This window comes from Methanobrevibacter sp. TMH8 (assembly GCF_020148105.1).
Lineage (GTDB): Archaea > Methanobacteriota > Methanobacteria > Methanobacteriales > Methanobacteriaceae > Methanobinarius.
In genome coordinates this window covers 57,672-142,628 of record NZ_JAHLZE010000012.1, presented here as the reverse complement: position 1 = coordinate 142,628, position 84,957 = coordinate 57,672, and the positions used below count along the sequence as shown (strand labels likewise).

General features: G+C 24.9%; 66 protein-coding genes and 1 tRNA gene (1 of these 67 cut by a window edge). 30 read left to right on the top strand and 37 right to left on the bottom strand.

Going from position 1 to position 84,957, the window contains the following annotated elements; translation table 11 throughout:
• The first annotated feature begins 289 nt into the window (after positions 1-289).
• Positions 290-361 (top strand) — tRNA-Val (locus KQY27_RS02985).
• 252 nt (positions 362-613) lie between these two features.
• Here KQY27_RS02985 and KQY27_RS02980 read toward each other — a convergent pair.
• On the bottom strand, positions 614-1,534 hold the full coding sequence (locus KQY27_RS02980; RefSeq protein ID WP_224425093.1) for a restriction endonuclease: 921 nt from the start codon (positions 1,532-1,534) through the stop codon (positions 614-616).
• Between the two features lie 368 nt (positions 1,535-1,902).
• Positions 1,903-2,049 carry a hypothetical protein gene (locus tag KQY27_RS02975; RefSeq protein WP_224425092.1) on the bottom strand — a complete coding sequence of 49 codons (147 nt, stop codon included), beginning with the start codon at positions 2,047-2,049 and terminating at the stop codon, positions 1,903-1,905.
• Between the two features lie 654 nt (positions 2,050-2,703).
• On the opposite strand from KQY27_RS02975, the gene KQY27_RS02970 reads away from it, so the two are divergent.
• Complete coding sequence (locus KQY27_RS02970; protein ID WP_224425091.1) at positions 2,704-2,910, top strand: LSM domain-containing protein; 207 nt, start codon at positions 2,704-2,706, stop codon at positions 2,908-2,910.
• A gap of 64 nt (positions 2,911-2,974) precedes the next feature.
• On the opposite strand, the gene KQY27_RS02965 is transcribed toward KQY27_RS02970, so the two are convergent.
• Together KQY27_RS02965 and ilvC are read right to left on the bottom strand one after the other, a co-directional pair.
• Entirely contained in the window at positions 2,975-3,976 is a 1,002-nt protein-coding gene (locus KQY27_RS02965; RefSeq protein ID WP_224425090.1) for a methanogenesis marker 12 protein, read from the bottom strand.
• A gap of 979 nt (positions 3,977-4,955) precedes the next feature.
• A complete protein-coding gene (gene ilvC, locus KQY27_RS02960) occupies positions 4,956-6,002 on the bottom strand; it encodes a ketol-acid reductoisomerase (protein ID WP_224425089.1) in 1,047 nt (348 codons plus the stop codon).
• A 454-nt stretch (positions 6,003-6,456) separates the two neighbouring features.
• On the opposite strand from ilvC, the gene KQY27_RS02955 reads away from it, so the two are divergent.
• Positions 6,457-6,930: a MarR family winged helix-turn-helix transcriptional regulator gene (locus tag KQY27_RS02955; RefSeq protein ID WP_224425088.1), complete on the top strand. Its 474-nt coding sequence runs from the start codon at positions 6,457-6,459 to the stop codon at positions 6,928-6,930.
• Between the two features lie 45 nt (positions 6,931-6,975).
• Positions 6,976-8,409, top strand: a complete 1,434-nt coding sequence (locus KQY27_RS02950) for an MATE family efflux transporter (RefSeq protein ID WP_224425087.1) — start codon at positions 6,976-6,978, stop codon at positions 8,407-8,409.
• Positions 8,410-8,960: 551 nt separating this feature from the next.
• Here KQY27_RS02950 and KQY27_RS02945 read toward each other — a convergent pair.
• Both KQY27_RS02945 and surE read right to left on the bottom strand, forming a co-directional pair.
• Positions 8,961-9,533: a DUF1697 domain-containing protein gene (locus KQY27_RS02945; RefSeq protein WP_224425086.1), complete on the bottom strand. Its 573-nt coding sequence runs from the start codon at positions 9,531-9,533 to the stop codon at positions 8,961-8,963.
• A 256-nt stretch (positions 9,534-9,789) separates the two neighbouring features.
• A complete protein-coding gene (gene surE / locus KQY27_RS02940; protein ID WP_224425085.1) occupies positions 9,790-10,566 on the bottom strand; it encodes a 5'/3'-nucleotidase SurE in 777 nt (258 codons plus the stop codon).
• A gap of 174 nt (positions 10,567-10,740) precedes the next feature.
• Here surE and KQY27_RS02935 point away from each other — a divergent pair, with 174 nt between their 5' ends.
• Complete coding sequence (locus KQY27_RS02935; RefSeq protein ID WP_224425084.1) at positions 10,741-11,358, top strand: TetR/AcrR family transcriptional regulator; 618 nt, start codon at positions 10,741-10,743, stop codon at positions 11,356-11,358.
• 184 nt (positions 11,359-11,542) lie between these two features.
• On the opposite strand, the gene ilvN is transcribed toward KQY27_RS02935, so the two are convergent.
• Together ilvN and KQY27_RS02925 are read right to left on the bottom strand one after the other, a co-directional pair.
• Positions 11,543-12,073 carry an acetolactate synthase small subunit gene (ilvN, locus tag KQY27_RS02930; protein WP_224425083.1) on the bottom strand — a complete coding sequence of 177 codons (531 nt, stop codon included), beginning with the start codon at positions 12,071-12,073 and terminating at the stop codon, positions 11,543-11,545.
• Positions 12,074-13,858: an acetolactate synthase large subunit gene (locus KQY27_RS02925; protein ID WP_224425082.1), complete on the bottom strand. Its 1,785-nt coding sequence runs from the start codon at positions 13,856-13,858 to the stop codon at positions 12,074-12,076.
• A gap of 682 nt (positions 13,859-14,540) precedes the next feature.
• On the opposite strand from KQY27_RS02925, the gene purD reads away from it, so the two are divergent.
• Positions 14,541-15,854, top strand: a complete 1,314-nt coding sequence (purD, locus tag KQY27_RS02920; protein ID WP_224425081.1) for a phosphoribosylamine--glycine ligase — start codon at positions 14,541-14,543, stop codon at positions 15,852-15,854.
• Between the two features lie 118 nt (positions 15,855-15,972).
• Positions 15,973-16,875, top strand: a complete 903-nt coding sequence (argF, locus tag KQY27_RS02915) for an ornithine carbamoyltransferase (RefSeq protein WP_224425080.1) — start codon at positions 15,973-15,975, stop codon at positions 16,873-16,875.
• 249 nt (positions 16,876-17,124) lie between these two features.
• On the opposite strand, the gene argS is transcribed toward argF, so the two are convergent.
• The 6 genes from argS to KQY27_RS02885 form a co-directional block, all read right to left on the bottom strand.
• Complete coding sequence (argS, locus tag KQY27_RS02910) at positions 17,125-18,909, bottom strand: arginine--tRNA ligase (protein ID WP_224425079.1); 1,785 nt, start codon at positions 18,907-18,909, stop codon at positions 17,125-17,127.
• A 181-nt stretch (positions 18,910-19,090) separates the two neighbouring features.
• Positions 19,091-19,546, bottom strand: a complete 456-nt coding sequence (locus KQY27_RS02905; RefSeq protein ID WP_342765736.1) for a signal peptidase I — start codon at positions 19,544-19,546, stop codon at positions 19,091-19,093.
• 133 nt (positions 19,547-19,679) lie between these two features.
• Positions 19,680-21,335, bottom strand: a complete 1,656-nt coding sequence (ilvD, locus tag KQY27_RS02900; RefSeq protein WP_224425078.1) for a dihydroxy-acid dehydratase — start codon at positions 21,333-21,335, stop codon at positions 19,680-19,682.
• Positions 21,336-21,782: 447 nt separating this feature from the next.
• Positions 21,783-22,109, bottom strand: coding sequence for a cupin domain-containing protein (locus KQY27_RS02895; protein WP_224425077.1), 327 nt, complete (start codon positions 22,107-22,109; stop codon positions 21,783-21,785).
• A gap of 205 nt (positions 22,110-22,314) precedes the next feature.
• Entirely contained in the window at positions 22,315-23,622 is a 1,308-nt protein-coding gene (gene hcp / locus KQY27_RS02890; RefSeq protein ID WP_224425076.1) for a hydroxylamine reductase, read from the bottom strand.
• 425 nt (positions 23,623-24,047) lie between these two features.
• Positions 24,048-24,530, bottom strand: coding sequence for a DUF2299 family protein (locus KQY27_RS02885; protein WP_224425075.1), 483 nt, complete (start codon positions 24,528-24,530; stop codon positions 24,048-24,050).
• Positions 24,531-25,087: 557 nt separating this feature from the next.
• Between KQY27_RS02885 and KQY27_RS02880 the strand changes: the two genes are divergently transcribed.
• Positions 25,088-26,185, top strand: coding sequence for a cobalamin biosynthesis protein (locus tag KQY27_RS02880; protein ID WP_224425074.1), 1,098 nt, complete (start codon positions 25,088-25,090; stop codon positions 26,183-26,185).
• Positions 26,186-26,215: 30 nt separating this feature from the next.
• Here the strand turns inward: KQY27_RS02880 and pyrB are convergent, their stop codons facing one another.
• Positions 26,216-27,145 carry an aspartate carbamoyltransferase gene (gene pyrB / locus KQY27_RS02875; RefSeq protein ID WP_224425073.1) on the bottom strand — a complete coding sequence of 310 codons (930 nt, stop codon included), beginning with the start codon at positions 27,143-27,145 and terminating at the stop codon, positions 26,216-26,218.
• Positions 27,146-27,312: 167 nt separating this feature from the next.
• A complete protein-coding gene (locus tag KQY27_RS02870) occupies positions 27,313-28,047 on the bottom strand; it encodes a tRNA (adenine-N1)-methyltransferase (protein WP_224425072.1) in 735 nt (244 codons plus the stop codon).
• 224 nt (positions 28,048-28,271) lie between these two features.
• Between KQY27_RS02870 and KQY27_RS02865 the strand changes: the two genes are divergently transcribed.
• On the top strand, positions 28,272-30,851 hold the full coding sequence (locus tag KQY27_RS02865) for a DEAD/DEAH box helicase (RefSeq protein ID WP_224425071.1): 2,580 nt from the start codon (positions 28,272-28,274) through the stop codon (positions 30,849-30,851).
• A gap of 130 nt (positions 30,852-30,981) precedes the next feature.
• On the opposite strand, the gene KQY27_RS02860 is transcribed toward KQY27_RS02865, so the two are convergent.
• From KQY27_RS02860 to KQY27_RS02845, 4 genes are all read right to left on the bottom strand, one after another.
• Positions 30,982-31,629 (bottom strand): AAA family ATPase, encoded by a 648-nt coding sequence (locus KQY27_RS02860; RefSeq protein WP_224425070.1) that lies wholly within the window; start codon positions 31,627-31,629, stop codon positions 30,982-30,984.
• 44 nt (positions 31,630-31,673) lie between these two features.
• Positions 31,674-32,459, bottom strand: a complete 786-nt coding sequence (locus tag KQY27_RS02855; protein WP_224425069.1) for an AAA family ATPase — start codon at positions 32,457-32,459, stop codon at positions 31,674-31,676.
• An 801-nt stretch (positions 32,460-33,260) separates the two neighbouring features.
• On the bottom strand, positions 33,261-34,487 hold the full coding sequence (locus KQY27_RS02850) for a bifunctional 5,6,7,8-tetrahydromethanopterin hydro-lyase/3-hexulose-6-phosphate synthase (RefSeq protein WP_224425068.1): 1,227 nt from the start codon (positions 34,485-34,487) through the stop codon (positions 33,261-33,263).
• A gap of 776 nt (positions 34,488-35,263) precedes the next feature.
• Positions 35,264-37,102, bottom strand: coding sequence for a threonine--tRNA ligase (locus KQY27_RS02845; RefSeq protein ID WP_224425067.1), 1,839 nt, complete (start codon positions 37,100-37,102; stop codon positions 35,264-35,266).
• An 832-nt stretch (positions 37,103-37,934) separates the two neighbouring features.
• On the opposite strand from KQY27_RS02845, the gene KQY27_RS02840 reads away from it, so the two are divergent.
• The 4 genes from KQY27_RS02840 (at position 37,935) to KQY27_RS02825 (ending at position 44,454) form a co-directional block, all read left to right on the top strand.
• On the top strand, positions 37,935-38,702 hold the full coding sequence (locus tag KQY27_RS02840) for a helix-turn-helix domain-containing protein (protein WP_224425066.1): 768 nt from the start codon (positions 37,935-37,937) through the stop codon (positions 38,700-38,702).
• 2,934 nt (positions 38,703-41,636) lie between these two features.
• Positions 41,637-42,788 (top strand): orc1/cdc6 family replication initiation protein, encoded by a 1,152-nt coding sequence (locus KQY27_RS02835; protein ID WP_224425065.1) that lies wholly within the window; start codon positions 41,637-41,639, stop codon positions 42,786-42,788.
• A gap of 119 nt (positions 42,789-42,907) precedes the next feature.
• Positions 42,908-44,086, top strand: coding sequence for a cobalamin biosynthesis protein (locus KQY27_RS02830; protein ID WP_224425064.1), 1,179 nt, complete (start codon positions 42,908-42,910; stop codon positions 44,084-44,086).
• Between the two features lie 131 nt (positions 44,087-44,217).
• Positions 44,218-44,454: a hypothetical protein gene (locus tag KQY27_RS02825; protein ID WP_224425063.1), complete on the top strand. Its 237-nt coding sequence runs from the start codon at positions 44,218-44,220 to the stop codon at positions 44,452-44,454.
• 19 nt (positions 44,455-44,473) lie between these two features.
• Here KQY27_RS02825 and KQY27_RS02820 read toward each other — a convergent pair whose 3' ends face one another.
• The 6 genes from KQY27_RS02820 to KQY27_RS02795 all read right to left on the bottom strand — a co-directional run bounded on the left by KQY27_RS02820 (position 44,474) and on the right by KQY27_RS02795 (position 51,257).
• A complete protein-coding gene (locus KQY27_RS02820) occupies positions 44,474-45,451 on the bottom strand; it encodes a hypothetical protein (RefSeq protein ID WP_224425062.1) in 978 nt (325 codons plus the stop codon).
• Positions 45,452-45,508: 57 nt separating this feature from the next.
• Positions 45,509-46,528 carry a hypothetical protein gene (locus KQY27_RS02815; RefSeq protein ID WP_224425061.1) on the bottom strand — a complete coding sequence of 340 codons (1,020 nt, stop codon included), beginning with the start codon at positions 46,526-46,528 and terminating at the stop codon, positions 45,509-45,511.
• Between the two features lie 276 nt (positions 46,529-46,804).
• On the bottom strand, positions 46,805-48,157 hold the full coding sequence (locus KQY27_RS02810; protein ID WP_224425060.1) for a magnesium transporter: 1,353 nt from the start codon (positions 48,155-48,157) through the stop codon (positions 46,805-46,807).
• Positions 48,158-48,356: 199 nt separating this feature from the next.
• Positions 48,357-48,980, bottom strand: a complete 624-nt coding sequence (locus KQY27_RS02805; protein ID WP_224425059.1) for a potassium channel family protein — start codon at positions 48,978-48,980, stop codon at positions 48,357-48,359.
• Between the two features lie 462 nt (positions 48,981-49,442).
• Positions 49,443-50,561 (bottom strand): precorrin-3B C(17)-methyltransferase, encoded by a 1,119-nt coding sequence (gene cobJ / locus KQY27_RS02800; protein WP_224425058.1) that lies wholly within the window; start codon positions 50,559-50,561, stop codon positions 49,443-49,445.
• 114 nt (positions 50,562-50,675) lie between these two features.
• Positions 50,676-51,257 (bottom strand): hypothetical protein, encoded by a 582-nt coding sequence (locus KQY27_RS02795; RefSeq protein ID WP_224425057.1) that lies wholly within the window; start codon positions 51,255-51,257, stop codon positions 50,676-50,678.
• A gap of 675 nt (positions 51,258-51,932) precedes the next feature.
• Between KQY27_RS02795 and KQY27_RS02790 the strand changes: the two genes are divergently transcribed.
• The 3 genes from KQY27_RS02790 to KQY27_RS02780 all read left to right on the top strand — a co-directional run bounded on the left by KQY27_RS02790 (position 51,933) and on the right by KQY27_RS02780 (position 54,880).
• Positions 51,933-53,753 (top strand): DNA-directed DNA polymerase II small subunit, encoded by a 1,821-nt coding sequence (locus KQY27_RS02790; protein WP_224425056.1) that lies wholly within the window; start codon positions 51,933-51,935, stop codon positions 53,751-53,753.
• A gap of 57 nt (positions 53,754-53,810) precedes the next feature.
• Positions 53,811-54,401, top strand: coding sequence for a class II aldolase/adducin family protein (locus tag KQY27_RS02785; RefSeq protein ID WP_224425055.1), 591 nt, complete (start codon positions 53,811-53,813; stop codon positions 54,399-54,401).
• Between the two features lie 227 nt (positions 54,402-54,628).
• Positions 54,629-54,880 carry a hypothetical protein gene (locus KQY27_RS02780; RefSeq protein ID WP_224425054.1) on the top strand — a complete coding sequence of 84 codons (252 nt, stop codon included), beginning with the start codon at positions 54,629-54,631 and terminating at the stop codon, positions 54,878-54,880.
• A gap of 186 nt (positions 54,881-55,066) precedes the next feature.
• On the opposite strand, the gene KQY27_RS02775 is transcribed toward KQY27_RS02780, so the two are convergent.
• A complete protein-coding gene (locus KQY27_RS02775) occupies positions 55,067-55,324 on the bottom strand; it encodes a UPF0147 family protein (protein WP_224425053.1) in 258 nt (85 codons plus the stop codon).
• Between the two features lie 613 nt (positions 55,325-55,937).
• Between KQY27_RS02775 and KQY27_RS02770 the strand changes: the two genes are divergently transcribed.
• The 3 genes from KQY27_RS02770 to cfbA (KQY27_RS02760) all read left to right on the top strand — a co-directional run bounded on the left by KQY27_RS02770 (position 55,938) and on the right by cfbA (KQY27_RS02760) (position 58,171).
• Positions 55,938-56,336, top strand: a complete 399-nt coding sequence (locus KQY27_RS02770) for a Zn-ribbon domain-containing OB-fold protein (protein ID WP_224425052.1) — start codon at positions 55,938-55,940, stop codon at positions 56,334-56,336.
• Positions 56,308-57,297, top strand: coding sequence for a sirohydrochlorin nickelochelatase (cfbA, locus tag KQY27_RS02765; protein WP_224425051.1), 990 nt, complete (start codon positions 56,308-56,310; stop codon positions 57,295-57,297). The genes KQY27_RS02770 and cfbA (KQY27_RS02765) overlap by 29 nt, the downstream gene beginning before the upstream one ends.
• Before the next feature lie 340 nt (positions 57,298-57,637).
• Positions 57,638-58,171: a sirohydrochlorin nickelochelatase gene (gene cfbA / locus KQY27_RS02760; RefSeq protein ID WP_224425050.1), complete on the top strand. Its 534-nt coding sequence runs from the start codon at positions 57,638-57,640 to the stop codon at positions 58,169-58,171.
• 43 nt (positions 58,172-58,214) lie between these two features.
• On the opposite strand, the gene KQY27_RS02755 is transcribed toward cfbA (KQY27_RS02760), so the two are convergent.
• Complete coding sequence (locus tag KQY27_RS02755; protein WP_224425049.1) at positions 58,215-59,372, bottom strand: hypothetical protein; 1,158 nt, start codon at positions 59,370-59,372, stop codon at positions 58,215-58,217.
• A gap of 143 nt (positions 59,373-59,515) precedes the next feature.
• Here KQY27_RS02755 and thiL point away from each other — a divergent pair, with 143 nt between their 5' ends.
• The 4 genes from thiL to rfbB all read left to right on the top strand — a co-directional run bounded on the left by thiL (position 59,516) and on the right by rfbB (position 63,615).
• On the top strand, positions 59,516-60,628 hold the full coding sequence (gene thiL, locus KQY27_RS02750; protein WP_224425048.1) for a thiamine-phosphate kinase: 1,113 nt from the start codon (positions 59,516-59,518) through the stop codon (positions 60,626-60,628).
• 177 nt (positions 60,629-60,805) lie between these two features.
• Positions 60,806-61,864, top strand: a complete 1,059-nt coding sequence (amrS, locus tag KQY27_RS02745; RefSeq protein WP_224425047.1) for an AmmeMemoRadiSam system radical SAM enzyme — start codon at positions 60,806-60,808, stop codon at positions 61,862-61,864.
• Positions 61,865-62,013: 149 nt separating this feature from the next.
• Positions 62,014-62,568 carry a dTDP-4-dehydrorhamnose 3,5-epimerase gene (gene rfbC, locus KQY27_RS02740; RefSeq protein ID WP_224425046.1) on the top strand — a complete coding sequence of 185 codons (555 nt, stop codon included), beginning with the start codon at positions 62,014-62,016 and terminating at the stop codon, positions 62,566-62,568.
• 24 nt (positions 62,569-62,592) lie between these two features.
• The gene (rfbB, locus tag KQY27_RS02735; protein ID WP_224425045.1) at positions 62,593-63,615 is read left to right on the top strand and encodes a dTDP-glucose 4,6-dehydratase; all 1,023 of its coding nucleotides are present in this window, start codon (positions 62,593-62,595) and stop codon (positions 63,613-63,615) included.
• Positions 63,616-63,732: 117 nt separating this feature from the next.
• Here rfbB and KQY27_RS02730 read toward each other — a convergent pair whose 3' ends face one another.
• Positions 63,733-65,028, bottom strand: a complete 1,296-nt coding sequence (locus tag KQY27_RS02730; RefSeq protein ID WP_224425044.1) for a UbiD family decarboxylase — start codon at positions 65,026-65,028, stop codon at positions 63,733-63,735.
• Between the two features lie 144 nt (positions 65,029-65,172).
• Positions 65,173-66,228, bottom strand: coding sequence for a 5-(carboxyamino)imidazole ribonucleotide mutase (gene purE / locus KQY27_RS02725; protein ID WP_224425043.1), 1,056 nt, complete (start codon positions 66,226-66,228; stop codon positions 65,173-65,175).
• A gap of 558 nt (positions 66,229-66,786) precedes the next feature.
• Here purE and KQY27_RS02720 point away from each other — a divergent pair.
• Complete coding sequence (locus KQY27_RS02720) at positions 66,787-68,466, top strand: glycosyltransferase (protein WP_224425042.1); 1,680 nt, start codon at positions 66,787-66,789, stop codon at positions 68,464-68,466.
• Between the two features lie 331 nt (positions 68,467-68,797).
• Here KQY27_RS02720 and mmp11 read toward each other — a convergent pair whose 3' ends face one another.
• The 7 genes from mmp11 to hacA form a co-directional block, all read right to left on the bottom strand.
• Positions 68,798-69,736 (bottom strand): methanogenesis marker protein 11, encoded by a 939-nt coding sequence (gene mmp11, locus KQY27_RS02715; protein ID WP_224425041.1) that lies wholly within the window; start codon positions 69,734-69,736, stop codon positions 68,798-68,800.
• A 320-nt stretch (positions 69,737-70,056) separates the two neighbouring features.
• A complete protein-coding gene (gene ribH, locus KQY27_RS02710) occupies positions 70,057-70,473 on the bottom strand; it encodes a 6,7-dimethyl-8-ribityllumazine synthase (RefSeq protein ID WP_224425040.1) in 417 nt (138 codons plus the stop codon).
• A 728-nt stretch (positions 70,474-71,201) separates the two neighbouring features.
• Positions 71,202-72,416 carry a cysteine desulfurase gene (locus tag KQY27_RS02705; RefSeq protein WP_224425039.1) on the bottom strand — a complete coding sequence of 405 codons (1,215 nt, stop codon included), beginning with the start codon at positions 72,414-72,416 and terminating at the stop codon, positions 71,202-71,204.
• A gap of 97 nt (positions 72,417-72,513) precedes the next feature.
• On the bottom strand, positions 72,514-73,521 hold the full coding sequence (locus KQY27_RS02700; protein ID WP_224425038.1) for an isocitrate/isopropylmalate family dehydrogenase: 1,008 nt from the start codon (positions 73,519-73,521) through the stop codon (positions 72,514-72,516).
• A gap of 148 nt (positions 73,522-73,669) precedes the next feature.
• On the bottom strand, positions 73,670-74,725 hold the full coding sequence (locus tag KQY27_RS02695) for a class I SAM-dependent methyltransferase (RefSeq protein WP_224425037.1): 1,056 nt from the start codon (positions 74,723-74,725) through the stop codon (positions 73,670-73,672).
• Between the two features lie 682 nt (positions 74,726-75,407).
• A complete protein-coding gene (locus KQY27_RS02690) occupies positions 75,408-75,878 on the bottom strand; it encodes a 3-isopropylmalate dehydratase small subunit (RefSeq protein ID WP_224425036.1) in 471 nt (156 codons plus the stop codon).
• A 35-nt stretch (positions 75,879-75,913) separates the two neighbouring features.
• A complete protein-coding gene (hacA, locus tag KQY27_RS02685; RefSeq protein ID WP_224425035.1) occupies positions 75,914-77,161 on the bottom strand; it encodes a homoaconitase large subunit in 1,248 nt (415 codons plus the stop codon).
• Positions 77,162-77,799: 638 nt separating this feature from the next.
• On the opposite strand from hacA, the gene KQY27_RS02680 reads away from it, so the two are divergent.
• From KQY27_RS02680 to KQY27_RS02655, 6 genes are all read left to right on the top strand, one after another.
• Complete coding sequence (locus KQY27_RS02680; RefSeq protein WP_224425034.1) at positions 77,800-78,510, top strand: hypothetical protein; 711 nt, start codon at positions 77,800-77,802, stop codon at positions 78,508-78,510.
• A gap of 41 nt (positions 78,511-78,551) precedes the next feature.
• A complete protein-coding gene (locus KQY27_RS02675; RefSeq protein WP_224425033.1) occupies positions 78,552-78,998 on the top strand; it encodes a hypothetical protein in 447 nt (148 codons plus the stop codon).
• 224 nt (positions 78,999-79,222) lie between these two features.
• The gene (locus tag KQY27_RS02670; protein ID WP_224425032.1) at positions 79,223-80,161 is read left to right on the top strand and encodes a hypothetical protein; all 939 of its coding nucleotides are present in this window, start codon (positions 79,223-79,225) and stop codon (positions 80,159-80,161) included.
• Positions 80,162-80,193: 32 nt separating this feature from the next.
• Positions 80,194-83,001, top strand: coding sequence for a glycosyltransferase (locus tag KQY27_RS02665; protein ID WP_224425031.1), 2,808 nt, complete (start codon positions 80,194-80,196; stop codon positions 82,999-83,001).
• A gap of 86 nt (positions 83,002-83,087) precedes the next feature.
• Entirely contained in the window at positions 83,088-84,389 is a 1,302-nt protein-coding gene (locus KQY27_RS02660) for a glycoside hydrolase family 99-like domain-containing protein (protein WP_224425030.1), read from the top strand.
• 89 nt (positions 84,390-84,478) lie between these two features.
• Positions 84,479-84,957, top strand: the start of a protein-coding gene (locus KQY27_RS02655; RefSeq protein ID WP_224425029.1) for a glycosyltransferase. It continues 655 nt past the right edge of the window; 479 of the gene's 1,134 nt are visible here — the first part of the coding sequence; the start codon lies at positions 84,479-84,481; its stop codon lies beyond the right edge, outside the window.

Sequence of the window (84,957 nt, the reverse complement as noted above, 5' to 3'; positions counted from 1 at the left end):
TTACTTCGTTTAACTTTAATTAAACGAAGAAAGAAAAAAACAAAATTTACAAATCGAATTTGTAATATGCTTTTTACTTAATATAGTCTAAGATGTAATAGTATATAAATATAATGGTTTTGTAATAAATATTTTCCAGTTAAGATATAGACATGAAAACCAAAAACAAGAACAAGTCTATAAAAAAATTAATTTTAAAAATATATGAAAAATATATGAAAAGTATAAAAAATTAAATGATTAGTGGAAAAGTTTATATACTTTGTTTTTTAAATAGTTGATATGCTATGGTTCCGTGGTCTAGGGGTATGATATCTCGCTTACAACGAGAGGATCGTGAGTTCGAATCTCGCCGGAACCACTTTTTTTATTTATTTTAAATTATAGATTTCATTTATTTGTTTTATATATAATTACTTCAATAAAATTAGAAAACTCTTTTTTAAATCTTTTTTATATATAATTTATAGCTATTTTTTTCTTAAATATTTAAAATTAATAGCTATTAAAAAATAAAAATAAAATATAATAAAATATATAATACTAAAAATTAGCAATTTAAATATAGAAAATATAATAGAAGAAAAACTAAAAAAATATATGATTTATAATATTATAATAAAATTATCATTATTATAAGGATTACCAGTGAAACAAAAAATACTGTAGTTCCTTTTACAAGAACAGCTGTACCGTCCCTATCTAAAGATAATACAAGACCATATGACAATACTAATGAAGCAAGTATTTTAACTAATCCAGTAATTCCTCTAGAAGCTCCTGAAACTACACCTATTAAAGTAGAAATTAGATAAGATATAGCTACAACCAAAATAATTAAAACAATCGTATTATTTAATATAGGTTTGAGCCTTTCACTAAGAGGAGGGCCTTGTTTTTTGGGTTTTTGATTAGCTAAGTTGGATTTATTACTCTGTGCTCTAGGAGAAGATCCAAGATTAGATTTTGAACCATATTTTCCAAGCCCTGAGCTACTTTTTCCAGAAATATAAGTGGCATCATCAGAATAAATATCATTAGATCCATAAGATGAATAATTTTGATCATCACCATCAGAATTATCAGAATATGCACCATAATCAGATTCTGGGCTAAAGCCTGAATTAAAATCATTATTTTTATATTCTTCAACGTAAGAGTTATTAGTAGAATCTTTAGTTTTAGAAAATTTTTTAGCTAAAATCATTAGATTATCTCTATCTACAAGCTTGATATTCTTTCTAGAAGCATAATTTCTAGCTTGAGATGAAAAATTAGAACTGGATACAACAGCAACTTTAGAAGCTTTTAGATTTCTTCCAACCATTTCCATTTCTTTTAAAATATCGATTCCAACTTCCCATTGCTTGTCATAATTTTTACAGGCTACAACAACTCCAAAGTCCCCCATTATTGTTGGTAAGACTCCGTATATGTCGATGATCTTTTGAGATGTTTTAAACTCTTTATAGACTTTAAAACCAGACTCTTCCATGACTTTAGCAATGAAATTAACAAGCTGTTGCTTTTCCACAATTTCACCCAATAAATTTCTAATCTATTAACTTATTATAGTTAATATAACTTATAATGTATAACTATTGTATCTTCTTATTAATATACTTTAATTTATTGATATAATTTAAAAACTTAGAATTATTGAAAAAAATAATAGTAATTAATCTATTAAAAATAGTTCACCATGAGTAAAAATTATATAAAAAAAAATAAGATAAAAAATCTAGTTATATTTTAATAACTGAATAATTAACTTAAATATTAAGTTAATAAATAGTTAAATGAGCAGCCAAATAGATAATTAATAGCTGATAATTAATTGATAGTTAGCTGAATAATTGAAATTAATAATAAAATATAACCAATTACAATGAAATGGAAATATTATTTTAAATTAAGATCTTTTAATAATCTATCTCTTTCAGAGCGAAGACTATCTAAAAGTTCTTCATCAGTACAACCTTCTTTTTCTAAATATGCAATTGTTGTCGTAATAGCTGACAAATTAGATTCTAATTGATTAATAGGCATTTAAACATTCCTTTTGAAATTTGAGTTTAATATTTAATTTATCTTGAATATATTTTCATATCTCATGAAACTTGAATAATTTCATATTCAATTAAAATTTAGTCAAATTTTAATTTCTTAGATTTAATTTCTTTAATTATGAATATTTTATTAATTCTTATATTTAATATTTTCACTTTATAGAACAAAAATTAGAAAATTTATCATATATTTAAATTTTAATAGAAAAATCAATTTCAGGATAAAATTAAGAATAATTTAATTAAAATAAATATAAAATAAATAAAATAAAATAAAATGGATAAATTGAATGAATTAAACAAATTAAATAAATAAAATAAATTGAATAAATTAAACAAATTAAAATTAAATATAAAAATATTAATTATTAAATATTAATTATCAATTAATATGGTTATTATTATGATATTATAGAAAATTACTTATAAATAATACAATATAATTATATATTAATGAACAATCAAAAATTTATTAATTATTAATAAATATATAATTGATAAATTATTGATAAACTTCAATTATTAAAATATAAATAATATAACAAACAATCAAAAATATAATAAATTAATTATTTAACAATTATACTTCATGCATGAAAAATAGTTCTAGCTTTAATCAATATAGGTGAATATTATGGAAAATAATAATAATAATTTTCAAGTTAATAAACAATTCGCAGACTTTAAAGGAAAAGATGTCTTAATAGGTCTTAAAAATTGGGAAGAATTCGAAGGAAAAATAATAGCTATTGACAACTTTTTAAATACTGTTTTAGAAATAGATGATGGTTTAAAAGTTGTTAAAGGAGGAAAAATAGCTTTTATATCCATTAAAGAATAATTATTTATTTTTATTTTCATTAAAAACTTTTTTTATATAAAAATAGGCCATTATAAAGTCATTATTAATCAACTTTAATGCCTAAAATATCTTCTTTTCTATTATAAACATCTTTAGCTATTTCAGCACTACCAAATGCTCCAGATGTGCTTGGAAGAATAACTATTTTAAATTTATTTTTCAAATATTTATTAAGAGATTTTTCAAAATCAACTGGAAACTTCATTGAACCAATAGATCCAGTTAAAACAACACCTTCAAGAGTATTGTTAGCTATACCAGCTAATCCTATTATCTCCATAGCTACTGTAAAAACCATAGTATCAATAGCTAATTTTGCATTTTTATCATATTCTTTGTAATTATTAAGAAGTGTATCCTTCATGAAAGCTACTTTATCATTAATATTAGCTATTTTTACAGCTCCAGCTGTTGAAAATGCCTCGTTAGCTGTAATTTCACCTTCATCAATTTTTCTAATCATTTCTAAATCAATTGGTCCATGTACAACACCCATAGCACCAATACAAGCATCAATAGCTCCTCTTATTGTTCCATCTTCAATTAGTATGTTTACACTGTTGGAACTGATATCAGCTACAATCATATTTTCCCATTTAGTAGCAAGAAATGCATTATAGCAAATACTTACTTTTTCTGAACTTGCTTGATGAGAGTATGCAGCTCTAAATAATGGGTCAAGAGAAGGAGAATCTTTATGAAGGCCGGGAATAACAATTGTTGGAATGCCTGATTTTTCAATTTCTGTATAAACTGAAGTTCCACCACCAGTGATTTTTCCAGCACCCTCAATAGATAAAATTCCTCGATTTTTAACCTTTTCTATTGGTAAAATTGAGGTGATTCCGTCGCCCATTCCATATGTAATAGCCATTAGCTTGATTTCATCAAGATTAACTATTTTTGATAATTCATCAATAGCTGAAACTTTTCCAGCTTTAGTATCTTCACGGTCTATTTTAAAACTCTCAATTGATTCGCCATTATCTGACATGATTCCAAATGTAATTCCTGTAGTTCCATGATCCATTCCTACAAATACCACTGCTTTCACCTTATACAATTAACATAAGTTTAAATATAATATAAGCCACAATAATTCAACAGATAATATATGATATGATAATTAATATAATATTTTACTATATTATATAATATTATAATAATGATATATAATAATATAGAAAAAATAGAGTAAAATAGAATATTATAGAATATAAAAAAGTTATAACAATAAAATAAAAAAAGTAGTTATTGGTACAGCAACCAACTTATATTCTTCAAAAATTATTTAAATAAGTAATTTAAGAATTAATAGGATAGCTATTTCAATTTCAAGAAAATAGTTATTTAAAATATGAATACTAAACAACATTACTCTCAATTTCATAGTATCACCTCCCCAGATTCTAAAAAGAGAAGGCTCATTGGTTACTGTAAGGAGTCTTCCCAATTAAAAAATGATCAACGACTATTTTTATAAGTTGGTGATACTGTTAATATTACTATATTTTTTATAACATATAAATATTACTATAATCATATTTTTTATTATAGTATTAAAAATAGAAAAATATATATAAAATGAATACTAATAACATAGTATACTGTAAGGAGTCAGAGGTTTTATTGAATTAAAAAAATTCATTCATTTCATATGAATTAAAAGAATTTTTATTCAATTAACCTCCATCCGTTTTTTATTTTTTTTGACTGCAATTAGTTCAGCTACACATATTATTTTAAATTTATTGAATACAATAACTTCTGCTTTCTATAATTTACTTTTAAAATTTCAATAATATCTTTATAGAAATACTTTTTTACTGTTTGTTTTTTTGAATTTGTTATATTTTTTCTTTAAATAAATTTTATAATTGAAATTATATGTAGAATATTTAAAAAAATTTTAAAGACAAAAAATAAATTAAAAATAATTAAAAATAGAAATAAAAAGAAATGAAATAAAAAGAAATTAAAAATAATTAAAAATAGAAATAAATAAAAATAAAGCTAATAAAAGCTTATTTCTTTTTAGATTTATTAAAATTTACAACTACAACTTTATCTTCTTTTTCTTTAGACTTTTTTTCTAATCCACAAGCTTTTCTGAGCTTTGAACCAACTTGTTCGATTTTCTTTTCGTCTTCGAGGTCTCTCATTCTATTGAGCATTGGCATTTTAGCTGTAGATTCAAGTGCCCATTCTTTAGTGAATTTACCTTTTTGAATTTCAGATAAAATCTTTTTCATTTCTTGTTTTGAATCTTCATTGATAATTCTATGTCTTCTACTTAATCCACCGAATTCAGCTGTGTTACTTACATCGTGCCACATTCCACCGAATCCTTTTTCATAAATAAGGTCGACTATGAGTTTTAATTCATGACAAGTTTCAAAGTAAGCAATTTCTGGTTGATAACCTGCTTCAACAAGGGTTGTAAAACCTGCATCGATAAGTTCAGTGACTCCTCCACAGAGAATAGCTTGTTCACCAAAGAGATCGGTTTCAGTTTCTTCTCTGAAAGTAGTTTCAAGAATTCCTGCTCTAGATAATCCACAAGCTTTACACATAGCTTGAGCTATATCTTTTGCATCACCAGTTGCATCTTGTTCAACAGCAAAAAGTCCAGGAATTCCAAATCCTTCAAGATAAGTTCTTCTAACCATAGAACCTGGTCCTTTAGGAGCTATCATTGTAACATTTACATTTTCTGGAGCTTTTATGTATTTAAAGTGAATATTATATCCATGAGAAAAAGATAAAGTATTACCTGCTTCTACATAAGGAGCTATTGATTTTTCATATACATCTCCTTGGATTTCATCAGGCAAAAGAATATGGATTATGTCAGCTTCTTTCGCTGCATCTTCAATAGTTCTAACATCCATTCCATCATCTTTAGCTTTTTGCCAAGATGCTCCTCCTTCACGTAGCCCAACAATAACTTTTATACCACTATCAGACATATTTTGAGATTGACCCATTCCTTGGCTACCATAACCTATAACAGCTACAGTTTTATTAGCTAAAGCTTTAATGTCAACATCTTTGTCATAATACATTTTCATTTGAAATTCTCCTTAATCATTTAAGTAGTAAATAAAATTATAAATTTTTATTTTTGTATTAAATAATAGCTATGTAAATTACTATTACTTGATTTTATAAAAAATTTATCAAATTGTAATTATAAATTTTTTATCATATATAATTAACCATAGCCAGTATTAATCATATTAAATTTAGTATCTATTATAAAATAATTAAAAAAAAATAATATAAAAAATATAATGATACTATAAAAAATTAAAAAATTGAAAATATTAAAAACATTTAGCAATAATTAAAAAAATTAAAAATTATAAAAATTATGAAAATATTAAAAAATTAAAAATTATTTTAAGTGTCATGACAATTGTTGCAATGACAACTTTATATATTATGAATTTAATAAATTATAACATAAAGCTAAAGATTTAAAATTTCAAAATATATTTTCATTTAACGATGAAAGATGATAATATGGACAAGATAGAAAAATTGTGCAATAGTGATAGTAAAGATATTCCATTAACTGCATTAATATCAATTATATATAGATCCCATAGAGTCTATTTAAATAATGAAATAGATAATTTAGAGCTAAGTGCTGGACAGATTCCAGTTTTGATTGAACTTTTAAAAATAGAAAATAGTTCTCAAGAGGAATTATCTGATCGTCTTTGTATTGATAAAGGATCAATAGCAAGATCTCTTAAAAAAATGGAAGATGTGAAAATTATAAAAAGAGAATTTTCAGAAGAAAATAGAAGAAAATACAATATTTCCTTAACCAATAAAGGGAAAAAAGTAGGTCTGAAAATAAAAGAAATAGATAGCAAGTGGGAAAAGCTAATTTGTGAAGAATTATCTTCAATTAATAAAGGAGAATTTAAGGAAAATCTAAAAAATCTTTCTATAAAAGCTTTAAATTTATCAAAAAATATAAATGAATAAATAATATTCAATATTACATACTCAATATAAGATTACAGGGAAATTATGAGAGATGATGAAGTAAATAATAAAAATAATAATATAAATAGTGAAAATAAAGAAAATAAAAAAGAAAATAAAAATTACAACATCGATATAGTAACAGGGGATCCTAAAAAAGCTATTAAAAAGTTATCATGGCCTATTATGGTATCTATGTTTGTAACATTTGCTTACAACTTAGCTGACACAGTTTGGGTAGCTGGGCTTGGGACAGAATCATTAGCAGCTCTTGGATTCTTTATGCCAATATTTTTAATAATAATTGGTCTTGGAAATGGTATTGGTGTTGGTACTAACTCATTAATTGCTAGATCTATAGGAGCTAATGATAAAAAAACAGCTGATAATGCAGCTGTTCATGGTATCTTAATAACAGTGGTTATTTCCATAATTGCACCAATAATAATGATATTCTTTTTGAATGATTTATTACTTTTAATGGGTGCAGGATCAGTAGCTCCACTTACATCAGAATATGCTACAATAATATTGATTGGTCTTATTACTCTACTTCTTCCATCTGTAGGAGCTAGTATCCTTAGGTCTGAAGGAGATGTAAATAGAGCTATGAATGTAATGATAATTACAGCTATTTTAAATATAATTCTTGATCCAATTTTTATTTACATTTTAAACCTTGGTTTAAGAGGAGCAGCTTATGCAACAATCATTTCATCATTAATATCAGTTATAATAATATTTTATTGGCTTCTTGTTAAAAAAGATACATATTTAGATGTTTCAATTAAAGAATTCAGCTGGAGTCCAAAAATTGTTAAAGATATAATATCCATAGCTATACCATCTACATCTGAAACTATTACATTTTCAATTGTTTCTCTTGTAATAAACTTCATATTGTCAGTAACATCTGGACCAATAGGAGTAGCTGTTTATACAGCAGGATGGAGAATTGTTAACTTAGCTATGATTCCACATATAGGATTAGGTACTGCAACACTAACTGTGGTGGGAGCAGCTTATGGTGCTAGAAAATTCAAAAAATTAATAGTTGCATATGATTATTCAATTAAACTAGGGTTAGCTATTTCAATAGTTGTTGGAGCTGTGATATTCATATTTGCACCACAAATATCAATGATTTTTAGTTATTCGGACTTAAATTTAATTCCAGCTATTTCAGACTTTTTAAGAATAGTATCTATATTTTGTATAGCTTTACCATTAGGAATACTTTCTTCTTCAACGTTCCAAGGTCTTGGTAAAGGATTCATATCATTATTCTTGACTGTTCAAAGAGCTTTAGTGTTTGAAATCATATTCATGTATATATTCGCATTTGTAATGAATATGGGCACAGCTGGAGTATGGTGGGGCTTATCTCTTGGAGGTTTAGTTGGTTACTTAATATGTTACCTTGTAACTAAATTATATCTTAGAGAAATAGATAAAGTTTATATTAGTCCAAGAAATTAAAAATGAAAATAAAAATAAAATTGAAAATTAAAATTTAAATATATAAAAAATGTATTAAATAGTGATTTATAAACTGTAAATCATTAAAATTTTTATATATTTAATATTTATTTTATTATAATTTATTACAAATTACTTATTAATAATTCAATCTATTAATTTTGATTTTAAAATTATTTTTATAATATTTTATTAAAATTTATTAAAATTTATTATAAATTATTATAATATTTTATTTATAAATTAAAAATTAAAAATTAAATCTTTAATAATTATTTTTTTAAATTTATACATAATTTTAAAGCTTCTTTTTTAAATTATATATTCAAATAAAATTATATAAATAAAATATATTAAAAAATTAGATAAAAATTTTATCAATAGAAAAATCTCATTCTACAATATAAAAATATATTTTATAATATATAAAAAATAATTATTAAAGATTTAATTTTTAATTGAAAATTTTTTCTACAATAGAAAATTCTATTCTACAATATATAAAAATGGAAAAAATATCTAAAATTTAAAACTAGTGTTGGATATTATCACTAATTTAACATATCTCTAATTTTGCAAATAGTCTTCCAATTTCTAGTAGTAGCTATATTATCTAATTTTGATTCAAAAAAATTATTATTAAATTTAGTTTTATGATATTTAGACTTGCACAATAAATAGACTATATCTCTATCTTTAGATATTGTAAACTCATCAACATTATCATCATTGCCAAGGTTGATAAATTCTTTAACTAATTTTTTAGAAAGTTTTTCATCAATTTTATTCTTAAAAATTGTAACATATAATTTTTCTATAGGATTATCATCAAAATAAGGATTATTTCCAATTAAAAAATCGATACCTTCTTTATTTTTTACAATAACTTCAACATAAAATCCAAAAAATTTTTCAATATTTTTAGAGATAGAATTAGCTATTTCCATAACAGCTAGGTCATTATAATTACTATCATTGTTATTTTCAAAAACAACATTACCACTACGAAGATAAGTTTTAGGACTACTAAATCCCATATCTAAAAAAATATTTTTTAATACATCCATTGGAATCAATTTATTTTTACCTACATTGATTCCTCTAAGAAAAGCTACATATTTCATTGTTAAACCTGTGAATAATAATTTATAATGTAAATAACTCTATAAATTAAATATAAAATTTAAATATATAGATAAAAGTATAAATTAAAAGCTAAAAAACTAAAATAAAGATTAAAACAAAATCTAAAATAAAATCTAAAATAAAATCTAAAATAAAATATAAAATAAAATATAAAATAAATTCTAAAATAAAATCTAAATAACATTAAAATAAATGTAAAAAGATAAAAATCTAGAAAATAATTTTATAAAGATTTTAGTCTAACCACTTATTTAAAGAATCCAAATTAGAAGTAAAATCCATTGAAAGTGGAGTTAAAGTTGGTACTTTAAGAGTTTTAAGAGCATGACCATCAGAACCTTCATTATCTCCTTTAAACGGAGTTCCATCAATCCAATAATAAGGTTTTCCACGAGGATCAAATCTCATTTCAATATGAGGATTATACATTCTCTCTCCAAGAGTAGTAATAGCTATTTCATCACTATTTGGGTGTGAAGGAATATTGAGATTTAGTAAGTCTATTCCATCTGGCAATCCTTTATCAACTACTTTTTTAGATACTTTTTTTAGAATTTCTTTTGCAAAGCTATAATCTATATCAACATGCCCATCTTCAAACTTAATATCTCCTCTTGAAACTTGAAGTGAAACAGCTATTGTTGGAATTCCATATGAAGCCGCTTCCATAGCTGCACCGATAGTTCCAGAAGTAGTAAGCTCACCTTTTCCAATATTTTCCCCAGTGTTTATACCAGCAATTGCTAGTGTAGGTTGTTCTTCCATAAGTTCAAAAATTCCAAGGGTTACAGCATCAGTAGGTGTTCCAGAAACTGAAAAACCCCTACTTCCATCTTTTAATTGAACTCCAGCAATTCTAAGAGGTTCAAAAAGAGTGAGGGCTCGGCCAATTCCACTTTGTTGACTGGATGGAGCAACTACAGTCACATGCCCCAAATCTTCAACTGCTTCCTTAGCAGCAAGAATTCCAGAGGAGTTAATTCCATCATCATTACTAATTAAAATCTTCATATTATATGTTTTGTAATTTGTTTATAAAATAAATTTGTATTTGAATAAATTATATATTAATTATGTTTAAAAAATAAAAAAATAAAAAGAAATAATAAAAATACTAAATCTTTAACCCTAAAGATTACAAATTTAGTAAAATATATATAACATAACAATAGTAATATTAACTATATGCTAAAAAATAAACACAAAATTATTGATGCAGTATTTGCATTGTCACTCCAAAATGGGTTTGATAATGTATCAATGAAACAAATTCAAAAAGCATCAGGACTTTCTGCAGGAACAATATATTATCATTTCAAAAATAAAGACGAAATATTAGAATATATGATTGAAAAATATCTTATTGATTCTCTAAATAATTTAAAAGAAAATGTGAGTAATTTTAATGGCTCTTTCATTGAAAAAATAGAATTTATTTTCAATTATAAAAATAATAGCTTTGTTACAAAAAATGAAGAGCCTCCAAAAAACTCAACTAAGATTCATTTTGATCATAAAGACTATTTCTTACTACTTAGAAGTATGTATCATCAACATCCTGAAATTAGACATGTATTTTATAAATTATCTGATGATTTATATGAATTTTATTATGAACTATTTCAAGAAGCTGTTAAAAATAAAGAAATAAGAGATGATATTGATATTAGAAATCTGGTTATATTTATTCAAACAAGTTTAAAAGGATATATAGATTTATGGATATATCAACGTAACTTTTCATTTGAAGAGCTTGTGAACTCCAATATACAATTAATTTGGGAAGCAGTTAAAAAACAATAATCTCATTATATTAATCTAATTCATCTAATAAAATTATTATTATAAATTATTATAATATCAAAATTATATATCAAATAATTATCAATTTCTAATTTTATCTGGAATTTTATCTCTAATTTTTATTTTTCAATTAATATTATAAATTAATCCCAATATATTCTTCCCAATTATTAGTTATACTTGATTAAAATGGGTTTTCTCTTGCAATAGCTGTTGGTCCAGTTCTAACTATCTTTTTGATTCCAAAGTTTTGTAATAGAGATATAAGTGCATTAATTTTATTAGGATCCCCAGTTATTTCAATAGTAAGAGTAGAAGGTCCGATATCAATAATTTTTCCTCTAAAAATATTGGCATGTTGTATTATTTCAGATCTTTTTTGTTCATTATCAGCTTTTACTTTAATAAGTGCCAATTCTCTTTTTACAGAGTGATTAGGATCTAAATCAACAACTTTTACAACATCGATTAACTTGTTTAGTTGTTTTGTTATTTGTTCCAGAACCTTTTCATCACCTTTAGAAATTATGACCATTGCAGCTAATCCTTTAGTTTCAGATTCTCCAACGGTGATACTTTCAATATTGAATCCTCTTCTTGTAAAAAGACTTGATACTTTTTGAAGTACCCCAGGTTTATTTTCCACTAATGTACTGATTACATGGCTTTTAAGTTCATTATCTTTATCTTGTTTCTTATTTTTGTAGGAAGTCATCTAATCACCACCTTTTTTATCAGCAATAGTGTCAAATGTATCATTTTTCCCATTGATAATATTAGTTACATCATTTTCTATCTTATATTCTCCAAGAATGTCAGTAATTCCACAACCTGGAGGAACCATAGGAAGTTCTTCGTCCTTATCAATGACAATATCTAAAAGTATAGCTTCACCATCTTTCTTTGCAGCTTTAATAGCTTTTTCAGTTTCTCCAAGATCAGTAATTCTTTCAGCATTAATTCCAAATGATTCAGCTAGCTTAATAAAATCAGGAGTTTGACCTAGGTCAGTATGAGAAAGTCTTTTTTCATAAAAAAGATTTTGCCATTGATAAACCATTCCAAGCTTTCTATTATTGAAAAGACAAATAGTTATTGGTATATCATAGTCTTTAATAGTAGCTAAATCTTGACAAACCATTAAAAATCCACCATCACCAGTAACAGCAACAACATCATTGTCTGGCATTGCTACTTTAGCCCCAATAGCTGATGGGAAACCAAAGCCCATTGTACCAAGGCCACCAGAACTTATAAATTTCCTTGGTTTAACTGTATCAAAGAAATGCGCCATCCACATTTGATGTTGACCAACATCAGTAGTTATAATAGAATCTTCACCTAATGCATTAGATATCTCTTTAATAACTTGTTGTGGTTTAAGAGGGATTTCATCATAAGTTAATCTTGGAATGCAACTCTTTTTAAACATTAAAGAATCTTCATACCATTGAATAGACATTTTATTAATAGCTTCCATGTCTAAGCCTTTAATATATTTAATTAATGAATTTAAAACTTGTTTTGCATCTCCAACTATTGGAACATCAACATCAACATTTTTTCCAATTTCAGCAGGATCTATATCAATATGGATAATATCTGCATTTTTTGCAAAATCTTCAATTTTTCCAGTAGTTCTATCTGAAAATCTGCAGCCAATAGCTATTAAACAATCACTTTCATCTACAGATAGATTAGCTACTTTTCTTCCATGCATTCCTAGCATTCCAATATATGCATCTTCATCTTCAGGAAAAGACCCTTTTCCAAGAAGTGTTGTGGCAACAGGAGCTTGAATAAGATTTGAAAACTCTTTTAATTCTTTTGAAGCTCCAGAGAGAATAACTCCTCCTCCAGCTAATATTACTGGTTTTGAAGCCTTTGATATTAATTTTGAAGCTTTTTTAATCTGTCTAGGATTCCCTTTTACAGTTGGATTATAACCAGGAATTGAAATAGTTAAATTTTCATAGGTATCTAAATTACCAATTTTATCATTAAGCTCACTTTCTTGAACATTTTTTGGAACATCAATAACTACAGGACCGGGTCGACCAGTTTTAGCTATTTCGAAACTTGAATTAATCATTGCAGGAATATCATTAGGATCTTTTGGTTGATAAGCATGTTTTGTAATAGGCATAGCTATTCCGAGCATATCAACTTCTTGAAAAGCATCATTACCAATAAGATGTGTTGGAACTTGTCCAGTGATAGCTATAATTGGAGAAGAATCCATATATGCTGTAGCTATTCCAGTGACCAAATTAGTTGCACCTGGTCCAGAAGTAGCTATACAAACTCCGACTTTTCCACTAGCTCTAGCAAATCCATCTGCAGCATGAGATGCAGTTTGTTCATGTCTCACCAAAATATGATTCAAATCAGAATTATAAATCATATCATATAGAGGAAGTACTTGACCTCCTGGATACCCGAAGACTGTGTCTGCACCTTGTTCAATAAGAGCTTTTATTATAGCTTCTCCACCTTTCATTTCAACACCTAATTTTTAAAAAAATTACTTTTTATACTTTTATAAATTATTATCTTTTATAAATTATTTTTTACTTTTTATGCTTTTTATATTTTTATATTTTTGTAATTATTACTTTTAATTTATGGTTGTAATTAATTACTTGAAATTATCTTACATGAATTATTTATTTGAAATTATTTACTGTAATTATTACATTTTAAATTAATCAAATATTAATAATTATATTTTAAATTAATAAGTTAAATACTAAATGAATTAATAATCTAATATTTAAATAAATTTAATAGATCATAAGAACTTAAATAAACTAAATAAACTAAATAAACTAATAAATCTAATAAATCTAATAAATTTAATAAATTTAATATTAAATAAATCTAATAAAATAATTAAATAATTGAATAATTGAATAATTGAATAATTAAAATTAATTAAATAATTATATATCTTAGGCATTATTTTAAATAATATTAATTTATTACAAATTACCTATCGAAAATAGAATTAATTATTATTTCTAGTATTTTTAGATATAAAATTATATAATAACTTAATAATTAATAATATATTATTATATAACTAAAGATTATATATAAGTTTAGTAATTAAAATTTAATAATTTAAAAAATTATAATGATATAATAAAAACATAATATATTATATATTTGGAGAGTTTGAGATGAAAGTCTTAGTTGTTGGAACTGGTGCAAGAGAAAATGCTATTTGTGAAGCATTAAAAGATGATTGTGAATTATATTCATATATGTCTAATAAAAATCCTGGAATAGCTAAAATAACAAGTTTTAAACAGGGAAATGAGGGAGAAATAGAAAAAGTAGCAGATTATGCAGTTGAGAAAGGAATTGATATAGCTGTAATCGGGCCAGAAGCACCTCTTGGAAAAGGAATTGTAGATGAATTAGAAAAAAATGGAATTAAGTGTGTTGGGCCAAATATAGAAGCAGCTAAAATTGAAACAGACAAATCATTTATGAGAAATCTTTTTGAAAAGTATGAAATTCCAGGATCATTAATTTATAAGGTATTCGACAACTATGCAGATATCGAAGCTTTCCTTGATGATTTTGATAGAGATTCTGTAATTAAACCAGTGGGATTAACTGGTGGAAAGGGAGTAAAAATTGTCGGTGAACATCTCAAAGACAATCAGGAAGCAAAAGAATATGCAAAAAAGGTTATGGATACTAAAATGGGAGGATTCCCCCAAGTAATTATTGAAGAAAGACTTATTGGAGAAGAATTCACAATACAAGCATTTTCTGATGGAGAACACCTTGCACCAATGCCAGCAGCTCAAGATCATCCATATGCTTTTGAAGGAGGAATAGGGCCAATTACAGGAGGAATGGGATCTTACTCTGATAAAAACGGTCTTCTTCCATTTTTATCTGAAGAAAATTATCAAAAAGCAGTCAAAATTATGGAAGAAACTATATCTGCAATAGCTAAAGAAGCAAAACCATACAAAGGAATTCTTTATGGTCAATTTATGCTAACTTCAGATGGCCCTCGTCTCATTGAATATAATGCAAGATTTGGAGATCCTGAAGCTATGAATGTTCTTCCACTTATGAAAACTCCAATGATAGAAGTTTGTCAATCTATTGTAGATGGAACACTTGACTCTGTAGAATTTGAACCAAAAGCATCAGTTTGTAAGTACATTGTCCCTGATGGTTATCCAGAAACAAAGTATGCAAACGAACCAATAGATGTAGATGAAGAAAAAATCAACTCTATTGGAGCAAAAGTTTTCTATGCAGCTGTTAATCAAAAAGAAGATGGTAAAATATATACTTCTTCTTCTCGTGCTCTTGGTATAGTTGGTATAGGTGATTCAATTAAAGAAAGTGAATCTATAGCTGAAGAAGCTTGTAAATATGTAAATGGAAACTTATATCACAGAAGAGATATTGGAACAGATGAATTAATTCAAAAAAGAATTGAGCATATGAAAGAAATTAATGGTTAAAGTTAATATACTAAGAGGAACAAAGATTATTTTTCTAAAAATAATATTTAAAAATAAATTTTAAAGTGTTTTCATGAACATTTTAATAAAAAATTAAATTAAAAACAAGGTAGGTAAAATGAATAGCCTATTATCAATTTGCGATATAAAAGACGAAGTTTCAGGAATATTAGAATTAGCTAAAGATTTTAAAGATGGAAAAATTGAAGGAAAACCTCTTAAAGATAAAAATTTAGCTATGATATTCCAAAAGTCTTCTACAAGAACAAGAGTATCTTTTGAAGTTGGAATGAATCAATTAGGTGGAAATTCCCTTTTTTTATCTAATGATGATATTCAAATGGGAAGAGGAGAACCTATTTCAGATACAGCTAAGGTACTAAGTAGATATGTTGATGGCATTATGATAAGAGCTATTGAACATGAGGATGTTGTAGAACTTGCAAAAGAAGCTGATGTCCCAATAATTAGTGGCCTTACAAATCTCGAACACCCTTGTCAAGCATTAGCAGATATGTTAACTGTAAAAGAACAATTCGGAAACTTTGAGGGTAAATTTGCTTATGTTGGAGATGGAAACAATGTTTGTAACTCATTACTTCTTATATGTGCTTCTCTTGGAATGGATATAGCTGTTGGTTGCCCTAAAGGTTATGAACCAAACCCTGATATTGTTAAAAAAGCTAATAAAATAGCTGAAAGAAATAATTCATATATTATTATTACAGAAGATGTAGAAGTTGCAGTAAAAAATGCTGTGACTGTATATACTGATGTTTGGGTTAGTATGGGTGATGAAAAACAAGAAGGAAAAAGAAGAAAAGTTTTCCGAAAATATCAAGTTAATGAAGAACTTATGAAATTAGCAAATAAAGATGCAATATTCATGCATTGTTTACCAGCTATACGAGGGGAAGAAGTAACAGCTGAAGTTATCGACAGCCCACAATCCGTAGTTATTGACCAAGCTGAAAATAGATTACATGCTCAAAAAGCTGTTCTTTATCATTTTTTAAAATAAATAGTCAATACTAGCTAATTTCGATTATTTTTTTATATATCATTATTATTGATTTTATATTAATCTATTAAATCTATATAATCTATTTAAATCTAATTTATATAATCTGATTACACTATAATCAAATTAATCTAAATAATCTAAATAATCTAAATAATCTAAATAATCTATTTAAATTTAATTTATATAATCTGTTTAATTTATATAAACTAGATAATTTATTATATAATTTATATAACTCTTATTTTATTACATTTTAACAGGAGCAGTTACACCTAATAACTCTAAACTATTTTTAATAGTTATTCTAGTTTTATCAACTAATAAAAGTCTAGCTGATTCAATTTCACAGCCAATTACTTGTTCTGATTTGTAAAATTTGTTGAAAGCACTTGCTAGGTCTTGAACATATTGAGCTATAGGGTGAACTCTCATAATATTAGCTGATTCTTCCACAACTATTGGAAATTTAGCTATTGTTCTAATAAGATCCATTTCAACTTCATTTGGAGTCCAGGCACTTTCTATTTCATTTGTGTCAATAGCTAAACTTTCTTTATTTAAATCAAAATGGCCACATTTTTCAAGTAACTTACATGCACGAGCATGAGCATATTGTATAGAGGCACAACCTCGCTCAAAGCTAAGAGCTTCATCCCACTTAAATGTAATATGCTTTTCTGGGGAAATTTTTGAGATATAATATCTAATAGCTCCAATACCAATTTCTTCAGAAATTTTAGCTATTTCTTTATCATTTAAATCAATTCTTCTAGATATAACTTCTTTTTTTGCTCTATTGATTGCTTCTTCTACTAATTCATCGACAGAAATAAAAATTCCTCTTCTTGTTGACATTGAACCTTCTGGAAGTGTAATAAATTCGTAAAATATAACTTCTGGTGATTTTTCATTGAGAAGTTTAAGAGCTATACCTATTTGTTCAATAGCTAACTTATGATCAGAACCTAAAATATCAAGAACAAGATCTCCTTGCTCTGATTTCCAGCTATGATAAGCTAAATCTCTAGTTGAATAAAGTGAAGTTCCATCAGAACGTCTAAGAACTAATTCTTTTTCGATTCCAAAGTCTTCAAGATCTAAACATAAAACTTCATCTTCTTTAGTATGGCCACTAGCTATTAATCCATTTACAACTTTATCAACATTCCCATCTCTAACAAATCGTCCTTCCCAAACAAAATCATCATGTTTTATATTTAGTTTACCTAAAGTTTGTTTTACTCCTATTAAACAGTCATTTACAGCTTTTTGAAATATTTTATTAAGATTTTGATCTGAATTACTTTCATAAGCTTTAATTAAGTTGTTAACTTGAATTTTTTCATCTTCATTATCATTAATGTATTCATTAACTTTGAAATAAAGTTGACCTATTTGATGATCGATTTTATCATCAAAACCTATAGAATCATTATTAATAGATTGATTGTTAGTATAATTATCAATATAGTCTTTAGCTAATTTTTCATCAATAGAAAGTCCCAATTTTTCCATTCCAAAAACAATCATAGCTATTTGACGGCCCATATCATTAACATAATATTGAGTATCAACTTCATTCCCAGCTATTTTTAAAAGTCTTTTGAGAGAATCTCCTATAATAGCATTTCTTATATGGCCTATATGAAGAGGACCATTAGGATTTGCTGAAGTATGCTCTAAAACAACTTTTTTATTGGTTTTAGGTAGTTGTCCATAATTATTATCAACTGTTTCAAGTAGTTTTTTTGAAAAAATTTCATAATTAATAAAAAAGTTTATATACGGTCCTTTTCCTTCTACTTTCTCAAATATTTCAGGAATCTCAATTTTTTCCATGATTTTATTTGTGATATCCATTGGAGACATTTTTAACTCTTTAGCTAGTTGAAAAGATACCGTAGTAGCTAAATCTCCCATCTTTGGGTTTGGTGGAAATTCAAGTTTTATATCTTCTGGAGTTTCATATTCTAAGATTTTAAGAACATTTTTTATGGAATTTAAAGCATCGTTTTTGATTTCAAAGTACATATCTTCACCATACAATAATATTAAGAAAATAAATTAAAGCACCAATTTTAAGACAATGAATTAAATAAAATTAAGAACATTAAATAGATAATTTCATTAAAAATAGTACAATTAAATTAATAAAAAATATAAAAAATAATTAGTTTAAATAATTCAATAAATAAACTAATATTTAGACTAATTAAAGTCCTTTAAGCCATATCGTTATATAACCTATTTTAGGAATTATAAATGGCTGACCACCAATACTAATCACCCGTGACGTTATTTGCGACGGCGTTACTAGATAAGGATCGGGCGAAGGATTATTATCACCCTTTATAACATAATATTTACTTCCATTTACTTCTGTTATATTAATAATTCTATGTATAACAGGATTTGGGAACCATGCAGCATTGTAAACAACAATATCACCTACTTTTGCATTATTTGGATCAAATTCATGAATTCCAAGGAAGTCGGTTTTTTCAACTACGACTATGTCACCTCTATAGAATACAGGTTCCATACTTTCTGAAACAACAACATTCATGTGTTGAGCAAGAATAAGGCCTACAATGATTATTAATGCATAAATAGCTATCTCTTTCTTTGCTGACATTAAAAGCACCATCTTATAATAATTTAAAATAATAATTATTATAATTAAATTTTTATATTAATTATTTATATAAATTTTATTTTATAAAAATGTTTGTTGTTATATAAGATTAATAGTTAACAAATTATTCTAATAATTTAAGGAGAAAAGATACAATTAAAAATATCTATCTTAAAATAGCTCCTTTATCAGCTGAACTAACTGATTTTTGATAAATATTTAACCAACCTTTTAATTTTCTATCAGGAAGTTTTGCATTAGCTATTCTTTCCTTGATTTCATTATCAGAAAGTTCAACATTGATTTTTCTATTTTTAATATCAATTTCAATGATATCTCCATCGAGAAGAGCAGCTATAGGGCCACCACTTTTTGCTTCTGGAGATACATGACCAACACAAGGTCCACGTGTGCCTCCTGAAAAACGACCGTCTGTAATAAGAGCTACATTTTTAATTCCAAGACCCATTATAGCTGATGTTGGATTAAGCATTTCTCTCATACCTGGCCCTCCTTTTGGACCTTCACAACGAATAATTACAATATCTCCCTCAATGATTTTTCCATTGAAAATACCATCAACAGCTTCTTCTTCACTATTAAAGACTTTTGCAGGACCTTTATGATACATCATATCATCTTCAACAGCAGCTTGTTTTATAACAGATCCATCAGGAGCTAAATTACCTTTTAATATAGCTATTCCACCTTCACTATGAACAGGATCTTTGATTGGTCTTATAACATCAGTATTTTTTATTTCTACATCTTTTATATTTTCTTTAATTGTTTTTCCAGTACAGGTAATAACATTTGTATCTAATTTTATTTCAATATTTTTTAAAACAGCAGGAATTCCACCAGCTTCATGTAAGTCTTTCATAGTGTCCTTACCAGCTGGACTCATTGATGCAATATGAGGAACAAATTTACTTACTTTATCAAATAATTCAAGGTCAACATTAACACCTTTATCTTCAAGTTCATTAGCTATAGCTGGGATATGTAGAGCTGTGTTACTTGATCCCCCTAATGCCATATCAATAGCTAAAGCATTTTCAAAAGATTTTTGAGACATTATTTTAGAAGGAGTAAGATCTTCAAATATCATACCAACTATACGTTTTCCACTTTCTTCTGCAATTTTTAACTTATTTTTGTCTTGTGCAAGAGTAGTAGCACACATTGGTAAACTCATTCCAAGAGTTTCTGTTACACAAGCCATAGTATTAGCTGTAAAAAGACCTGAACAAGATCCAGCACCAGGACAGGCACTACATTCTAGTTCATAAAGGTCATCTTCTGTTAATTTACCAGAAGAAACTTCACCAACAGCTTCATAAACAGTTATAAGATCTACTTTTTTCCCTTTAAATTCACCAGGGACCATTGGCCCACCAGTAACAACAATGGAAGGAATATTAAGTCTAGCTGCAGCTATTAACATTCCTGGAACTACCTTATCACAACTTGGAAGAAGGACAAGACCATCAAGACTATGGCCCATAGCCATGCTTTCAACTGTATTAGCTACAATTTCACGAGAAGGAAGAGAGTATTTCATTCCTTCATGATTCATAGCTATACCATCACAGATAGCCATTGTATTAAATTCAAATGGAATACCTCCAGCAGCTATTATTCCTTTTTTAATTTCATCAGCTAATTCTTTAAGATGAATATGGCCTGGAACAATATCAGTAAAACTATTAGCTATTCCAATGAATGGTTTTTCAAAATCATCATCTTGAAGTCCGCAAGCTCGAAGTAGAGATCTATGTGGAGTTCTTTCTATTCCTTTTTTTATTTTATCACTTTTCATTTAATCACAGAGAAATTGAATAATATAAGTCTTAAATGATTATAATATTATTATTAATTATATAAACATTTTTGTTTTTTTAAATAAATTCAACAGTACCATGATAATATTTAAAATTCGAGAATATTTCAATCTAAATATAATTATTCATAGGATTTCATAGAATTAAAAATATTTCAAAGTTAAAATAATATTTTTATTTCAAATAAATAAAATTAATATAATATTTTATTAAATAAACATTTGAAAGGTTTTGAAAAGAGTTTAAAAAAGTTTTAAAAGAGTTTTAAAAATTTAAAAAGAATTTAAAAAGAATTTAAAAAATATTTTTTATAATATTTTTTATAATAAATTTTTATTGAAAACATTTAATAATAGAGAATTTTTTGTGAAAGATTTGGGCAAATTAATGTGTTTTTAATATGTTTGTAAAAAATTAAAAATAAGTTATTCTACTGATCTAATCATTGTTAAAATCATCTTAAAAGGTTCTTTTGCAAATAATGCATGAGGTTCATTAGCTGGCATTATAATTAATTCTCCTTTTTTAACAATGTTTTTATTTCCAGAGATTGTTATTTCTCCAGAACCATCTACAATCTGAACCATAGCGTCATATGGAGCACTGTGTTCACTTAAACCTTGACCTTTATCAAAAGCAAATATAGTAACAGTACCTACATTTTTTTTAATAATTTCACGACTTACAACAGATTCTGTTTGATATTCAGCTAAACTTCCTATTTTAATTGGTTTTCCCTTTAAATCATTCATATTCATTCCTCCAGAATAATTATATAGATTATAAATTAATTATAATGATTATGATATTAAATAATTTTTAAAAAATAAATTAAAAAAATAATAGTGTAATTATATTAAAAAACACTATTATAAATTATTACACAGATTTTATTTGATTTATTTGATTTTATTTAAGAATATTTAAGAATATTAATATTTAAAATATTTAAAATATTTAACCTAATATTCTCTTAATGTCTTCTTCTGGATCTCCAATTGGAGTTAAATTATAATTATTAACTAATACTTTAGCTATATCATCATTTACCCAAGCAGGTAAAATAGGTCCAATGAGCATATCTTGTTTGTTTAAGAAAAATAAGCTCCATAAAATAGCTGCAGCTTTTTGTTCCATCCAACTCAAAACAATAGTAAGTGGTAATTCATTTAATCCAACTCCAAATAGATCACAAAGTGCAAGAGCTACATCAACAGCTACAATTGCATCATTACATTGACCAATATCGATTAATCTTGGAACTCCTTCAATGTCTCCTAGGTCTAAGTCATTAAATCTATATTTACCACATGCAAGAGTTAAAACTACTGTATCATTTGGTAATTTTTCTACAAATTCTCTATAATATCTCGCTTGTGGAAGTGGACTGTCACAACCTCCTACTAAAAAGAATCTTTTGATTTTTCCAGCTTCAACCAATTCTTTAATTTTTGGAGCTAAAGATAATATAGTAGATGCTCCAAAACCAGTAGTAACAGTTGGTCTATTCTCTTCTTCTTCAAGATCTCCAAGTTCAAGAGCTTTATTTATAACTGGTGTAAAGTCATAATCAGTAATTTGTTTGATTCCAGGTAACTTAGCTACTCCACTAGTAAAAATTCTATCGGAATATTCATCTTTTGGTAATAGAACACAGTTAGAAGTAACTAAACTTGCTGCATTATATTTAGAAAAAGTTTTTTTCTGATCAAACCATGGCCCACCAAGTTGACCAACAAGGTGTTTATACTTTTTTAATTCAGGATAACCATGGGCAGGTAACATTTCACTATGAGTGTAAATATTGATTCCTTTTCCTTCAGTTTGTTTAAGAAGTTCTTCAAGTGCTTTAAAATCATGCCCAGACACAATAATACCTGGTCCAGCTTGAGCCCCTACTTCTACAACGGCAGGTTCAGGCTCGCCATAGTTTTCTATGTGAGCTTTTTTAAGCATTTGCATGACTTTTACATTAGCTTCACCAGCTTCAAGTCCAAGTTTAACTAAATCTTCTGCATCGAAGTTTACTTGAGTAAGAGTGGAATACATTCCTTTGGTTAAGAATTTATCTACATCTGAATCAGTATATCCAAGCTCATTTGCATGACTATTATATGCACTAATACCTTTCATTGCAAAAATAAGATTATCTTGTAATCTAGCTACAGTAGGTTCTTTTCCACAAACTCCTCTAACAGTACATCCAGTTCCCCAAGCTGTTTGAGAACATTGATAACAAAACATGTCTAATGGTTCGTGTGCCATATTATTTCCTCCTTTATAATTAAAATCCTATGATTAAAATTTAAATCTAAATTTCGAAAAATTTGATTTTATTTTTTTATATTTTAAATTTTAATAAGGACAAATTTAGCATTTAACAGTGTTTAAGGCTCTTTTAAAAAAATAATCAAGAAACTCTTAATGTATTGGTGATAATTTTTATTTAATAGTTTTGTCCTTGTTATAATCTTGTTAAAGATACTATATAAAATTTTTGTAACTTTTTTAGGGTAAAAAGTTACAACTTATAATAAAAATATGAATGATTAAAAAATAAAATAAAAATAAAATAAAAATAATATAAAAAAGAATATAAAAAATATGAAAATATTAAAAGATGAAAAATATGAAAAAATATAAAATAAAAAGTATGTAGATAAATTTAATTATCAAAAAATAATGTATATTTAAACAAACATGTTATTATTATCCCCTTGAGGTCCAGATTCTCCTTCCCCAAATGCTTTTCCAGTTATCCAAATACACTGAAGCTTTCCTTTGAAAACCTTTTTTATTGTCATTATTAAATTGTGTTTTGTTATACCATCTTCATACATTTCTTCAGATATAACAAATCTATTAAGGACATTATTTGGGTGTTCCAATTCAAAGTCGAGTAAAAATTGGTTTAATGCAAATCTAATATCCCATATAAACTTTTCTTTTTTCTTTTCAGAAGATTCTTTAATTACAGCTACTTGTTCAGGGGCTATTTCTGAAGCACATCCTATCAAAATCATATCATCTTTATGTTTCGGTTGAATAAGATCAAGAATATGTTCGTCGGGGTAGTTTACAAGAAAATGGAAGTTAGCTGTTTCATCTGGTATTTGTTCTTTTAAAAGCCCTTCTTCAACAAGCCAGTCTCTAATTTGTTTTTCATCGATCATATAATCACTTTATAAGAATTATTATATTTAAAATTAATAATTAATTAATATTTGATTTATATTTAATTTATATTTAATTATTAATCCCTAATCATAATTAAAATAACTATTTTCTTTTTTATTTTAATATATTAAAATTAAATTAAAAAATAAAATTTTAATTAGTAGATTTTAATTTATTAATGATTTGTTATTGGTTATTAATATGCTTTAGTATTTTAATTTTAATATTTTTTAATAATGAACTACTAATAATAAATTATTAAATATCTAAATGAAATATAATGTTGATATTTGAATTATAATAATGATTTAGTTATAATAATTGAGTTATAATAATGATTGAATTATTATAATGATATAAAATATAAATAAATATTTATATATAATCATATCTGTATTTAAATATCATTGAACATGATAAATATATAAGTTATAATCATGAAAAGATATATTCATGAAAATTTAATAATTAAATAATTTAATATTTAATAAAATTATTTGAAATTTAATAATTAATTTTAATAATTAATAGTTTTTAATATTCGAGATGTCTTATGATAATTGATGGAATTGAATTAATAGTATTGATTCTTCTTATTTTAGCTTTATCAATATTCATAGATCTAATTTTTGGTGAATTACCAGCAAAAATACATCCGGTTGTTTTCATTGGAAAACTCATTGATTTATTTTCTAAAAAGCTTTTAAAGATTGAAAGTAGAATATCTGGATTTATTTTAACCATTTTAGTTTCAATTATATCTATAGTTGTTTTCTCAATAATTTTATTTTTATCTAGCTACAATATAGTTATTTTCGTCATTGTTTCTGCAATAATTCTTTCTTCGACATTCTCAATAAAAATGCTTCTTTTTTCAGCTAGAAAAATCAAAGAAGATTTAGAAGAAGGAATTGATATAGCTAGAAAATCCATGTCTTATCTTGTTAGTAGAGATACAGCTGAACTCAGTGAAAATCTTATAATATCTGCAACAATTGAAACTTTGTCTGAAAATATTACAGATTCAGCTATAGCTCCTATATTCTACTATATTTTAGTTAATATAATATTAATCTTAAGTTTTTTAATTATAAGCTTTATAAATCCACATATTCCAAATATCCCAAATATTCATCTTCAAACAATATATTCTCTTCCTTTATCTATATTTACTGTAATAGTAGCTATTTTAGTAGCTATAATTTATAGAATCATTAATACACTTGATGCAATGGTTGGATACAAAAATGAAAAGTATATGATAATTGGATTTGTCCCAGCTAAATTAGATGATATTTTAAATTATATTCCAGCTCGTTTTGGAGGAATAATGATTGTTTTAGCCTCAATGATATATAAAAAATTAGGAAGTAAGGAGATAGATTGGAAAAATTCCTATAAAATCATGAAGAGAGATGCTAAAAAACCTCCATCTCCTAACTCAGGCTTTACTATGGCCGCGGTAGCTGGTAGCTTAAATATTTCTCTTGTAAAAAAAGGTGTATATGTTATTGGAAATAATATAAATCCATTAAAAAGAGATTATATAGAAAAAACAGCTAAATTATCGAGATTTGGAATATATTTAGCTATTTTATTTTTAATATTATTTTTAATATTAATTTTATTTTTAATATTTTTAATTTTTTAAATTATTATCTTAATAGACTTATTTTATCTATTATATTTTATTTTTAATTATATTCTTTAATATAGCCATTCTGACAGGAACACCATAAAAAGCCTGCTCAAAATACTTATTATACTTTGTATTATCAACATCTGTAGCTATTTCATCTACTCTTGGAAGAGGGTGCATTACAATAAGATCTTTCCCATTTATAAGATCTTTATCAATAAGATATGCTCCTTTAATTTTTGAGTATTCTTCTTCATCTGGAAATCTCTCTTTTTGGATTCTAGTTACATATAAAACATCAACTTCATCAATAATATCTTTTAAGTTATTAGTTTCATGAAATTTAATATTATTTTTTTCAAGATCATGAAGAGTTTCTTTTGGCATTTTTAACTCATCTGGAGATACAAAACTCATTTGAGCATCAAACATTCCAAGAGCATAAGCAAGAGAATGTACTGTACGACCATATTTTAAATCTCCAACTAATGCAACATTCAATCCTTTGACTTTATCAAAATTTCGTTTTATAGTGTATAAATCAAGTAGTGTTTGAGTTGGATGTTGACCAGCTCCATCACCAGCGTTTATTACAGGAACATCAACAATGTCTGTTATGAATTTAGCTGCTCCCTCTAAATTATGTCTTATAACAAGAGCATCAGAGTAAGCTTCAAACATTTTTGAAGTATCGGCTAAACTTTCACCTTTAGATACAGAACTACCTGCACTACCTGCAAAACCAACACAATCTCCACCAAGACGTTTCATAGATGTTTCAAAAGAAAGTCTAGTCCTTGTTGATGGTTCAAAAAACATCATTCCTAATATTTTTCCACCTAATTCTTCTGAACTTTCTTCAGATCTAGCTACTTTTTCAAGATTTTCTGCTTCATCTAAAATAAATTCAATATCTTTCTTTTGAAAATCTTTTATTGAAATAACATCATTTAGATTGAAAATTTTAACCACACTCTGATAAAAACTATTTATTGTATTGTAAATTTATTATGAATTTTATTATAAATTCTATATAAATTATTCATTTAATATTTATTTATTAGTTTAATTATTTTATTATTTCTAATAAATTATTTGATTATAATTGTTATCATCATATTATTTATTATTAAACTTTATTATAGCTTTCTTCCAAACATTAAATATCCACTATGCCCAACCATTCTTGTTTTAGGCCGTGTCCCTTGGGTTCTAACTTCTATTTCCCTTTCTAAAGTTTCTATAATGGATAAATCATTGAATCCTAGTTTTTTAGCTACTCTGTATGATGTCTCTATTTGATCTATGTATGGAGCATACACAGCTAAATAACCACCAAGATTTAAGCATTCATAAACATTTTCGAATATTTCATATGGTTTTGTAAGGTCAAGAAAGACTAAATCAATTTTTTCTTCATCAATTCCGGTTTTTATATCTTTATTTTTAATTTCAATAATATTATCTAATCCAAAAGAAACAATATTCTTTTTAGCTACTTCTGCAAAGTCTTCTCTAATTTCATAGCTATATACATTGCCTTCTCTACCAACTATGTTTCCAAAATTTAATGCAATAGCTCCAGCACCAGTTCCTGCATCAACTACTCTACTTCCACTTCCAAGACCAGTTTTTGCAACTACAGTACCAATATCTTTTTGGATTAGTATAGAACATCTTCTATCCATTAAATCAATAAAATCATTAACATTAGGTTTGATAACTTTAAACTCTTTATCTAGATGAGTTATAAGAGATTGACCAACTTCTGCTTTAGCTATATCTTCTTGAGATATGATTCCTAAATCACTTTGGAATTCACTTTTTTGATCAATGAGATATTTTTTTCCTCTTTCATCCATTATAATTATCAATTCATCACCGTTTAAAACTATTACTTCTAATTTATCTATATATTTTTAATTAAAATTATTTATAGTAATATTTCTATTATTTATATATTTATCTTGTATTATTAATACTTTTACAAATATTAGTTTAATTCTAACAGATTAATTTTTTTATTATAATTTTTTTAAAAATACTTTTCAAAACCTCTCTCAAAAGCTATTTAAGCTTGATTTACAAAATAAATTACATGGATAATTTCATAAAACATCCTCTTGTGAAACCTAACACTGCAGAGGCACGTATTTATCAGCAAGTATTAGCTGCTGGTGTTCTTAAAAATGGAAACACAATGATAGTAGCTCCGACTGCCCTTGGAAAAACTCTCATAGCTGTTCTTGTAGCTGCAGATAGGTTAAAAAAGATTCAAGGTTCAAAAGTCTTGATTTTAGCTCCAAGTAAACCATTAGCTATACAACATGAAGAAAACTTTAGACATTTTCTTAATGTTAAATGTACTTCAATCACTGGAGCTATAAAAGCTGATGATCGAAAAAAACGTTGGGATGAATCTCAAGTAATATGTGCAACTCCACAAACAGTAGAATCAGACTTACTTAATGGACGATATGATCTTTCTAATGTTTCTCTTCTTGTTTTTGATGAATGTCACCATGCTGTTGGATCTTATGCTTATGTATATCTTGCTCAAAGATATGTTAAAACAGCTAAAAGTCATCTCATTCTTGGTCTTACAGCTTCTCCAGGATCTGATCAGGGAAAAATTAGAGAAGTTTGTGAAAATCTTTTTATTCAAGATGTTGTTGTTAAAACAGAAGAAGATCCTGATGTAAAACCATATTTTAATCCAATTGAAATTGATTGGGTTAAAGTTAAAATGAGTAAAGAGCTTGAAAAGATTAAAGATCATATTAATAAAGCTCTTAAACATAGATTAAAAATGCTAAAGAATTTAAATGTTATTCCAACTATTTCTGTTAATAAAATTGATATTCTTAAAGCAAGAGGAAATGTTCAAAATAGGATAGCTAGAGCTACCACCCCTCCAAAAGAATGTTATCAAGCTATTTCTATTTTAAGCGCTGTTATAAATCTTCAACATGCTCTTGAATTACTTGAAACTCAAGGTGTAGCTACTTTTAATAAATATATAGCTAGACTTAGAAAGAAAAATACTAAGGCAGCTAAAAGTCTTTTCCTAGATGCAGATTTCTCACAAGCCATTATGTTATCACAACAAGCTGAAAAAAATGGATGGGAGCATCCAAAACTTAGAAAATTGATAGAAATATTAAAAGAAGAACTAAAAATCGATGATATTAGTCAAACAAAACTAACTAACACTAATAAAAACAAATCCCAAGAAATTAGTAACAATAATAATACAAATATCGAAAATGAAGATAATGGTAAAAATCTTAATAAAAAGCGAAAAATAATTGTATTTACTCAATTTAGAGATACACTTGAAATGATTTATCAGAAATGTGAAGCTGAAGGCATTAAATCTGTTAAATTTTTCGGTCAAGGATCTAGAGATGGTGAAAAAGGCCTTACGCAAACTGAACAAAAGAAAATTATTAAGTCTTTTAAAGTTGGAAATTATGATGTTTTGCTTTCAACTAGTGTAGCTGAAGAAGGAATTGATATTCCTGCTGTTGATTTAGTTATACTTTATGAACCTGTTCCTTCTGAAGTTCGTATGATACAAAGAAGAGGACGAACTGGAAGAAAAAATTCTGGTAAAATGAAAGTTTTAATTGCTAAAGGAACAAGGGATGAAGGTTATTATTGGGCAAGTTTAAACAAAGAAAAAAGAATGAAAGAACAACTTGTTAATAAAGATGCTCTAAAAAACTTGAATCAAAAATCTTTAGATAAGATAAAAAATGAAGAAGTTAATTCAAAAATTATTGGAAAAAAAGTTGAAATTGGTGTTGAATTAGATAATGAAGTTAGTTCAGATGATTTAAATAAGAAAAATATCGAAGATAATATCAATATTAACACTAATACTGATAAATCCAATGATTCTAATGAATCTAATGAATCTAATAAATTTAATAATTCTAACAATTCTAATAAAAGTATAAACGATGCTATTGATGAGTTAAAGCTTTCTAAAAATAAAAATAAAAATGTTTTAGTATATGCTGATTCAAGAGAAGGAAATTCTAATGTACTTAGAGCTTTAGATACAATTAATGTAGATGTGAGAATTAAAGCTATGAGTGCTGGTGACTATCAAGTTAGTGATGAAGTAGCTATTGAAAGAAAAACAGCTAAAGATTTTACCGATTCCATTGTAGATAAAAGACTATATAAACAAGCAAGGACAATGCAGGAAGAATTCAAAAATCCTATCATGATTTTAGAAGGTGATGATTTTTATTCTGGGTTTTTATCTCCTGATGCGATTCGAGGATCTTTAGCTTCTATAGCTATTGATTTTGGAATTTCAATTATTCCTACTCGAAATCCTGAAGATACAGCAGCAATGATTAAAAGAATAGCTATTCGGGAACAAAGTGATAAATCAACTCCTATTCAAATAAGAACAGAAAGAAAGCCTGCAAATATATGGGAACAGCAGCTATTTATTGTTGAGTCCTTACCAAATATTGGACCAGTGACTGCTAAAAAATTACTTGAAAAGTTTGGGACTGTTCAATCTGTTATTAATGCAAATGATAATGAATTACAAGAAATCGATGGAATTGGTAAAAAAACAGCTGAAAATATCAGAAAAGTTTTAAACAGTGAATATCTAAATTTTAAAAAGGATAATAATGATAAGAAATTGATATAATCTTACCATTCTATATCAGTATAATAATAAATAATATAATAAAAAAAGAAAAATTAGGGTAATAATAGCAATATATTATTTTATTTATTATATTCTTAAAATTATAACCAAATATTTTTTGATTTTAAAGTCATAAGTCTTCAAATAGTTTCCAAATTTCAGGATATTTTTTAGAAACAGCTTGATCGATTAATTCCGATGCTTCCTTACTAATACTAAATTCAGGCCTTGTTTTTCTTAAATATCTGAATACTGCACTAGATTTTGCAGACCATAAAGTGATTCTTGGATTCTTTTCAATTATTTTTTTAACTTCTTCAATACTGTCTAATTCATAATCATTTAAAACAATTTCTTCTGTTTTTTCAGATTCTTCAATTTCTTCAGGCTCTTCAATTTCTTTTAAATCTTCCTTTTCTTCTGATTTTTCTCTTTCAAGGGTATCCTCAATACTCTTTTCAGTAATCAACTCTTCTGTGATTACATCAACGTCTCCTTCTTTTCTACCAACTTCTTCTTCTATTTCTTTTATTTCTTCAATTACATCATTATCAGTAATATCAGACTCATCTTCATTTTTTTCTGGTTCTGTTTTTTCTTCTTCTGTTTTTTCTGTTTCAATGTTTTCATTTTCCTCTTCTTCTGAATTAGAAAGAATATCTTCTAAAGTTAATGAAGATTTATTTGATTTTTCTTCTTCTGATTCATCAATTTTTGGTATTAATGAGTCTAACCCACGGCCCAATCCTCTTTTATTATCTTTATTATTTTTTGCCATTTTTACCCTTACCATTCTTTAATTCATTGTTTAATTAATAAGTTTTAACTCTGATTTTTTTCTTCATCTAATTCTAATATTTCTTTAGCTAATTTTAAATAAGATCTAGCCCCTCTACTTTCCTCATCATATGCTATACATGGCATTCCATAACTTGGTGCTTCAGCTAAACGTATATTTCTTGAAATAACTGTTTTAAACATATGTTCTTTATCTCCAAAGTATTTTTTAAGTTCAACATAAACTTCTTTTCCAAGTCTAGTTCTAGAATCATATAATGTTAAAACAATCCCTTTTATTGGAGATGGACTTTTAAGACGCTCTTCAACTAAATTAATTGTATTAGTTAAATCAGCTAATCCTTCTAATGCAAAGTATTCTGCCTGTATAGGTATTATAAGACTATCACTTGCTACTAATCCATTAACTGTTATTATTCCAAGTGATGGTGGAAGATCAATGATTATATATTCAAAAATATCCTTAATTGGAGCTAATAACTCTTTTAAAACCAGATGATAATTATCTAATTTACTTAATTCAACTTCTACTCCACTTAATGAAATATTACTTGGAAGAATAAATAAATTATCAACCATTGTTGGAATTATAGCTTTTTTCACACTTACTTGACCACTTATTGCTGAATAAACAGTATTTTCTAATTCTTGTTTATTAATTCCAAAACTTGTAGTTGTATTTCCTTGTGGGTCCATATCAACAATTAAAACTGATTTTCCCAATGTTGCAATTGATGCAGATAAATTAACAGCTGTTGTTGTTTTTCCACAACCGCCTTTTTGGTTTATTATAGCTATTGTTTCTCCCATGATTTCTATTTCCTTTATTTTTAATCAGTATAAGGTTTTATCAATTTATTTTAATTTTTATTAATTTAATTTAATTTTATTATAATTATTTATTATTTTTTATATTATTTGAAAATAAGATATAAGTTTTAATTTTTAATTTATATATTATCATTTATACTATATAAGTTTTAAATTAAAAGTGAGTAGTTTTTATTTATAACTTATTAGTTATAACTTATAATTTTATACTAACTTATAATTTATTTCTTATAATTTTTAACTTTTTAGTTATTTATTATAAATTATAAGTTATAATAATTTAATTATAAGTTTTAACTTATAACTTATTTTTTATTAATTATAAGTTTTAATTACTAAATTTTAACTTATAACTTATTTCTTATAAATTTTAAGTTGTAAATTATATTTTATAATTTATTAGTTATAAATTTTAATTAGTAACTTAAAAGTTATTTATTATAAAGAATAACTTATAACTTATATCAAATAATTTAAAACTTATAAATTATAAAATATAATTTATAATATTTAATAAATAACTTTTAATGAATAACTTAAATATAATAATTTTTAAGTTAAATAATATAAGTTATAAATTATAACTTATAACTTATATTTTTATTAAAAATTTTTTCTATAAAAAATATAATTAAAAATCTTGTAGAGAAAATAATAGATAAGTAATAAATATTAAATTGTGGTAAAGAATGATATCAAAAAAGAAAAATAAAAGAAAAAATTAGCTATAAAAATCAATAGCTATAATTTAGTTATATTTAAATAAAAACAAATTTAGGTTTAAACTTGTTCATCTTCATCAAGAGCTAATCTCATGTTATCAGGATCTTGTGGTAAGTGAGCTAAGAAGTCTTCTGCAGATCTTCTAACATCTCTTGAACCAATAATATATCTTCCTACAACAATTATATCTGCTCCAGATTCAATAGCTTCGTCCACTTTTTCTGGAGTGATTCCACCAGCTACTGCAACAAGGCCACCTGAACCAATCATTTTCTTGATTTCTTTGATATTGCCCCATTCAGTCATATTACTAGTATCTTCACCTTTTTCAGCCATTGAAGTTTCAAGATCCACATTTCTGTGTAAAAGAACTATATTAGGTTTAAGATTATCTTGTATTTGATTAAGTTTTTCAGTAAAGTTATCCACATTCATCATATCAAGGATTGAATAAATTCCTTGTTTTTGAGCTTCATGGATAGCTTTTTCTATTGATTCAATTGTTCCAAGTCCAGAAATAGCTACTGCATCAGCTGTCTCATCAGCTGCCATCTTAATTTCAACACGACCAACATCAAGAGTTTTAAGATCAGCTATAATAAATGCATCTGGTCTAATTGCTCTAATTTTACTAACTACACCTACACCAAACTTCTTAATAAGTGGTGTTCCTGCTTCAAGTAATACTCTTTCCCTGTCTGGCACAGCATTGATAATTTTTTCCATTGTATCAAGATTATCAAGATCAAGTGCAACTTGGACATATGGAGGAGACCATAGTCTTGTAACTTTGAATCCCATAATTGGATGGGTTCCTCTATCTTTTTCATTTAATACTTTATCAATTCCTGGATAATCAGTCATTGCTCTTCTAATAGCTAATTTTGTAGCTCCATAGTTATATTGATAAATTTTTCTATAATCTTTAGCATCAGGATGAATAAATACACTTACCATTATTACTATTTCTTCAGCCTTTTCTTTTGGAATTAAACCTTCTTCTACAGCATCAGCTACAGCTCGACCAACTGCAGTTTGAGCAGGTCCAAATATCTTGCTTGCATCATCTAAATCTCCAACAGTTACTTTTGGAATAATTAAAGTAGCAGGTTTAGTCATTAGATTAGGTCTAATTACAGATAATAACGGAGTATGTCCAATTGAGAGCTGTGTCATACCATTTGCAAAAGCAGTCCCAGCTGCTCCATTTTTGTCACCGATTATTAAATCAACGTGAGCTAATTCGTTTCCATCCCCAACAAGGGCTTCTCCTATTTTATACATTTTATATTTCTCCAAATAATTGAATGAATTTTTTAATAAATTGGATATTATACATTGATATCTTTGTTTTTAGCTAATATAATATTTCCTATTATTACAATAAAATGAATAAATAAAATTTTAAGTTAATTCATATTTTATGGATTAAAGTTCTTTAATTAATAAACAATGCCTTGATATTATATATTTTCATATAATATTAAATATTTACTTTAAATTTATTTTAATATATAATTTTAGTGTTTATTTGAAGATTATTTTTAATATATAATTTTATATTAAATTTTTAAAGTCAAGAATTAGCTAATAGAATGAATGAGACATGTGAAATATGGGATTAGGTGAATAACAACTTTTAGCTAATTACTTGACTAAATTTATTTATTTACAAAACCAGGACTTATTATATAATAAGCCCTTGGGCATATTTTCCGCCAATTATAGTTTATTTATTATTATATTTATATTTATCTATTAATTGAGTGTTTTTGAGCTTAAAAATTGTTTTAAAACATTTTTATTGCTTTTAGAGTCTAAAATTAATCTTATTTACTAATATTTAATTAATATAATAAAATTATCTTCATTTAGAAATTTTATTATATCTTAAATATATTGTATTATATATGATAATGTTTTATAAAATTGCTAAATAATTATAAAAATAGAATTATTTTTTGAAATCAGAAGAAAATAAAAATAAATAATGAAATTAAATAAAAAATGAATTAAAAAATGAATTAAAAAATTGAAAATTAAAAGGAAAATAAAAAATATTATTGGAAATTTATTCTTTCAGATAAATTTCTTGGTAGAGGTAATTTTCTGAATGGTTTTTCCATTGATTTAGATAAAACTTGATAAACAACTTCATCAATTTCCATGTCTTTTTTCTCTTTTGTTTCCCTTATTGTAACATTTAATATGTTGGTTTCGATTTCTTTATCTCCAACAACTATTGTAAATGGAACCCAATCAGTAGCTGCATTTCTTATTTTCTTACCAACTCTTTCATCTCTATCATCAACATCGACTCTAATGTTGTTAAGAGCTAATTCATCAGCTATTTGATTCGCAAATTCTAAGTGATTTTCACCAACAGGAATTACTCTAACTTGAGTAGGAGATAGCCATACAGGTAACATTGGTTGCTTTTCATTGATTTCAATAGCTGTTTTTTCAAGTAAACTGCAAATGACTCTTTCAATACTTCCAGTAGGACTACAATGAAGTATAATAGGATGTTCTTCTTTTTCATCTTGGTTTAAATAGTTAATATCAAATCTTTTACCACTTTCAACATCTATTTGCACAGTGGGATTTTCTATTGGTCTTCCTAAAAAGTCCATAGCTGCAAAATCCATTTTACAAACCCAATAATGTTTTCTTTCTGGTAAAATTTCTAATATAACTGGTTTATCTAATTTTTTAGCTGTATCAAACATCCATTGTTTATTTTCATCATAGAAGTCTTGAGTAGCTCTAAATATTACTTCATAATTTACATCAAAGTCTTTACCAGTTTGATTACACATATCAACTTGATTTCCAAATTCAATTAGGGATTGATCCATATCAGCACATATTGAGTGCATATCAGGCATTGTAAATCCTCTAAGTCTTTTAAGACCAACAACTTCTCCTCTTTTTTCAAATCTGAAACTGTAAGTTGATAACTCATAAACTCTAGCTGGAAGATTTTTCCAAGTTAAAAATGAATCAGCTAAAACCCTAAATGCACCAAAACAACATGCAAATCTTAACATTAATTCTTTTTTAGTGTGAATTTTATATTGTCTTTCTCCAAATTTTTCTGCATGTTCTCTTATAGCATCGTTAGCTAAATCATACATTACTGGAGTTTCAATAGGCATGGCTCCTCTTTCAACCACTAAATCATAAACATAATCTGATAAAAGATCCCTTACAAGTCTTCCCTTTGGATACCATTTCAAGTGTCCAACATCAGCTGCACTTTCATAATCTGCTAATTCTTTTTCTTTCATTAACTTAACATGAGGTGGTTCTAAATCTTTACTTTTACCAGTTCCAAGCTCATATTTAGCTACTTTTTCTAAATCAGATTTTTTCTCATATTTATAGCTTTCTGCTTCAATTAACTCTTCATTTTGGAGTATATAGAATTTAGATGGATGATTTTCTTCTTCTCCTATTCCATCAGCTGAAATATCAATAGCGTCGATGGATCTAGATAATTCTGATAATGGATGGCCTTTACATGAAATTTCAAATGACTTATACCAGCCAAATGGAACTCTTGAAACTTCTGCACCAATTGCAGATAATTCATTTTCAGCCATTTTTAAAATTTCAATAGCTGCCTTTGGAGAACTAAGTGATGATGATAAATGAGCATATGGATAAAGTACTATTCTTTCAGCATTTATCTGACCATTAGTTGTTTTTATTTCATTGATTAAATTAGCTACAACACCAGCTGGATTTTTTTCATCTGATTTTTCTACAGCTGTAAAGACAACAAGTGCTTCATTAAATTCTCCACTTTCTTTTTCTTTTTCAATTTCTTCAGCTATTGGTGTCTTATTTTTAGTTTTATATTTTAAATAATCGGAATGTATTAACAATACTCGCATTACATCACCTAATTTTTTTTAAAGAATTTTGTTATTTGTAATTATTTAGATAAATATTTGTAAGAATTAATTTTTCAAAGTTTAAATATTATTTTATGATTCAGATATTATTTATAGATAATTATATAGATGGTTATATAGATGGTTATATAGATAACTATATAGAATCATTAAATGTTACAGATAATTATTATGTAAATATTATATTTCAATTAATATATTTTTTATATATTTTTATTGTACTTGAATTTAATTTAATTGCTTTAATTTAATTAGTTATTTTTTATAGTTGGAATTTGTAATGTTTATTGTTAAACATAGATTTCAACTGTAAATATCCTCTAGAAATTTGCTTTCTAAAGTTTGATTTTATATTTAAAACTTTTTATTTAAAACATTGAATTTATTTTGTTTTTAATAATATTTAATATTTTTTCTAATTTTTTATTAACATCTCTGTTAAAAAAGTTTATTTTCATTTTTCATATTAATATATCTTTAAATTGGTCGTTTTCATTTTTATATGATTTTTAAGCTCATTATTCTTATATTTTGAAAAAAATTATTTTTTAGAGGATTTTTACTAGTTTTTCTATGAACTTTTGATAGTTTTTTTAACAGCTTTTTACAATCTATTTACTAGATTTTTTACTACTTTTTTAATAATTTTTATGTTTTTATATTTTCATCTTTAAGGAATATCTATTTTATAATTAGTTATAAATATTAAAAAATCTTATAATATACTTAGATTATGATTTAATGATAAAAAATAATATTTTTAAAAATAGTATTTTTAAAAATTTTAAATATATGTAATTTAAAGGAAATTATGCAGAATAAAACAATTGATTCACTTAAGAAGTTAGGATTATCTACTTATGAAGCTATGGTGTATTTATCTTTGACCTATATGATTTCAGGAACAGCTACTGAAATTAGCTCTAATTCACAAGTTCCAAGAACTAAAATTTATGATGTTTTAAAATCTCTTGGAGCCAAAGGTTTCATTGAAATTGAAAGAGGTAGACCTTTAAAATATAATGTTGTATCTCCTACTGATGTTTTTCGCCTTTACAAGCAAAAAATAATCGATGAACTTGAAGAAACTGAAATGGAGCTTAATTATTCTTATGAAAGTCAATTATCTAAGATTCCTGCACCAATATGGTTAATTCATGGTTCTGATAGAATCATTAAAAAAGAACTTGAGATAATTTCTAGAACTAAAAAAACCCTTAGTTTTCGGATGGGCTTTCTTTTTAATCAAGAAGCTGAAATTTTAAAAGAAAAATTTGAAAAATTAATTAAAAAGGGTATTGAAATTAATATATTAGCTACTGAATATTGTTATGTAGATAACAAAAAGATAGATGTTTTTGACTCTTTTTCTGATACTGGAGTTACCATTTTTAAGGCTGATATTCCTTTTGTAAAATTAATTGTAAGGGATTCTGTTGAAATGATGCATATTTTTTCAAAATTTTCAGGAGAAAATAAAAATGTGTTATCTTCTTCAGCTATTGGAGTTTGGAATCAATATGAGGAAATAGCTAAAAATTACGACGAACGTTTCTTTACTGCTTTAAAAAAAAGGTGAAATTTAAAAAAGACTAAATTTAATTAATATAATTTAATTAATATTCTTTCACATACCATTATTTTTTATTTATTTTATTTATTATTTTATTTATTTATTATTTATATTATTTATCAATAATTTTAATTTTATTAATTTTATATTTATATTTCTTATTTTATTTTTATTATTATCATTTTTCATTTATGTTTTTTTAATATCAATATAAATAAAAAATGTTTCCAGAGTTTTTAGTAAAATTGAAGAAAAATCTTTTTTCATGTGACATTGATTTCAACTGTAATATTTAATGAATTCTATTTTTAAATCACTTTAAATCACTTTAAAAGATTTTTTTTCAATGTTTTTCCCATTTATAATAAAAATAAAATTAATAATGTTTATAATGATTTTAATAAAATATTTAAATTATTAATTTAATGAAAAACTGATTTAAATATTATATTATCTCATATAAAGCCTTGTTAACATTAATATTGATTTTTTAATCATTATGTATATTTGTATATTAATTGTTTAATAATTTTGAAAAATCATAATACACTTGAAGGTAACCTCTATTCAGTATCATAATTATTTTTAATATTCTATATACATTATATATATTATTAATATATATTTACACTTGAAATATATGTCTATACAAATTTATATAATAACAATATATTTACATTTTATAGAGTGAGAGGTATATTGCAAGTGAAGAATAAAATAGTATATTGTATGAATGAAGACGTATATTTCCACTGAAAATACTTGAAATACACCTCTCACTGACATATCTACAAGATTAAAATAAATATTTTTAAAAAAATTTTATTTATTTGGATGTTTATATATTTTAATGCTTTTATTATTCTTTGATAAACTTTTAAAACGTTTTTATCTAGTTTTTATTTTTTCATTTTCATTTAATTTTACACTTGTAATTTACCTCTTCATATTTTTCTTTTTAAAAATTTCGTTACACTTGCAATATACCTCTCACTTGTCTTTAGATGTATTTTCACATTTTATTTTATTATTATGATTTTTGATAAAATTAATTTTTTATATTTTTAATTTTTTCACATTTTTTAATTTTTTTGGGAAATATATTTTAAGATAATAAGGTTTTTTATATCAATTATTAGATTGTTCTAATTGTTATGTTTGTGTTTAGGAAATTTTTATAATAATTTGTAGGGATTTTTCAAAAATTGTTTTTTTCTCAAAATTATTTTAAATTTTTTGAATAATTTTATTTTTAATTTTTTTTTCAAAACTCAGTTCAAAATTTAGTTCTCATTATTTTTTTTATTAAAATTTATAATGGTTTATTTTTTTTATATTTAATTGATTAATTTTTATTATCAATTTTTTCATTCTTATTTTTATTAATATTCATTGAATTTTATAATTTTTTACATGTTTTTTATTAAAACTTTTCAATAGCTTTTATTTTTTATAATAAAATTTATTTATTTTTTTTAAATTTTAAATATTTTTTTTAAATATTTTTTTTATTATTCTTTTCCAATAGTTTTTTTTAGGATATTATTATTTCCTGTCTAATGATTTTGAAAATTTTTTATTTATTCTCATTAAAATGAAAATATAAAGATATTTACACTTGAAATATACCTTTAATTTTTTAGAAAAATTATAGTTTTTTCATTGAAAATATTACCATTTTCATGATATTTTATATAAAAAATATGATATCTATTTAATTTTAAAAATTAGCTTTTTTAATAATTTTTCAATAATTTTATTCTATTATATTATTTAAAAACACATTAAAGATTTTATTAGCTTTATCACACAAATAAAAAGAATAAATATAAAATATAACAATTTATATTAAAAGAATAATTTTAAAATTAATTTAAATATAATAATACCTACATATTATGTTTTTTCTCGATTATTATACATTATATTATAAAATAAAGATTTTAAATAGGCTTTCAATTTCTTAATAATATTTCAATCGTTGTTAATAAATAACTTTATATGTTTTAATGTCTAATATTACACTTGAAGTATAAGATACACTTGAAGTCCATATCAATTATATTTTTAATATTTTTATCTTAAACAAAATTTTTTCAATTTATATAAAATATTAATTGATATGGTTTGAGTTTATCATAGGGAATCAACAATACATAGATTAGGTTGAAAAGAGGTTAGTGTCAACTAAATTTTTCTGTATTAATTTGATATAATTATAAAATTTATTCATGTTAATGGATAAATTTTTATTAAATTTATTATTAATTAAACTTATATAAGTTATATAAATTTATATAAAGTTATATCAAGCTATATTAAATTATATAAATAATATTATAAAATTATATAAAATAGTATAAAATTTTATAAAGTTTTATTAAGTTATATAAAATCTTTATCATGTTATATTAAGTTTATATTGAATTGTTAATAATTTACATTTAAATTTAATAAAACTATTTTATGGCTTTAAAATTAATATTATTAATTAGTAGATTAATTCACACTTCGAACTCTTTTTATTTATATCTACTTGTTATTTTGATTTATATTATTTATACTAAAAATTATCTTACTTTACATTAAATTATTACAAAATCTAATAAATATTAAATAATTTACTCAATATAATAATTTACTCAATATTTGATATAAATAAATTTAAATAATAACTATTTGTTTGATATTATCTAATTATAAACACTATAAATGGATTTAAATAAGGAGGTTATAGCAATAATCATAATTTAAGCATATTAATTTAAAATAATATAATTTAAAATAATTTAAAATAATTAATAACAATTTAACTATTTAACAATTTAAATAATTTAATAGTTTAATATAATCGTAATTTATAAAATCTTTATAAAAATTATTATAGAAAATTATTATAATTATTTTTATAATGATTTGATTAAACACAATGGTGATTCAATGGCTAATATTTTCGATAATTTAGTAGATAAAGGGTCTGTTTTCAAGGATAAACAATATTTAGATCATAGATTTTTACCTGATAATTTACCACATAGAAAAGAACAAATCACAGGAATAGCTAAATACTGGATTGAAGCTTTAAACAATGTGACTCCTTCTGATGTAACAATATATGGGAAAACAGGGACTGGAAAAACTGCAGCAGCTAAATTTGCGATGAAACAACTGGAAGAAGCTGCAAGTAATAAAAATATAAGAATAAGAACTGAATATATTCGTTGCACTGATTATACTACTGAATATCAAGTTATTGCTAAGCTTTGTCAACAAATGGGGAGAGATGTTCCATATAGAGGATGGACAAAAGCAGAAGTTGTAAATACTTTTAGAGACATTCTAAAATCAAGTATTTATGGAAATAAAATGATTCTTATTGTTGTTTTAGATGAAATTGATATTTTACTTAAAAATGATGGTGATGGGATTCTTTATACTTTAACAAGAACTAATAATGTTGCTATTCTTTCTATTAGTAATTATGTTGATTTTAAAAAATTCATAAAAAGTAGAGTTATGAGTAGCTTTAGAGATAGAGAAATTGTTTTTCCACCTTATGGAGCTCAACAATTAGTTGATATTTTAGATGATAGATCAAAACTATCTTTCAATGAAGAAACATTAGATAATGACGTTATACCTCTTTGTGCAGCTATGGCAGCTAAAGAAGAAGGAGATGCTCGTTATGCTTTAGATCTTTTACGTACAGCTGGAGAAATAGCTGATGAAAAAGAAACTGACATTGTTTATGGTTCATATGTTAGAGAAGCTAAGGAAAAAATTGAACATAATAAGGTCACAGATCTTATTTCAACACTCCCTACTCAACAACAAAGGGTTTTAGAAGCTATTTTAAATCTAACTCAAGCAAAAGAAGAAATCACTTCTGGAAAGTTATATGATACATACAAAGAAGTTTCAAAAGGAGATACAGTTTCTTACAGAAGAATTTTTGATTTCATAAATGAACTTGAAATGTTAGGAATCATATCTACTAATACAATTTCAAGAGGCCGTGGAAAGGGAAGAACTAATATTATTGCACTTCAATGTGATAATGATATATTAGAAAATGCTTTGTATTCTGTTTAGTAATTTTCTTTAATTGATATTTTTATTTTTTATAAAATTTTCTCAATTTCATGATTTTTTTCGTTAAAATAAATTTATTGAAGTAAATAATATTTATAAAAATTATAGGAAGTATTTTAATGAAAATAGCTATTTTATCTGTATCAAAAAAGGGAAAAAAACTTTCATCAAAATTAAAATCATTATTAGATGAGGATCCCACTGTTATTAAAGTTAGCTGTTTTCATAAAAATGTTAAAGATAATATAGATTTTATTTTTAATGAAAATATACAAAGGTCTGAATATAATAGTTATAATGGGATTGAAAGTGATAAATATGATGCTATTATTGGGATAATGGCTACTGGAATACTTATAAGAAATATTGCTGATAAACTCAAAGATAAAACAATTGATCCAGCTATTTTATCTCTTGATGATAATGGAAAATATGTAATTAGCTTAGTTTCAGGACATCTTGGAGGAGCAAATGGATTAACTAAAAAAATAGCTAATTTACTTAATAGTGAACCAGTGATTACAACAGCTACAGATACTAATGATAAAATAGGAATCGATACACTTGCAATGAAACTACATTGGAAAATCTTAAATAAAAAAGAAATATTAGCGTTTAATAAAGCTATTTTAGAAGGAAAAGTTATAAAAATTTTTATCAATTTATTTAATAAAGATAATATAGAATATAAACATTATATTGATAATTATTTAAAAATTAAAGAAAAAAATACACTTGAAATTACTGACCTAAAAGAATCAAATTTATCTATAGAAGATATAAAATCTAAAATTTTTTATCTAGATTCGGATAAAGATAATAAATATCCTAATCAAGATATTTATAACAAATATAAAAACTGCAATATTGTAGCTAGTTTTGATAATCATCGAATGTTTTTTAAACCAAAGATGGTCGTAGTTGGAATTGGTGCAAGAGCTAATATATCTAAAGAAAAAGTTATGAATGCTATTAACATAGCTATGAAAAATTTAGATCTTCCACTTGATCGAATAGATTTTATAGCTACAGTTGAAATTAAAAAAGATGAAAAAGGTATTTTAGAATCAGTAAAAGACATTGGTAAGGATTTAAAGATAGTTACTATAGATGAGATAAAGAAATTTAAAGACTCAAATATTTCAAAGTCAGAATTTGTTCAAGAAAAATTCGATATACCTGGAGTAGCTGAACCAACAGCTCTTATTGTAGCTAAAAATGGAACTGCCGATTCTAAACTTATTCATAAGAAAATAGCTATTGATGGAGTTACAGTTGCAATAGCTATTTCTGACTAATTAGCTATTTTTATTAAATAATAATTTTTATAATAATTTTTATATCTTTTCTTTGGATAACATTTTATTTGAAAGTAATAGATATATATTTTTAATACCTATATTGATGATTTAATTTAGGATGGTTAACTATGGAGTTTAGTAAAAATTTTGCAGCTGTTATTTCTATACTTTTCTTTTTTGCGATTGCAGGGATGTTTTTTTTCATTACTTCAAATTTTTTCCCAGAGTTTAGTTTTTATAACAATCCAGTAATAAGACTCATAGCTATATTGGTTTTAATGGTGGTAGCACGGTTATTTTATAATTATTTGAAAAAATATGCATATGATGAAAATGAAGAACAAAATAACAAAAAAGAAAATTAGTTTTTTATTTTTTTATTTTTTAATTATAGCTAGATTTCATAACGAAATAACAGTCTTGCTCTTTAAAATAATCGATATTTAATTCATCAACATTCCTATCTTTTGGAATACCAACTAAAAAAACATTAAAATTAGTTAATTTATTTTTATTAGCTCTAAAATGTATATAACATATCATAGAACTTTTATTTTCAAGAATATTATTAAAATTATCATTTAAAATAATTCTATCATTATTTATAGAATTTTCAATCATAGAAATATCTTTAATACTATCCAAAATCCAATTATTCCCATTATTTATACTATCATTACTAAAAAACAGATAATAGTCGTTATTTTCAAGATCTTTTTTTGTAATTTTGAATTCTTCACATATCCAAACGTAATTTTCACTATCTGAATGATTCAGGTTTGTGAGTGTTTCATGATTACAAATATTTTCATTATATGAATTGAGATTAGAATTAAATATAGAAACAATAGCTAATTCACGATAGAAATCACATTTAACTGTTCTATTTACAACTACAATATTAGATATATTGTTTAAGCTAGATATATCCTCACCAATTATCATTGGATTAATATTAGAATCGATTGGATATATGGTAATTGAACTTTTTATCCTATTATTAAAAATTTTATTTTGAATTAAATTATTATATTCACCATTATCAAGTATTTTTATCTTTTTAAATGATATTGTGTTAATAATTGTTTTATTAGCACTATTTTCAATAGCTAACCCTGGATTTACTCCATTAAAGTTTATTAGCTCTTCCCAATGACTTGGTGTTCCTGGATTATTTATTAAACTATCCACTACTTCATTTGTTATTCGTTCTAGTTCAGCTACTTCTAATGGATTTATTATTTTTTCATTTGAACTATCAATAGTATTAGCTACTATTCCTAAAACTAGAATTAATAGAAATACTACTAGTAAAAGGTCTGTTGAAAATGTTATTCCATAAGAATCTTTTGATAAATTCATATTATCATATTTTTGACATATATTTTAAAATATACATCCTAATTTAATATTATTAAATCAAACCATTCCATATTTAGCTCCATGAGATTCATCAAGTATTAATATTTCATAGACTCCATTTTCTTGATAAATCTGAATAGGATCTCCAGGATAATGATCATAGTAAATAACATGATCTGAACCACTAATGGATCTATATGTGAGATTTGTGACTTTATGCGGAGAAATAAATGTTTCAAGGCCATAATGAGGACAAGTGCTCCTACCTTCTAGTCTACATAGATAACAGCTACCATCTGCACTTTCATGAAAATATCCATTATCAATACAATTTTTCATACATTGGCCTGCACCATGATGTTCATAGGGGTCATAAGGACATTTTTTTATAATTAGCGAGGCCGTAGCATTTTCATAAGCATCTGGATTTAAAAGGTTGTTATTAGCTAGGTAATAGCTAAGTGCATCATTATAGGTAATTTTAGTACCATTTTCAATTAATGTAGGATGATCTTTGCACATTAGAAATGGAAGTGGATCTTTAAGTCCTTCAATAGAAACTACACTTTCAACAATCTTATTATATTCCATTTTTCCTTTTTTTCCTGTAACAAGAGTTTTAACATTGATGTTATAAGGGTTTTCTCCATTATATATACTTAAAACTTCACTTTCAATTATAATTCCATTATTTTTAAGATATTTATTGTTTATATTGTTTAATTTTGCTTGTAATTTATCTTTAATAATATTTCTTGAATTATGAGGAGGGTCATGATTTTTTATTACTTCATTTGATAAATTCTCAGTAATTTCTCTAGTGTTTATTGGTATATTCCTATTATAATCTTCAATTATATAATTAAAGTTATTTGAACTTGTAGAATCGATATTTATATTATTAGATGAAATCGTGAAATTTAAAAGCAGTATAGCTATTAAAACGAATGAGAAAACAAATAGGGTAGATAAACTAGTAAAAATATTTCCATCTTTAGAATTAAAGATAGTTTCAATATATTTACTATTATCAAGATTGGGGGTATTACAACAACTGCTAAATTTCACTGATTTCATAAAAATAGTGTGTAAAAGATTATATATATACTTTATTCAACTAAAATTGTTATATTGTTCCTAATCAGCAATATTGTCCTTTTTCAGTAATATTGCCGTGATTTAGTAATATTGTTTTTGGTTTGAAATATTAATTTTGGAAAAATAAGCTTATTATAAATAATTATTATATTAAAATATTAAATTAATTATTATATATAAAATATTAAATAATATTGATTGAAGCTAATTGAAGAACTATAAATATAGATGTATAATAAGTATAGGTATGTATTATTAAACAACTAAGAAATTTAGAACTAAAATAGCCACAGAAACCAATATTAATGAAGATAAAGCGTCTGTAGTACTTGTAGATATTGGGATTACAATATTATCTGGGTCTAGTCCTTTATTATATGATATAATTGAGATAAAGAAGACTACTAATAACATTATACCTATTAAAATCATTCCAGATATTGTGCTAATTCCCATTACAGTAGCAAAATTTAAACCTTGGATATTAAGCATTTTTGAAGATAATTCAGCTAAAAATCCAATTATTGGGAAGATTATTATAGCTAAAAAGGCAATTATTGAAAAATTTCTAATTGTAGCTTTTTCTGGATGTAAAACAGGATTTATTAAACCAGAATGAAGTGCAGATGAAAGTCTTGCACCTAAAATACTTACAAGGTTTCCACTTTCACCAGAAAATAGTGGCACTAAAGTTAGAAGACTTGGATTCTTTAGAAGTGATTCTATTGAATTATTTAAAAATCCACCAGCTGTGGCTCCTAAGAAAGAGCAAAGAATAAGAACTGGTGTATTTTGTTTAATAATCTTTTTCATCTCTCCTTTAGATTTTATTCCGTAATAAAATCCTAATAAAGCTATTGCTATCAATATCACAAATAAAATATATTTGAGTATTGGATATGATAAGAGTGAAACTATTATTGCAGATGTTATAATTGCTGGTAATGTAAATAAATCTCCAAATGCAGCTATTATTGGAGTTGATATATTATCAGGATCCCATCCATGTTCAAAACTTTTGAGTGAAACTAACATAGTTAAAGGTAGCATTATTAAACTTGAAATTATTCCACCAATTATTGAAATTAAAGTAAAATCAACTAAGCTTATACTTTCAAATCCAAAAATAATACATATTCCTTTAGATATAAAAGCTAAAAATATTGACAATAATAGTGTTAGAATCAAAGAAGATAGAATATTTTCTGATAATATTTTAGAGCGTTTAAATTCTGGAGATAATAAACCAATGTGAAGGTTTGTTGAAAGACGTGAACCAAGAGCCCCGAAAATATTTCCTCTCATTCCTATAGCTCCAGGAATAATAACCATTAATCCTGGAAAAGCTGTTAAATAGAAACTCATTTTTCCAAGGAAAATACCTGCACATAAATCTCCTATAGCACATATTAAAAGAGCTAATAAAGATTCTCTAATTATTGAATTAGTTTCTTTAAAAAAAGACTTGAATCTATGTCCAATCACATAAGGAATTGAAAATAAGTAATTTATCTTTTTATAGACAAATATCACTGAGTTGATTATAAAAGACACTAATATGGATGCTATGCGCCGAATCATCTTCATTAGAAAGTTTGTTTTCTTCACATTTATCACCCACGAACATTTTATCAACTCATTTTATATATTTTAGTATATTTTTTTAATTTTATTTATTCTAGTTTATTATTTATTGATATAATTTATTTTTTTTAGCTTATTCTTTATTTTTTTTATTCAATTTTTATTTATTCTTATTTATTCTTATTTTAATAAACTAGATTTTATTATTTATTAAAAATATTATTTAACTATCATCAATTTGAGATAAACTTTCTTCATCTACTATATCAACTATATCATCAACGTCTATTTCATTATTAGCTAATTTTTTAAGGAGTTCTGAACCAACTTCAGTTCCTTTAGCTATTAAAGTGTCATCAGCTCTAATTACAGTATTTTTATCAGGACCGTAAATCCAATTTTCATCTCTTCTTATAGCTATTACAATCATTCCTGTTCTATTAGCTAATACTAATTCACCAAGAGATTTATCACATAATTCAGAATCATTCTGGACACTAACACTTACAATCAATTCTTCTGCTTCTTCCATAACCATTTTGAATACTGGATGTGGTTTAATACCTTTAATAACAATATCTGCTAAATCTTTAGCTGCATTAGCTATACTTTCAGCTGCTTCAGCTATTTCAAGAAGAGCTGTCAATTTTTCTGCATCTTCAACAGATCTTGCAGCTACAAGAGATTGCTTTTTAATTTCATAATTTGAGCTATTTACCTTGTTTTCAAGCTTCAAAACCTCTTTTGCTGCATCTTTACTATTGAAAAGAACAGCTGAGTAGGCTAAATCTACCATTAATTCTGATAGATTTTTCATCTCTATTAAAATATCTTTTATGCTTGGCATTTGTTTACCCTTCTTGATTATATTATTATTTTAGAATTATATTCTTAAGATTTATTTCATTATTAAATTATTTGTTTATTTTAAAATTTTTTAATTATTTTAATCATGTTATTATTTATTTTTATCTTAATTAAGAATTTTCAATTTTATCTTAATTAAAAATATTTAATAATTTTGAAATTACATTTATATTATATTTATATTAATTTTTATTTATTTTATTAAATTTTATTAAAATTCTATAGAATCTATAACAAAACTATATTTTGTATAAAAATACCTATTAAAATATCAATGAATTCTTGTAGATAATAATTAATTATTAGATAATAATTTACATATCAATTTATTAGATATAAATTTATTATATATTAATTTATTAGATAATATTCTATTATATATCAATTTACAAGATATTAATTTATTAAATATTATTTTTATTATATATTAATTTGCTAAATTTTAATTATCTTTTTTTCTAGTTTCTAAGATACAATGTTTTCTTAGTTTAAGTAATTCTTTTTTCTTAGATTTTAGATCATCAACTTCTTTTAAAATGTTTTTTAGACCTTTTTTTACACATTCTACAGTATCTTTTTGGTGAATCCATTCACAGTCTTCACAGCTCCAAACACCTTTTCCTTTTATCCATTTTCCACCTGTAGACCCATCTCCGCATGGATAGAAAGGACAATAACACAAATCACAGTATTGTGGGCCGTTTTTACATTCGTGGCATGGATAATAATCACAGTCTGTATTTGGGCCAGATACTGATTCTCCAGCTAAATATTTCTCGTAAAATTCTCTAGAAAGAGGATGAATATCTGATTTAACAACATAACCTCTTGGTGTAATCATATAACCATCTTGAAGATAAGTTAAGGAGTTTCCAACAATTAATATTGTTGACATATTAATATCATCTTCATTTAGATTTTCAAGAGTTACTATCTTTGTTTTTACAGATTCATTAGAATCATTATTATATCCACTTTCACTACTATCAACAATTCCAATTAAAGTTTCTAGTGGTTTTGTTTCCATTAATATTTCTTTAAATCTTCTAAAAGGCTTTTTTCTAGATTTACTAATTGGGTTGTAAATAGCCATAATAAAATCAGCTTTAGAAGCAAATTCTATTTTTTTTTCAATTTCTGAAAGTGGAGTTAATATATCACTTAAACTAATAACTGCAAAGTCATGAAGTGGTGCCCCAAGAAGTGAAGAAGCAAAATTTACAGCTGAAACACCTGGAAAAACTTTAATATCATTTTTGGGATCAAATCCCTCATATTTTCCAATGAGTTGAAAAATCAAGTTAGCCATTCCATAAACACCAGGGTCTCCAGAGCTTACTAAAGCTACAGTTTTACCTTCTAAACTTTTTTTTATTGCAAGTTCCCCTCTTGCAATTTCATCTCCCATTCCTTTCTTGATGATTTCCTTATCTTCAATTAGATCATAAATAGAGTCAATATATTTTTTATATCCAATAATAACATCAGACTCTTCTAAGGCATCAAGAGCTGAAACAGTTATTTCTCTTCTTCTTGGCCCAATTCCAATTATATTAATCATCAAGTCACCTTTAATTTGCTGCAATATGTATTAGTTAGTCAGTTGAAGTTTATTTAATAGTCTAATTTATTTAATAGTTTAACTTATTTAATAGTTTAATTATTGATATTGTGATTATCCAATCGTGATAGTTCCATTACTATTACTGTTGCTTGACCCTGCATTAACAGTAGATCCATTAATAGTGGAGTTGTTGGTTCCACCAAAGAGTTTAAGTATTGATAATATTCTAATAGTGCTTAAATCAATTATAATCCCACTACTAGTTACATTAGCTTTTGCCGTAGCTGTTATAAGATAATCAGGAGTTCCTGACAAAACTATTTGTCCTGATGTTGTATTAGGTGAAGAAAATCCTAAAGCTGTTATATTGACATCGATTTCACCATTTTCTGTATCTGAGTATGTAGTTACATTCATAGTGTTGATATCTATTCCATCTACTTTTGCAAGAGCCGATAAGTTAGTTGCAACATCATCTTCATTTGTTATATTTATCTTTTGAGGATCCTTAATCAATACACTGTTAATATTTTCAGAACTGAAAAAATCAGCTATTGTACTAATTTGTAAATCGATAAGCCCTTTTACATCTGGTGCTTCTGAAGTTATGATTGTATAGGAACTTAGAAGCCCTGCTTCAAAGAATCCTATAAAAAGCAATATGATAAGTATAATTTTAAGTGCCCTTGGCATGTAATCACCTAATAATTCAATTAATAAATAGGATTTTTAAATAATCATGTTAATCAATTTTTTAATTATAGTTGTATGATAATTCAAATCAACAAATAATGCTAATTCTTAATAAATTTAATTATTAAATTTAATAATCTTAATTAATAATAATTTAATAGTTTATAATACTTTATAATAGTATTTAATATCTTTAATATCTTTTATATCTTTAATATTAATTTATTTTATAAATAAAAAATATAAAATATTTATTTTCATTTATTTTTCTATAGTTTAATCTTAATTAAATATAATATATTAAATATGTTTATTCATTATAATAAAACTAACTGTTATTATAATCATTGTTGATTTGTTAATTATTAATAATAAATTATTGATATTGTAGTTATTATTTTTAATATTAGTTAAAAATATAAAGATAGAGAATTAATTATAATAAATATAATAAACAAAAATTGAATAAAAAATAATACAATGATAGTGATAAATAAATAGAATAAATACATTAACACGATAAATACATTAAACAGAATAAATAAATATATTAAATAAGATGATATGTTAAATTTATTAATTTATTAATTACTTTAATACATTATATATTTTAATACATTATATATTAATCACATCAAATAAGATTTAAAATAAAATTATTTAAGATAGATATAAATGACAACAGAAGTTCTTTTTAAATTTGCCAAAAAAGATATTAATTTATCTCCAAAAGCTTATGATTTAATCAATGGATTAGAAGATCCTTTAGACTTTTCATCATCACTCATTGTTAGATTAAAGAGTCAAGAATTTTCTAAAAATGATTTAATTTCTTTAGATGCTGTAATAGTTGAAGAATTTATAAAAACCTTAGGCTTAGATCTTCCATCACATGATGGTGGTGAAAATTCAATTTCTAAATCTCAAAAAACTCTTATTCATAATGAAAAACAGGATAATAATGTTGATGAAAATACTATTGGAGAAAACGAAATTGATAATGATAGTTATAAAGTGAACAATATTAAAAAACCTATTTGTTCTTCAGGTCCTAATTCTTCTATTGTTGATACTATTTCTACTATTTCTACTGATTTTACTGATTCTAATCATAATTCTATTGATGAACTGGGTGAAATGGGTGAAATAGATAAAATTGATAAAGTTACTGATGGGACTGTTAAAAATATTGATGATTATAATCCTCAAGATATTCCAACTGAAATCGAAGTTAAGAAATTTGAAGCTTCTAAATGTAAAAGAAATTCTAAAGAATCTACAATAGACTATGATTTTGAGATACTTCAAGATACTAGTAAAAAATCTTATACTAGTGGGGAAATTGGGAATTTAATTACATATTTCAAAAATAGATATGATAAATTGTCAAATATTCTCTCTCGAAGACCAGAACTTAAAGCATATCAAAAAATAAATGATCTTGAAGAAAAAGCAACAGATTTAAACCTAATTTTAATGGTTAGAGAGATTAGAACCACAAAAAATGGACATAGAATTATTGTATTTGAAGATGATACAGATGAAATAAGTGTTCTCTTCCATAAAGATAATCATGAATTATTTAGACAGTCAGAAAAACTTGTTAAAGATGAAATTATTGGTTTAATTGCTGAAAGGAAAGGAGATTTAGCTATTGCTACTCAAATCATTCAACCAGGTGTTCCAAGAATAGCTCAAAAATCAATGGATTTTTCAGCTGTATTTACTTCTGATGTTCATATTGGTAGCTTAACATTTCTTGAAGATGCTTTTGTAAGATTTACAGACTGGTTAAATGGAGATTATGGAACTGAAGAACAGAGAGAAATCGGAAATGATATTAAGTATATGATTGTTGGTGGAGATATAGTTGATGGAATAGGTGTTTATCCAAACCAAGATAAGGAATTAGCTATTAAAGATATTACAGAACAATATGACGAAGCAGCACGTCTTCTTGGAAATATTAGAAGTGATATTAAGATTATTATTTCACCTGGAAACCACGATGCATCAAGAGTAGCTGAACCACAACCAGCGATACCTGAAAAATATGCAAAATCTCTTTATGAACTTAATAATGTTGAATTTGTAAGTAATCCTTCTATCGTAAGTCTTGATGGATGGAATACTTTAATTTACCATGGACGTGGTTTTGATGATATAGCTATTACTGTAAAAGGTTTTTCACATGAAAGGAATGATTTAATTATGGAAGAATTATTAAATAAACGTCATCTTGCACCAATTTATGGAGAAAGAACTCCTCTTGCTTCAGAGCTAGAAGATCATCTTGTCATTGATAACATTCCAGATATTTTCCATACAGGTCATGTTCATATCAATACTTATAAAAATTATAAAGGAGTTCACATGATTAATTCTGGAACTTTTCAGACACAAACAGAGTTTCAAAAAGTTCATAATATTCTTCCAACTTGTGCAGAAGTTCCAGTTCTTCATAGAGGTGTTTATAAACAATTAAAATTTATCTGAGCTGATTAAAATATTAATACAATTTTAGCTCACTATTTATTATCTAAAGGTGTAATTATGAATAAAAATGATAATATTAGAAGTGTTATAGAAGTTTCAAAATATCTTTTTGACAGAAAATTAGTTTCAGGTAAGGCTGGAAATGTAAGTGCTAGATTTAAAGGTAGTGGGATGGATATAATAGCTATAACTCCTACTATGAGATCTCTTGGATCTATAAAAGAAGAAGATATTGTTTTAATAGATATAGATGGTAATAACTTAACAAAAGGAACACCTTCATCTGAAATTAACCTTCATTTAGCTATTTATAAAGCAAACAATGATATTGGAGGGATTGTTCACACTCATTCACCTTTTGCCACGGGGTTTGCTTTTTCAGACAAAAGGATAAAAAGACTTGAAGGATTTGGAAAGATAACTTCACCTTACTTAGCTGACATTGATTATGAAAAACCAGGAAGTCAAGAATTAGCTGATGCAGCTGCTCATGTTCTTAAAAATGAAGATGTTTTAATATTAAAGAAACATGGGGTTATATCTACTGGAAGTAATGTAAGTGAAGCATGTTCATTATCTGAGTTTGTAGAGGATATAGCTAAAACTCAGTTTATATCTCATACTTTGAATCTATCTAATTCTTTCTAATTTTTCTTTTTATTTCTTTTTATTTTCTTTTTTATTTTTATTTAGATATTTTATTTTTTAACAATATTTACTAATTTTAGAATATTCATAAAAGATATATAATAGAAATTTTATTATTTAGGAAAAAATTAAATAATACTTTTTACAGATATATATACATTATTTTATTTACAGTATGTATATATTAAGGTATTTAAAGTATTTTAAAGAAAATATGAAGGGATTTTATGAAAGAAGAAGTAGGAAATGGAAAGGTAATTAATGTTATGGAAAACTATAATTTGTCTAACATTATAGTAGATGGAAAATTTTTTACAGCTTTGTTAAATCAAAAAGAAGATTTATCTAAAATAAAAGATCTTGGAACATTTGATGTTAAATTAAATAATGGTAGAATGTTATTTGATTGTAAAATTGATAATGAAACATCTGAAGGTAATAGAATTATCATTAGGGGATATTTTACAAAATTTGAATAATTTTGCTTTCAAATAAATAAAATTTAATTAAATAGAAAAAATATATTAGAGATAAATAAAAAAATTGAAATTGTCTAATAGATAATGAATAATGATAGTAGAATAAGTTGAATAAATAAAATAATAAAATATAATTTTGTGACAATTGTCACATTAGAAAAATAAAATAATTTAATAAAAAAGAAATTAGTTGGTTTTAATAGATTCTAACTTACTTAAAACTTCCCAAATGAGAGTTCTTGCGTGAATTGGTATGTTAGGATCGTTACTAATTTCGTCTAAAATTAAAATAACTGCACTAGCTCTTACAGTTTCATCTTCTTCTTCATTATTCAAAATGGTGTTTGATTCATCTGCCGCTCTTCTAATATTACGTGGAACACTAGGATTCTCCATAATATGTTTTAAAATTTCAGAAACTTCACCAAAAATACTGTTACTCATAAATAATCCTCCAGAAATTAAAATAAATAATAATTAACTTTATACTAATTTTATACTAATTTTTACATAATATTTAAATATAGGTATATAAACTTATAATTGATATAAATATTTATAATAAGTAATATACACATTTAAAAACGTAAATTATCACGAATTCATTAAATACACTTAAATTGAGCAATAATAGTAAATATAATAAATATTAAAAATTTTAATATAATTAAAGTTATAGTAATATTTAATGTCAAATTACTATACATTCCTTATATTACAACTATCTATTTAAAAAGTTTTTGTATTTTCACTAGTATTTCAATAATTTTTATATAAATTAAAAATTTTTAATATCAAAAACTTTATCTATTATAAAAACTAAAATAGATATTATAAAATCAAGTAAAAGTATTACTTTTATAAATAATTACTTTTATAAATAAATTTTTATATGATTATTACAATATATTTAGAATATATTTATTTATTATAAACTAAAATTGATAATAATATTAATACAATATAATAATCAATTTCAATAATCAAATTTTACTTAAATTTTACTAAACTAACAAATATAATTAATAATTTTAACATTATTAATAGGAGAATTTATATGTCTGATATTATAAGAAGCTGGCGTCATATTCAACAAAGATATAACCTTATTGGATCTAAATGTACTAATTGTGATGGAGTATACTTTCCCCCAAGGGTAATTTGCCCGAAATGTAGAAGAAAAGGAAATATAGAAAATATTCAATTTAGTGGGAAAGGAAAAATTCATAGCTTTTCAATAGTTGAAACTCCAACTGATGATTTTAAAACTATAGCACCTTATGCAGTAGCTATTATTGAATTAGAAGAAGGTGCAAAACTCACATCTCAACTTGTGGAATGTGATTTAGATGAAATTGAAATCGGAGATCCTGTTGAAATGGTATTTAGAAAAATCAGAGAAGACGGTGATGATGGAGTAATTTCATATGGGTTTAAATTCAAGCCAGTCAAGTGAAAATACTAATTTCACAAATAATGACTTGAAAACATCGAATATAATTCCTGATGATTTTGGAGTTCTTCTTATTAGTCATGGAAGTAGTTTACCCTATGCAGAAGAAACTTTCAAAGAAATAGCTAATAAATTTGTTATTAAAACAGGATATAACACTGAAGTTGGATATATGAAGGTAGCTGAACCTTCTATTTCTAAAGCTATTGATATTTTAGTCAGTAAAAATGAAAATTTAAAAAAAATAATAGCTATGCCAGTATTTTTAGCTCCAGGAATTCATACAAACATTGATATACCAATTATTTTAGGTTTAGAACCAAAAGAAACCGATCCAAGATGCCCTGATGGAAATTATTCTGATGATCATTATCTTAATAAAACCGAACCTGTAAACTTTACTGGAGAAATCGATTTAATCGATTGTATTGGCCCTGATCCTGTTATTATAGATATCATTAATAAAAAAGTGGAATTAGCTATAAAAAAATCAAATAAGGATATAAACTCAGAAAAAACAGGTGTTTTACTTGTTAGTCATGGGAGTAGATTAAATTATAACAGAGAGTTTATAACTGATATTTATAATCAATATAAAAATCAAACTAAATTTCATGTTGGACAAGGTTTTATGGAACTTTGTGAACCTACAATCTCACAAGCTATTGATGAAATGATAAATAAAGCTGATTTCGAAAGATTAGTTGTTGTTCCTGTATTTTTAGCTCCAGGAGTTCATACTACTAGAGACATTCCTACTATCTTAGGTATTCTTGAAGAAAATGAATCAAATTCTCATAATCATTCTCACGGTCATTCCCATAATCATAATCATGATCATGTTCATGTTCATGGAGATAATGTCGATTTTGATGGTGAAATTCTCTATACTGAACCACTAGGGGATGAAGATCTAATTATTGATATCATTAAAAATAGAATTGAGAGTAAAATTATTGAATAATAAAATAATTTCAATATTTTTATTTATTTTTACATATTAAATTTTTATCTATTTATCCTTTTTTATTATTTATTTTATTATAATTTTTTAGTTTTAATGTTTTTATATTAATCTTTATTAAATTTTATTAGTTTTTATTATATTTCATTATATTTTATTTATTTTAAATTTTTATAGTTTAATATTCTTTAAATTTTTTTAAAGAAAAATTGATAAAATATATAATATACTTTAATTAAAATAAAAATTATATTAAAATGTAATTGATTAATATAAAATCATCTTTAAAAAATTGAAATAATAATTATCTTATTTATTAATAAAAATCAGGAGAGCAATAATGATAGAAAAAGAACCAAATTTTACATCAGAAAATACAGGAATACTATTAATGAGTCATGGAAGTAGACATCCATTGGCTAGTGAAACTTTTAATAAAATAGCTGATATGTTTAGAGAAGAAACTGATTTTAAAGTGAATGTAGGATATATGGAGATTCATGAACCTAATATTCCTAAAGCTCTTGATGAACTAGTAAAAGGTACAAAAATCGATACAATAATTGCAGTTCCTGTTTTTTTAGCTCATGGAATGCATACAACTAGAGATATTCCTAAAATACTGAGATTAACCGATGATGAAGCAACTGACGACCAAAATACCCCTAAACATCATAGTCATGAGGAAAAACACCATTCAAGTAATGAAGATCATAGTCATGAAGAAAAGCATCAGCATGGTCATCATCACCATCATGACCTTGAAAAGATTGATTTTGATGGAAAAATAATATATACAGAACCTTTGGGAGCAGATTCTTTGGTTATTGAAATAATTAAAAATAGAGTTAATAATGCTTTAAAAATTAAATAAGCAAATAAACTCATTATTATTTAAAAATAATTGGATATTATATTTAATACACTTGTGATGCCTTTAAAATCTCGGTACCTCTTAGAATAAGCAAATATGCTTTCCCATATCTATCAAAACTAATTCCTTCAAATTCACGTTTTGTAGAAAATATGGTGTAATAAAAATCATTCATAGTTAAAGTTCCTTCTATCATTTTAGTTAAAGGTGCTGAGTAAATTGCTCCATCAGAAACTAAATAAATCCGATTATTTTTTTTGTTTACAGCTAATGATTGAGGATATGTTCCAGGACGGTTCTCTATTATAGTTAATAATTTCATCTGGATTTTATTTCCACTTAATTTTCCAGAAAATATATATGAGTATCCTGATGGATTTATTTTAGATTTTACAGTTTTATCTGTGTAAAAATTTCCTTTTTTATCAAAAGCTAAATTAAGAAATGGTTTAATATATTTATTATTAAGTTTAGCCTTGAAATTATAGATTAAATAAGGGGTAAGTGTTTTTAAACTGATTTTCATTAATTTTAAGTTATTTGAATCGTGATTATTATCTTGCCACATGTATAATGAATTAGTTTTTGAATCATAAGTAAGAGATTGCCCATGACCTCCAATAAATTTTTTTCCTATTTTTATACCACTTTTAATTCTCTTTTGCTCTTTTGTTAGCTTTGAACCCTTTCTCATACTGGTTCCAAGCTTTCTGAGTTTAGATAATCCTTTTCCTTTATTATATTTATCAATTATTTTAGTGTCATATCTTATAATAAAACCTTTATTTGATCCATATCCTGCAGAAGTATATATATAAATATATTTTCCTTGAACTACTATAGACTGACAGTTATACCAATATTCGGTCTTTCCATTTTTTCCTCCATCTTTCCAAGACATTGGAAGGAAATATTTGGTTATAAATGTATATTTTTTTCCTATTTTCGTTTTTATAGTGTTTTTATCGGTTTCGTATCCTTTTTTTCTAGAGTATTTAGGAGATTTTGAATAGGTTTTTGGACTATTCACGAATTTTGGAGCATTTGTGTTTTTAATTTCTACTGTTTTATTAGAATCTATATCAACATCATTTATATTCTTAACATTTGCACTATTTACACTATTAATATCTGATAATATTAATATTAATCCAATAAGTATTAACATACTTAAAAAAACTTTTTTTTGTTTCATATTCACACCAACCCCCTGTTAGTTTTTTGTTTTATAGTTTACTAATTAATACTATTTATAAATATTCTTATTATATTTTCTATAATTTGAAAATATTACATTTAAAATTATTGTAAAATTTTATTATATTCAAAAACAAATATATTATAATGTCAAATAAACATCTTCAAGTTTCAAATCTTGGTGAAAAAAAGTTAATTGAGAGGATTGTTGAAAAATCAAATGACTTTCATAGCTCAATAAATAATAAAAAAAATAATATTAATTTCACACAATTTATTGGAGATGATGCTGCATTAATCGATTTTAAAAAGAATGAAGATAAAAACGAAACATATTTGATAGCAACATCAGATCTTTTGATCCAAAATCAGCATTTTCCGAAACAAATGTCTTATTTCCAAATGGGATGGAAAGCTGTAACAGTAAATGTCAGTGATTTGGCAGCTATGGGAGCAAAACCAACTGGGATTTTAATTAATTTAGCTATTCCAAAAAATCTTAAACTTAGCTATTTTGATGAAATAATTGATGGAATTTTAAATGCATGTTATTATTACAAAATTCCTCTTATTGGTGGAGATACAAATCAGGCTGATCAAATCATAATCTCAGGAACTGCATTAGGAAAAACAAAAAAACAAAATACTTTGAAAAAATATGGTTTCAAAAAAGGGGACTTAATAGGGATCACTGGAGAATTGGGATTAGCTGCATTAGGATTTGAAATATTAAAAGAAGAAAATATCAAAATAATAAAAAATGGACTAAAAAATAAAGAAATTTCTCAAGCTATTATTGATTTAGCTATTGAAAAAGTTTTAAAACCAAAAGCTAGATTGAATGAAGGAATTATTCTCAATAAATTTGCTTCTTCAGCTACTGATATTACTGATGGATTAGCTAGTGAATTATATGAACTTTTTGATGCTGATAAACGTAATAATAAAGATAGTAATTTAGGATTAAGAATTTATGAAGATAAAATAGCCAATGAACCGATTTTTAAAGAAATTTATAAGATATCTAAGTTTTTAAATAAAGATATATTAGACCTTATATTCCACGTTGGAGAAGATTTTGAGGTTTTATTTACTTTTAACAATAATAATAAGGAATATTCTAACATTTATAATAATTTTGGCAGTGATTATATTATAATTGGTGAAATTAATAATTCTAATAGAGTTGAAATCGAATATTCTAATGAAAAAATAGAAAAATTATCTCCAAAAGGATATGAACACTTGTCTAATGATTGATTAAATAATTTGGTTACATTATTATATTATTATAAATCATATAATATCATATTATTATATTCTTATATTAATCATTGGTTATTTGATTATTTGGTCCTGATTATTATCTAGCTGGGTTATTTGATTATATTATTTGATTATTCTATTATCTAATTATATATTAATAGAGGTAAAATAATGATAGTTGAGTCGATTCTATATGATAAAATAGATAAAAATATAGATAGAAATATAAAAAATATAGATGAATTCATAAAAGAGGAATCATCAAAAAACGTTCAATGCAATGTTTGTAATCATAGGTGTAAAATAGCTGATAATAAATATGGATTTTGTTTAACACGTAAAAATAGACATGGAACTCTTTATAGTTGTAATTTTGCATCAATTTCTTCTCAAGGTATAGATCCAATTGAAAAAAAACCATTGTATCACTTTCTTCCAGGATCTTTAAGTTACTCACTTGGTGGTTTTGGTTGTAATATGAGATGTTTGAATTGTCAGAACTATATCATCTCTCAAAATTTAGTGAAGAATAGAAAAGCTATTGAAATCTTTCCAGAAAAAGCTGTGGAAAATGCTATTAGTAATAATTGTCAATCGATTTCTTGGACCTATAATGAACCTACTATGTACTTAGAGTACACACTTGAAACAGCTTTATTATCTCATAAAAAAGGCCTTAAAAATATCTATGTCAGTAATGGTTATATGAGTGAAAAAGCTCTTGAACTCCTTATTCCAAAAATTGATGCCTTTAATATTGATTTGAAATCAATGAACAATGAATTTTATAAAGATATTTGTCAGGCCACTCTTGACCCTATATTAGATAATTTAAAAGTTATTTATAAAAATAAAAAACATCTTGAAATTACAAATCTTTTAATCAGTGATTTTAATGATTCAAATGAGTTAATAACTAGTTTAACAGAGTTTATAGCTAATGAATTAGGAAAAAAAGTCCCAATTCATTTTTCAAGATTTTTTCCACATTATAAAATGGAAGATGTTCCACCTACAGAAATAAATAAACTAATGAGAGCAAAAGAAATAGCTATTGAATCAGGACTAAAATATGTTTATTTAGGAAATGTCCCATCAGACCAAAGTACCTATTGTCCTAATTGTAATGAACTACTTATTGAAAGAAATAATTATAATACTATTAATAAAAGAAAAATTAAAGATAATAAATGTGTTAATTGTGGCGAAAAATTAAATATTGTATTTTAATCAGTATTTTAATTGAATATTTTTTTAAATAATTTAAATAATTTAATCAATATAATTAATTTAATTAATTTAAATAATTTAAGCAATTTAATTAATTATAAGTAATTATAAGTAATAAATAATTAATATTAAAATTATGAGGAATTGAATTGAAAAAATTTAACTTTATCAAAACATCCATTGAAGGAATTTTCATTATAGAGCCAACAATTTTTGGGGATGAAAGAGGATACTTCTTGGAAACATATCATAAAAAGGAATTTGAGGAAAATGGACTAAATGTGAATTTTGTTCAAGATAATCAATCAAAATCCACTAAAGGTGTTTTAAGAGGACTTCACTTCCAATATACTCAACCTCAAGGAAAACTTGTGAGAGTAATTAAAGGGGAAGTTTTTGATGTAGCTGTTGATTTAAGAAAGGATTCCACTACTTATGGGGAATATATAAGTGTAATTCTTTCAGAAAAAAATAAAAAACAGTTTTACATTCCTCCTGGATTTGCCCATGGTTTTCTTGTGTTGAGTGATGAAGCTGAGTTTACCTATAAATGTACAGATTTCTATAATGGTCCTGATGAAGGAGGAATAATATGGAATGATCCAGAAATTGGTATTAAATGGCCATTAAATGAAAATGAAATGATATTATCTGAAAAAGATATGAAATGGAAATCTTTAAGTGAAACACCAACTGATTTTTAAGGTATTTTTTAGAGAGGTTTAAAGATGAAAATATTGGTTACTGGTGGAGCAGGGTTTATTGGAAGTAATTTTATTCATTATATGTTAGAAAAATATCCTGATTATTGTATTATCAATTTAGATTCACTTACATATTGTGGAAACTTAGAAAATCTAAAAGATACAGAAAAAAATCCTAATTATAAATTTATAAAAGGAGATATAGCTAACAATCAACTTATTGATACAATTGTTTTTGAAAATAAAGTTGATTATATTATCAATTTTGCAGCTGAATCTCATGTAGATCGTAGTATACAAAATCCTAAAATATTTTTAGAATCAAATATTATTGGAACTCAAAATCTTCTTGAGATAGCTAAAAAGTATCATGAAAAAGGCCAACTTAAAAAATACATACAAATTTCAACTGATGAAGTGTATGGAACTCTTGGTAAAACTGGTTATTTTACAGAAAAAACTCCTTTAGCTTCAAATAGTCCTTATTCAGCTAGTAAAGCCGGGGCTGATCTTATTGTTAGAGCTTATCATGAGACTTTTCATCTTCCAATAAATATTACTAGATGTTCTAATAATTACGGCCCTTATCAGTTTCCAGAGAAATTAATTCCATTAATGATCAATAATGCTTTAAATAACAAAAAACTTCCAGTTTATGGAGATGGAAAGAATGTAAGAGACTGGTTGCATGTCTATGATCATTGTACAGCTATTGATTTGGTTCTTCATAAAGGAAAAGCAGGAGAAGTATATAATATTGGTGGAAACAATGAAAAAGAAAATATTGAAATTGTTAAACTAATACTTCAATACTTAAAAAAATCAGAAGACTTAATTGAATATGTTGAAGATAGATTAGGGCATGATAGAAGATATGCTATTGATTCAACTAAAATACAAAAAGAATTAGGATGGAAACCAAAATATACATTTGAAATTGGCATGAAAGAAACTATTGAATGGTATTTAGCCAATAATGATTGGTTAAATAATATTATTTCTGGAGATTATATTAGTTATTATGAAAAAATGTATGGAAAAGATTGAGATTTATTTATTATTTAATCATCAATCTTATAATTTTATTTAAATCATTTTATTCTAGTAATTTTATTCTAGTGATTTTATTTTAATAATTTTATTTTATCAGTTTTATGATGAATTTTACTCACTTAAACTAACTCTTTCGAATTTTTCTTCTTTTCCGAGTAATTTAGTAGCATCTACACCTAATTTAGTTGTAGTCCCATCTGGGAGAGCTACTGGATCAAGAGAAGAGCCTCTTGCTTGAGGAACAATAATTATATCATCATCACCTTTGACTCTTGTAGCTATTGCATATTCGAGATCTTGAGGATCAAAAATATCAATATCTTCATCTACAACAACAGCATGTTTTAATGAAGGATGAGCTGCAAGTGCAGCCATGATAACATTTTTACCATCACCTTGTGTTTGTTTTTCGATAGCTATTGCTGCATGTAACCAACAACAACCTCCTTCAGTAAGAACCACATTTTTAATTGTGGGAACTGTGTTTTTGACAGCTTGGAATATTCTTGGCTCTTGAGGCATTCCTTGAAGTAATTTATGTTCAAAACCAGCTGGAAGAATAGCATGATACATGGCATTTTCTTTTAAATGCATTTGATCTAATTTTATCACTGGTTCATCGCGTATAACATCATAAGTATCAGTTAAATCAACAAATGGTCCTTCTTTGGCTCTTTCTTTAGTTAATATTTTACCTTCAAATATTATATCTGCTTGAGGAACTTTTAAACCAGTTTTTTCTAGTTCAATTAATCTTAATTCTCCATTTTTAAAATTATTAGCTACTTCCATTTCATCATGATCGATTGGAATAGAGGTAGTAGTTGCAAGAAGTGTTGAAGGATCCATTCCAATAGCTATAGCTATTTCAAGATCTTGATTTAATCTTTCAGCTTTTTGGAAGTAAGTATAAAGGTTTCTTGGAACGATTCTTATAGCTAATTTATCTTTACTGAGAACTAACATTCTATGAATTGAAGCATTTTGAATTCCAATTTCTGGATCTTTTGCAAATACAACTCCTGCAGTTATATATGCTCCACCATCTCTTTTATAATGAGTTAAAATAGGAATTTTATTTAAATTAGCTTTTTCAGTTGTATATTTATAATCATTTGATGAATCATTAATATCGCTACTTTTTGTGATTTTTTGAGGATTTTCAGTAGCTTTGATTACTTTCTGTAGAATTTCATCAACATTACAACCGAGAGATTTAGCTATTTTCTCTCTTGTATTACATATTCCTGAAATTATTGAAATATCATATCCTTTAACATTTTCTAGGACAACTGTTTTTTTAGGATGTTCTCTAAGTATTCTAGCTGCTTCATATTCACTAGATACTTCTTCCTTTATTTTTAATATCTCATAATCTTTTTTTATCAAATTTAAAAAGTTTTCCATAATATTCCCTCAAATCCTTCTTATAACCCTAATTTTATTTTGTATGATGATTTTTGGTTAATAATGATTATTATTTATAAATTATCTATCATTTTATAGTATTTACATTATTTTTAGATTATTCATTGTATAAATTATCTATTGTTATAAATCAGCAGTTTTATATTTCATTAGCTTTAAATTATCTTCAATAGTTTTATTTGATATTCCTAAGATTTCACCAGCTATAACTCCTGCATTTCTTCCATTTTCTATTCCAACTGTTCCAACCGGGACTCCAGGAGGCATATTTACCATTGAAAGTAATGAATCAAGACCATTTAATTCTACAGAACATGGAACTCCAATCACAGGTTTTTCACTAAGTGCTACAATTGAACCTGTAACATGAGCAGATAAACCAGTAACAGCTATAAATAGCTTAACATCTTTCATTTTCTCAATATACTTTTCAAATTTGTCTGGATATCTTATTGGAGAAATAACACTTATATCGTAGCTAATTCCTAATCTATCTAAAGTCAATGCAACTTTTTTTGCTTCTTCAATATCAGAATAACTTCCAGGCACAACTGATACTAAAGGAGTGTTTTCCAACTCATTTTCTTCAGATTCTTTAAAAACTTTATCAGTATGAGGTTCTTTTTTGTTTAATTTTTCTTCACTTATTTCATCATAATTCTCTAAAAAGTCTTTAATGAATAGTTCTCCATTAATTTCAGAAACTAACTTTTCTTCATCTTTTTTGACTTTTTCTTGATAAGATTTTCTAAGTTCAGATACTTTCTTTTTTACTTCAGGATCATTAACACCAATTATTTGTCCTGCAAGTATTGCACCATTATCTCCTCTATCTATTCCAACAGTAGCTACTGGTGCTGGGAAAGGCATTTGTGATGATGCGCAAAGTGCATCTAATCCTCCTAACTTAACATCTACTGGAACTCCAATAACAGGTCTATGGGTATATGCAGCTATTGCTCCTGGAAGGTGAGCAGCTAATCCAGCTATTCCTATGAATACTTCCACTCCAATTCCAGTAGCTTCAATTACAAGTTTTTTCACTTTTTCATGTGTTCTATGTGCAGATGCAACTTTTAAACTATATGGAATTTTAAGTGTTTCAAGAATATCAATGGATTTTTGAGCTATTTTTAAATCAGATGCACTTCCAAGGATTATCATTACTTTAGGATTCATTCACATCACTTTAATCAATAGTATATTCGTTTTTATTTTTATTATCATTTATTGAAGAATTTAAAATAATTCAAACTAATTTAAACTAATTTAAACTAATTCAAAATAATTAAAATAATTTAAAATAACTTAAATTCATCAAGTAATTAAAATTGACAATTGAATTTATTTATTATTTTAATTTTATTCATTACTTTTTTTATTTATTATATATGCAATATTTAATATTTAAAAACTTTTATAAAATAATATTTACAAATAAGAATAGTACAATAAAAATTAAAATAATGATAAATGAAAATTAATAATTATTTTAGAGTATTTTATTATAATAAAAAATATAATAAATATTAGTAAATTTGATAATAGATGTATTATAATAAATAATTTTAATAAATATTTAGTAAATCTAATAAATAGATAAATAATATGTATAATATATATAATAACTTAATAAATATTAGAATAAATTCAATAAAAAGATAATATATTTATTTATAATTATTATAATTATTTTATTTATAATATATTCATAAAATATCTAATAAAAGGTGTAAAATGGAAAATAATACTTCAAATTCGGTTTCAATTATTATACCTGCTTATAATGAAGAAGCAACTGTATCTAAGGTAGTTGGCGTGGCTAAAGAATTACCTTATGTAAATGAAGTTATTGTTGTAGATGATGGGTCTTATGATAAGACAGTTGAAGAAGCAAAATTCGCAGGAGCCGATGTTATATCTCATGCTAGTAACCAAGGAAAAGGTTCAGCCATTAAAACAGGTTTTAGACATTCAAAAGGAGATATTATAGCTTTTATTGATGCAGATATTTATAATCTTACTCAGGAAAAAATTGACATGATAATACGCCCTATTTTAGAGGGTCGAACTGATATTACTAAAACTAAATTCGTGAGAGAAAGTGGAAGAGTAACAGAACTCACTGCAAAGCCTCTTCTTAAATTTTTCTTCCCTGAAATTAATTTTAAACAACCTTTAAGTGGTCAATTCGCAGGTAAACGTTCAGTTTTAAATAAAATTAAATTTGAAAAAGATTATGGTGTAGATGTTGGTATTGTATTAGATGCTGATGTTCGTGGTATAAAAATTGAAGAAGTTGATATTGGAGAGATTAAACACGATATGTCTCCTCTTGAAAATTTGAATGAAATGGCAAATGAGGTTACAAGGACTATTGTTGATAGGGCAATGGAATATGGCCGAGTTACAATGATAGATTCCATGGGTAACTATATTAGAATGGCCACACTTGGCCTTTCATTGATTATTTTGGGATTATTTACTGTATTCTTTGTTCAAGGTTTTCCATATGAGTTAGGGGTGATAATAGGTATTATTGGTTTGATTCTAGCTATTTATTACTTGATTAAATTATTTATTCAGGGTATTCGAGTTTTTAGAAAGAGAAAAAAAGGGAATTTTTTTAGATCATTTATAAAAATGCATTTTCCAGTTCTAATTTCTGCAATTGTATTAATTTTGATGATTTCAACATTTTTTAGTGCAGCTAATTATTCAGATGGAAAAATTTCTATTGAACCAACTTCAAGAAATTTTGTAATATTTCCTGGAGCTACAGATCAACCAATATATGTTAGAGGGCCTTATACTGTAGATAGTGCATTAGAAAATCAAACAAATATCATTAGAATGCCTGGAGATGCTTTAAATACTCTAGAACTTAGTTATGGAGACAAAATGCAGATTGGCAATGAACAATATACAGTTGTTAAAGATAGGCCTGGAGAAGAAAATGTTTTAAGACTTCCATTTAATGCAAGGGCGTTTTTGGATCTTCAAGAAGGGGATGTTATTTCTGATGGAAAAATAAAAGGAGTATTTGAAGGAATTCAAGTTGAACATACACTTAAGCTAAACTCATCTTCTAATTCATCTAATAAAACCATAACTGAAAATACGATTATCAACTCAAGAAACATGAATGGAACCACATTAGATGTTTATTTGGATCATAAACATGTTGGATCGATATCTGCATCATTTAAACCAAATGAAACTTATGATATATATATTGATGGTTCAAGGGCTCTTTCAATAAATATTAATAATGAAACCAAGATAAAAAAAGGAAATACCTATTTAGCTTATTCTGGAGACCATATAGTTGAACTCAATGTTTCTAACAATATATCTACTTCAAAAAGATTCTTCCCTAGCAGATTAGGTCCATTTATTTCTTTTAATCTTTATTAATTATTTTAATTGATTATTTAATTAATATTTTTTATTATTCTTATTATTTTTTATTTTTATTATTTTCTCATTTATTCATTTATTTTTTCATTTTTCATTTTTATTTTTCATTTTTTTAAAAATATCTTCAAAATAAATGAATAAATTTTAATAAATTTTAATAAACTATAATAAAATATGATAAATAAAAATAAAAATAGTTTAATAAATATATAAACATTTTTTTAATAGAATAATAAGCAAAAAAAGATTGATAAGAAATAATATAATAAAAATAAAAATATATTAAAAATAAATTTATAATAATATTAAAAATAATTTAAGAAACATGTTAATAATATACTTTTACAGCTTCATCTAAGTTGTTATAAAGTCCTAAAGCAGCTAAAGCTCCAATTTTACCATGATCTCCAGTAACAGCAATAAGTTTAATATTTAAATCATTTGCCACTTTTTCTGCTTCCTCAACTGTTACCATGCTTGTTTTAGCTTTCATAGAATAATCAGTCAATTTTTTTGGGATGGATAATCCTTCTAAAATTGCTATAGCAGTTTTATCAGAGAGAGTATCTCTTTTAAGAAGTTCAACAGCTCTAGATATTAATTTTTCTTTATCTTCTGCTAACACTGCAAAGGTTAAAGCTATTGAAACACAATTTTGAGTTTTATGGGGATTATGAGGATATAGCTGAACAATTACATGGTCTAAATACTCAAAACCTTCTTTTTTTAACTCCATTCCAACATTGTGGGCCATAGTCCAAGTAGCCCCTTCATCCTTAGTATCAGTATCATCAATACCAATAACTACTTTTTCCATTTTTGGAGTTATTACTGCAGCCTTCCCAAGTTTAGATCCTCCACCTTTTTCATAGATTTCAACTTGTTTAATGCCTTCACCCATACCACGACACATTCCAGCTCCAACACCTGCTCCAGCTAAACCTCCATGAACGACCTTAACTGTGTTATTTTCATTATCAATAGCTACTTCTTCTATTCCTGCAGCATTGATACTAGCTTTAAGATCAAGTGGTTCTTTTCCAACTTTTGTTAGGAATACTTGTTTGTTTCCATCTCTATAAGCGTTTAAAATAAGTTTACTAGTGTTTTTATACTGATTAACAAGCCAATGAGAACCAGAAATACATGGATGATATTCGACAATTTCAACTAGGTTTTCATCAGCCATAGTCACGATTTTTTCATATGGAGCTATCCAAGGATCATTGAATCTTTTTTTTAAATCTTCAGGCTTTAAAATTTCCATAAAATCAACATTAATAATGTATAAATATAAAAATTAATTATTATAAAACAATTTTATTAATTTAATTTTCTATGAATAAAAATTTCATGATAAAATCATAGTATTTTTCATATTATTTTCAAATAATTAGTTATAATTTTCTTTTTTTAGATTATATTAAAGGATCTAAAAGTTTTGTTTTAAATCAAAAAATAATTTATTTAAATAAATAATAATGATTTTTTAATAGATTAATAGATTAATAGATTAATAGATTAATAGATTAATAGATTAATAGATTAATAAATCAATAAATTAATAAATTTTCACAATTTTAACCATTAAATTTCTTTTAATCGGTCGCACATTTTAACAGCTGCTTCAACAGCTCTTTTACCATATTCGACACGTTTATGAGCATCTAATCTTGTCATGCCTGGCCCACTTATACCAAGTGATACTGGTTTTTCAAATTCAAGTGAAAGGTCAGCTATTTTTCTTGAAGCATGTTGAGCTACAATTTGGTCGTGATCAGTTGATCCTTCTATTACAGCACCAAGAGTAATTACTGTATCAATTTCGTCTTTTTCTAATAGCTTTTTAATAGCTAAAGGCATATCAAAGACACCTGGCACTGGAACTACCTGAACAATTTCACAATCTCTAATTTTAGCTTCTTCTTTAGCTAATTCTAACATCATATGAGTTAAATCATAATTAAATTCAGCTACAACAGCCCCTATTCTATATTTTACCATAAATTTCCCTCGTTTTTAATTAATAAATACATGAATTATAAATATAAATTAATTTTTATAAAATAAATTATTATTATCTATTTTAAAATATGATTAATAGTTTTATGTATATATTACTTATAATTACTAATATACACATACTATAGATTTAAATTTTTTCTTTTATTAAAATTATCCTGCTGGTGAGAATACTGTTAATAAGAATCCAGCTACAGCACTCATAACCATAATTAAAATGATTATAATAGCCGCTATTTTTGCCCATGCCATTATTTGCCTCCACTTTTAATTATCATTCTATTAAATTTATAATTTAACAAATATTTTAATATATAAATAATATCTTTAATAAATGCTAATTTATTCAATAATATTAGTTTATTTAATTATTATAATTTAATTATATTCAAATATCTATTATATAAATTAATTTTGATAAATTTTTATAAAATAATTAATCAGTTATTATATTAAATATAGTTATTTAAACTTATACTTTAATTTATGTTTTTGGGAATATAATTTGTTTGTATAATTTAAATTATAATATTGTTTTATAATACTGTCTTTGTATTTTTATATTTGTATGAAATTTTATTAATAAATTGATGCTTATAATTAATTCTAATTAATTTATAATTAATTTATAATTATTTTATAATTATTTTATATCAATTGAAAAATAAAATTTATTATAATTATGAGAATTAAAGAAATTAAAAATGTTTTTAGCTAAATAAAATAACTATTTCTTTTAAACTCTCAACAAGTTTTTTAATATCGTCTTCATTATTATAACAATGAATTGAAGCTCTAATACTTCCTTCATTTGCATTAATTAGATTCAATGAAGGTATTGCACAATGAAAACCACTTCTAACACAAATATTACTTGTTTCATCTAATATTTTACTTATATCATAAGGATTTGCACCTTTTATATTAAAAGAAACGATACTAAATATATTTTCTGGATTTCCATATAATATAACATTATCTATCTCAGATAAACTATTATAAAGTTTTTTTGTTAGTTCTTGAGAATGCTTTTCAATTTTTGAAATTCCAATATCAATTATATAGTCTATAGCTTTTCCAAGACCTATAATTCCACTGATATTTTGAGTTCCACCTTCAAATCTATGAGGAACCTTTTCTAGTTTAAATTCATGATTTTTAAGATTTGTGATGGTTCCTCCACCAAGATTTTTTGGTATTAATTTTTTTAATAATTCTTCTTTTCCATATAAAAAACCTGTACCTGTAGGACCAAGAAGACCTTTGTGTCCAGGTGCAGCTATAAAATCAGCATTAATATCTTTAACATCGATATTCATATGTCCAATTGATTGAGCAACATCAACTAAAAGATAAATATCATCATGTTCATGAACAATCTTTGAAATTTCTTTTATATCTTGACAAGATCCAATAGAATTAGAAACATGTGTAATAGCTACTAATTTTGTATTACTATCGATTAATTCTGAAACAGTTGATGGATCAATGATTCCTTGTGAATTAGCATTAGCTATTTTTACATTAATATTATTACATCCATTATCACTATTTTTTTCAAGATTCAACCAAGGAATAGAGTTAGAATGGTGTTCAATATTTGAAATAATAATATTATCGTTTTCTTCAAAGGGGAAACCATTAGCTACAATATTAATAGCACTTGTAGTGTTTTGAGTGAAAATGATTTCATTTTCAGAAGAATTGATTAATTTAGCTATTTTTTCTCGAGTTTCTTCTACTTTTTGTCCCGATTTTATCGCTGTTCTATAAGCTCCTCGGCCAATGTTAGCATTGTAATTATAATAATAATCATTCATTTCGTCTATAACAATTTTTGGAGTTAAACTAGTACTAGCAGAATCAAGATAAATAATATTATTTAAAATAGGAAAATCTTTTCTTATGTCTTTACTAGATTTCAAGAAAACACCACCTATTTTATCTTATAAGACAATTAATATATTTAACTTATTTAATTTATTTAAGTATTTAATTTATTTAAAATATATTGAATTAGATTCAATTTATTCTATTTTTAATAGCTTCAGACATTTCCATGGTACTAGAATTCCCACCAAGATCTCCAGTAACAATTTTACCTTCTGATAAAACTTTTAAAACAGCTCTATCGATTTTTACTGCAGCTTCTTTTTCACCTAGATATTCAAGCATCATGACAGCTGATAATATCATAGCTACGGGATTAGCTAATCCTTTTCCAGCTATATCTGGAGCAGATCCGTGAACTGGTTCAAACAATCCTCTGTTTTCACCTATATTAGCTGAAGGTATAAGTCCAAGACCACCTACAAGTCCCGCCCCTTCATCAGAAAGTATGTCTCCAAAGAGATTTGTTGTAACAATAACTTCAAAGCTTTGTGGACGGGTTAAAAGATACATAGCTGTTGCATCGACATAAAAGTCCTCTGATTCTATTCCTTCATTTTCATAGTTTTTAGCTACTTCATAGAAAACTTTTTTAAAGAGCCCATCAGTTTTTTTAAGGACATTAGCTTTATGAACTCCTGTGACTTTTTTCCTTTCATTCTTTTTTGCATATTTGAAGGCATAATCACAAATACGTTTAGAAGCTTCTTCTGTTATAACTCGTTTAGCTGTAGCTCCAGTTATATTTCCAGATTTATCTTCAATGTAATCTTCATCTCCAATATACATTCCTTCAGTATTTTCTCTAACAATCATAAAGTCAAGATCATCAAATAATGCATTAGTTCCAGGATATGATTTTACAGGTCGAAGATTTGCAAATAAATCCATTTCTTGTCGAAGCCGAACTATTACATCTGCTGCAGTTTCACCAGCAGCTCCAAATAAGCATGCATCAGCATTTTTTACAATATCTATTGTGTCTTGAGGAAGAGCTTCACCAGTTTTTTCATAACATTCATCTCCAGCATCACCAAATTCATATTTAAACTCAATATCTAAAGCTTCTAAGATATTTAAAGTTGCTTCCATCACTTCTTTTCCAATTCCATCCCCAGGGATTACAGCTATTTTGTACATGATACCATATTATTACTTTTTTATATTTTTATTTTTTAATTAATTATTTTAATTACTATTTTAATAACTATTTTCATTAATATTTTTATTATTTATTATTATTTATTATTATTATAAATTTTTTCAAATAATTAAAAATATAATTATATTATTTTAATTTTTTACCTATTTTTCTTAAAGGTTTAGTTATTTTCCAAGAATTTGAATTTTGAATTTCTTTTAATAATTTATTTTTTCTTTTTAAATCTTGTTCGATTTTTTGATTCCTCTTTTCTAATTTACCAATTCTTTCAGCATGATTTTGGCTGTTTTCATAAAGATAATTGAAAAATTTTGTTTCATGATGATAAAGATTCCAATGATCAGTATATTCTTCTAGATTTTTATAAAAAATACCAATAATTTCCTCAACAAATTTTTTGTCATAATATTTTTCCATAAAAATTTTTAATTTTCCTATAGATTCTTTAGAAATCCCTAAATAAATGTCATCTATTTTCCACGGTGATGCTCTAAATGGTATTTTTGCTATTTTTAATAAATTTTCATATATTATTTCTTTGTTTTTCGGTATTTCAATATATCCTAAACTTGTTTCTGATTTAATTTCTTGATTACTATCTATATAACAAGTCCTGTATTTATATTCACTCCAATCAGTATATATAAAGCTTTCTCCCCAAGCATTTGGACGCATGTAATCAACAACATCATGTAATAAAACAATGGATTCATCATGTAAATAAGGTATTACATGTATTAAATCAATTAATGGATATGGATGTGAATGCCCTGCATCTAAAAATACTAAATCTAACTTAGTATCTTCTTTTAAAATATTTTCTATATCAAAAACTGTACATCCTTTATTTATACTACAATTTTTTAACTCATCTGAACTACATTCTTTTAAAAGCACTTCACCAAAAAAATCCTCTTCTCCTTTTTCTATACAATATAAACTAAAATTATTTTTTTTACTTCCTTCTTTTAACATATATGTTGAAGTAACACCATTATAAATCCCAACTTCCAATGCAGTCTTTATGCTTTCTCCATTTGAGAATTTAAAGGAGGAAATTAATCCTAGCAGAAAACTTATTTGAGAATGATTTGTTAGACTGTTATAACTTTTTCTATAATTTTTTTGATTAATAAAAATATTATAACCTTCTTTTTCATAATAACCTTTTTTAAATATCATTTTTCTATTTCCCTTTGTTTATTACATTTTTTTTAAAAAAATCAATTTAGTTTATGAAAAATATTTTAAATTTTTTTGGATAATATTTTGATAAACTGATTTTAAACATCTAATAAGCTTTGAATAAATAAAATAAAAAATTAATAGAATTATTAGATATTCTCAATAAATATTATACTTGGATATGTTTGATTTTATTATACTTTTATTATATTTATATAATTATTTAATATTTATCATATTATTATTAGTTAATATTTAAAATTAATAATATAATAGTATAATAATTTCATTCATATTATAAAAATTTCTATTAAATCAAACAGATAAATAATATTCAGTTCTTAGATGTATTTATTATTCAAAATATAGATTTAGAATCATATATTTGTAAAATTTTTAAATTTTAAACACAATAAAAAAAATAATAACTATATTAAATAAAAAAATAATTTTTTTTATAAGAAAAAAAGAAAACAAAAAGAAAACTTTAGTCGTGATTACTTTGATTTTATTTCTTTAAATTATTTCAATGATATTTATGATACATTAAATATAACTAATAATGTATAAATAAGCTAATTAATCTATAATTCTAATATAATATCAGATTAAAGATGAAATATGATTAAAAAAAGTTTTAAAATTCCAAATAAAATATAAAAATGGAATTTTAAGATTATTATTTGAGGTATTGAATTAAACCGCCTTTTTCTAGGATTTCTAACATAAATGGAGGCAATTTTTTAAATTTATATTCTTTTCCAGATTCAGATATTATTACTCCATTTTCCATATCTACTTCTATTTCCTCTCCTTCTTTTAAAACTTTACTAATTCCAGGAGCTTCAAGAAGAGGGATTCCAACATTAGTAGCATTTCTATAAAAGATTCTTGCAAATGATTCAGCTATTACAGCTCCAACTCCAACTCCTTGAAGGGCAATTGGGGCATGTTCACGAGATGATCCACAACCAAAGTTTTTTCCAGCTACTATGAAATCTCCTTTATTAATTTTTTTGTAAAAATCAGAGTCTAATCCTTCCATACAATGCTTAGCTAATTTATCAGGATCAGTCACTACTAAATATCTTCCAGGGATAATAATGTCTGTATCAATGTCATCTCCGAATTTCCATACTTTTCCTTTCATAATATTCTTTCCTATTATAATTACTCATTATCAATTTATTTAGGTGCAATGATTTTTCCTTCAATAGCTGAAGCAGCAGCTACTGCAGCTGAAGATAAATAAACTTCTCCTTCTGGGCTACCTTGTCTTCCTTTGAAATTTCTGTTTGAAGTTGAAAGACTCACTTCTCCAGGTCCTATAAGTCCTACATGTCCACCAAGACATGGACCACAGCAAGGATTACAAACTAATGCACCAGATTCAACAAAAATATTTATTAATCCTTCGTTAAGAGCTTTTGTGTAGACTTCTTTTGAAGCAGGAATCACTAACATTCTAACACCATTAGCTATTTTATCACCTTTTAATATTTTAGCTGCTTGTCTTAAGTCAGATATTCTTCCATTAGTACAAGAACCTAAAAATACTTGATCTATTTCTTTATCAACTTCACTCACTGGTTTCACATTATCTACATTGTGAGGGCAGGCTACTTGAGGTTCAAGATTATCTACATCAATGTCTATTATTTCAAGTGAAGGAGCATCTAAATCAGTTTTAAATACTTCATATGGTTTATTTGATCTAGCTTTAACATAATTTAATGTTTTTTCATCTGGTTCAACAAGCCCAGTCTTCCCACCCATTTCAATAGCCATATTACAGAGAACCATTCTATCAGAAACAGTCATATTAGAAACTGTATTTCCTGCAAATTCACAGGCTTTATATGTAGCTCCATCAGCTCCTACTTGGCCGATGATATTAAGAATTACATCTTTTGCATATACATTTTCTTTTAACTGTCCTTCTATATTGAATCTTATGGTTTCAGGTACTTTAAACCAAAGTTTACCAGTTGAGAATACCATGGCCATATCAGTAGATCCAATTCCAGTTGCAAAAGCCCCTAATGCACCATGTGTACAGGTATGAGAATCAGTTCCAACGATTACTTCTCCTGGAACAACATGTCCTAATTCAGGTAATATTTGATGACAAACTCCTTCGTTTACATCATAAAAGTTTTCTATTCCTTGTTCTTTTACAAATTTTCTCATAATTATATGATTGTTAGCTGCATCTAAAGAATCAGCAGGTACTTGATGATCAAAGGGGATAACAATTTTACTTGGATCCCAAACTTTTTCAGTTCCTATTTTTTCAAATGATTCAACTGAAAGAGGTCCAGTTAAATCATGAGTCATAGCTACATCTATGTTGGCCATAACTATTTCACCAGCTTCTGATGAAGATTTATTAGAAGCTTTAGCTAATATTTTTTCAGACATTGTTTGTGACATACTCAATTTTCTCCAATGCAAAATATTTATTTTTATAATATTCATTAAATTCAAAAAACAAAAGAATATTAAATATTATTTCAATATAAATATTTATTTATTTTAATAAATTATTTATTTAATATATTATGATATATTATTATATTATAGTTTAGTAGTCTTGATAAATTTTTTTAAATATATTTATTATTATTCAATAAAATTAATAATTATTGTATCAACTCTATAACAGAAGTATTTCTTATTAATAGCTGTTTTAGTTATTTTAGTATTATTTTTAATATTTTAGTTTAAAATTTTGACTATTCATTTTTTGTAAAATCTAAAATTTATTGAGAATATACTTATAAGGAAACTATTTAACGAATTTATAAAATTATTTATTTTTTTCATTTTGAGATTCTTAAATTAATGAAATTGATATATATCATTAATAGAATCATTTTATTTATATAATTATTAAACAATAAATAATTTATTAATAAATGTAATATAATATTAATATCATATATAATTAATAAATATTAATTAAATTTTAATATATCATTAGTTACTTTAGTATTATTAAAGAATATTATTATTAATATTGAACATTTTCATGCTTTTGGCATCTTAAATTTTTGTAGGAGTTGGATTAATTGGGATTATTTTCTTTTTTTCATGAATTTCATGAATCAGACAAATTAAAGAATAATTGGTTTAAAAAAACTTTTCAAATACTTAAATCGTATAATACTATTAAAAAAAATAATCTTTTAGATGAAAAAGAATATTTATTAAAATATCCTGATATAAAAAAACTAAATCCTATAATTCACTATATATATTTTGGCCATGATGAAGGGAGATACACTAACAATACACTTAATATTAAGAAATTTTTATCATCTAATGAAAATTTTCTTAATTCAGGACTAAATCCATTAGTTTACGTAGCATTATATGAAAATAATAATATGATGACTCCTAGTTTTGATTCACTTAATTTAACCTTAGAAGGAAATGATGATTTTCTTTTTTTAATTAATGATTCAAATAATGAAATAAAACAACATTTTGATGATTTATATCCTAATAATTTCAATCCAAAAGTTTTTAAAGATAATTTTTCATTTAAAACTTTTTTTTTCAATGAGATGAATATTAAATATTATTTTTTTATATTCCCTGATAAAAGCCTAGTTTGCAAAAAAAAATTACCTTTTGATTTTAATAATACATATAGAATCTATGATCAAATTAATGATCTTTTTCCAGATTTTATTGATAGTTTAGACGAAGAAGATTATTTTAAACATGATACTCATATTTCATATAAAGGGGGGGAAAAATTAGCTTTAAATTTTTAAATCATATAGACAAAAACTTCAATTTCTCTGATTTCCAAAAAATGATTTCTGAAAATACTACTAATATTAAAATAAAAAGAATACTAGATTTAGTAGCTGAAAAAAATTGGTCTTATTCTATGAGTAAGAAAAATAATTATAAATTAGAAGATGATTTTTGTACAATAACTTCTTCTTCGTTTGTCAATTTAGAAAAAAAAATTCCAGAAAAATTCAGATTTTCTAAGGAGAGAAAATCATATTATTTTAAAAATGATAAAAGTTTCTCAGATTCTAAAGTGTTAGTATTTGGAGATTCTTTTTTTGAATTTATTCAAAATTATATTTGTTTATACTTTAAAGAAATGTTTTTTTATTGGGATCATGGTATGTTGAATAAAGAACTAATAAATTGGTATAAACCAGATATAATCCTTGAATTAAGAGCTGAAAGATTTTTAGAAAATCTTTCAGGTCCTAAATGGGTAATTAATAAAGAAATTGCTTAATCACTTATTAAAATAATATCTTCTTTTTTCTCAAAAAATGAGTTGTTATTTTAATCAAAAATCTACAATTTCATATGCCATAGTTTTAAAGTTAGATATGAAAAAAGGTTTTAAATAACTAAATATAGATAATTATAATATTAATTAATTCTAAATTTAAAATTAACTCAAACAATTATTTAAAAAATCTTTATTAAATAAAATATTTTTGCACTGGTGATAATTTGTCATTTAAAGATTCCTTATCTTCATGGTTTTTAAATAGAAGTGGTAAATATAAATATTACAAAGATAATTTTAAAAAAACAAATAAAAAATTAAATAAATTAAAAAAAGCTTATAAAAATAAATCTAATAAGTTAGATGAAAGTAGAAATAAAATAAAAGTATTAAAGGATTCACAAAACAATATAAAAAATAATTATGAAACAAAAATTGATAAATTAGAAAAAAGATTATATGAAAAAAGAGATTTTGAAATATTACAAAGCAAAATCTTTTTAAATACTAAAGAATTAATTTATGCTAATGTATTTAATGATACAATTAGAGATTCAAAATGGTTAAAAAATAAAAATTTCTCTTTAATAAATGGCGCTGCAAATTATTCCTATATGTATTTAATTTATCGTATATTAAATGATCTTAAACCAAAAGATATTCTGGAATTAGGACTTGGACAGACTACAAATTTAACATCTCAATATGTTCTTAATAATTTGGATGCATCCCTTCTAGTTCTAGAAAATGATCAAAATTGGATTGATAAATTTTCTTATAAAATGTCTCATATTAATAATGTTTTAATTAAACAAATTCCTACTGAAACTTATATTCATAAATCTACTGAAAATATCAGATATAATGATATAAAAGATTCTATTAAAGACAAAAAATTTGATTTCATACTTGTGGATGGTCCAATTGGAATGAATCAAGAATATCCAAGGACAAATATTTGGGATATTATTGATAAAAACTTAAAAGATGACTATATAATAATTTTTGATGATTATGAAAGAAATGGTGAAAAAAATACTGTCAATGAACTTTTAAAAATTTTAGATAAAAATAATGCTGAATATAATGTGGTTAAATATTCTGGAATTAATGAACAATTTATTATATGTACAGAAAAATTTAAATTGGCACTTTGGTTTTAAATTTATCATTTTTGATAATTGATAAAGATATAATGAAAAATATAAAAATTTCAATTATAATTCCCGTTTATAATTCAGAAAAATATCTTGAAAAATGTTTAGATAGTGTTATTAATCAAACATTGGAAGATATAGAAATAATTTGTATTAATGATGGCTCTACTGATTCTTCATTTAACATTTTAGAAAAATATTCTAATATGGACAATCGAATAATTATTATAGATAAATCTCATGGAGGTGCAGGTTCATCAAGAAATAAGGGAATACAACATGCTAGAGGGGAATTCATTCTTTTTGTAGATTCTGATGATTGGATTAAAAATAATACTTCTGAATTGTTATATAATAGTGCCAAAGCAAAAAATACAGATATAATAATATTCAAAATGTTGAATTTTGATGATAAGAATAATAAATATTTTAAAGATTCTATTTATGACCTTTTAATTTTGAAAAAATTTTATAATGGTGATATTTTTAGCTATGACGATATTTCAGCAAATATTTTTTCAATTTCAACAGCCACAACTAATAAATTTTATAAAAAAAGTTTTTTAGATCAAATAAACGGACAATTTGCTGAAGGATTTATTTTTGAAGATAATCCTTTCTTTTTCAATTCTATCCTTAATGTAAATAGGATGTTAGTTATTAATGAATATCTATATTTTCGCCGTAGACATGAAAATTCAGTAATGTCTTTGAATGATGAAAAATATCTAGATATTTTTCCAATAATGAATATTATTTTTAATATTTTCATTGATAATGAAAGATATGAATATTATAAAAAAGATTTGATAAACTATAATTTCAAAATGTGTAGAATTATTTATAATGATATAAGTTCCAATTTTAAAGAAAAATTTTTCATTAAAATGATTGACCATATTGCAAACATTAATAAAATCCTTAGGGATGAAGAAATTGAAACTTTCCTTAATAGAAAAAACTCATATTTTTATAAAAAACTATCTAAATCACCTACAAGCAGGGATTTTGACATTTTAAATGAAAAATCTTCTTCAAGAAGGACTTTAAAAAAATCTAAAGTCGAAAATAAAAAATTAAGAAAGCATTCAAGAATTTTAAAATCATCTAAAACACACAAATTTATAAATTATTTAATTAATAAAAAGAATGAAAGAATGAAATTTTTAAAAAGCTCTGATTATCTTAAAAATATATTATCTAATCCTTATATTTACATACTATTAAAATTTAATATTCATTTTAAAGATCTTTTTAGACATTATAAAGCATTTAAAATCATTAAAAACTCTAATTTTTTTAATGAAGAATTTTATATCTATAAATACCCTAATCTTAAGGATTTATATATTACTCCTTTAATACATTACATGATTTATGGATATAATGAAAATAAGATTCCAAGTGAGAATTTTAATCCAAAATTTTATTTAAAATCTTATAAAAATGTTAAAAAAATCAAAATGAATCCACTTATGCATTATGTTTTGTATGGTATAAATGAAAATAAGAAAGTAAACTTTGACTATTATTTGACTTCTGAAGAGTTTTCAAAAAAAGAAATAGATTACATATTAAGTCTAAAAGAAGAAGAATTTGAGAAAAAAATTACTAATATTTATAAATATATAGATAAAAATAAAATAAATGATAAAAAAAGAATATTGTATGTAGTTCATCCTGAAGGCGGTGGAACTACAATGACTAATGAAGACTTAATGAAAAATATTGAAAATTATTTTGAATGTTTTGTATTAAGTTCTGGATATAATAAACTTTTTTTAAGAAAATTTAATGGTGAAAAATTTGAATTAATTAGAGAATGGAAAATAAAATCTGTTTATGGTGCTGAAAAATTTTATTCAACTGAATATAGGGACATATATTTCAATGTTCTTATTAGTTTGGGAATTGATATAGTACATATTAGACATTTAATTTTACATACCTTTGATTTACCTAAAATATCTAAAATTTTAAATATTCCAACAATATTATCTTTCCATGATTTTTATTTTATATGTCCATCTTATAACCTTTTAGATGATAATGTTCATTATTGTGGAGGGAAATGTTCTAATGTAAATGGAACTTGCACACCGCCTATGAAAAATTTAATAAATGTTAATAATTTAAAAAAATTTGTTAAAAAATGGAGAGAAGAAGTTTTCAAGATGTTTTCAAATGTGGATTGTTTTATAACAACTTCTGACATAGTTAAAAGTATTTTTTTAAATATTTATCCGAAATTAAAAATAGAAAATTTGTTTGTTATAGAACATGGAAGAGATTTTCCAGAACTAAAAAAAGATTTATTTGAAATTCCTAATACAAATAAAAGAATTAAAATTCTATTTATTGGAAATATAACGGATAATAAAGGCTTGAAACTCATTAAAGATCTTAAAAAAATCGATAAAAATTTTAAATTAGACTTTAATTTTTTAGGAACTCCTTCAGATTTAAAAAAATATGGTAAATATCATGGAAGATATAGTAGAGATGATATAAATAAAAAAATTGCAAATATTAATCCTTCTTTCATTGGAATTTTTTCTCCTTGGCCTGAAACATATTGCCACACTCTTTCTGAAGCATGGAGTTGTGAAATTCCCGTTCTAGTTTCAGATATTGGAGTGTTAAAGGATAGAACCATTTCAAATAATGGTGGTTGGATTATTAATCATAAAAGTCCTGAATCAACTTATGAAACGATTTTAGATGTTTCAAGTAATGTGGATGAATATATTAATGTTCAAAAAGGATTAAAAAAAATAAAATTTAAATCAACTAAAAAAATGGCAGAAGAATATTTAGATATTTATAATAGAAAATTGAATAAATAAAAATATATTGCTTAAAATGTAAATTATTTATAATTTCAAATAAGATATTATTTATCATATAATATAGTGTAATTTTAGGTGTTATTATGGATATAATAAAAAAATTTAAAGAAAAGATCGACTCAAACATTCTAAAATTATCAAATGGTGTTAATAAAGAAAAATATAATTCTCTTAAAGAAAAATATACAGAATCTAAAAATAATAATAATGAAATTATAGACTATCTCTATAATAAAAACCCAAATTTAGATTCAAAGGAATATGTTGAAAAATCTAATCGAAGTTTTGAAAGAAGAAACAATGATCCTAAACTAATTGCCTTTTATCTGCCTCAATTCCATACTATACCTGAGAATGATAAATGGTGGGGCTCAGGATTCACAGAATGGACTAATGTAACTCTTGGTCAACCACAATTTGTAAATCATTATCAACCACATCTTCCAGATGAACTTGGATTTTATGATTTGACTAATAAAAATGTATTTATGAAACAAATTAAACTAGCAAAAAAATATGGGGTTTATGGATTTTGTTTTCATTATTATTGGTTTAGCGGGGGGAAAAGGCTTTTAGAAAAACCTATTTTTAATTTTTTAAATGATAAAAATTTAAACTTTCCATTTATGCTTTGTTGGGCAAATGAACCATGGTCTCGCAATTGGGATGGTTTTAATGAAGATGTATTATTAGATCAGGATTTTAAAGAAGAAGATATTATAAAATTTATTGAGGATATAATGCCTTTTTTTAAAGATGATAGATACATTAAATTTGATAATTCGCCCTTGTTAATTGTTTATAGGCCTAAAATAATAAAAAAAGAATTAATGATAAAAACAATATCTTTATGGAGAGATTATGTTAAGAATGAAGGATTTAATGACATATATTTAATTCATACTAGAACTGGAGGTTTCGAAGACAGCCCTGAAGAATGGGATTTTAATGCTGCTGCTGAATTCCCTCCTAATAATATTAAAAGGGTGATTAAGAAAGACTTGAAATATATAAATCCTAACTTTAAAGGAAAGATATATGATTTTCCAAAAACTATGGTAAATATGAATAAATATAATAAAAATTCTAATGATTATAAGACAGTTCTTCCATCATGGGATAATACTGCGAGAAGAAAAGATTCAGGCCATATATATCAAAATTCATCTCCTGATTTTTATAGAAAATGGTTATATAACTCAATAAAAATTACAGAGAAAATACACCCTGAAAACAAATTATTGTTCATAAATGCTTGGAACGAATGGGCAGAAGGTGCACATTTAGAACCCGATAGAAAATATGGTTTTGCTTATTTAGAATCTACTTTGGATGCGTTATTAGATTATAGGTTAAATTTACCTCTTTATGATTTAGAAAAATAAAAAACATAATATAATTATTTTTTCTTTTAGATGGGATAATATTTTTGTTTAAAAGTTTATTAAAATTATTTGTTAAGGGCAGTGTTTAAATGGATAAAGTTAAAGTATCAGTAATTGTCCCTGTTTATAATTCTGAAAAATATTTGAAAGAATGTTTGGATAGTCTTTTGAATCAAACACTTACTGAAATAGAGGTTATATGCGTAGATGATGGTTCAACAGATTCTTCACCAGAAATATTAGAGATTTACTCTAAAAAAGATAAAAGAATTAAAGTAATCACTCAAGAAAATAAAGATGTGGGGCCTGCTAGGGAAGCTGGTTTGAAAATAGCTGTTGGTGAGTATGTAACTTTTGCAGATAATGATGATTGGTTCGCTATTGATGCTTTTGAAAAATTATATATTAATGCTAAATCTAATGATTCGGATGTAGTAATATTCAAAATTGTTTTTTATTATTCTGATAATGATTCCTATACTTATCCCAAATCACTTAATCTTGAAAAATATTTTGAAGAAGATATAGATTATAATAATTTTGTTTTTAAAGCAAAAAATATTAAAGA

What these genes read in the sequence shown, in the direction of transcription:
- KQY27_RS02975 (WP_224425092.1), bottom strand. Translation starts at nt 2,049, where the DNA reads ATGCCTATTAATCAATTAGAATCTAATTTGTCAGCTATTACGACAACA.
- KQY27_RS02970 (WP_224425091.1), top strand. Translation starts at nt 2,704, where the DNA reads ATGGAAAATAATAATAATAATTTTCAAGTTAATAAACAATTCGCAGAC.
- ilvC (WP_224425089.1), bottom strand. Translation starts at nt 6,002, where the DNA reads ATGAAAATGTATTATGACAAAGATGTTGACATTAAAGCTTTAGCTAAT.
- KQY27_RS02955 (WP_224425088.1), top strand. Translation starts at nt 6,457, where the DNA reads ATGGACAAGATAGAAAAATTGTGCAATAGTGATAGTAAAGATATTCCA.
- KQY27_RS02950 (WP_224425087.1), top strand. Translation starts at nt 6,976, where the DNA reads ATGAGAGATGATGAAGTAAATAATAAAAATAATAATATAAATAGTGAA.
- KQY27_RS02945 (WP_224425086.1), bottom strand. Translation starts at nt 9,533, where the DNA reads ATGAAATATGTAGCTTTTCTTAGAGGAATCAATGTAGGTAAAAATAAA.
- surE (WP_224425085.1), bottom strand. Translation starts at nt 10,566, where the DNA reads ATGAAGATTTTAATTAGTAATGATGATGGAATTAACTCCTCTGGAATT.
- KQY27_RS02935 (WP_224425084.1), top strand. Translation starts at nt 10,741, where the DNA reads ATGCTAAAAAATAAACACAAAATTATTGATGCAGTATTTGCATTGTCA.
- ilvN (WP_224425083.1), bottom strand. Translation starts at nt 12,073, where the DNA reads ATGACTTCCTACAAAAATAAGAAACAAGATAAAGATAATGAACTTAAA.
- KQY27_RS02925 (WP_224425082.1), bottom strand. Translation starts at nt 13,858, where the DNA reads ATGAAAGGTGGAGAAGCTATAATAAAAGCTCTTATTGAACAAGGTGCA.
- purD (WP_224425081.1), top strand. Translation starts at nt 14,541, where the DNA reads ATGAAAGTCTTAGTTGTTGGAACTGGTGCAAGAGAAAATGCTATTTGT.
- argF (WP_224425080.1), top strand. Translation starts at nt 15,973, where the DNA reads ATGAATAGCCTATTATCAATTTGCGATATAAAAGACGAAGTTTCAGGA.
- argS (WP_224425079.1), bottom strand. Translation starts at nt 18,909, where the DNA reads ATGTACTTTGAAATCAAAAACGATGCTTTAAATTCCATAAAAAATGTT.
- ilvD (WP_224425078.1), bottom strand. Translation starts at nt 21,335, where the DNA reads ATGAAAAGTGATAAAATAAAAAAAGGAATAGAAAGAACTCCACATAGA.
- KQY27_RS02895 (WP_224425077.1), bottom strand. Translation starts at nt 22,109, where the DNA reads ATGAATGATTTAAAGGGAAAACCAATTAAAATAGGAAGTTTAGCTGAA.
- hcp (WP_224425076.1), bottom strand. Translation starts at nt 23,622, where the DNA reads ATGGCACACGAACCATTAGACATGTTTTGTTATCAATGTTCTCAAACA.
- KQY27_RS02885 (WP_224425075.1), bottom strand. Translation starts at nt 24,530, where the DNA reads ATGATCGATGAAAAACAAATTAGAGACTGGCTTGTTGAAGAAGGGCTT.
- KQY27_RS02880 (WP_224425074.1), top strand. Translation starts at nt 25,088, where the DNA reads ATGATAATTGATGGAATTGAATTAATAGTATTGATTCTTCTTATTTTA.
- KQY27_RS02865 (WP_224425071.1), top strand. Translation starts at nt 28,272, where the DNA reads ATGGATAATTTCATAAAACATCCTCTTGTGAAACCTAACACTGCAGAG.
- KQY27_RS02860 (WP_224425070.1), bottom strand. Translation starts at nt 31,629, where the DNA reads ATGGCAAAAAATAATAAAGATAATAAAAGAGGATTGGGCCGTGGGTTA.
- KQY27_RS02855 (WP_224425069.1), bottom strand. Translation starts at nt 32,459, where the DNA reads ATGGGAGAAACAATAGCTATAATAAACCAAAAAGGCGGTTGTGGAAAA.
- KQY27_RS02850 (WP_224425068.1), bottom strand. Translation starts at nt 34,487, where the DNA reads ATGTATAAAATAGGAGAAGCCCTTGTTGGGGATGGAAACGAATTAGCT.
- KQY27_RS02845 (WP_224425067.1), bottom strand. Translation starts at nt 37,102, where the DNA reads ATGCGAGTATTGTTAATACATTCCGATTATTTAAAATATAAAACTAAA.
- KQY27_RS02840 (WP_224425066.1), top strand. Translation starts at nt 37,935, where the DNA reads ATGCAGAATAAAACAATTGATTCACTTAAGAAGTTAGGATTATCTACT.
- KQY27_RS02835 (WP_224425065.1), top strand. Translation starts at nt 41,637, where the DNA reads ATGGCTAATATTTTCGATAATTTAGTAGATAAAGGGTCTGTTTTCAAG.
- KQY27_RS02830 (WP_224425064.1), top strand. Translation starts at nt 42,908, where the DNA reads ATGAAAATAGCTATTTTATCTGTATCAAAAAAGGGAAAAAAACTTTCA.
- KQY27_RS02825 (WP_224425063.1), top strand. Translation starts at nt 44,218, where the DNA reads ATGGAGTTTAGTAAAAATTTTGCAGCTGTTATTTCTATACTTTTCTTT.
- KQY27_RS02820 (WP_224425062.1), bottom strand. Translation starts at nt 45,451, where the DNA reads ATGAATTTATCAAAAGATTCTTATGGAATAACATTTTCAACAGACCTT.
- KQY27_RS02815 (WP_224425061.1), bottom strand. Translation starts at nt 46,528, where the DNA reads ATGAAATCAGTGAAATTTAGCAGTTGTTGTAATACCCCCAATCTTGAT.
- KQY27_RS02805 (WP_224425059.1), bottom strand. Translation starts at nt 48,980, where the DNA reads ATGCCAAGCATAAAAGATATTTTAATAGAGATGAAAAATCTATCAGAA.
- cobJ (WP_224425058.1), bottom strand. Translation starts at nt 50,561, where the DNA reads ATGATTAATATAATTGGAATTGGGCCAAGAAGAAGAGAAATAACTGTT.
- KQY27_RS02795 (WP_224425057.1), bottom strand. Translation starts at nt 51,257, where the DNA reads ATGCCAAGGGCACTTAAAATTATACTTATCATATTGCTTTTTATAGGA.
- KQY27_RS02790 (WP_224425056.1), top strand. Translation starts at nt 51,933, where the DNA reads ATGACAACAGAAGTTCTTTTTAAATTTGCCAAAAAAGATATTAATTTA.
- KQY27_RS02785 (WP_224425055.1), top strand. Translation starts at nt 53,811, where the DNA reads ATGAATAAAAATGATAATATTAGAAGTGTTATAGAAGTTTCAAAATAT.
- KQY27_RS02780 (WP_224425054.1), top strand. Translation starts at nt 54,629, where the DNA reads ATGAAAGAAGAAGTAGGAAATGGAAAGGTAATTAATGTTATGGAAAAC.
- KQY27_RS02775 (WP_224425053.1), bottom strand. Translation starts at nt 55,324, where the DNA reads ATGAGTAACAGTATTTTTGGTGAAGTTTCTGAAATTTTAAAACATATT.
- KQY27_RS02770 (WP_224425052.1), top strand. Translation starts at nt 55,938, where the DNA reads ATGTCTGATATTATAAGAAGCTGGCGTCATATTCAACAAAGATATAAC.
- cfbA (WP_224425051.1), top strand. Translation starts at nt 56,308, where the DNA reads ATGGGTTTAAATTCAAGCCAGTCAAGTGAAAATACTAATTTCACAAAT.
- cfbA (WP_224425050.1), top strand. Translation starts at nt 57,638, where the DNA reads ATGATAGAAAAAGAACCAAATTTTACATCAGAAAATACAGGAATACTA.
- thiL (WP_224425048.1), top strand. Translation starts at nt 59,516, where the DNA reads ATGTCAAATAAACATCTTCAAGTTTCAAATCTTGGTGAAAAAAAGTTA.
- amrS (WP_224425047.1), top strand. Translation starts at nt 60,806, where the DNA reads ATGATAGTTGAGTCGATTCTATATGATAAAATAGATAAAAATATAGAT.
- rfbB (WP_224425045.1), top strand. Translation starts at nt 62,593, where the DNA reads ATGAAAATATTGGTTACTGGTGGAGCAGGGTTTATTGGAAGTAATTTT.
- KQY27_RS02730 (WP_224425044.1), bottom strand. Translation starts at nt 65,028, where the DNA reads ATGGAAAACTTTTTAAATTTGATAAAAAAAGATTATGAGATATTAAAA.
- purE (WP_224425043.1), bottom strand. Translation starts at nt 66,228, where the DNA reads ATGAATCCTAAAGTAATGATAATCCTTGGAAGTGCATCTGATTTAAAA.
- KQY27_RS02720 (WP_224425042.1), top strand. Translation starts at nt 66,787, where the DNA reads ATGGAAAATAATACTTCAAATTCGGTTTCAATTATTATACCTGCTTAT.
- mmp11 (WP_224425041.1), bottom strand. Translation starts at nt 69,736, where the DNA reads ATGGAAATTTTAAAGCCTGAAGATTTAAAAAAAAGATTCAATGATCCT.
- ribH (WP_224425040.1), bottom strand. Translation starts at nt 70,473, where the DNA reads ATGGTAAAATATAGAATAGGGGCTGTTGTAGCTGAATTTAATTATGAT.
- KQY27_RS02700 (WP_224425038.1), bottom strand. Translation starts at nt 73,521, where the DNA reads ATGTACAAAATAGCTGTAATCCCTGGGGATGGAATTGGAAAAGAAGTG.
- KQY27_RS02695 (WP_224425037.1), bottom strand. Translation starts at nt 74,725, where the DNA reads ATGATATTTAAAAAAGGTTATTATGAAAAAGAAGGTTATAATATTTTT.
- KQY27_RS02690 (WP_224425036.1), bottom strand. Translation starts at nt 75,878, where the DNA reads ATGAAAGGAAAAGTATGGAAATTCGGAGATGACATTGATACAGACATT.
- hacA (WP_224425035.1), bottom strand. Translation starts at nt 77,161, where the DNA reads ATGTCACAAACAATGTCTGAAAAAATATTAGCTAAAGCTTCTAATAAA.
- KQY27_RS02675 (WP_224425033.1), top strand. Translation starts at nt 78,552, where the DNA reads ATGATTTCTGAAAATACTACTAATATTAAAATAAAAAGAATACTAGAT.
- KQY27_RS02665 (WP_224425031.1), top strand. Translation starts at nt 80,194, where the DNA reads ATGAAAAATATAAAAATTTCAATTATAATTCCCGTTTATAATTCAGAA.
- KQY27_RS02660 (WP_224425030.1), top strand. Translation starts at nt 83,088, where the DNA reads ATGGATATAATAAAAAAATTTAAAGAAAAGATCGACTCAAACATTCTA.